This window comes from Microbacterium sp. NPDC077391 (genome assembly GCF_040686955.1).
Taxonomy (GTDB): domain Bacteria; phylum Actinomycetota; class Actinomycetes; order Actinomycetales; family Microbacteriaceae; genus Microbacterium; species Microbacterium commune.
Genome location: NZ_JBFBMI010000002.1, coordinates 1 through 113,515 on the forward strand (window position 1 = coordinate 1; position 113,515 = coordinate 113,515).

105 protein-coding genes, 2 tRNA genes and 2 pseudogenes are annotated in these 113,515 nt (G+C 69.4%); 78 read left to right on the forward strand and 31 right to left on the reverse strand.

The genetic code is table 11. The features are described from left to right. Positions 1–347 precede the first annotated feature (347 nt). Positions 348–1,592, reverse strand: a complete 1,245-nt coding sequence (locus AB0O65_RS05300) for a DUF2254 domain-containing protein (protein ID WP_177243811.1) — start codon at positions 1,590–1,592, stop codon at positions 348–350. Between the two features lie 62 nt (positions 1,593–1,654). Continuing rightward, positions 1,655–2,644, reverse strand: a complete 990-nt coding sequence (locus AB0O65_RS05305) for a TerC family protein (RefSeq protein WP_071642464.1) — start codon at positions 2,642–2,644, stop codon at positions 1,655–1,657. A gap of 239 nt (positions 2,645–2,883) precedes the next feature. On the opposite strand from AB0O65_RS05305, the gene AB0O65_RS05310 reads away from it, so the two are divergent. Continuing rightward, positions 2,884–3,390 (forward strand): metallophosphoesterase, encoded by a 507-nt coding sequence (locus tag AB0O65_RS05310; protein ID WP_313478141.1) that lies wholly within the window; start codon positions 2,884–2,886, stop codon positions 3,388–3,390. A 379-nt stretch (positions 3,391–3,769) separates the two neighbouring features. Here AB0O65_RS05310 and AB0O65_RS05315 read toward each other — a convergent pair whose 3' ends face one another. From AB0O65_RS05315 to AB0O65_RS05345, 7 genes and pseudogenes are all read right to left on the reverse strand, one after another. Next, complete coding sequence (locus AB0O65_RS05315) at positions 3,770–3,976, reverse strand: hypothetical protein (protein ID WP_071642468.1); 207 nt, start codon at positions 3,974–3,976, stop codon at positions 3,770–3,772. Between the two features lie 6 nt (positions 3,977–3,982). Then, complete coding sequence (locus AB0O65_RS05320; RefSeq protein WP_071642470.1) at positions 3,983–4,207, reverse strand: hypothetical protein; 225 nt, start codon at positions 4,205–4,207, stop codon at positions 3,983–3,985. A gap of 600 nt (positions 4,208–4,807) precedes the next feature. After that, positions 4,808–5,083, reverse strand: a pseudogene (locus AB0O65_RS05325) (NAD(P)-binding domain-containing protein); the annotation flags it as partial. Between the two features lie 42 nt (positions 5,084–5,125). Continuing rightward, the gene (locus tag AB0O65_RS05330) at positions 5,126–5,386 is read right to left on the reverse strand and encodes a Rho termination factor N-terminal domain-containing protein (RefSeq protein WP_071642472.1); all 261 of its coding nucleotides are present in this window, start codon (positions 5,384–5,386) and stop codon (positions 5,126–5,128) included. A 110-nt stretch (positions 5,387–5,496) separates the two neighbouring features. Further along, on the reverse strand, positions 5,497–5,922 hold the full coding sequence (locus tag AB0O65_RS05335) for a pyridoxamine 5'-phosphate oxidase family protein (protein ID WP_071642474.1): 426 nt from the start codon (positions 5,920–5,922) through the stop codon (positions 5,497–5,499). Between the two features lie 55 nt (positions 5,923–5,977). Beyond that, on the reverse strand, positions 5,978–6,409 hold the full coding sequence (locus AB0O65_RS05340; protein WP_071642476.1) for a pyrimidine dimer DNA glycosylase/endonuclease V: 432 nt from the start codon (positions 6,407–6,409) through the stop codon (positions 5,978–5,980). Beyond that, a complete protein-coding gene (locus AB0O65_RS05345; protein ID WP_363383554.1) occupies positions 6,406–8,649 on the reverse strand; it encodes an MMPL family transporter in 2,244 nt (747 codons plus the stop codon). The genes AB0O65_RS05340 and AB0O65_RS05345 overlap by 4 nt, the downstream gene beginning before the upstream one ends. Before the next feature lie 77 nt (positions 8,650–8,726). Here AB0O65_RS05345 and AB0O65_RS05350 point away from each other — a divergent pair, with 77 nt between their 5' ends. Then, positions 8,727–9,092, forward strand: a complete 366-nt coding sequence (locus AB0O65_RS05350; protein ID WP_191713250.1) for a hypothetical protein — start codon at positions 8,727–8,729, stop codon at positions 9,090–9,092. 18 nt (positions 9,093–9,110) lie between these two features. Here the strand turns inward: AB0O65_RS05350 and AB0O65_RS05355 are convergent, their stop codons facing one another. The 3 genes from AB0O65_RS05355 to AB0O65_RS05365 are packed head-to-tail and all read right to left on the reverse strand — an operon-like array spanning position 9,111 to position 14,901. Next, entirely contained in the window at positions 9,111–12,605 is a 3,495-nt protein-coding gene (locus AB0O65_RS05355; RefSeq protein ID WP_313478152.1) for an error-prone DNA polymerase, read from the reverse strand. Beyond that, positions 12,605–14,176 carry a DNA polymerase Y family protein gene (locus AB0O65_RS05360; protein ID WP_363383556.1) on the reverse strand — a complete coding sequence of 524 codons (1,572 nt, stop codon included), beginning with the start codon at positions 14,174–14,176 and terminating at the stop codon, positions 12,605–12,607. Before AB0O65_RS05360 ends, AB0O65_RS05355 begins: the two co-directional genes overlap by 1 nt. Next, positions 14,173–14,901, reverse strand: coding sequence for a hypothetical protein (locus AB0O65_RS05365; protein WP_071642487.1), 729 nt, complete (start codon positions 14,899–14,901; stop codon positions 14,173–14,175). The genes AB0O65_RS05360 and AB0O65_RS05365 overlap by 4 nt, the downstream gene beginning before the upstream one ends. A 164-nt stretch (positions 14,902–15,065) precedes the next feature. Here AB0O65_RS05365 and AB0O65_RS05370 point away from each other — a divergent pair, with 164 nt between their 5' ends. From AB0O65_RS05370 to AB0O65_RS05390, 5 genes are all read left to right on the forward strand, one after another. Beyond that, complete coding sequence (locus tag AB0O65_RS05370) at positions 15,066–15,536, forward strand: A24 family peptidase (protein WP_071642489.1); 471 nt, start codon at positions 15,066–15,068, stop codon at positions 15,534–15,536. Positions 15,537–15,579: 43 nt separating this feature from the next. Continuing rightward, a complete protein-coding gene (locus AB0O65_RS05375; RefSeq protein WP_071642491.1) occupies positions 15,580–15,795 on the forward strand; it encodes a response regulator in 216 nt (71 codons plus the stop codon). 15 nt (positions 15,796–15,810) lie between these two features. After that, positions 15,811–16,428 carry a CYTH domain-containing protein gene (locus AB0O65_RS05380; RefSeq protein ID WP_071642493.1) on the forward strand — a complete coding sequence of 206 codons (618 nt, stop codon included), beginning with the start codon at positions 15,811–15,813 and terminating at the stop codon, positions 16,426–16,428. A 63-nt stretch (positions 16,429–16,491) separates the two neighbouring features. After that, on the forward strand, positions 16,492–17,655 hold the full coding sequence (locus AB0O65_RS05385; RefSeq protein WP_071642495.1) for a type III polyketide synthase: 1,164 nt from the start codon (positions 16,492–16,494) through the stop codon (positions 17,653–17,655). Further along, a complete protein-coding gene (locus tag AB0O65_RS05390) occupies positions 17,645–18,382 on the forward strand; it encodes a methyltransferase domain-containing protein (RefSeq protein ID WP_363383560.1) in 738 nt (245 codons plus the stop codon). Before AB0O65_RS05385 ends, AB0O65_RS05390 begins: the two co-directional genes overlap by 11 nt. 69 nt (positions 18,383–18,451) lie before the next feature. Here AB0O65_RS05390 and lpdA read toward each other — a convergent pair whose 3' ends face one another. After that, a complete protein-coding gene (gene lpdA, locus AB0O65_RS05395; protein WP_071642497.1) occupies positions 18,452–19,849 on the reverse strand; it encodes a dihydrolipoyl dehydrogenase in 1,398 nt (465 codons plus the stop codon). A 132-nt stretch (positions 19,850–19,981) separates the two neighbouring features. Between lpdA and AB0O65_RS05400 the strand changes: the two genes are divergently transcribed. The 3 genes from AB0O65_RS05400 (at position 19,982) to AB0O65_RS05410 (ending at position 21,799) form a co-directional block, all read left to right on the forward strand. Beyond that, entirely contained in the window at positions 19,982–20,464 is a 483-nt protein-coding gene (locus AB0O65_RS05400) for an FHA domain-containing protein (RefSeq protein ID WP_071642499.1), read from the forward strand. Beyond that, positions 20,464–21,153 (forward strand): MerR family transcriptional regulator, encoded by a 690-nt coding sequence (locus tag AB0O65_RS05405; protein ID WP_071642501.1) that lies wholly within the window; start codon positions 20,464–20,466, stop codon positions 21,151–21,153. Before AB0O65_RS05400 ends, AB0O65_RS05405 begins: the two co-directional genes overlap by 1 nt. Before the next feature lie 100 nt (positions 21,154–21,253). After that, positions 21,254–21,799 carry a MerR family transcriptional regulator gene (locus tag AB0O65_RS05410; RefSeq protein ID WP_071642503.1) on the forward strand — a complete coding sequence of 182 codons (546 nt, stop codon included), beginning with the start codon at positions 21,254–21,256 and terminating at the stop codon, positions 21,797–21,799. A gap of 82 nt (positions 21,800–21,881) precedes the next feature. Here AB0O65_RS05410 and AB0O65_RS05415 read toward each other — a convergent pair whose 3' ends face one another. After that, positions 21,882–22,694, reverse strand: coding sequence for a ParA family protein (locus AB0O65_RS05415; RefSeq protein WP_071642505.1), 813 nt, complete (start codon positions 22,692–22,694; stop codon positions 21,882–21,884). 140 nt (positions 22,695–22,834) lie between these two features. On the opposite strand from AB0O65_RS05415, the gene AB0O65_RS05420 reads away from it, so the two are divergent. Next, positions 22,835–24,739, forward strand: a complete 1,905-nt coding sequence (locus tag AB0O65_RS05420) for a MinD/ParA family protein (protein ID WP_363383563.1) — start codon at positions 22,835–22,837, stop codon at positions 24,737–24,739. Then, complete coding sequence (gene def, locus AB0O65_RS05425; RefSeq protein WP_071642508.1) at positions 24,739–25,230, forward strand: peptide deformylase; 492 nt, start codon at positions 24,739–24,741, stop codon at positions 25,228–25,230. Before AB0O65_RS05420 ends, def begins: the two co-directional genes overlap by 1 nt. A 93-nt stretch (positions 25,231–25,323) precedes the next feature. On the opposite strand, the gene AB0O65_RS05430 is transcribed toward def, so the two are convergent. Next, positions 25,324–27,150, reverse strand: coding sequence for a long-chain fatty acid--CoA ligase (locus AB0O65_RS05430; RefSeq protein WP_363383565.1), 1,827 nt, complete (start codon positions 27,148–27,150; stop codon positions 25,324–25,326). A 115-nt stretch (positions 27,151–27,265) separates the two neighbouring features. On the opposite strand from AB0O65_RS05430, the gene AB0O65_RS05435 reads away from it, so the two are divergent. Together AB0O65_RS05435 and AB0O65_RS05440 are read left to right on the forward strand one after the other, a co-directional pair. Then, entirely contained in the window at positions 27,266–27,964 is a 699-nt protein-coding gene (locus AB0O65_RS05435; protein ID WP_071642512.1) for a lysophospholipid acyltransferase family protein, read from the forward strand. Between the two features lie 71 nt (positions 27,965–28,035). Then, positions 28,036–29,373 carry a class II 3-deoxy-7-phosphoheptulonate synthase gene (locus AB0O65_RS05440; RefSeq protein WP_191713259.1) on the forward strand — a complete coding sequence of 446 codons (1,338 nt, stop codon included), beginning with the start codon at positions 28,036–28,038 and terminating at the stop codon, positions 29,371–29,373. A 72-nt stretch (positions 29,374–29,445) separates the two neighbouring features. Here the strand turns inward: AB0O65_RS05440 and pknB are convergent, their stop codons facing one another. Together pknB and AB0O65_RS05450 are read right to left on the reverse strand one after the other, a co-directional pair. Next, positions 29,446–31,395, reverse strand: a complete 1,950-nt coding sequence (gene pknB / locus AB0O65_RS05445; RefSeq protein WP_313478184.1) for a Stk1 family PASTA domain-containing Ser/Thr kinase — start codon at positions 31,393–31,395, stop codon at positions 29,446–29,448. An 82-nt stretch (positions 31,396–31,477) separates the two neighbouring features. Next, entirely contained in the window at positions 31,478–32,674 is a 1,197-nt protein-coding gene (locus AB0O65_RS05450) for a LysM peptidoglycan-binding domain-containing protein (protein WP_363383568.1), read from the reverse strand. A gap of 168 nt (positions 32,675–32,842) precedes the next feature. Here AB0O65_RS05450 and AB0O65_RS05455 point away from each other — a divergent pair, with 168 nt between their 5' ends. Then, entirely contained in the window at positions 32,843–33,187 is a 345-nt protein-coding gene (locus AB0O65_RS05455; protein ID WP_071642517.1) for an Rv2175c family DNA-binding protein, read from the forward strand. Positions 33,188–33,255: 68 nt separating this feature from the next. Here AB0O65_RS05455 and AB0O65_RS05460 read toward each other — a convergent pair whose 3' ends face one another. Beyond that, positions 33,256–34,332 carry a polyprenyl synthetase family protein gene (locus tag AB0O65_RS05460; RefSeq protein WP_363383570.1) on the reverse strand — a complete coding sequence of 359 codons (1,077 nt, stop codon included), beginning with the start codon at positions 34,330–34,332 and terminating at the stop codon, positions 33,256–33,258. Between the two features lie 96 nt (positions 34,333–34,428). Here AB0O65_RS05460 and AB0O65_RS05465 point away from each other — a divergent pair, with 96 nt between their 5' ends. The 19 genes from AB0O65_RS05465 to AB0O65_RS05555 all read left to right on the forward strand — a co-directional run bounded on the left by AB0O65_RS05465 (position 34,429) and on the right by AB0O65_RS05555 (position 52,836). Then, complete coding sequence (locus AB0O65_RS05465) at positions 34,429–34,815, forward strand: DUF3040 domain-containing protein (protein WP_071642519.1); 387 nt, start codon at positions 34,429–34,431, stop codon at positions 34,813–34,815. Between the two features lie 277 nt (positions 34,816–35,092). Further along, positions 35,093–35,524 carry a division/cell wall cluster transcriptional repressor MraZ gene (mraZ, locus tag AB0O65_RS05470; RefSeq protein WP_071642521.1) on the forward strand — a complete coding sequence of 144 codons (432 nt, stop codon included), beginning with the start codon at positions 35,093–35,095 and terminating at the stop codon, positions 35,522–35,524. A gap of 96 nt (positions 35,525–35,620) precedes the next feature. Then, entirely contained in the window at positions 35,621–36,559 is a 939-nt protein-coding gene (gene rsmH, locus AB0O65_RS05475) for a 16S rRNA (cytosine(1402)-N(4))-methyltransferase RsmH (RefSeq protein WP_071642523.1), read from the forward strand. Further along, the gene (locus AB0O65_RS05480) at positions 36,556–37,167 is read left to right on the forward strand and encodes a hypothetical protein (protein ID WP_071642525.1); all 612 of its coding nucleotides are present in this window, start codon (positions 36,556–36,558) and stop codon (positions 37,165–37,167) included. The genes rsmH and AB0O65_RS05480 overlap by 4 nt, the downstream gene beginning before the upstream one ends. A gap of 20 nt (positions 37,168–37,187) precedes the next feature. Then, positions 37,188–38,987, forward strand: coding sequence for a penicillin-binding protein 2 (locus tag AB0O65_RS05485; protein WP_071642527.1), 1,800 nt, complete (start codon positions 37,188–37,190; stop codon positions 38,985–38,987). A gap of 30 nt (positions 38,988–39,017) precedes the next feature. Further along, complete coding sequence (gene murF, locus AB0O65_RS05490) at positions 39,018–40,430, forward strand: UDP-N-acetylmuramoyl-tripeptide--D-alanyl-D-alanine ligase (RefSeq protein ID WP_071642529.1); 1,413 nt, start codon at positions 39,018–39,020, stop codon at positions 40,428–40,430. Then, positions 40,427–41,527 carry a phospho-N-acetylmuramoyl-pentapeptide-transferase gene (mraY, locus tag AB0O65_RS05495; protein WP_071642531.1) on the forward strand — a complete coding sequence of 367 codons (1,101 nt, stop codon included), beginning with the start codon at positions 40,427–40,429 and terminating at the stop codon, positions 41,525–41,527. The genes murF and mraY overlap by 4 nt, the downstream gene beginning before the upstream one ends. Then, positions 41,524–43,026 (forward strand): UDP-N-acetylmuramoyl-L-alanine--D-glutamate ligase, encoded by a 1,503-nt coding sequence (murD, locus tag AB0O65_RS05500; RefSeq protein WP_363383573.1) that lies wholly within the window; start codon positions 41,524–41,526, stop codon positions 43,024–43,026. Before mraY ends, murD begins: the two co-directional genes overlap by 4 nt. Positions 43,027–43,039: 13 nt before the next feature. Then, positions 43,040–44,299, forward strand: a complete 1,260-nt coding sequence (locus AB0O65_RS05505) for a putative peptidoglycan glycosyltransferase FtsW (protein ID WP_071642535.1) — start codon at positions 43,040–43,042, stop codon at positions 44,297–44,299. Beyond that, entirely contained in the window at positions 44,296–45,369 is a 1,074-nt protein-coding gene (locus tag AB0O65_RS05510; RefSeq protein WP_363383575.1) for a UDP-N-acetylglucosamine--N-acetylmuramyl-(pentapeptide) pyrophosphoryl-undecaprenol N-acetylglucosamine transferase, read from the forward strand. Before AB0O65_RS05505 ends, AB0O65_RS05510 begins: the two co-directional genes overlap by 4 nt. Before the next feature lie 12 nt (positions 45,370–45,381). After that, positions 45,382–46,782, forward strand: a complete 1,401-nt coding sequence (gene murC, locus AB0O65_RS05515; RefSeq protein WP_363383577.1) for a UDP-N-acetylmuramate--L-alanine ligase — start codon at positions 45,382–45,384, stop codon at positions 46,780–46,782. A gap of 1 nt (position 46,783) precedes the next feature. After that, positions 46,784–47,815 carry an FtsQ-type POTRA domain-containing protein gene (locus AB0O65_RS05520; RefSeq protein ID WP_071642541.1) on the forward strand — a complete coding sequence of 344 codons (1,032 nt, stop codon included), beginning with the start codon at positions 46,784–46,786 and terminating at the stop codon, positions 47,813–47,815. A gap of 153 nt (positions 47,816–47,968) precedes the next feature. Beyond that, positions 47,969–49,111, forward strand: a complete 1,143-nt coding sequence (gene ftsZ / locus AB0O65_RS05525; protein ID WP_071642543.1) for a cell division protein FtsZ — start codon at positions 47,969–47,971, stop codon at positions 49,109–49,111. Next, complete coding sequence (locus tag AB0O65_RS05530; RefSeq protein ID WP_071642545.1) at positions 49,108–49,785, forward strand: YggS family pyridoxal phosphate-dependent enzyme; 678 nt, start codon at positions 49,108–49,110, stop codon at positions 49,783–49,785. The genes ftsZ and AB0O65_RS05530 overlap by 4 nt, the downstream gene beginning before the upstream one ends. A 43-nt stretch (positions 49,786–49,828) precedes the next feature. Next, a complete protein-coding gene (gene sepF, locus AB0O65_RS05535) occupies positions 49,829–50,302 on the forward strand; it encodes a cell division protein SepF (RefSeq protein WP_071642547.1) in 474 nt (157 codons plus the stop codon). 3 nt (positions 50,303–50,305) lie between these two features. Further along, positions 50,306–50,605 carry a YggT family protein gene (locus tag AB0O65_RS05540; protein ID WP_071642549.1) on the forward strand — a complete coding sequence of 100 codons (300 nt, stop codon included), beginning with the start codon at positions 50,306–50,308 and terminating at the stop codon, positions 50,603–50,605. Positions 50,606–50,748: 143 nt separating this feature from the next. After that, a complete protein-coding gene (locus tag AB0O65_RS05545) occupies positions 50,749–51,312 on the forward strand; it encodes a DivIVA domain-containing protein (protein ID WP_071642551.1) in 564 nt (187 codons plus the stop codon). Between the two features lie 46 nt (positions 51,313–51,358). Further along, a complete protein-coding gene (lspA, locus tag AB0O65_RS05550) occupies positions 51,359–51,901 on the forward strand; it encodes a signal peptidase II (protein ID WP_071642553.1) in 543 nt (180 codons plus the stop codon). Between the two features lie 2 nt (positions 51,902–51,903). Beyond that, positions 51,904–52,836, forward strand: coding sequence for an RluA family pseudouridine synthase (locus AB0O65_RS05555; protein WP_071642555.1), 933 nt, complete (start codon positions 51,904–51,906; stop codon positions 52,834–52,836). 12 nt (positions 52,837–52,848) lie between these two features. On the opposite strand, the gene AB0O65_RS05560 is transcribed toward AB0O65_RS05555, so the two are convergent. Then, the gene (locus AB0O65_RS05560; RefSeq protein WP_071642558.1) at positions 52,849–53,331 is read right to left on the reverse strand and encodes an NUDIX domain-containing protein; all 483 of its coding nucleotides are present in this window, start codon (positions 53,329–53,331) and stop codon (positions 52,849–52,851) included. A 62-nt stretch (positions 53,332–53,393) separates the two neighbouring features. Here AB0O65_RS05560 and dnaE point away from each other — a divergent pair, with 62 nt between their 5' ends. The 5 genes from dnaE (at position 53,394) to AB0O65_RS05585 (ending at position 61,320) form a co-directional block, all read left to right on the forward strand. Continuing rightward, a complete protein-coding gene (gene dnaE, locus AB0O65_RS05565) occupies positions 53,394–56,912 on the forward strand; it encodes a DNA polymerase III subunit alpha (RefSeq protein ID WP_363383581.1) in 3,519 nt (1,172 codons plus the stop codon). A 93-nt stretch (positions 56,913–57,005) separates the two neighbouring features. Further along, positions 57,006–58,463 (forward strand): hypothetical protein, encoded by a 1,458-nt coding sequence (locus AB0O65_RS05570; RefSeq protein WP_363383583.1) that lies wholly within the window; start codon positions 57,006–57,008, stop codon positions 58,461–58,463. Between the two features lie 4 nt (positions 58,464–58,467). Beyond that, a complete protein-coding gene (gene hisD / locus AB0O65_RS05575) occupies positions 58,468–59,781 on the forward strand; it encodes a histidinol dehydrogenase (protein ID WP_313478234.1) in 1,314 nt (437 codons plus the stop codon). Positions 59,782–59,811: 30 nt separating this feature from the next. Then, positions 59,812–60,288, forward strand: a complete 477-nt coding sequence (gene nrdR, locus AB0O65_RS05580; RefSeq protein ID WP_363383585.1) for a transcriptional regulator NrdR — start codon at positions 59,812–59,814, stop codon at positions 60,286–60,288. Positions 60,289–60,300: 12 nt separating this feature from the next. Further along, positions 60,301–61,320: a quinone-dependent dihydroorotate dehydrogenase gene (locus AB0O65_RS05585; RefSeq protein ID WP_313478817.1), complete on the forward strand. Its 1,020-nt coding sequence runs from the start codon at positions 60,301–60,303 to the stop codon at positions 61,318–61,320. 33 nt (positions 61,321–61,353) lie between these two features. Here the strand turns inward: AB0O65_RS05585 and AB0O65_RS05590 are convergent, their stop codons facing one another. Next, complete coding sequence (locus AB0O65_RS05590) at positions 61,354–61,914, reverse strand: DUF3043 domain-containing protein (protein ID WP_313478237.1); 561 nt, start codon at positions 61,912–61,914, stop codon at positions 61,354–61,356. Between the two features lie 44 nt (positions 61,915–61,958). Here AB0O65_RS05590 and AB0O65_RS05595 point away from each other — a divergent pair, with 44 nt between their 5' ends. From AB0O65_RS05595 to AB0O65_RS05615, 5 genes are all read left to right on the forward strand, one after another. Further along, the gene (locus tag AB0O65_RS05595; RefSeq protein WP_363383587.1) at positions 61,959–63,374 is read left to right on the forward strand and encodes a dipeptidase; all 1,416 of its coding nucleotides are present in this window, start codon (positions 61,959–61,961) and stop codon (positions 63,372–63,374) included. Between the two features lie 102 nt (positions 63,375–63,476). Continuing rightward, the gene (gene erpA / locus AB0O65_RS05600; RefSeq protein ID WP_071643050.1) at positions 63,477–63,845 is read left to right on the forward strand and encodes an iron-sulfur cluster insertion protein ErpA; all 369 of its coding nucleotides are present in this window, start codon (positions 63,477–63,479) and stop codon (positions 63,843–63,845) included. 89 nt (positions 63,846–63,934) lie between these two features. Further along, a complete protein-coding gene (gene coxB / locus AB0O65_RS05605; protein WP_313478243.1) occupies positions 63,935–64,822 on the forward strand; it encodes a cytochrome c oxidase subunit II in 888 nt (295 codons plus the stop codon). Positions 64,823–64,825: 3 nt separating this feature from the next. Then, positions 64,826–66,550 (forward strand): cytochrome c oxidase subunit I, encoded by a 1,725-nt coding sequence (ctaD, locus tag AB0O65_RS05610; RefSeq protein ID WP_271637355.1) that lies wholly within the window; start codon positions 64,826–64,828, stop codon positions 66,548–66,550. 3 nt (positions 66,551–66,553) lie between these two features. Beyond that, complete coding sequence (locus tag AB0O65_RS05615; RefSeq protein ID WP_071643056.1) at positions 66,554–66,976, forward strand: cytochrome c oxidase subunit 4; 423 nt, start codon at positions 66,554–66,556, stop codon at positions 66,974–66,976. Between the two features lie 164 nt (positions 66,977–67,140). Here the strand turns inward: AB0O65_RS05615 and AB0O65_RS05620 are convergent, their stop codons facing one another. From AB0O65_RS05620 to AB0O65_RS05640, 5 genes are all read right to left on the reverse strand, one after another. Next, a complete protein-coding gene (locus AB0O65_RS05620) occupies positions 67,141–67,560 on the reverse strand; it encodes a rhodanese-like domain-containing protein (protein WP_313478248.1) in 420 nt (139 codons plus the stop codon). 232 nt (positions 67,561–67,792) lie between these two features. Then, entirely contained in the window at positions 67,793–69,604 is a 1,812-nt protein-coding gene (locus AB0O65_RS05625) for a ubiquinol-cytochrome c reductase cytochrome b subunit (protein WP_071643058.1), read from the reverse strand. Then, positions 69,601–70,680: a Rieske 2Fe-2S domain-containing protein gene (locus tag AB0O65_RS05630; RefSeq protein WP_363383591.1), complete on the reverse strand. Its 1,080-nt coding sequence runs from the start codon at positions 70,678–70,680 to the stop codon at positions 69,601–69,603. The genes AB0O65_RS05625 and AB0O65_RS05630 overlap by 4 nt, the downstream gene beginning before the upstream one ends. A 36-nt stretch (positions 70,681–70,716) precedes the next feature. Further along, positions 70,717–71,550: a cytochrome c gene (locus AB0O65_RS05635; RefSeq protein WP_271637358.1), complete on the reverse strand. Its 834-nt coding sequence runs from the start codon at positions 71,548–71,550 to the stop codon at positions 70,717–70,719. A 20-nt stretch (positions 71,551–71,570) separates the two neighbouring features. Further along, the gene (locus AB0O65_RS05640) at positions 71,571–72,227 is read right to left on the reverse strand and encodes a heme-copper oxidase subunit III (RefSeq protein ID WP_363384035.1); all 657 of its coding nucleotides are present in this window, start codon (positions 72,225–72,227) and stop codon (positions 71,571–71,573) included. 189 nt (positions 72,228–72,416) lie between these two features. Between AB0O65_RS05640 and trpD the strand changes: the two genes are divergently transcribed. Both trpD and AB0O65_RS05650 read left to right on the forward strand, forming a co-directional pair. Next, positions 72,417–73,481 (forward strand): anthranilate phosphoribosyltransferase, encoded by a 1,065-nt coding sequence (gene trpD, locus AB0O65_RS05645; RefSeq protein ID WP_363383594.1) that lies wholly within the window; start codon positions 72,417–72,419, stop codon positions 73,479–73,481. Between the two features lie 16 nt (positions 73,482–73,497). Beyond that, positions 73,498–74,487, forward strand: coding sequence for a PHP domain-containing protein (locus tag AB0O65_RS05650; protein WP_071643066.1), 990 nt, complete (start codon positions 73,498–73,500; stop codon positions 74,485–74,487). 1 nt (position 74,488) lies between these two features. Here the strand turns inward: AB0O65_RS05650 and AB0O65_RS05655 are convergent, their stop codons facing one another. Beyond that, the gene (locus tag AB0O65_RS05655; RefSeq protein ID WP_363383596.1) at positions 74,489–75,436 is read right to left on the reverse strand and encodes a 5'-3' exonuclease; all 948 of its coding nucleotides are present in this window, start codon (positions 75,434–75,436) and stop codon (positions 74,489–74,491) included. Positions 75,437–75,623: 187 nt separating this feature from the next. On the opposite strand from AB0O65_RS05655, the gene rpsA reads away from it, so the two are divergent. The 3 genes from rpsA to uvrB all read left to right on the forward strand — a co-directional run bounded on the left by rpsA (position 75,624) and on the right by uvrB (position 79,903). Beyond that, entirely contained in the window at positions 75,624–77,078 is a 1,455-nt protein-coding gene (gene rpsA / locus AB0O65_RS05660; protein ID WP_071643070.1) for a 30S ribosomal protein S1, read from the forward strand. A gap of 92 nt (positions 77,079–77,170) precedes the next feature. After that, positions 77,171–77,773: a dephospho-CoA kinase gene (gene coaE, locus AB0O65_RS05665; protein WP_071643072.1), complete on the forward strand. Its 603-nt coding sequence runs from the start codon at positions 77,171–77,173 to the stop codon at positions 77,771–77,773. A 60-nt stretch (positions 77,774–77,833) separates the two neighbouring features. Further along, the gene (gene uvrB / locus AB0O65_RS05670; protein WP_071643074.1) at positions 77,834–79,903 is read left to right on the forward strand and encodes an excinuclease ABC subunit UvrB; all 2,070 of its coding nucleotides are present in this window, start codon (positions 77,834–77,836) and stop codon (positions 79,901–79,903) included. Between the two features lie 77 nt (positions 79,904–79,980). Here the strand turns inward: uvrB and AB0O65_RS05675 are convergent, their stop codons facing one another. Beyond that, positions 79,981–80,223, reverse strand: a complete 243-nt coding sequence (locus tag AB0O65_RS05675; RefSeq protein WP_071643076.1) for a hypothetical protein — start codon at positions 80,221–80,223, stop codon at positions 79,981–79,983. A gap of 42 nt (positions 80,224–80,265) precedes the next feature. Between AB0O65_RS05675 and AB0O65_RS05680 the strand changes: the two genes are divergently transcribed. From AB0O65_RS05680 to AB0O65_RS05730, 11 genes are all read left to right on the forward strand, one after another. After that, a complete protein-coding gene (locus AB0O65_RS05680) occupies positions 80,266–80,751 on the forward strand; it encodes a MarR family transcriptional regulator (RefSeq protein WP_071643078.1) in 486 nt (161 codons plus the stop codon). A 3-nt stretch (positions 80,752–80,754) separates the two neighbouring features. Next, positions 80,755–83,643: an excinuclease ABC subunit UvrA gene (gene uvrA, locus AB0O65_RS05685; RefSeq protein WP_071643080.1), complete on the forward strand. Its 2,889-nt coding sequence runs from the start codon at positions 80,755–80,757 to the stop codon at positions 83,641–83,643. After that, entirely contained in the window at positions 83,643–85,535 is a 1,893-nt protein-coding gene (gene uvrC, locus AB0O65_RS05690) for an excinuclease ABC subunit UvrC (RefSeq protein ID WP_071643082.1), read from the forward strand. Before uvrA ends, uvrC begins: the two co-directional genes overlap by 1 nt. Before the next feature lie 26 nt (positions 85,536–85,561). Further along, positions 85,562–86,434, forward strand: a complete 873-nt coding sequence (gene rapZ, locus AB0O65_RS05695) for an RNase adapter RapZ (RefSeq protein ID WP_071643084.1) — start codon at positions 85,562–85,564, stop codon at positions 86,432–86,434. Between the two features lie 146 nt (positions 86,435–86,580). After that, positions 86,581–87,573: a DNA-binding protein WhiA gene (whiA, locus tag AB0O65_RS05700; RefSeq protein WP_191713284.1), complete on the forward strand. Its 993-nt coding sequence runs from the start codon at positions 86,581–86,583 to the stop codon at positions 87,571–87,573. 156 nt (positions 87,574–87,729) lie between these two features. Continuing rightward, on the forward strand, positions 87,730–88,356 hold the full coding sequence (locus tag AB0O65_RS05705) for a superoxide dismutase (RefSeq protein WP_071643088.1): 627 nt from the start codon (positions 87,730–87,732) through the stop codon (positions 88,354–88,356). A 100-nt stretch (positions 88,357–88,456) separates the two neighbouring features. Next, on the forward strand, positions 88,457–89,467 hold the full coding sequence (gap, locus tag AB0O65_RS05710) for a type I glyceraldehyde-3-phosphate dehydrogenase (protein ID WP_071643090.1): 1,011 nt from the start codon (positions 88,457–88,459) through the stop codon (positions 89,465–89,467). Between the two features lie 3 nt (positions 89,468–89,470). Next, complete coding sequence (locus tag AB0O65_RS05715; protein WP_071643092.1) at positions 89,471–90,685, forward strand: phosphoglycerate kinase; 1,215 nt, start codon at positions 89,471–89,473, stop codon at positions 90,683–90,685. Continuing rightward, the gene (tpiA, locus tag AB0O65_RS05720) at positions 90,676–91,488 is read left to right on the forward strand and encodes a triose-phosphate isomerase (protein WP_071643094.1); all 813 of its coding nucleotides are present in this window, start codon (positions 90,676–90,678) and stop codon (positions 91,486–91,488) included. The genes AB0O65_RS05715 and tpiA overlap by 10 nt, the downstream gene beginning before the upstream one ends. A gap of 80 nt (positions 91,489–91,568) precedes the next feature. Beyond that, positions 91,569–91,817 carry a preprotein translocase subunit SecG gene (gene secG, locus AB0O65_RS05725; protein ID WP_363383602.1) on the forward strand — a complete coding sequence of 83 codons (249 nt, stop codon included), beginning with the start codon at positions 91,569–91,571 and terminating at the stop codon, positions 91,815–91,817. Beyond that, a complete protein-coding gene (locus AB0O65_RS05730; RefSeq protein ID WP_071643098.1) occupies positions 91,817–92,173 on the forward strand; it encodes an RNA polymerase-binding protein RbpA in 357 nt (118 codons plus the stop codon). The genes secG and AB0O65_RS05730 overlap by 1 nt, the downstream gene beginning before the upstream one ends. 146 nt (positions 92,174–92,319) lie before the next feature. On the opposite strand, the gene AB0O65_RS05735 is transcribed toward AB0O65_RS05730, so the two are convergent. Further along, positions 92,320–92,390 (reverse strand) — tRNA-Gly (locus AB0O65_RS05735). A gap of 129 nt (positions 92,391–92,519) precedes the next feature. On the opposite strand from AB0O65_RS05735, the gene AB0O65_RS05740 reads away from it, so the two are divergent. From AB0O65_RS05740 to clpX, 6 genes and pseudogenes are all read left to right on the forward strand, one after another. Next, a tRNA-Pro gene (locus AB0O65_RS05740) sits at positions 92,520–92,596 on the forward strand. Between the two features lie 59 nt (positions 92,597–92,655). Then, positions 92,656–94,158, forward strand: a complete 1,503-nt coding sequence (tig, locus tag AB0O65_RS05745) for a trigger factor (protein ID WP_313478279.1) — start codon at positions 92,656–92,658, stop codon at positions 94,156–94,158. A gap of 196 nt (positions 94,159–94,354) precedes the next feature. Then, a pseudogene (locus AB0O65_RS05750) lies at positions 94,355–94,951 on the forward strand (ATP-dependent Clp protease proteolytic subunit); the annotation flags it as partial. Between the two features lie 15 nt (positions 94,952–94,966). Then, a complete protein-coding gene (locus AB0O65_RS05755; protein ID WP_071643104.1) occupies positions 94,967–95,608 on the forward strand; it encodes an ATP-dependent Clp protease proteolytic subunit in 642 nt (213 codons plus the stop codon). 111 nt (positions 95,609–95,719) lie between these two features. Further along, the gene (gene deoC, locus AB0O65_RS05760) at positions 95,720–96,382 is read left to right on the forward strand and encodes a deoxyribose-phosphate aldolase (RefSeq protein WP_256221069.1); all 663 of its coding nucleotides are present in this window, start codon (positions 95,720–95,722) and stop codon (positions 96,380–96,382) included. A gap of 104 nt (positions 96,383–96,486) precedes the next feature. Continuing rightward, positions 96,487–97,755, forward strand: coding sequence for an ATP-dependent Clp protease ATP-binding subunit ClpX (gene clpX / locus AB0O65_RS05765; protein WP_071643106.1), 1,269 nt, complete (start codon positions 96,487–96,489; stop codon positions 97,753–97,755). A 118-nt stretch (positions 97,756–97,873) separates the two neighbouring features. Here clpX and AB0O65_RS05770 read toward each other — a convergent pair whose 3' ends face one another. Further along, positions 97,874–98,782 (reverse strand): LysR family transcriptional regulator, encoded by a 909-nt coding sequence (locus tag AB0O65_RS05770; RefSeq protein ID WP_071643108.1) that lies wholly within the window; start codon positions 98,780–98,782, stop codon positions 97,874–97,876. Between the two features lie 88 nt (positions 98,783–98,870). Here AB0O65_RS05770 and tdh point away from each other — a divergent pair, with 88 nt between their 5' ends. From tdh to AB0O65_RS05790, 4 genes are all read left to right on the forward strand, one after another. Next, positions 98,871–99,914: an L-threonine 3-dehydrogenase gene (tdh, locus tag AB0O65_RS05775; RefSeq protein ID WP_313478819.1), complete on the forward strand. Its 1,044-nt coding sequence runs from the start codon at positions 98,871–98,873 to the stop codon at positions 99,912–99,914. A gap of 37 nt (positions 99,915–99,951) precedes the next feature. Further along, positions 99,952–101,130: a glycine C-acetyltransferase gene (locus tag AB0O65_RS05780; protein WP_313478282.1), complete on the forward strand. Its 1,179-nt coding sequence runs from the start codon at positions 99,952–99,954 to the stop codon at positions 101,128–101,130. Between the two features lie 85 nt (positions 101,131–101,215). Next, entirely contained in the window at positions 101,216–101,827 is a 612-nt protein-coding gene (locus tag AB0O65_RS05785; RefSeq protein ID WP_071643112.1) for a helix-turn-helix domain-containing protein, read from the forward strand. A 2-nt stretch (positions 101,828–101,829) separates the two neighbouring features. After that, complete coding sequence (locus AB0O65_RS05790) at positions 101,830–102,051, forward strand: hypothetical protein (protein WP_071643114.1); 222 nt, start codon at positions 101,830–101,832, stop codon at positions 102,049–102,051. 22 nt (positions 102,052–102,073) lie between these two features. Here AB0O65_RS05790 and AB0O65_RS05795 read toward each other — a convergent pair whose 3' ends face one another. After that, positions 102,074–102,289 carry a hypothetical protein gene (locus AB0O65_RS05795; RefSeq protein WP_313478287.1) on the reverse strand — a complete coding sequence of 72 codons (216 nt, stop codon included), beginning with the start codon at positions 102,287–102,289 and terminating at the stop codon, positions 102,074–102,076. Beyond that, positions 102,289–104,862 carry a valine--tRNA ligase gene (gene valS / locus AB0O65_RS05800; protein WP_363383607.1) on the reverse strand — a complete coding sequence of 858 codons (2,574 nt, stop codon included), beginning with the start codon at positions 104,860–104,862 and terminating at the stop codon, positions 102,289–102,291. Before valS ends, AB0O65_RS05795 begins: the two co-directional genes overlap by 1 nt. 162 nt (positions 104,863–105,024) lie before the next feature. Between valS and AB0O65_RS05805 the strand changes: the two genes are divergently transcribed. From AB0O65_RS05805 to AB0O65_RS05840, 8 genes are all read left to right on the forward strand, one after another. Next, a complete protein-coding gene (locus AB0O65_RS05805; RefSeq protein ID WP_363383609.1) occupies positions 105,025–106,650 on the forward strand; it encodes an ABC transporter substrate-binding protein in 1,626 nt (541 codons plus the stop codon). Between the two features lies 1 nt (position 106,651). Continuing rightward, on the forward strand, positions 106,652–107,617 hold the full coding sequence (locus AB0O65_RS05810; protein WP_363383611.1) for an ABC transporter permease: 966 nt from the start codon (positions 106,652–106,654) through the stop codon (positions 107,615–107,617). Further along, positions 107,614–108,423: an ABC transporter permease gene (locus AB0O65_RS05815; RefSeq protein WP_191713295.1), complete on the forward strand. Its 810-nt coding sequence runs from the start codon at positions 107,614–107,616 to the stop codon at positions 108,421–108,423. The genes AB0O65_RS05810 and AB0O65_RS05815 overlap by 4 nt, the downstream gene beginning before the upstream one ends. Continuing rightward, positions 108,420–109,904 carry an ABC transporter ATP-binding protein gene (locus AB0O65_RS05820; RefSeq protein ID WP_363383614.1) on the forward strand — a complete coding sequence of 495 codons (1,485 nt, stop codon included), beginning with the start codon at positions 108,420–108,422 and terminating at the stop codon, positions 109,902–109,904. Before AB0O65_RS05815 ends, AB0O65_RS05820 begins: the two co-directional genes overlap by 4 nt. A gap of 93 nt (positions 109,905–109,997) precedes the next feature. Beyond that, the gene (locus AB0O65_RS05825; protein WP_363383616.1) at positions 109,998–111,725 is read left to right on the forward strand and encodes a carbon starvation protein A; all 1,728 of its coding nucleotides are present in this window, start codon (positions 109,998–110,000) and stop codon (positions 111,723–111,725) included. Between the two features lie 3 nt (positions 111,726–111,728). Continuing rightward, positions 111,729–112,013 carry a cory-CC-star protein gene (locus AB0O65_RS05830; RefSeq protein WP_313478301.1) on the forward strand — a complete coding sequence of 95 codons (285 nt, stop codon included), beginning with the start codon at positions 111,729–111,731 and terminating at the stop codon, positions 112,011–112,013. Next, on the forward strand, positions 112,004–112,978 hold the full coding sequence (locus tag AB0O65_RS05835) for an ArsA family ATPase (protein WP_071643134.1): 975 nt from the start codon (positions 112,004–112,006) through the stop codon (positions 112,976–112,978). The genes AB0O65_RS05830 and AB0O65_RS05835 overlap by 10 nt, the downstream gene beginning before the upstream one ends. Positions 112,979–113,036: 58 nt before the next feature. Beyond that, positions 113,037–113,381 (forward strand): hypothetical protein, encoded by a 345-nt coding sequence (locus tag AB0O65_RS05840; RefSeq protein ID WP_363383618.1) that lies wholly within the window; start codon positions 113,037–113,039, stop codon positions 113,379–113,381. Positions 113,382–113,515: the final 134 nt, after the last annotated feature.

The window sequence follows — 113,515 nt, forward strand, 5'->3', positions numbered from 1 at the left end:
TTGTGGGGGGGGTTTGGGTTCCTTTTTAAAACCCCGGCCCCCCCCATCTACCCCCACCGGGGGGGTGGGCCCCCCCCGGGCCCCCCCGAGACACCCTCCTCTTTGCGTCTACTCGCGCTCGTAAAGCGGGGCCACGCGGCGCCGAGAGGCTCCGCGCGCCGCCGTACCGCCCAACCCATGCCGATCTCGATGACGAGCGGCGCGTGGAGGGCACCGTGGGGATGCAGCCCGCCACAGTAGACGTACGACAAGGGCCTCGATCCGCGAAGATCGGGGCCCTCTTCGTATGTCCGCAGCACAAGCAGGTGAGGTCGCACCGACGGCCGCTCTCGCTCAGCGGCTGACCGTCATGATGGCCAGGCGTCGCGCACGGCGGCGCGCTCCCGCCGAGGCAGGGCGCCGCGAGCACGTGCCTCCACCTCGGCGCTCAGACGGCGCAGGAGCGCTCGATGCTCGGGTGCGGTCGCGGCGAGCGCGCCGAGGCACTTCTGCAGGCGGATGAGTACCTCGACGAATCCGGCGCCGTCTCGGGTCAGAGGCCGGAAGGCGTCGACGAGGAGGTCGTGCATGTGCGTGCGCGGCACCCACACTCGGTCGTGTTCGAGGGGAGCGATCTCACCGTCGTCGACTCGGAACGCGCTGGTGAACACGCGCTGCAGCGCTGCCGTCACCTCGATGGCGGTGCCCGGATCGTTCGTGCCGGGAGAGAGCGCGCGGCTTCCGATCTCTGCGAGCGCGATGACGCCCAGACGAGGGTCCTGGTCGTAGTCGCGGTGGCGTTCCAGGGTGAACGCGGCCCGGATCCGATCGCGCATCGACTCCGTGGGCGGGGTGCTCACGTGCACCAGCGGATGCAGGACGTCGGCGATCGAACCGGGCATCGCTCCGACGTAGACCTCGCAGTCGTGCTCGTGCGCCAGAGCATCGAGTCGCGCAACGTCGACGGCGAGGACGTACCGAGCGTCATCGACGGCGACGGGGAAGCTGGGCTCAGGCAGTCGCGTGAGCTCGCGGGCGCCGAGGGTCGGTCGACGGACATACGAGACCAGCGCCGCAGTGGCCGCATCCTCGACCCGGTCGATGACGTCGGCCATCCGCCCGAATCGGGCGAGGTGACCGATCCAGCGCAGCAGGGTGATCACGATGACGCCGATGACCACCAGCGTGCCGAAGAACAGGATCGTGCGGCCCTGTTCGGTGTAGTACCCCGTGGACAGCGCGATGATACCGACGAGAGCGAACACGAACGCGCCGGTGAACGTCGACAGCGCGGTCTGCGAGGTCGGGTCGGCGATGAGCAGCTTGGTCGACCGTGGCGTGGCGATCGTGGTCGCCGACGAGTACGCGGTCACCATCGCGGTGATCGAGAAGGTCGTCGCGGTGAGCATCGCGGTCGCGATGATCTGCAGAATCGCGTCGACGGAGTTCTGGCCGAGCTCCACCGTCAACTCGAACGGGATCCAGGCGCCGACGACCCCGGCCGTCAACGCGAACAGCATCGCGACCACGGTGAACGCGATCGCTCTGGCCCAGACTGTGCGCAGCGCGCGCTGCACGTGTACCAGAAGACTCCCGCCGGACGTGTTCGTCATGCGCTTCATCTAACACCGTCGAATGTGGCGCGGTCGGGGCGCCGCACCGCGACGTGGTCGTCTCAGCGTCGATCGCCCGCCGAGTGCAGTGCCCGGTCACGCGTCTTGCGGAGGCTCGCGACCGTCGCCACCGCGATCGTCCCGGCGATGAACAGCAGCGACAGCCAGATCGGGATCTCGGGTATCACCGTGATCGGCTCGCCGCCGTTGATGAACGGCAGCTCGTTCTTGTGCAGCGCGTGGATGAGCAGCTTAACTCCGATGAAGGCGAGGATCACGGCCAGCCCCTGGGCGAGGTACACCAGGCGCTCGAGCAGTCCGCCGATCAGGAAGAAGAGCTGCCGCAGCCCCATCAGCGCGAACACGTTGGCGGTGAAGACGAGGTACGCCTCCTCGGTCAGCCCGTAGATCGCGGGGATGGAGTCGACGGCGAAGATGACGTCGACGAAGCCGATGGCGACGATGGTCAGCATCATCGGCGTGACCCAGCGTCGGCCGTCCTTCCGCACGGTGAGCTTGTCCTCGTGGTACTCATCGGTCACCGGCAGATGCCGGCGGACGAAGCGCATGAACTTGCCGTCGACGACGTTCGAGTCGCCGTGCGAGAACGCCTGGTGCCAGGCGAGCACCAGCAGCAGCGCGCCGAAGAGGTAGAAGACCCAGGTGAAGTTCTCGATCAGCGCTGCACCGACGGCGATGAAGACGCCCCGCAGGATGAGCGCGATGACGATGCCGATCATCAGCACCTTCTGCTGGTAGATCTTCGGCACGGCGAAGCTCGACATGACGATGAGGAAGACGAACAGGTTGTCGATCGACAGCGCCTTCTCGGTCAGGTAGCCGGCGAAGTACTCACCGCCGAAGGTCCAGCCCGAGACGACGCCGACTCCGACGCCGAAGATCAGTGCGAGAGCGATGTAGAACGCCGACCAGCGCGCGGATTCCGCGATCGTCGGCTCGTGGGGCTTTCGCACATGCGTGAAGAACTCGTAGACGAAGAAGGCGACGGTCACCGCGACCGTGATGATCCAGACGAGGGGCGTGACTTCCAAAGGGGTCTCCTGACCTGAGGCGAACGTATCGACGCCAAGGTCTTCTCCATGCCCGAATCGGGAACCGGTGGTCCGGGATGCGAGTGCATCCGTGGTGACGAGCCACCGCGCGGGAGTACTCCCCTTGCGGTGACAAGTGTAACCGCTGTCGCAATGGCTTCGCGTCGCCCGGTGGCTCCGCTGCGCACGAAACGGTGCATCTGACGTGCTGAGCCGGTGGATGCGATACTGGCAGCCCTATGTCGACCTCTCTCCTGCTGCTCGCCGACACGCACATCCCGGCTCGCGCCAGGCGTCTTCCCACGGCCGTCCTGGAGGCGATCGAGGCCGCCGACGTGGTCGTGCACGCGGGGGACTGGGTCGATGCGCCGACGCTCGACCTCGTCGCATCGCGATCCCGCAGATTCCACGGCGTGTACGGCAACAACGACGGGCCGGAGCTGCGCCGACGGCTGCCCGAGGTCGCCCGGTTCACCGTCGACGGCCTCCGGTTCGCGGTCATCCACGAGACCGGCCCAGCACGGCGGCGCGAGGAGCGCATGGACGAGCTCTTCCCCGACACCGATGTGCTGGTCTTCGGCCATTCGCACATCCCGTGGGACACCGAGACACCCGCCGGTATGCGGCTGCTCAACCCCGGCTCGCCCACCGATCGTCGCCGTCAGCCCGTGTGCACGATGATGACGGCCCGGGCCCACGCCGGCGTGCTCGAGGTCAGCCTGGTTCCGGTGGATCGCTCCCGCTGACCTTCCCGACGATCGGTCCGCGATCGCGTCGTTCCGCTCGAGCAGTTATATACGGATGAATCGATGCACGATTTTCCGCTGCGCCCAATAGGCTTCGAGGAGCGGATAGCCTCAGCGGCGCCGCGTGCGAGTCCGCGCCCCCGGCGGCAACTGCCTTGTCCGACCCATACGCGCGGGGATGGGGCGGATGCATGACTGCGCAGACACTGCGAGCAGAACCGGTGATCGTGCTGGGCGGCGCACCGGTGCGCGAACAGGACGACGCGGACATCGTCGACCGGGTACCTCGGCTCACCTGGGTGCTGTGCGCTGCTCTGCTGCTGTGCGGCTGCATCCTCGTCTCGATGACGACCACCACCGATCCGGACTGGTGGCACCTCTACTTCAGTCGACTCGGCATGATGGGCGACTTCTCCAGCTTCGCCTTCAACGGCGGACTCGTCGCCAGCGGCGCGATCATCGCCGGTTCATCGTGGATGCTGAGGATCCGCCTGACCGGCGTGATGCCGTTCGCCCTGCGCTCGCGCATCGCGATGCGCGTGATGCCCCCGGCGATCGCCGGCCTCGGCATCAGCCTGCTCGCCATCGGCGCCTACCCGCTGTCGGTGGATCCGATCGCCCACGAGCGCGCCACCAACGGCGCCGTGCTGTCGTTCGCCGTCCTGCTGCTCTCGCACCGTGTTCTGCTGTGGCAGCTCGAGGGGGCGCTGCGCCGCGCAACGATGATCAGCGCGGTCACGATGATCGTCGCGCTCGCGGCGTTGAAGGCCGAGGTCATCTCGCTGACGGTCTTCGAGGCGATCGCGTTCGCGATCATCCTGTGGTGGGTGCACCTTCTCGAGCAGAGCGCGCACCGGCACGGGTCCCCGTCGCCGGTCGGCGCCTCCCTGCGGTGGCCACGCCGGGAGCGCGCGTTGACGGATGCCCGGCGGGCGACCACCCGGCCCGACACGGTCGACGCGCTGACCCGGCCCGGCACGGTCGCCGCGCTGACCCATCAGGACGACGCGGGGCGCCTCGCGCGTGCGACGACGAGGCCGCGCCTGGACGTCTCGAATCCGGCGAGAATCTCGCGCAGCTCCTCGGCGCCGACGTCCGCGCCGAACGCGTCGGCTCCGGGCTCGAGCATGATGCCGGATGCCAGCGGCCCGGCGATCACGGGATCGAAGCCCAGATCATCGATCAGTCGAGACACGGCATCCAGGTCGGCGGCCGCGTCCCCGGCGATCGCGATGGCCTTGCGCCCGGGCGCCCCGGCGGGGCGCGCCTCATCCTCCACGTCGTGGTACCCCATGTGCCCCAGCCCCTTCACGACGCGCGCACCGGCCAGGTGCCGCTGAACGAGCTCGCTCGTCGAGGTGCGCGGGTCGTCGAGGTCGGGCCGATCTCCGTCGGCGCCCCACCAGTAGTTCATCGCGTCGATGACCAGCGTGCCGCGCATTTTCTCAGCCGGCAGCGTTCGGTAGCGGCCGAGCGGAAGCGCCAGTACGACGGCATCCGACACGGCCACGAGGTCGGAGACGGTCACCGCCTCCGCCCCGATCGCCGCGATCGCGCGGGCGATGGGCGCGGGATCGCCTGATCGCGCGACGACCACCCGGTAGCCGGCAGCGACCGCGAGTGCCGCCAGCACCCGTCCCAGCCGACCGGCGCCGATGATGCCGAGCGTCCGGATGGGGGATGTGACAGTCACCCCGTCATCGTACGGCCGCCCGACGGCGCCGGCGCCGAGCGCTCAGTGCTCGCGCAGCATGGCGATGAGCTCGGCCTTGCGCTTGCGGGAGTACCCCTCGAGGCCGAGCTCCTTCGCGCGCTTGCGCAGCTCGGCCACCGTCCAGTCGTCGTAGTCACCCGACCTTCCCCCGCGGCGCCCGACCGCCGAGCGGCCGTCGCGGGCGGCGGCGTTCGAGATGCGCGCCGCCTTCTCCTTCGATGCGCCGTCGTCGCGCAGCTTCTCGTACAGCTCTTCGTCCTTGAGCTCTGGTTGGCCCGGCATGGCCGCCTCCTCGGGTCGTCGGACGTCGCTCACTGCGACTCGAGGAGACCATACCCACGGCGCTGGACCGATCGAACGGCCTTGACACGAACCCGGCCGGGCTCGTCGCCTCAGGTCCAGGCTGCGTCGATGACGCGCGGCGGATGCTCGCTCGCGTCGTGGATTCGCACCCCGTGCACGTCGACGGCGATGATCTCGAACCCGGCATCCAGCGCCCGTGAGCCGGGGAAGCGCTCGCTGCACGCCTCACCCAGCCGCCACCGCTCCTCATCGCGGGTGATGCGGGCGCGGCCTTCGAGCTGCACCGACGTGTCCGCTCCGGTGACCGCCACGGCGACGTGCGGGCGCTCGCGGATGCTGCGCGCCTCCCGTGAATCGCTCGCCGCATCGAAGACGAGCACGCCCTCGTCTGTGGCGGTGAGCGCGATGTGGGCGACCTGGGGCGCACCGTCACGTCCGACCGTGGCCACCACGCCCGATCCGCACACACGGACGAAGTGCGCGACGGCCGCGCGATCCGATGCGTCGATGGTCATATCTCGACGGTACGCTCGTCGCCGCCCCACGGCGAGGGGTTCTTCGACCGCGGCGTCAGACGGCCCGCTCCCACGGCTCCACACCGCCGGCCACGACGGTGAAGAGGGGATGCGGGGTGGGCGTCGCCGCACGCCAGCGGGTCGCGTCGGACGGGCTGCGCTGCTCGAGCTTCGCACCCAGATGCTGCCACTCCAGCGCCAGCTGTCCTTCGGTCACCGGGATGACGAGCACGGCCGAGCCGGGACGCAGGATTCGCGTGCGATCGAAGCGGTAGCCGCGCGCATCCGCCTCATCCGCGACGGATGACAGGTACGCCCCGATCGATGCGAGCGGGTCGGCCTGCGCGCGGAACCGCTCGAGCTGCGGATGCCTGGTGTACCCCTTCGTGCGCCCCGCGAGCACCGCCTGCGCGAGCAGCGTCTCGCGCCAGCAGGCGACGAGAGCTGCCCGATCGAGGTGCGCGGGGTGCAGCGACCAGATCCTCACCCGCGGCCCGGGTCCTCCGAGCTCGAGGCGGCCGGCGCGGCCACGGGCGCCGCCGCCGGCTCGGCATCGCTCCGGCTGAGCTTCGACGGCCACCAGATCGCCCGGCCGATGTCGTAGCTGAGCGCCGGCACGAGCAGCGAGCGGACGACGAACGTGTCGAGCAGCACACCGAAGGCGACGATGAACGCCAGCTGCACGAGGAACAGGATGGGGATCACCGACAGCGCCGCGAACGTCGCGGCCAGCACGAGTCCGGCGGAGGTGATGACGCCGCCGGTCACCGCAAGACCGCGGAGGATGCCCTCGCGCGTGCCGTGGCGCTTCGACTCCTCGCGCACGCGGGTCATCAGGAAGATGTTGTAGTCGATGCCGAGCGCGACCAGGAACACGAAGCCGAACAGCGGCACCGCCGGGTCGGCGCCCGGGAACTGGAAGACGCCGTTGAACAGCAGTGCGGCCACGCCCATCGCCGAGCCGAACGACAGCACGGTGGTCAGGATCAGCAGCACGGGGGCGAGCACCGCCCGCAGCAGCAGCATGAGGATCACGAGGATCACGACGAGGATCACCGGGATGATCAGGTTTCGGTCGTGGATCGACGCCGTGTTCGTGTCTACCGCGGTGGCCGTCACGCCGCCGACCTTGGCGCCCGTCGCATCGAGCTCGCCGCGCAGCCGGTCGACCGTCGCCTCGGCATCCGCCGAGTCGGCGGCGTCGGTGAGCGTGCCCTGCAGCAGCACACGCCCGTCGACGACCGTGGGCTCGGGTGCCGGGGTGCCGGGAGGGCCGAACGCGGTGATGCCGTCTTCGGTGACCGGCGCGCTGCCCGAGGGGGAGTCCTCGGCGGTCACACTGACGCCGTCGACGCCGTCATCGGCGAGCAGCACATCGGCGGCATCCTGCAGTCGGCTCTCGTCGACGAGCACGTACGCGGGGCTGCCCGACCCTCCGGGGAAGTGCTCGCCGAGCACCTTCTGGCCGTCGCGCGCCTCCGAGGCGCCGAGCACGAGATCCGACTGCGGCACACCCTTGGCATCCAGCTGCACGACGCCGACGGCGGCGACCGCAAGCACGATGGCCGTGGAGATCCAGATCAGGCGAGGGCGCCGCCGGATGCTGCGCGCGAGTCGCGGCCACAGGCCGCGTCCCTCCAGCGCGCTCGCATCGGCGACCCGCCGGGGCTCGTACTTCGGACGCCTGGGCCAGAACGCCGCCCGGCCGAACAGACCGAGCAGGGCGGGAAGCAGCGTGAGCGCGGCGAGCATCGCGAAGACGATGCCGATCGCCGCAACCGGGCCCAGCGTGCTGTTCGACTTCAGGTCGCTCAGCAGCAGGCACAGCAGGCCAGCGATCACGGTGCCGCCCGAGGCGAGGATCGGCTCGAACGAACCGCGCCAGGCCGAAGCCACAGCCGTCCACCGGTTCTCGGTGATCTGCAGCTCTTCCCGGAAGCGCGCGACCATCAGCAGCGAATAATCCGTCGCGGCGCCGATGACGAGGATGAACAGGATGCCCTGGGTCTGACCGCTCAGCAGCAGGATGCCGAGCTTCGCCGCCCACCACACGACCAGCAGCGCCACGCACAGCGCGAACAGGCTGGTGCTGAGCACGACCACGGGCAGCAGCAGCGAGCGGTACACGATCACGAGGATGACGAGCACGGCTGCGAGGGCGACGAGCAGGAGGATGCCGTCGATGCCGGCGAATCCGGCGACGAGATCGGCGGTGAAGCCGGCGGGCCCGGTGATGTACACGTCGACGCCGTCGGGCACGCTCTCGCGCAGGTCGGTCGACAGCGCGGTCGAGATCTCGCCGATGTCGGCGTCGGCGTCGATCGGCACGAACGCCTGTGCGGCGAGGCCATCGTCGGAGACGATCACGGGGGAGGAGCCGTCTTTCACACCCTCGGCGGTCGTCGCATCCTCGAGCGCGGATGCCAGGTCGTCCCGCAGTGCGTCGTCGATCTCGTCGTCGGAGTCGAAGACCACCACCGCCGGGATCGAATCGGAGCCGAGGAAATCGTCGAGCGCGGACTGCACCTCGGTCGCGTCGGCCGAGTCGGGCAGGTAGGCCGTGCGGTCGTTCGAGGAGACCTCGTCGATCTTGCCGAACAGCGGTCCGCCGAGCCCCGCGCCGGTGAGCCAGAGGAGGATGAGCGCGGACGAGATCAGTACGCGCAACAGCGTCTTCGGCTTCTTCTTCTGCTGCTGCTGCTGGCGGAGCTGCGCTCGCGTGTTCATCGGGGTCCTCTCGTCAGAACAACGGTACCGGGCAGGAGAAAGGTCGACCGAGGACTTGACAGGCCTAGCATGAGGGCATGCAGAGAACACTCGTCATCGCGGCATCCGCTCCGGTGCCGAGAGGCAATCACGTCGAGATCGCTCAGGCCGCCGACGGGACGGTCATCGCCGTGCGCGACCTCGACCGGGGCATCCAGTACGAGGTGCGAGACACGACGCGCGAACAGCTCGACATCTGGCGAGCGGTCGTACGCGACTGCCGCGTGACCGAGACGGCGCGTGAGCCGCGCACGGTACTCGTCGTCGGGTTCTCGGATGCGGCCTCGGCGGCCGAGGAGGCGCTCAGCGAGGCGGATGCCGCAGCTGCCGCGGCCAAGGCGGAGTCCGATCGCTGGGGCGGTGCCGACAGACAGCCCACCGAGGCGCCCGAGCGGTTCTGGTGATGGGCATGGAGCGCACGCTCAGCGGAAGTCGCGCGAGCGGTGCGCGAGACCGGTGCGCAGATCTTCGAATGCATCGGCGAGCACGTTGGTGACGCCTTCCGGGGAGCGCTCCAGGAGCCCTCGGACGATGAGCGCGGGGGAGTCGCGGGCCACCCGACGGTAGCGGGCCCAGACGCCCGTCGTGCAGATGATGTTCACCAGACCGTGCTCGTCCTCCAGGTTCAGGAAGGTGACGCCGCTGGCCGTCGCCGGGCGCTGGCGATGCGTGACCACTCCGGCGACCTCGATGCGCCGTCCCGTCTCGTGGGTGCGCAGCCGGGCGGAGGTCAGCACACCTCGTTCGTCGAGCGCGGCCCGCAGGTGCGACATCGGGTGATCGTCGATCGAGACGCCCGTCGCCCACAGGTCGGCTGCCAGCCGCTCGTAGCCGGACTGATCGGAGAACAACGGCGGCTGCACCGACAGAGCAGTGCCGGGCAGGAAGCGCGCCCGGTCTTCGGCTGCGGCGCCTGCCAGCCAGATGGCCTCGCGTCTGCTGAGCCCCAGGCACTCGACGGCCCCGGCCGTCGCCAGCGCCTCGATCTGCGCCGTCGTCGCGTCGGTGCGTCGCACCAGATCGTGCAGGTCGCGGAACGGGCCGTGCTCGGCGCGCGACGCCACGATCCGCTCGGCCAGCTTCACCCCGATCCCGCGCACCCCGGAGAGCCCGAGCCGCACGGCGAACCGGCCGTCGCGGCGGTGCTCGGCCGACTCATCCGGGGCGGAGATGTCGAACCGCAGAGGGGCCGGCTGGTCGAACGCCGCACAGGACTCCCTGCCGGTCGGCCCCGCGTCGCCGTCTGAACCCGCGTCCGCGTCGATCGGCTCGAGCCCGTCCATCACCCCGGAGGCATGCAGGTCGGGTCGGCGCACCTGCACGCCGTGGTGGCGGGCATCCGCGGTGAGGGAGGCCGCAGAGTAGAACCCCATGGGCTGCGCCCGAAGGAGCCCTGCCAGGAACGCCGCCGGGTAGTGCAGCTTGATCCACGAGCTGGCGTAGACCAGCAGTGCGAACGACAGCGAATGCGATTCGGCGAAGCCGAAGTTCGAGAACGCCTGGATCTGCGCGTAGATGCGATCCGAGACCTCTGCGCTCAGCCCTCTCCTGCTCATCCCCGCGTACAGCTTCGCTCTGACCTTCTCGATCTTCTCCAGCCCGCGCTTCGATCCCATCGCCCGGCGCAGCAGGTCCGCCTCGTCGGCGGTGCAGTCGCCGATCGCGGTGGCCATCTGGATCAGCTGCTCCTGGAAGATCGGCACCCCCAGCGTGCGCTTCAGGATCGGCTCCAGGTCGCGGTGCGGATAGGGGATGTCGAACGGCACCGGCTGCTCGCCCCGACGCAGCCGCTCGCGGTTCTCGGCATCCACCCTGTCCTTCTCGAGCTTGCGGCGCACGAACGGATGCACCGCCCCGCCCTGGATGGGACCGGGGCGGATGAGGGCGATCTGGATGGCGAGGTCGTAGAAGCAGCGCGGCTGCAGCCGGGGCAGCAGCCCCATCTGCGCGCGCGACTCGACCTGGAACACCCCGATCGAATCGGCCCGGCAGAGCATGTCGTACACCCCCGGCTCCTCCTTGGGGATCGTCTCGAGCGTCCAGTGCTCACCGGTGGATGCCCGGATGAGGTCGAAGCAGTGCTGGAGGGCTGCGAGCATCCCGAGCCCCAGCAGGTCGAACTTCACCAGACCCATCGACGCCGCGTCGTCCTTGTCCCACTGGATCACCGTGCGCTTCTCCATGCGGGCGTGCTCGACCGGCACCACCTCGCCGACCGGGCGGTCGGTGAGCACCATCCCGCCGGAGTGGATGCCGAGATGCCGCGGCGCTCGCAGCAGGTCGTCGGCGTAGCCCAGCACGTCGTCGGGGATGTCGTGGCCCTCCACCGGCTGCAGTCCCGAGCTCCACCCGTCGACCTGCTTCGACCAGGCATCCTGCTGACCGGGGGAGTATCCCAGCGCCCGCGCCATGTCGCGCACGGCGTTCTTCGGTCGATACTGGATCACGTTCGCGACCTGGGCGGCGCGCTCGCGGCCGTAGGTCTCGTACACCCACTGGATGATCTCCTCACGGCGGTCGGAGTCGAAATCCACGTCGATGTCGGGCTCCTCGGTGCGGGTGGTCGCGAGGAAGCGCTCGAACGGCAGCCCGTACAGGATCGGATCGACCGCGGTGATGCCCAGCAGATAGCAGACCGCGCTCGCCGCGGCCGACCCCCGCCCCTGGCACAGGATGCCCCGGCGCCTGGCCTCCTGCACGATGCCGTGCACGATGAGGAAGTAGCCGGGGAAGTCCTTCTCGTCGATGACATCGAGCTCGCGCTCGATCCTGGCGCGTCCTGCCGCGTCGAGACGCGGATACCGGTCGGGAACCGCGTGCCACACGAGGTGGCGCAGCCACGTCATCGGCGTGTGCCCGTCGGGCACCTCCTGCTTCGGCAGCGCGGGGCGGGCGGATCGCAGCGGGAAGGCGCACTCGGATGCCAGCCGCAGTCCGTGCTCGATCGCGCCGGGGTAGCGGCGGAACCGCGCCGCCATCTCGGCGCCGCTGCGCAGATGCGCCCCGCCGTGCGCGGGCAGCCAGCCATCGAGGTCGTCCATGCTGCGCACCGCCCGCACGGCGGCCACCGCCTCGGCCAGACGGGCGGTCTGGGGTGAGGCGTAGTGCGCGTTGCTCGTCGCCACCACCGGCAGTCGCATGCGCGCGGCGAGATCGGCGAGGGCGTCGTTGCGGCGGGTGTCGAGCGGATCGCCGTGATCGAACAGCTCCACCGCCACCCGGTCGTGCCCGAACAGGTCGACGAGCCGCTGCAGCGGGGCCCGGGCGTCTCCGGCCTCCAGGCCGCGGCGCACTGCTCCCTTGCGGCATCCGCTCAGCACCGTCCAGTGCCCGTCCGCCCGCGCGGCCAGCTCGTCGAGGTCGTACACCGGACGGCCCTTCTCGCCACCGCGCAGCTGGGCGGCGGAGATGGCTCCGGAGAGGCGGTGATAGCCCTCGGCGCCGCGGGCCAGCACGAGCAGATGATCGCCCTCCGGGTCGGGGGTGCCGGCCCGGACGCGGGATCGGGCACCAGGCGGGTCGTCGGCGATGCCGAGCGAGAGCTCGGCGCCGTACACGGTCTGCACCCCGGCATCCATCGCCTCGGCCACCTCGGCGAAGCGCGATGCCCCGTAGAAGCCGTCGTGATCGGTGATCGCGAGGGCACTGAGGCCCAGCCGCTCGGCCTCGGCCAGCAGGTCTTCGGGTGAGGAGGCGCCGTCGAGGAACGAGTACCACGAGTGCGCGTGCAGCTCGGCGTAGGGCACGGCATCGGTCGGCCGCTGCACTCCGAGAAGAGCCGACGTGCGGCGACGTCGGCTCACCGGACCCGGATCGGCACGAGGACGCACCGGCTCGCCCTGCACCGGAGCAGGGCCGTCGATGTTGAGGGTGCGCTCGAGGTCCTTCCAGGTCTGCGGCGGGTTGCTGAAGCCCATCAGCGGTACCGCCCCTCGGCCCACCAGCCGCCTGAGGAATGGAACACCAGCCAGGCGCGGTGCCCAGCATCGAGCAGCTGGAAGCGATGCCCCGAGCGGGCGCGCTCGGCATCCCACCGGTGCTCGTGCACCGGCCACGGGCCCGCCCAGCCGACCACCTCGCTGTCTTCGATCAGCGCGGGCGGTGTCGACAGGGCACCGCGCTCGTCGATGCGGATCTCGGCGCCCATCGCACCGCTCACCCGCACCGGGCGCATGGGCGTGTACACCTCGGTCGGCAGCGGATCCGGCAGGCTGCCCGGCCACGGCTGCGAGGGATCGCGCTGCACGAGAGGCCGCTCGCCCCACGGCGTGAGCACCTGACGGTCGGCCAGCATCCGCCCGCCCGCCATCGCCGCCGTGCTCACCCCGCGGTGCCCGAGCAGCGTCTGCACACGCGAGACGGCATGGTGCAGCCGCTCGTCGGTGCCCGAGCCGAACAGACCGGGCTGATGATGGGCGGCGTCGTCGACGGCGACCGGAGCGAGCCGCACCCCGACGATGCCGCGGAAGGCGTGCGCGGCATCGTCTGGCGCGTCGTCGACGATCGTCTCGAGCTGCCAGCGCACCCGGTCGACCAGGTCGCCGGCGTCGAAGCAGGTCGGATGCAGCCAGCTGCGTGAGAAGACCGCCCCGTCGTCGTCGGTGAGGTCGATGCGCACCTCGGTGCACACGGCCGAGACGTCGGCCAGCGCGAGCAGCACGGCATCCGCCGTCTGCCGCACGGCGAACGCGATCTGGTCGGACTGCCCGAGCGGGGTCTCGAACTGCACCTCGCGCGCCAGCTGCGGGTCGGGCGGGCGGGGCGTGAGCGGCCGGGAGTCGGCTCCGGATGCCAGGTCGTGCAGCCGCGCCCCGTGCTCGCCGAACCGCGAGCGCACCGACAGGGCGTCGAGTGCGGCGAACTCGCCGAGGGTCGACACCCCCAGCCGCCGCAGCAGGTCGGCGAGGTCGGGCTCGCCGAGCACGTGCAGGGGGAGCGGGGCGAGGAACTCGCGGGACGACCCCGGCGGGATCACCGCCCATGGCTCGGCCCCGTCGCCACCGGGCCGAGCCGCACGCGCGGCGAGCTCGGCGGTGAACATGCCGTCGCCCACGCCGATGCGCACGTCGCCGAATCCGGCATCCGCGAGCATCCGCACGAGAGCTGCTGCCGCGCCCACCTCGCCGTCGTGGTAGCGGGAGATGCCCCGCGAGCGCAGCGCGGCGAGCCCTGGGCGCAGCAGATGCACGCCGGGTGCGTGCGCCTCGATCAGCCGCAGCACGGGCAGGAAGGCGCGCTCGTCCGCCGTCTCGTCGTGCGGCAGGATCCGCAGCGACGGCAGGCTGCTCTGCGCCTGCCGCTTGCGCTGCCCGACCCGCACGCCGTGCGCCCGGGCGGAGTCGGTGCACGCCGAGACGACGCCGGCGCGCACGAGAGCGGTGGGCGGATGCGGGGGAGCGGTGCCCAGCGCGGCCCGCAGCGGCCAGTCGGGGAACCACAGCACGTGCACGCGCATCGCCTCGCTCGGGGTGGGCTCGGACGCACTCATGACGCCACCGCCCAGCTCGGGTGGCTGGGCAGCGCCTCACGCGGATCGAGCGCGGGCTCGGCTGCGGTGTCGATGCGCCCGAGATCGTCGGGCAGCCGCACCCGCAGGCTCTTCGGCACCGGCGTGGAGCGGGTCTGCGCGGTCACCGTCACCGTGCGATCCGACAGCAGCCCCCACCCCTCGCCGAGCCCCTCCCAGTGCGGGTCGTGCAGGGTGATCAGCCCCTCGCCCTGCGGCCAGGGCGAGGTGGTGAGCAGCGTGCAGCCGCGGTCGCGCAATCGGGCCGCGAGGCGTGCGGCATCGGCATCCCGCACGCGGGAACCGGGATTCATCGCGATCAGCGGCACCACCTCGGCCAGCGCCGAGACGACGGCGAGCCAGCGCTCGCCGGGCTCGGGCACGAGGATCAACCTCGACAGATCGATGCCGAAGGCGGTCGCCGCCTCGAGGCCGAGGGTGGGCATGCCGACGGCGGCGCACCAGCCGCCGCGCTGCGAGAGCGCACTCATCAGCGCGAAGACCAGGCTCGGCGAAGGCGACACCGAGTACACGGCGCCCGTCTGCAGCCCGCCCTGGGGCAGCAGATCCTGCAGCGCGGCCGGCATCGGCAGATGCGCGTCGTCGCTGCGACGGCGCTGCATGCGGCCGATCTCGCGGCGCAGGCGCAGAATGTCCCCTGCCCGTTCGTCGGCGGGGGAGAGTGCCGCGGTCGTTCTGATCCCCATGCATCCATCCTCGAATAGATCTTCGAACACTTCAAGTCGTCCTGCGATGCTAATTCGGACATCCGACATCGCCGGTCTCGTCCTGTTCGACCGCGTCGTGCCCGGTGAGCGAGGTTCTCCACAGGCCCCGACGGCGCGCAGCGCTTTTCGCCTAGCCTGCGAGCGTGACACCCCACTCCGTCGCCGTGCTGATCGCGCACCTCGCGCTCGCCGTGGTCGGCGTGTGGCTCATCGCGATCGATGCGCGCACGCACCGGCTGCCGAACCGCATCGTGCTGCCCGCGCTGGGCGCCCTGATCGTGATCCTGATCATCGAGGCCCTGGCGACGGGCAGCGGGGAGCGGCTGACCCGTTCCCTGCTGGGCGGTCTCGCGCTCGGGGCGTTCTTCGCCGTGCTGCGGCTCTCGTCGCGACGAGGGATGGGCGGGGGCGACGTGAAGCTCGCCGCGGCGATCGGGCTGGTGCTGGCCTGGCACGGCTGGTCGCACCTCCTGCTCGGCGCCGCCGCGGCCTTCCTGCTCGGTGCTCTGCACGCCCTGGTGCTGATGGCGCTCCGGCGGGCCACCAGGCACACGCGCATCGCGTTCGGGCCGTGGATGATCATCGGGGCCGTCCTGGCGATCGGGCTCGCCTGAGCGCGTCGGACGTGCGGTCGGCGGGTGGGGATAGGGTGAGCACATGGCAATCGCACGACTTCACGGCGGCCCGCTCGACGGGCAGATCATCCCGCTCGACGACGCGGATCAGGATTCGCTGATCCTGCCCTACAGCGAGACCCAGCTCACCTACCGGCGCGAGGGAGAGCCGTCCCATACCGGCGAGCACGACGGGCCCACCGAGGCCGTCTTCTCGTTCGTCGAGTCGGGCGACGACATCAGCCCCGGCGACGACTGACCGCGCGCGACGCACGTGAGTGCAGAACCGCAGCGCTCCTTCGAGGTCGAGCGCAAGTACGACGCGGATGCCGACACGCGCCTCCCCGACTGGTCGAGGATCCCCGGCGTCGTCGCGGTGAGCGACGGCGATCCGAGAGAGCTCGACGCGCGCTACTTCGACACGGCGGATGCCGCGCTCGCACGCCACGGTGTCGCCCTGCGCCGGCGCACCGGCGGCCCCGACGCCGGCTGGCACATCAAAGGACCGCGGCAGGGTGACGGACGCCTCGAACTGGGCTGGCCGCTCGGCGAGACCGACCGGATGCCCGAGGCGGTCGCCGAGACCGTCGCGCAGTGGACGGATGCCGAGCTGCACCCGCTCGCGCGCATCGAGAACTCCCGCACGGCCTTCTACCTGCAGGGTGCGGACGGCGTGATCGCCGAGTTCGTGGACGACCACGTGCGGGCGACGGACCTGCGCACCGGCACGCGCCGCGAATGGCGCGAGTGGGAGATGGAGCTCGGACCCGCCGCGCCGGCCGACGCCGCTCAGCGTGCGGCCTTCTTCACCGCCGTCGAGACGGCCGTGTTCGCGGCCGGGGGTCGTGAGCCCTCGTCGGGGTCGAAGCTCGCCAGGGCCCTCGGTCTCTGACCCGAACACCGTCGACGGCGCAACCCCTTTCATCCGCTGCGCCGGACATGATTGGGTCGCACCATGAACCCCGCCGTGCAGCTGCGATCCATCCAGACGCTCGTACCCGACGCGACAATCGAGCAGCACACGGTCCGCGACATGTTCGCCGCGCAGCCCGGCCTCTCCCGGCTCGCTCGACGGCTCATCGCCACGTCGTTCGACGGCGCCGGGGTCGAGACGCGACACACGGTGCTCGACGAGCTCGACCCGACGGCGGAGATCGACGCGCCGCAGTTCCTCGATCGCACCACCGGAGCACTGCTCGAGCCCGGCACCGCCGCCCGCAACGACATCTACGCCAGAGAGGCCGACCGGCTCTTCGTCGAGGTCGCCCGGCGCAGCCTCGACGCCGACCCCGACATCTCGGCATCCGACATCACGCACGTCGTCACCGTGTCCTGCACCGGCTTCCACGCCCCGGGGCCCGACTACGCCGTCGTGCGGGGGCTGGGACTCCCCGCCGCCGTGCAGCGCTACCATCTCGGCTTCATGGGCTGCTACGCCGCGCTGCCTGCGCTGCGCGCCGCCGCCCAGTTCTGCCGGGCCGACCCCGACGCGGTCGTCCTGGTCGCGAGCGTGGAGCTGTGCACCCTGCACCTGCGCTCGTCGGACGACCCGGACGCGATCATCGCGTCCTCGCTGTTCGCCGACGGCGCTGCCGCGGCTCTCGTCACCGCTCGTCGCCTGCCCACCGCCGTCCCCGGTCTCGTCATCGACGCGTTCCACACCGCACTCATCCCGGACGGGGAGGGCGATATGGCGTGGACGGTGGGCGACACCGGTTTCGAGATGGTGCTCTCCACGCGCGTGCCGCAGCTGATCGGCATGCACATCCACGATGCGCTGGGCGCTCTGTGGCAGGGGGACGACGACATCGCCGACCGGCTGGACGGGCAGTCCATCGGCGAGATCGTCCAGCACTGGGCGATCCACCCCGGCGGGCGCAGCATCCTCGATCGGGTGCAGGAGCGTCTCGCGCTCGATGACGCGCAGCTGCGGCCGGCCCGCGAGGTCCTGCGCACCCACGGCAACATGTCCAGCGCCACCGTGCTGTTCGTGCTGCAGCGCATCCTCGAGCACGAGGGACCGCGGTCGGGAGAGCGCGTCGCCGCGATGGCGTTCGGACCCGGCCTCACGGCAGAGAGCGCGCTGCTCACCGTCGCCGGTCGCGACGATGAGCGCTGAGCGCCGCCGCGGGGTGGATCTGCGTCGGCGCGCCGTCGATCTGCCCGAGCGGATGGATGCCGACGACGCCGACCCCGAGATGCTCGCGCGCACCTACGCCCGCTTCGAACAGGTCAACGCGATCCTGTCTGGGCGCAGCGGCGTGCACCGCCGAGAGATCGACCCGCGCGCCAGGCACGGCCGGATCCGGGTGCTCGACATCGGCTGCGGCGGGGGAGACATCGCCAGATACGTGGCCCGGCGACTGCGCAGAGACGGCATCCGCGCCGAGGTGGTCGGCGCGGACATCGACCCGAGGGCGGTGCGCTGGGCGTCGGATGCCGATGACGACGGCCTCGTGCGGTGGCGCCGCGCGTCGAGCGCCCAGCTCGTCTCGGAGGGGGAGCAGTTCGACGTCGTGCTCTCCAACCACGTGCTGCACCATCTCACCTCCGCCCAGCTGGCCGGCCTGCTCGACGACTCCGCGCGTCTGACCGCACCCGGGGGGATCGCGGTGCACAGCGACATCGCCCGAAGCCGCACCGCGTACGCGCTCTTCGATGCGCTCACCCGGCCGATCGCCGGCACCCTGCTGAAGAACTCGTTCATCCGCGAGGACGGGCTGATCAGCATCCGCCGCTCGTACACCGCAGCCGAGCTGGCTGCCGAGGCGCCGCCGTCGCAGTGGCGGGTTCAGCGCGGCTTCCCGTCGCGTCTGCTGCTGGTGCACGAGGGCCACGTGATCTGACAGCGCCGCCGCCGAACGCGGAAGGGGGCTCGGTCCATGCGGACCGGGCCCCCTTCTCGAGACGGGATGTCACATGTTGATCATGTGACCGGTGAGACCGTGGAAGGCCTCCTGCAGCGCCTCCGACAGCGTCGGGTGGGTGTGCACGTTGCGTGCGGCCTCGAGGGCGGTGAGGTCCCACTTCTGCGCCAGGGTCAGCTCGGGCAGCAGCTCCGACACGTCCGGTCCGATCAGGTGACCGCCGATGAGCTCCAGGTGCTCGGCGTCGGCGATCAGCTTGACGAAGCCGACCGGCTCGCCCAGCCCATTGGCCTTGCCGTTCGCGCTGAACGGGAACTTCGCGACCTTGATCTCGCGGCCCTCGGCCTTGGCCTGCTCCTCGGTGAGCCCGAAGCTCGCGACCTGCGGCTGGCAGAACGTGGCGCGCGGCATCATCCGGTAGTCGCCCAGCGTCTGGGTCTCGGCCTTGCCGATGGTCTCCGCCGCGACGACGCCCTGGGCCTCGGCCACGTGGGCCAGCTGCAGCTTCGCCGTGACATCGCCGATCGCGTAGATGCCCTCGACGTTGGTGCGCATGTGGTCGTCGATGTCGATCGCCCCGCGCTCGGTGAGCTTCACGCCGGTCTTGTCGAGGCCGAAGCCCTCGATGTTCGGTGCGAAGCCGACCGACATGAGCACCTTGCCCGCGGTGATCTCGCCCGGCTGGCCGTCACGGGTCTCGTACGTGACGCGCACGGACGAGCCGTTGTCGGTGACGGTCTTCACCGCGGTGGAGGTGAGGATGTCGACGCCGAGCTTCTTGTACTGCTTCTGGATCTCCTTCGAGACCTCGGGGTCCTCGTTGGGGAGGGCGCGGTCGAGGAACTCGATGATGGTGACCTTGACGCCGTAGTTCGTCATGACGTAGCCGAACTCCATGCCGATGGCGCCGGCGCCGACGATGACGATCGACTCGGGAAGCTCACGCGAGAGGATCTGCTCCTCGTAGGTGACGACGTTGTCGCTGAGCTCGACGCCCGGCAGCAGACGCACCGTCGAACCGGTGGCGATGATCGCGTTGTCGAAGGTGATCTCCTCGGACGATCCGTCGCTCTTCGCGACGGTGATCGCCTTCGGGCCGGTGAAGGTGCCGCGACCCTCGTACTCGGTCACCTTGTTCTTCTTCATCAGGAAGTGGATGCCCTTGACGTGCGTCTCCGCCACCTTGCGGCTGCGGTCGAACGCCGCTCCGAAGTCGAAGCTCACGTCACCGGAGATGCCGAAGAACTCGGCCTTGTGCGTGAATGTGTGGGCGACCTCGGCGTTCTTGAGGAGCGACTTGGAGGGGATGCATCCGACGTTCAGACACACACCGCCCCAGTACTTCTCCTCGATGATCGCGGTGGACAGGCCGAGCTGGGAGCTGCGGACGGCGGCGACGTATCCGCCCGGGCCCGCGCCGAGGATGACGACATCGTAGTGTGGCATGCCCACAGCCTAATCCCTGGGCGACGGTGGGCGCGGGCGCGGGATCCGACAGAAAGCGGCGGGCGAGCCTGTATCGGGCCTCCTCCCGCACCCGCTCATCAGATAGTCTGGAATGCCGGAGGAGGGAGAACCGTGACAGACGACAGCATCGGCGCCGGAGGCGCGATCCACCGCAGCAGCGGCGAGAAGCGCCACGACGTGACACAGACGTTCGGACATGACTCCGATCTCTCCTTCGTGCCCTTCGGCGCCGACCTCACCGAGCCCGAGGCGGCAGCGATCTCCGCACTGCCTTCCGGGTCCGCGCTGCTGCTCGTGCGCGCCGGTGCGCTGGCGGGTGCGCGCTACCTGCTCGACTCCGATGTGACCACCGTCGGGCGACACCCCGAGGCGGACATCTTCTTCGACGACGTCACCGTCTCGCGCCGTCACGCCGAGATCACCCGCTCGGGAACGGCGTTCGAGATCGTCGATCAGCGCTCGCTGAACGGCACCTATGTCAACGGGGAGCGGGTCGATCGCAGCGAGCTGGCCAACGGCTACGAACTGCGCATCGGCAAGTTCCGGATGAACTTCTTCGCGTCGCCGATCGATCTCGCGACGGCGACCGACTGATGGCGGCGGCCGGCGCCGCCAGGGACCGCTCCGCATCGCCGGGTCTCCTGAGCATCGGTCAGGTTCTCGCCCGCCTCACCCCCGAGTTCCCGCAGCTCACCTCCAGCAAGCTCCGCTTCCTCGAGGTGCAGGGCATCGTCACCCCGTCGCGCACGGAGTCCGGCTACCGGAAGTTCTCGGCCTCCGACGTCGAGCGTCTGCGAGCCGGGCTCACCCTGCAGCGCGACCACTACCTGCCGCTCAGCGTGATCCGCGAGCAGCTCGACGAAGCCGAGGCGAAGGGCGAAGGGTGGGGCAGCATCGCCCCTCCGTCGATCTCCCCGGCGGCCCGACGCCGTCGACGCGACGAGCTGTTGCTGCACACCGGCGCGACGCCGCAGCTGCTCAACGACGCCATCAGCGCGGGACTGATCGTGGGAGCCGAGCACTACACCGACCAGGCGGCCACGATGCTGTCCGGGCTGGTGGCGCTCGCGCGGCACGGCATCGAACCGCGTCACCTGCGCAGCATGCGTCAGAACGCCGAGCGCGAGGCGGCGCTGATCGAGTCGGCGCTGTCGACGCTGCTGCGCCGCACCGATGCCGCATCGCGCGGCAGAGCGGCAGAGCTCGCCCCCGAACTCGCCTCGCACATCGACGAGGTGCGACGTCAGCTCGTCGCGCAATCGCTCGAGCGCGTGCTTACGTAACGAACGGGTTGCGACACACCTCCCCTGCGGGTCGGATGTCATTGCCGGGGCAGGGGTCCTGCTCTACCGTGGGGAATAAGCCGTTCAGGAGGGACAGAATATGAGTGCGGATGGGCGTGCAGGCGACCCGCGGTTCGTGACCGAGCTTCTGTTCACCGACGGTCTGCCGGCGATGGACGACGAGGTCGGCTACCGCGGTGCGGTCGCCGCTCGAGCTGCGGGCATCACGTACCGCCAGCTCGACTACTGGGCGCGCACCGAGCTGGTCGTCCCGACCGTGCGCGGCGCCTCCGGCTCCGGTTCGCAGCGGCTGTACGGCTTCCGCGACATCCTCGTCCTCAAGCTCGTCAAGCGACTTCTCGACACCGGGATCTCCCTGCAGCAGATCCGCACCGCGGTCGAGCAGCTCCGCGCAGCGGGCATCCGGGATCTCGCCGGAACCACGCTGATGAGCGACGGCGCCTCGGTCTACCTGTGCACGTCGAACGATGAGGTCATCGACCTCGTCAGCCGCGGGCAGGGCGTGTTCGGCATCGCGGTCGGCAAGGTGCTGCGCGAGGTCGAGTCGACGCTCGTCGAATTCGACCCGACGGCTCCCGACCCCGTCGACGAGCTCGCGGCCCGCCGTTCCAAGCGCACCGCCTGAGCACCAGCCCCGGAAGATCCCGGGCACAGACGAAGAAAGCCGCCCCGAGGGGCGGCTTCTCTCTTGTGCGCAGGTGCGGTGCTCAGGCCGTCGCGCCGCCCTCGGGCACAGGCACGCGGCCGGTGCGGATGACGCGGTCGAGCAGCGCGTCGAAGTCGGCCGCGAGCTCCTGCGCGGAGTCTCCTGGCCAGATGTGCAGCGGCTTCGCGGCACCCTGCGCCTGCTGCAGCGACGTGCGCTCGGGCAGCTGGGGCGAGAGCACGAGCGGACCGAACATGTCGCGCAGCTCCTTGATGCGGAACTGGTGCTCGATCGACTGCGGACGCACGCGGTTCACGACGATCCCGAGCGGCTGCAGGCGGGGGGAGAGGCCGCGACGGATCTCCTCGATGGCGCGCAGGGCGCGGTCGGCCGCGGCGACCGAGAAGAGACCCGGCTCGGTCACGACCATCACGCGGTCGCTGGCGGCCCATGCGGTGCGCGTGAGTGCGTTCAGCGACGGGGCGCAGTCGATGAGCACGAGGTCGTACTCGCTCTCGACGGTCGCGAGCGCCTCTTCCAGCTTCCAGACGTCCCGCACGCTCGGGTGCGGGCCGTCGAAGTTGATGGCGGAGGGGCTGCCGATGAGCACGTCGATCGTGCCGGGGTGCACCTTCGCCCACCCGCTGGTGGTGATCGCCTGGCGCACCACCTTCTCCTTGGGGTTGCCGAGGACGTCGGCGATGTTCAGCCGTCCGGCGATCTGGAGGTCCATGCCGGTGGACACATCGGACTGCGGGTCGAGGTCGACGACGAGGGTCCGGATGCCACGGGCGAAGGCGGCGGAGGCGAGACCGAGAGTCACGGTCGTCTTGCCGACGCCTCCCTTGAGGGAGCTGACGCTGAGTACGTGCACGTCCTACACGTTACCGTGCGCTCCTTCGGGCGGCGCTCAGCATCGGGCGGTGCGTTCGCACCGGGGGCCCTTTTGCTCGCGATCATGCGGGAGCACTAACCTTGTCGGGCGCCCACAGGGGCGCGAGCTGGGAGTGAACCGTGAACCCGAAGAACAACGTCGATCCCGAGGATGACGACTCGCTGGGTGTCCTCGACGACACCCCGTCATCGGACACCACGGGAATCGGCCTGATCGGCAGCACCGCGCACGTCGACGTCATCCTCCCCACCGGCGGGTACGACGACGCCGCCGACGACGAGGCCGTGGATGACGAGGTCGTCGGCGGCGAGGTGGCCGCGGTGGTCGCCGACCTGATCATCGACACGTCGGCCGTCGCCGACGCCGAGGTGCTCGCGCGGATCCAGCAGGACGCGCCAGACGTGATCATCGAGCTGCCGGCCGAAGACCTCCCGGCCGCAGCTCCGGAGGCGCCAGGCGGCGCCGAGTCGGAGTCGCCTGCAGCGGATGAGGCCGCGATCGTCGCGGAGATCATCGACGAGCAGGTCTCCGAGACCGAGGCGGATGCGGAGGCCGAGGCCGCGTCCGAGGCTCTTGAGCCTGATGTGAGCGTCATCGCCGTCGGGAGCGACGACGTCGACGATGACGATGACGACGACGACGATGACGACGACGATGACGACGATGACGATGATGATGACGATCACGACGACGATGATGACGATGACGACGACGATGATGACGATGACGACGACGATGATGACGATGACAACGTCGACGACGATGACGACGAAGAAGACGAAGACGTCGACGATGCCGACCACGTCCACGACGATGACGATGACGACGCCGACGACGGCCTCATCGACCTGAGTGCGGACATCATCGACGTCGAACAGGAGAGTGCGGATTCCGGCCTCCCCGCTCCGGCGCCGGCGAGCCCGCCCGCCCGGGTCGAACCGCCCCGACTCCCCGAACCCGCCGCGGAGGCCGATCCCGTGGCTGTCCCTGCACCTGCACCTGCGCCGCGGTCGGCTGCGCCACAGCCGGCCGAGGTCGCACTGACCTCGAAGCGTCTCGACGACCTCGGTGCCGCGGCCACCAGCGAGAGCGCCGACCTGCTCACCGCAGACCGGCTGCTCGACCCCGCGCGCGTCGCCAAGCCCGAGCCCGAGGGCACCTGGAGCCACCTGCTCTACTCCCTCTCCGGCGGCCGCATCAACGTCGGCGACAGCCGCACGGCACGCGAGCGCAAGCAGCTGAGCGCTCGGATCGCCGCGCCGCTCGCCGGCACCGCGCGCTTCGTGCCCGTCCTCTCCCGCAAGGGCGGCGTGGGCAAGACGACCGTCACCGCGCTGCTCGGCATGGCGCTGGCAGACGCGCGCGATGACCGCGTCATCGCCGTCGACGCCAATCCCGATCGCGGCACCCTCGCCGAGCGCGTGGTGGGCTCGCACACCAGGTCCGTCCGCGACCTCGTGCGCGCGCAGCGCGACATCCGCGGGTTCCACGACGTCTCGGCCCTCGTCGCGCGCGACGAGACCCGCCTCGACGTGCTCGCATCCGACGCCGACCCGCATGTCTCCGAGGCATTCGGCGACGTCGACTACCGCGATGTCGCCGCTGTCGCCGCGCAGTACTACTCGCTGGTGCTCACCGACTCCGGCACCGGCATCGTGCACTCCGTGATGAACGCCACCCTCGACCTCGCCGACCAGCTGGTCATCGTGTCGGGGCTGAGCGTCGACGAGGCGCGACTGGCATCCGAGACCATCACCTGGCTCGAGGCGAACGGCCACGCCGCACTCGCCCGCGAGGCGATCGTCGTGCTGAACCAGTCGAACCCCGGTGCGCCGCTGGTGCGCCTCGACGAGCTCGAGGCGCACTTCTCCTCCCGCGCCGCGCACGTGCTGCGCATCCCGTACGACCCGCAGATCGCCGGGGGAGGCGCGATCGACTTCGGCAGCCTGCAGCCGGCCACCCGGCGGGCGGCTCGCGAGATCGCCGCTGTCCTCGTCGAGGGCCTGCGGGAGAAGGCGGCCTGATGACCGTCCGCGAGATCCGGCTGTACGGCGACCCCGTGCTGCGCACCGTCTGCGAGCCGATCGGCGACATCGACGACGGGGTGCGCGCGCTGATCGCCGACCTGATCGACACCGTCGAGCTCCCCGGTCGCGCCGGCGTGGCGGCGAATCAGATCGGCTTCGCCCTGCGCGCCTTCAGCTACAACGTCGACGGTGAGATCGGCTACGTCATCAATCCCGTGCTCACCGAGGTGCGCGGCGAGGCCGTGCCGACGGGCGAGGGATGCCTGTCGGTACCCGGTCTGTGGCACGACACCCCGCGCCATCCGTGGGCCCGTGTCGAGGGAATCGACCTCGACGGCGAACCGGTGGTGCTCGAGGGGGATGGCCTGCTCGCGCAGGCGCTGCAGCACGAGACGGACCACCTCGACGGGCGCGTCTACCTGAGCCGGCTGGAGGGGGAGACCCGCAAGCTGGCCATGCGTCAGGTGCGCGAGAGCGACTGGTTCTGACCCCGCACGCCTCCGGCGGGTGCACCCCGTTCTCGACGGGCATCTCCACGAACACGAAGGGCCCGCGCGGTGCGCGGGCCCTTCGTCGTGTGCTCAGCCGAGCGGAGTGGTGGTCGTCTGCACCGGAGCGTCGTAGATCTCGGTGACCGCGTCGGCGAAGTCGTCGAGGATGATGTTGCGCTTGATCGACATCTTCGGGGTCAGATGCCCGCTCGCCTCGGTCCACTCCACGGGGAGGATGATGAACTTGCGGATCGACTCGGCGCGGGAGACCGTCTTGTTGGCGCGGTCGACCGCTCGCTGCACCTCGTCGCGGACGGCGGGGTGGCGGCTCGCCTCGCTCAGCGACATGTCTGCCGGGAGCCCGTTGTTCGCCAGCCAGGTGGGCAGCATCTCGCTGTCGAGCGTGACCAGGGCTGAGATGAACGGCTTCTGATCGCCGAGCACGACGACCTGACCGACGATCGGGTTCGAGCGGATGGGGTCCTCGAGCAGTGCCGGCGCGACGTTCTTGCCGCCGGCCGTGACGATGATCTCCTTCTTGCGGCCGGTGATGGTCAGGAAGCCCTCGGAGTCGAAGCTGCCGAGATCGCCGGTGCGGAACCAGCCGTCGTCGAACGCGGCCGCGGTCGCCTCGGGGTTGTTCCAGTACTCCTTGAAGACGTTGATGCCCCTGACCTCGATCTCACCGTCGTCGGCGAGGCGCACGCCCACACCGGGAAGGGCCGGGCCCACCGTGCCGATCTTCGACTTGTGAGCGAGGTTCACCGTCGCGGGCGCGGTCGTCTCGGTCAGGCCGTAGCCCTCGAGGATCACCACACCGAGGCTGTGGAAGAAGTGACCGAGTCGGGCGCCGAGAGGAGCCGAGCCGGACACGGCGTAGGACACGTTGCCGCCCATCGCCTCGCGCAGCTTGCTGTAGACGAGCTTGTTGAAGAGGGCGAACTTCATCCGCAGGCCGAACGGGATCGGCTTGCCCTCCTCGAGCAGGGTGGAGTGCTCGATGGCCGCTGCAGCCGCGGCACGGAAGATCTTGCCCTTGCCTCCGGCCTCCGCCTTCTGCTCGGCGGAGTTGTAGACCTTCTCGAACACGCGGGGCACCGCGAGCAGGAAGGTCGGCTTGAACGAGCCCAGCGCGGGGAGCAGCTGCTTCGTGTCGGGCTGGTGCCCGGTGCGCACACCGGAGTGCACGGCGAGAATCGAGATGAACCGCGCGAACACGTGCGCGGTCGTGATGAACAGCAGCGTCGAGGCGCCCGGTGCCGAGACGACCTCGTCGAGGGCCTTCGCGGAGTTGCGCGAGAGCTCGACGAAGTTGCTGTGCGTCAGCACGCAGCCCTTCGGGCGCCCGGTCGAGCCCGACGTGTAGATCAGCGTGGCGATGTCGGAGCCCACGGCGATGCCGCGACGGCGCTCGATCTCGGCGTCATCGACCTCGGCCCCGCGTGCGGTGAGGGTGTCGATCGCGCCGAGGTGCAGCTGCCAGATCTCGCGCACGAGCGGCAGATCGCCGCGCACCTCGTCTGCACGCGTGAAGTGCTCGGCGGACTCGACGATCAGCGCGGTCGCTCCGGAGTCCTCCATGATCCACTGGATCTGCGCGGGGGAGCTCGTCTCGTAGATGGGGACCATCACGGCGCCGGCGTAGAACAGCGCGAAGTCGATGAGGGTCCAGTCGTAGGTCGTCTTCGCGATGAAGCCGACCTTCTCGCCTGGCTGGATGCCGGCGGCGACGAACCCCTTGGCCAGAGCGATCACCGCGGTCTCGAAATCCTTCGCGGAGATGTCGCGCCATCCGTCGCCCTCGGGCACGCTGAACAGCGCGAGATCGGGGGTCTTCTTCACCCGCTCGGCGAGCAGATCGCTGACGTTCCCCTCCGGGTCGGCAGGGACGATTGCGGGGACTTCGAACTGGGCCACGGCAGCTCCTTCGGCACCGATCGGACGGGTGTCCCTGAAGTCTATGCCATGAGACTCAGTCGCAGATTGAGAGAAACTCGGTCGCCGATGTCGCCTCGGCGCTAGACTTCCCACGATGTTCTACTGGCTGATGAAGTACATCGCGATCGGTCCGCTGGTCAAGGCGATCTTCCGACCCTGGATCGTGGGGCGCGACAACGTCCCCACCAGCGGCGCGGCCATTCTGGCGAGCAATCATCTGTCCTTCGCCGACTCGATCTTCCTGCCGCTGCTCATCGACCGGCCCATGTCGTTCCTGGCCAAGAGCGACTACTTCACCGGCCGCGGTCCGAAGGGCTGGGCGACCAGGCTCTTCATGAAGGGCACGGGCCAGATCCCGATCGACCGCTCCGGAGGCAAGGCATCCGAGGCCTCACTCAACACCGGCCTGCAGATCCTCGGCCGCGGCGATCTGCTCGGGATCTATCCCGAGGGAACCCGCAGTCCTGACGGGCGCCTCTACCGCGGGCGGACCGGGATCGCGCGCATGGCGCTGGAGGCGAAGGTCCCGGTGATCCCGGTGGTCATGGTCGACACCGACACGGCCATGCCGATCGGCCAGCGGATCCCCAACATCATGCGCGTCGGCATCGTGATCGGCGAACCGCTGGACTTCTCGCGCTATGAGGGCATGGAGAACGACCGCTACATCCTCAGGTCCGTGACCGACGAGATCATGATCGCGCTGCAGCGCCTGGGTGCACAGCGCTACGACGACGTGTACGCCTCCACCGTGAAAGATCGTCTGCCACCGGGCGCACCCGGGCGTCCCTGACCTCCGGCGGTTCAGCCGCCCCCTCGTCACAGGGCCGATCGGTGCTGTCAGCGGACACTAAGCTTGAGGACATGCTTCCCTCGCACCCCGAACTCGACGCGTGGCGATCCCTTCCCATCAAGCAGCAGCCGCAGTGGCCCGACGCCGAGCGAGTCGCCGAGGTGTCGACCCAGCTCGCGGCGCTCCCGCCGCTGGTGTTCGCGGGTGAGGTCGACAACCTGCGCGCGCGGCTCGCCCGCGCCGCATCCGGAAACGCCTTCCTGCTGCAGGGAGGCGACTGCGCCGAGACGTTCGCCGGTGCCACCGCAGACCAGATCCGCAACCGGATCAAGACCGTGCTGCAGATGGCGGTCGTGCTCACCTACGGTGCGTCGATGCCGGTCGTGAAGATGGGCCGCATGGCCGGTCAGTTCGCCAAGCCGCGCTCCAGCGACACCGAGACCCGGGGCGAGGTCACGCTGCCCGCGTACCGCGGTGACATTGTCAACGGCTACGACTTCACCGAGAACTCGCGCCAGGCCGACCCCGGTCGGCTGCTGCAGGGCTACCACATGGCGGCGTCGACCCTGAACCTGATCCGTGCGTTCACGCAGGGTGGTTTCGCCGACCTCCGCGAGGTGCACTCGTGGAACAAGGGCTTCGCGCAGAACCCGGCGAACCAGCGCTACGAGCGGATGGCCGCCGAGATCGACCGGGCGATCAAGTTCATGGAGGCGGCCGGCGCCGACTTCGAGGAGCTCAAGCGCGTCGAGTTCTTCACGGGCCATGAGGGTCTGCTGATGGACTACGAGAGCCCGATGACCCGCATCGACTCGCGCACGGGCACTCCGTACAACACGTCGGCGCACTTCCTCTGGGTGGGGGAGCGCACGCGTGAGCTCGACGGCGCGCATGTCGACTACTTCTCGCGCATCCGCAACCCCATCGGCGTGAAGCTCGGCCCGACGACGACTCCCGACACCGCGCTCGCGCTGATCGACAAGCTCGACCCGAATCGCGAGCCGGGCCGGCTCACCTTCATCACGCGGATGGGTGCGGGAAAGATCCGGGATGCCCTTCCGCCGCTGCTCGAGGCGGTCAAGGACTCCGGAGCCGTGCCGCTCTGGGTCACCGACCCCATGCACGGCAACGGCATCACCACGCCCAGCGGCTACAAGACGCGGCGCTTCGACGACGTCGTCGACGAGGTCCGCGGCTTCTTCGAGGCGCACCGCGCGGTGGGCACGTTCCCCGGTGGCATCCACGTCGAACTCACCGGCGATGACGTCACCGAGTGCCTCGGCGGCTCGGAGCAGATCGATGAGGCCGGCCTCGCGACCCGCTACGAGAGCCTGTGCGACCCTCGTCTGAACCACATGCAGAGTCTCGAGCTGGCCTTCCTCGTCGCGGAGGAGCTCGAGAAGCGCTGAGCCCGCGAGCATGACGAGAGCGGCCGCCCGGATCACCGGGCGGCCGCTCTCGTCATGTCGGGAGACGTCCGGTCAGCAGAAGAACCCGGGCGTGAGCGTCACCGTCGTGCCGCGCGCGGCGCTGCCGTTCGGGTCGTAGCTGCACACCTTGTAGACGTCCCAGTACTTGCCGCCGAGGGGCAGCTCGATGTCCTCGATCGTGGGATTCACCTTGAACCCGGCGCCCTGCAGCGCGTCGACCGCCTGCCGCACGGTCTTGCCCTTCACATCGGGGATCGGCAGCGGCTGCGGTCCCTTCGAGACGGTCAGCGTCACGGTGTCGCCGGGGCGCCAGGGGCCTCCGTCTGCACGCTCGGCGCTCTGTGCGATGACCGACCCCCTGGCGACCGAGTCGCTCCAGTCCTCCGGGCGCTCGTCTGCGACCTGCAGGCGGGCGTCCTCGAGCTGGCGCACCGCCTCGTCGACGGGTCGCCCGGTGACGTCGGGAACCGGGCCGAGCGAGAGCTGGATGAGCGCCGTGTCGTCCTCGAACACCTCGCAGCCGTCGGCGCAGGCGTACGCCTCGCCCTGGTCGCGCGGAGTGACGCGCACATTGAGGACCAGGTCCTTCCCGAGCTCGTCGAAGTACTCCTCGACGTCATCGGCGACGTTCACGCCGTTCTCGGTGAGGATGGCGCGCACCTCGTCGGCGCTCTTGCCGCGCAGAGCCGGCAGGTCGTGCCTGGCGGGGCCGGTCGAGACGACCAGCGTCACCGTGCTGTCCTTCTCGACCCGCTCGCCTTCGCCGGGCGCGGATTCGATGATGAGCCCCGCGTCGACGTCGATCGACGACTTCTCGGCCCGCTCGGGAACGAGCCCCTCGGAGGTGACCGCGGCAGCGGCGTCCTCGTAGGTCATCCCCGCGACAGTCGGAACGGCGATGAGCGAGCCGGGGCCGGATCCGAACCACCATCCGACACCTCCCGCGAGCACCGCGAGCAGCAGCACGACGGTGAGCAGCGCCGCGCCGGTGGAGCGGCGACGTGCGGTCCGGCGACGCAGCCGGGTGGCGTTGTCGACCGACTCCTCGGTCTCCTCGACGGGGGTCGGCAGCAGCGCGGTGCCCGGCAGGATCTTCGTGACCGATCCGGAGTCGTATTCGCGTGCCGGCGCATCGGTCGCGGTGGGGGCGGGGGCGACGCCGATCTCGCGCTCGATCTCGCGCAGTCGCGTGAGCATCGCCTTCGCGTCGAGGGGACGATCATCGGGGGACTTCTCCGTGGCCCAGAGCACCAGCTCGTCGAGCGGCTCGGGAACCGACGGGTTGCGCGCGCTCGGTCGCGGTACCTGCTCGGTGGCGTGCTGGAAGGCGATCTGCATCGGCTGCTCGCCCTTGTACGGCTGCTCGCCGACGAGCATCTCGTACAGCATGATGCCGAGGGCGTAGATGTCGCTGCGCGCGTCCGCCGTGCCGCGGGTCACGAGCTCGGGGGCGAGGTAGGCGATCGTGCCGAGCAGCTGGGCGCCGGTGGCCGTGTTCGCCGTCGTCGCCCTGGCCAGTCCGAAGTCGCCGATCTTGATGCGGCCGTCCTCGGCCAGCAGGACATTCTCGGGCTTCACATCGCGGTGCACGATCCCGGCGGCGTGGGCGGCGGCGAGACCAGAGAGGATCGCGTCCATGATGGTGATCGTCTGCGTGATCGTGAGCCGCTTCTGCTCGCGCATCAGCTCGCGCAGGGTGATGCCGGGCAGGTACTCCATCACCAGGTAGGCGAGCTCGCCGTCCTGACCCTGGTCGAACACGTTCACGACGTGCGGATCGGCCAGCCGCGCGGCGGCTCTGGCCTCCTGGATGAAACGGCTCTGGAACGCCGAGTCGTCGCTGAGATGCGCGTGCATCACCTTGAGCGCGATGCGCCGCTCGAGACGCATGTCGGTGGCCACGTAGACGGTCGCCATGCCACCACGGGCGATCCGCGCGCGAACACGATACCTGCCGTCGACAAGCCGCCCGATGAGCGGGTCGGCCTGCGGAGTGTTCACAGGTCGAGTCTATGAAGAACAGGCTGGGTGAACAGGCAACGGCGCACCGCAGGCGGGTTTCGATCCGGTGACGATGGGCGCGTCATCGCAGCGCGGCGAGCCACTGATTCGCCTGCCGCTCCCACATTCCGTAGCGATCCGGGTACGCCGACACCTGCACGGCCTGGGCGGCAGCGGTGAACGGCATGTCCTGCCACCCCGGGATGTCGAGCAGCCCCCGGGTCGCGGAGCCGTTGGGGTCGGCCGCGCCGCCGTAGAACACGCGGATGCTGCGGTCGGCATCCAGCGCCTGCGCCGTCGTGCCCCACCCCTGACTCGGGCGCTGCTGGAACAGGCCGAGGGAGTCGCGGTCGCCGTGGTCGAGGTTGCGCATCGACGACTCGACCATCGCCGTGGCCAGCGCGATCGCGATGCCGCGATCGGGCACGCCGAGCTCGCGTCCGATGCGGACGATGTGCGCCGCATGCGCGGTCTGGGTGGCATCCAGCGCAGCCGAGCGCTGCGGTGCCGTCGCGGCCGCGGCCGCCACCGGGGCGGTGAGTCGAAGCGCCTGTCCCGGGTAGATGATGCTGCCCTCGCCGAGGCCGTTCACATGGAGCAGGTGGGAGACGCTCGTGGCGTACTTCCGGGCGATCCCGAAGATGGTGTCGCCCGCGGCGACGGTGTGCGAGGCGGGTGCCGCGGCAGCGGGCGGAGCGGCGGGCGCCACAGCGGAGACGGGCGCGGGGGCCGGTGTCGAGCCGGCGGCGACGCGCAGCGTCTGGCCCGGGGTGATGATGGCCGAGCCGGCGATGCCGTTGATCGACATGATCGCCGAGACCGTCGTGCCGTATCGCTTCGCGATGGCGAACACGGTGTCTCCGGGCACGACCGTGTGCGTGGCGGCCGGCGCGGCAGCCGGCGGTGCGGTGGTCGACGGTGCGGATGCGGGGGAGAGGCGCAGCTTCTGGCCGGGGAAGATCACCGATCGCCAGCCCAGGCCGTTCCAGGCGAGCAGGTCGGCTGTGGCGACACCGTGTCTCGCGGCCACTGACGAGACGGTGTCACCCGGTCGGATCGTGTAGTCGGACGGCCGCGCGACGACAGGGCGGACGACGGTGCGCGGGGCGCTGGCGGCGGTCGGCACGGTGCGCACGCTCGGCGCGTGGCTCGCCGCCGCGGCGGAGCGGACCTCCGCGGCGCCGGCGGGCGCGGCGGTGAGGGCGGCCGCCAGGGTGCCGACGACGGCGGCCGGTGCCGCGATCCGCACGGCCGCGGTGCGCGGGTTGGTCATGTTCATGTCGTCTCTCTCCCTTGGTCCCCAGGTGCGCCCGGTTCCCAGAGGCGCTTCGATCCACAGAAACGCTGACACGCATGTAAACGGATGTCAACAGATGGGAACAGTGTGACTCGCGTGGTTCATGTGATCTGAGACGCCGCGGTCGGCTGCGGATGAGATAGTGGGAGGGTGTCTGAGAACGCTGCTGATCCCTCCGCCTGGCTGACGATTCCCGAGCTCGCCGAGGCGCTTCACGAGACGCCTGGCCGCGTCCGCCGTCTGCTCGACGAGCACTACCTGATCGGCTCGCGTCGGCACGGCTCGTTCGCGGTGCCCGCCGTGTTCGTCGTCGAGGGCCGGCCGCTGCCGTCGCTGCGCGGCACGATCATGGCACTGCAGGACGCCTCGTTCTCGGACGACGAGATCATCGACTGGCTGCTCGCGGAGGAGGAGACGCTCGGCCGCTCGCCGATCGCCGCGCTTCTCGCCGGGCACAAGAGCGAGGTCCGCCGCGTGGCCCGAACCCTCGCCTGAGGGCCCGTCCGTCCGGCGGTGTGCCCGCATGACGGCTGCGTGCAGCCCGACCGGGCTGCCGGAGCGGCTCAGGCCGACCGGGTGATCGCGGCCTCGGCCAGACCCTGCAGCGTCCGCGCCGCGGTCTCGTTCAGATCCGCGTCGCGGAGCGCTCGCACGGCCGCATCGCTGTAGTCGGCGATCATCTGCTCGACCCGCGCTGCCGCGCCCGTCTCGTGGATCAGCTCCTGCAGACGAGCGACCTCGTCGGCGCTGAGGTCGGGATCGCCGATGCGCGCATCGAGATGAGCGCGGGCATCCGCAGTCAGTGCCTCGCGCGCGATCGCAATGAGCGCGGTGCGCTTGCCCTCGCGAAGATCGTCGCCCGCGGGCTTGCCCGTGACGGCGGGATCGCCGAAGACGCCGAGCACGTCGTCGCGCAGCTGGAAGGCCATGCCGACCGGATGCCCGAACGCGCGCAGCTGCGTGAGCAGCCGCCCGTCCGCGCCGCCGAGGGTCGCGCCGAGGAGGATCGGCTGCTCGACGCTGTAGCGCGCGGACTTGAGCGCTGCCACGCGCAGCGCCCGTTCGATGAGCGAGGCCGGCGGGTTGACGCCCCAGGCCGACTCCTCGGTCACGTCCAGCATCTGGCCGACGGTGACGTCGCGCCGCATGCGGGCGTACTCGGCGCGGGTGGGCGCGGCGTGCGGATGCCCGGCGAGGCACTCCTCGAGCAGATCGTCGCTCCAGGCGACGAGGAGGTCGCCGAGCAGCACCGCCGTCGCGCGGCCGAAGGTCTCGGCGTCGCCGTGCCAGCCGGCTTCGCGATGCGCGGCTTCCAGCGCGCGATGCGAGGCAGGGCGCCCACGGCGCGTGTCGGAGTTGTCGATCAGGTCATCGTGCACGAGGGCCGCGGACTGGAAGACCTCCAGCGCCGCGCCGAGACCCCACAGCGCGGGGTCCGCCGTCGTGCTCTCGCCGGCGGCTGCGAGCCAGCCGGCATGCGCGAAGCGCGCGCGGAGACGCTTTCCGCCCTGCAGTGTGGCGACGGCGGCGTCCAGGAACAGCTCGGCGTCGGGTCCGTACTCCGCGCTCTGCGAGCGGATGCTCTGCACGAATCGGTCGAGTCTCGCTGTGACGGCGTCGATGACGAGGGAGGAAGACACGATTCCCAGCCTAGATGCAGACAATCGGGCGCCGCTCGGCTAGCCGACCGCGTCGCGCGCGGGTAGACTGGGATGACCGAACCGAGGGGGTTGGACATGCCTCTTTCCGAACAAGAGCAGCGCATGCTCGATGAGATGGAACGCCATCTCCTCCAGCACGATGCCGATGTCGTCACCGCGCCGTCCGGCGACCGGGCTCTCAGCTACCGGAATCTGGTCTACGGCGCTCTGCTGCTGCTCGCGGGCATCGGCGGTCTCGTCGCCGCGGTCGCCGCAGGTGAACAGCTCGGTGTCGTCGGCAGCATCATCCTCGGCGTCGTCGCCTTCCTCGCCATGCTGGGCGGTGCGATCCTCGCGTTCACGCCGGTGCGCCGCACCGCGCAGGCCCCCGCGCCGACGAGCACTCGCAGTGCGAAGCCGCGCGACTCCTCGTTCATGGATCGCATGAACGACCGCTGGGATCGGCGGCAGGACGACCGCTGAGTCGCACCGTCGACCCTGACCCCCCGAGAGACCCGGATGCCGAGCATCCGGGTTTTTTCATGCCTTCGTGACGGCGTCCGGTCCACCGCCCGCCCCGACCCCTCCACTCAGCCTCCACCGCGCTCCACCCGCTCACTTCGCCGGAATGACGGGCGCTGCGCGCGCGGGCGGGCGAACCCCGACGCGTACCGCGCCGAATTCTCGTAGGAAAGTGGAGCGAAGTGGAGTAAAGTGGTGCGCACCTCGGGTTGGCCGGACGCAGAGGGGGTGATGACCGGTGCTGCTGGGTACTCACACGCCGAAGCTGGACGACAAGGGCCGTGTCATCCTTCCTGCGAAGTTCCGCGAGGACCTCGCCGGCGGCATCGTGGTCACCCGCGGGCAGGAGCGATGCCTGTACGTGTTCAGCACCGCCGAGTTCGAGGCCAAGCACGAGCGGATCCGTCAGGCCCCGCTCACCGACAAGCAGGCGCGCAGCTTCCTGCGCATGTTCCTCTCCGGAGCCAGCGCCGAGATGCCCGACAGCCAGAACCGCATCACCATCCCGGCCCACCTGCGTCAGTACGCGGGTCTGGAGAAGGAGCTGGTCGTGACCGGAGTCGGCGCCCACGCCGAGATCTGGGACGCCGCCGCCTGGAACGACTATCTCGAGAGCAACGAAGAGTCCTACGCCGATCTGGAACAGGAGGTGATTCCCGGCTTGTTCTGACCACGGCTGTGATGCCTCGCCGCTCCGCCCCGACACACTTCCCCGGTGCCGGGTCGAGCGGAGAGGAATCAGAGCCGGAGGTCACGGGAGAACATCATGAGCATCCGCGACATCCACACACCCGTGCTGCTGGAGCGCTGCATCGAGCTGCTCGCACCGGCGCTGCAGCAGGACGGCGCGGTGCTCGTCGACGCCACGCTCGGCATGGGAGGGCACTCCGAGGCCTTCCTGGAGCGCTTTCCCGGCATCCGCCTGATCGGACTCGACCGCGACACCGACGCCCTTCGGATCGCGGGCGAACGGCTGGCGCCCTTCGGCGATCGCGTCACGCTCGTGCACACCGTCTACGACGAGATCGGCCTGCACGCGCAGGGCGCCTCGGCGATCCTGTTCGACCTCGGCGTCTCCTCGCTGCAGCTCGACGAGGCGGAGCGCGGCTTCGCGTACTCCAAGGATGCGCCGCTCGACATGCGGATGGACCAGACGAAGGGGCGCACCGCGGCGACCATCCTCGCCGAGTACAGCGAGGGGCAGCTGCGACGCATCTTCGAGCGCTTCGGCGAGGAGAAGCTCGCCGGCCGGTACGCGCGGTTCATCGTGGCGGCCAGGGAAGAGCATCCGCTCACCCGTTCCGGTGAGCTGGTCGACCTGCTCGTCGCCGCCACGCCCGCAGCGGCGCAGCGCGCCGGGCACCCCGCCAAGCGCGTCTTCCAGGCGCTGCGCATCGAGGTGAACTCCGAACTCAGCGTGCTCGCCGACGCCATCCCCGCGGCGATGGACGCCCTGGTCGTCGGCGGCCGGATCGCCGTCATGGCGTACCAGTCCCTGGAGGACCGCCTCGTCAAGCAGGCGTTCGCGGCGGCATCCAGGTCGACGGCGCCCGCCGGCCTCCCCGTGGAGCTGCCCGAGCACGCTCCCCGCTTCCGCGCCCTGACGAAGGGTGCGGAACTGGCGAGCGACGAAGAGAAGGCGCGCAACCCGCGCGCGATACCCGTGCGGCTGCGCGCCGCTGAGAAGCTGAGGGAGTCGGCATGAGCCTCCAGACCGCGCGCGCCCTGCCGCGCCCCGCACCGCACGTGGACGCACCGCGCGCAGAGCCGTCGCGGCGGCTGACCCCGGTCACCGCGCCCGCGCCCAGACGCCGACCACGCCTGGGGTACGCCGCCCTCGCCGTCGGCGGTGCACTGGCGATCGGTGCCGCGCAGATGGGCATCTCGCTCGCCACCACTCAGGACGCGTTCGTTCTCGCGGGCCTGAACACCCAGCAGCACGAGCTCGGGCTGCAGAAGCAGTCGCTGCACGAGCAGCTCATCGGCATCAGCTCGCCGCAGTCGCTCGCGCAGAAGGCGGATGCCCTGGGGCTCGTCGTGGCAGGATCCGCGTCGTACCTGCGTCTCAGCGACGGGCAGGTCCTCGGCGCCGGAGACAGCGCCAGCTGGGCATCCACCGTCAACCCGAACGGGGGAACCGCGATCGGCAACGCGCTGCTCGCACCGCCGCCGCCACCACCCGCCGCCGACACCGTGCCGGTTCTGGACGACGCCGCCCCCGCCGACGCCGCAGCTGACGCCGTGGTCGTCCCGTCCGAGCCTGCCGCCCCTCCGGTCGTCACCGGCGGCCTCCCCACCCCCGTCACCCGATAGCCCACGTCACGGAGACGCGAATGACGACTCGAGCCACTCGTTCACAGCGCCGACGCACTGTCGTCGCTCTCGCGGTGATCCTCACGGTTCTCAGCGCCTTCGTGTTCCGCCTCGTCGACATCCAGGTGGTGCACGCCGACGACCACGTCGCCGAGGGGGTGAACACCGGGAATCTCGGATCGACCCAGGTGATCGCCGGGGCGCGCGGCGACATCACCGACGCCACGGGCACCGTGCTCGCCTCGAGCGTGCTCGTCTACGACGCCGAGCTGTCCCCGGTGCTCATCCGCCAGTTCGAGGAGCAGACCGACGAGCGGAAGAAGCCGAAGCTCGCGTGGGATGAGGCCAGCGAGCGCATCGCCCGCATCGCGGGCATCAGCGCCGACGGCCTGCGCGAGCGCCTCACCGAGAAGCTCGCAGAGGATCCGGACTCGCAGTACCTCGAACTGGCGAGCGGATTGAGCACCGAGCAGTACCTCGAGCTGCGCTCGCTGAAGGCCGATCAGGGTCTCGCCTACATCGCCATGAAGCCGCGGTCGGTGCGGGTGTACCCGAACGGAGCGGTCGCCGGCAGCACGCTCGGCTTCCTCGACGGATCCGGCGCCCCCCAGTACGGCGTCGAGCGCATCGCGAACGAGTGCCTCACGCCCGAGAACGGCGAGATGACCTACCTCAGCGGTCAGGGCGGTGTGAAGATCCCGGGCAGCGAGCAGATCACGCCCGCCGTCGACGGCGGCACGGTCGAGCTCACCATCAACAGCGACCTGAACTGGTACCTGCAGCAGATGATCGCCGAAGAGGCGCAGAAGCAGGGCGCCCAGAGCGGCACGGTCACCGTCGTCGAGGTGAAGACCGGGAAGATCCGCGCCATGGCGGAGTGGCCGGCGCTCGACCCGAACGACGTCGACAGCGTGCCGGCCCGGCTGTGGAACTCGCAGATCTTCACGTACACCTACGAACCCGGATCGACGTTCAAGCCGATCACCGCGGCGACGCTGCTGGAGGAGAAGGCCATGACACCCGAGACCACCGTCTCGGCGGAGAGCCGGGAGCGCTTCCCCAACGGCGCGAACATCGGCGACGCCTTCTCGCACCCCCGCTACGACTACACCCTCGCCGGCGCGCTCATCGACTCGTCGAACGTGGCGCTGTCGAAGTTCGGCACGATGGTGTCACCGGAGACCCGCTACGAGTACCTGAAGAAGTTCGGCGTGGGCGAGAAAACCGATGTCGGCTGGTATCTGGAGGAGCCGGGCGGGGTGGCGGCACCGCAGACCTGGGACAGCCAGACCCTGTACACGACCACCTTCGGTCAGGCGTTCACCGTCACGCCCGCGCAGGTGGTGCGCGCCTACCAGACCCTCGCGAACGACGGCGAGCGGATCGGCCTGAGCCTGATCGAATCCTGCACCGGCAGCGACGGCACGGTGCACCGGACCCGCGCCGAGCGCGAGCAGGTCATCTCCGCCGACACCGCCTCCCAGGTCCGTCGCATGCTCGAGAACGTGGCGGTGCAGGGCGGGCTCGCCGACACCATCGCCGTCCCCGGCTACCGGATCGGGTCCAAGACAGGCACCGCGCAGAAGCCGGACGGGCGCGGCGGGTACAAGGCAGGGGTGTACTTCACGAGCATCCTCGGCGTCGCTCCGATCGAGGATCCGCAGTACGTCGTGATGGTCACCCTCGACGAGCCGACTAGGATTACATCGTCCGCGGCGACCGCGCCTGCTCTGCAGAAGGCGCTCACCCAGGTGCTCAAGACCTACCGCGTCGCTCCCTCTTCGCAGCCCATGGACGAGCTGCTTCCGAAATTCGACTAGCCGGCGCTCCGCCGCGCAAGGAGATGCCACATGATCGCCCTTTCGCTCGGTCAGATCGCCGAGATCCTCCGAGGTGAGCTGCGCCTGCACGCCTCCGACACGGCTGACACCGTCGTGGACGGGGTCGTCGACACCGACTCCAGGGAGATGACCCCCGGAGCGATCTTCGTCGCCAAGCCCGGCGAGACCACCGACGGGCACCGGTTCGTGCCGGCCGCCGCCGATGCGGGCGCTGTGCTCGCCATCGTGGAGCGCCCCGTCGAGGCGCCGATCACGCAGATCGTCGTCGCCGATGCCGTCACCGCTCTGGCCGACCTTGCGCGAGAGGTGGTCGCGCGCGTGCGCGCGGCAGGCCGACTGCGGATCGTGGGCATCACCGGTTCGAACGGCAAGACGACGACGAAGAACTTCCTCGCGCGCATCCTGTCGGATGAGGGCGAGACGGTCGCACCGGTGCGCTCGTACAACAACGAGGTCGGCGCACCGCTGACCATGCTCCGCGTGACCCCTGACACGCGCTACCTGGTCAGCGAGTTCGGCGCCGCCGGGCGCGGCAGCATCGCGCGTCTCGCCGGTCTCGTCGAGCCGGACGTCTCGGTCGTGCTGATGGTCGGTCTGGCGCACGCCGGAGGATTCGGCGGCATCGAGCAGACGGCGCTGGCGAAGTCCGAGCTGGTCTCCGCCGCACGAGCAGACGGGACCGCCGTGCTGAACGTCGACGACCCGCGTGTCTGGGCGATGCGTCGCATCGCCGAGGAGCGGGGCATGTCGGTGGTCGGTTTCGGCCAGCATCCGGATGCCGAGGTCCGCGCCGACCGCATCGAGGTGGCGTCCGACGGCACGACCGCGGCCATCATCGTCGACGGCGAGGAGACGCCGCTGCGGCTGCAGGTGCTCGGAGCGCACCACGTGCACAACGCCCTCGCCGCGATCGCGGCCGCCCGCGTGCTCGGCGTGCCGGTCGCGGACTCGATCAGCCGCCTGGAGACGGTGCGGATCGCCGAGCGCTGGCGCATGCAGCCGATGGGCTCCGACCGCGTGCGCATCATCAACGACGCGTACAACGCCAGCCCCGACTCGATGGCCGCGGCTCTTCGCACGCTCGCGCAGATCTCCGGGCCCGGTGAGCGCACGGTCGCCGTGCTCGGCGCGATGAGCGAGCTCGGCGAGACGGCAGGGGAGGAGCACGATCGCATCGGTCTGCTCGCCGTGCGGCTGAACATCCAGCGGATCGTGGTCGTCGGCCCTGAGGCGAGGCGTCTGTACCTCGCGGCTGTCGGCGAGGGCTCGTGGGACGGCGAGGCCGTGCATCTGCCCGATCAGGACGCGGCGTTCGAGTACCTGAGACACGAGCTGCGGGACGGGGATCGGGTGCTCGTGAAGTCGTCCAACTCCGCCGGGCTCCGCCATCTCGGCGATCGTCTGGGAGAATCGTTCTCGTGAGGTCTTTGTTGATGGCGACCGCGATCTCGCTCGCCTTCTCGCTCTTCCTGACCCCGGTCTTCCTCAAGGTCTTCCGCCGGATCGGCTGGGGGCAGGTCATCCGCACCCCCGAGGACATCGCCAACCCGAGCCACGAGGCCAAGCGGGGCACGCCCACGATGGGCGGCGTGATCTTCATCCTCGGCACGATCGTGGGGTACTTCGCCGGCAGCCTGTTCGGCGGCACGACGCCCGCTCTGTCGGCCATCCTCGTGCTGTGGCTGATGGTCGGCTTCGGCGTCGTCGGATTCGTCGACGACTACATGAAGGTCCGCAGTCAGCGCAGTCTCGGGCTCTCGGGCTGGCGCAAGGTCGTCGGACAGCTGCTCGTGCTCGTGCCGTTCGGCATCGTGGCGCTGAACTTCCCCAACCGCCTCGGGCAGTATCCCGCCAGCGGCTACGTCTCGCTGTTCCGCGACATCCCCTGGCTCAACCTGTTCGCGTTCGGGGCGGTGCTGGGCTGGATCCTCTATCTGATCTGGGTCGCCGTGATCGGCGTCGCCACGTCGAACAGCGTGAACCTGACCGACGGGCTCGACGGTCTGGCGGCAGGCGCGGGCGTCTTCGTCGTCGGCGCGTACAGCCTCATCGCGTTCTGGCAGTTCAAGCAGTCGTGCGTGGGATCGCTGCTGGCGCAGGCCGGATGCTACGAGGTGCGCGAGCCCCTCAACCTGGCGACGGTCGCGGCCGCGTTCGCGGGTGGACTGGTCGGGTTCCTGTGGTGGAACGCGCCCAAGGCGAAGGTGTTCATGGGCGACGTCGGATCGATGGCCATCGGAGGCGTCGTGACGGCGATGGCGATCCTCACCCGCACCGAGCTGCTGCTGTTCATCATCGCGGGCATCTTCGTCATCTCCTCCGGCTCGGTCATCCTGCAGCGCCTGTACTTCAAGGTCACCCGCGGCAAGCGCCTGTTCCTGATGAGTCCGTTCCATCACCACCTCGAGATGCGCGGCTGGGCCGAGGTGACGATCGTCGTGCGGCTGTGGATCATCGCCGGGCTCCTCGCCGTGTCCGCCGTCGGACTCTTCTACGTCGACTGGCTGATCCAGGCATGAGCACGCGACTCGACTCGCTCACCAGCTGGCACGCGGACTGGTCGGGGCTGCGCGTCGCCGTGCTCGGCCTGTCGATGACGGGGTTCTCCGCGGCGGACACGCTCACCGAGCTCGGCGCCGATGTGCTCGTGCTCTCGGAAGAGGCCTCGGAGGAGTACGCCCGCCTCGTGCCCGTGATCGGCGCGCGCCTGGAACTCGGCTCGCTGTCGGAGGTGCCGGCGGCACTGAGCGACTTCGCTCCCGATGTCGTCCTCGCCTCGCCCGGCTTCGCGCCATCGCATCCGGTGATCCGCTGGGCGCAGCAGAACGACATCGCCCTCTGGGGTGACGTCGAGCTGGCCTGGCGGGTGCGCGACAAGGTCCTGCGGGCCGACGGCACCCCGGCCGAATGGGTGCTCATCACCGGGACGAACGGCAAGACCACGACGACGCAGCTCGCTGCGACGCTGCTGCAGGCCGGCGGGCTGCGCGCGGCGCCCTGCGGCAACATCGGCGTCCCGGTGCTCGACGCCGTGCGCGACCCCGGCGGCTTCGACGTCCTCGTGGTCGAGCTGTCGAGTCATCAGCTCTGGTACATCGGGCAGTCGGCGGCGGCCGGGCAGCTCGTCCCGCACGCCGCGGTCTGCCTGAACCTGGCGGACGACCACCTCGTGTGGCACGGCAGCGCAGATGCCTATCGCGAGGCGAAGTCGTTCGTCTACCGCCACACGAAGCTCGCCTGCGTGTACAACAAGGCCGACGCCGCGACCCTGCGCATGGTCGAGGAGGCGGATGTCATCGAGGGCGCCAGGGCGATCGGGTTCGATCTGGGCACCCCGGGACCGAGCGACCTCGGCGTCGTGGACGGCATCGTGGTCGACAGGGCGTTCCACGACGATCGTCGCCACAGCGCCCTCGAGCTCACGACCGTCGCCGAGCTCCGGTCGGTCGGGCTGGACGCACCGCACATCGTGCAGAACATCCTCGCGGCGTCCGCCCTCGCCCGATCGCTCGGCGTCGCACCGTCCGACATCCACGACGCTCTGCAGGGCTTCGCCCTGGACGCGCACCGCATCCAGGTCATCGCCGAGCATCGCGGTGTCCGCTGGATCGACGACTCGAAGGCGACCAACCCGCACGCCGCCGCCTCGTCCCTGCGCGCCTACCCGGGCGCCGTGTGGGTCGTCGGCGGCGACCTGAAGGGCGTCGACCTCGCCGCGCTCGTCGCCGACGCCGGCCGCACGGCCGCTGCGGCGATCGTCATCGGCGTGGAGCGCGCTCCGGTTCTCGCGGCATTCGAGCGACACGCATCGCAGGTGCCCGTCTTCGAGGTCGTCCCCGGCGAGACTGGGGAGGTCATGGATCGCGTCGTGGAACTGGCGGCCGGGATCATCGACGGCGAGGGCACGGTGCTGCTGGCCCCCGCCGCGGCATCCTTCGACCAGTTCTCGAGTTACGCGGACCGAGGAGAGCGCTTCGCACAGGCGGTGCGCGGATGGATCGAGCGATCCGGAACGTAGACGGAGAGGGCGGATGACGCAGACGACCAGCCCTCCGAGCGCCGGCGACCGCGGTCTCGCCGCCCGCGTCTCCCTCGGCAGACGGTTCACGCCGCCGACGACGGAGTTCGTGCTCATCGCGTCGACCGCCCTGGTGCTGACCGTCTTCGGATGGGTGATGGTGCTCTCCGCCACCAGCGCGAGGCCCGACCCGTGGGACGGCGCGCTCAAGCAGGGGATCTTCGCGATGCTCGGCATCCCGCTGATGCTGCTGATCAGCAGGATGCCCGTCGCCTTCCTCGGACGGATCGCCTGGCCCGCGCTGATCGGCGCGACCGCGCTGCAGCTGCTCGTGTTCGTGCCGGGCCTTCGCGTGTCGTCGTACGGCAACACGAACTGGGTGAACATCGCCGGTTTCCAGCTGCAGCCCTCTGAATTCCTCAAGCTCGCCCTCGCCCTGTGGATCGCGTTCGTGCTGCTGCGCAAACGCGCGCGCCTGGGCATCTGGCACCACGTGTTCATCCCGGTCGTCCCGGTCTCGATCATGGCCATCGGCACCGTGATCGGCGGGGAGGACCTCGGCACCGCGATGGTCCTCGTGCTGATCGTGCTCGGGGCCCTGTTCTTCGCCGGTGTCAAGCTGCGACTGTTCATCCTTCCCCTGATCGGCGGCATCGTGGCCGTGCTCGGCTACGCGCTCACCAGCGAGAACCGGATGAAGCGCATCCTCTCGGCGTTCAGCCCCGAGTCCTGCGACCCGACGAGGGAGTGCTACCAGGCGGTGCACGGGATGTGGGGCATGGCCAACGGCGGGATCTTCGGCGTCGGCCTGGGCAACTCGCAGGAGAAGTACGGCTGGCTGCCCGCCGCGGAGAACGACTACATCTTCGCGATCGTCGGCGAGGAGCTCGGCCTGATCGGCTGCGTTCTGGTGCTCGCGCTGTTCGCGGTGTTCGCGATCGGCGTCTTCCGCATCGTGCGCCGCTCAGCCGACCCCTTCGCGCGGGTCGCCGCCGGCGGCATCGGGGTGTGGATCCTGGGGCAGGCGCTCATCAACATCGGCGTCGTGCTGCGAGTGTTCCCGGTGATGGGCGTGCCGCTGCCGTTCATGTCGCAGGGCGGCAGCGCGCTCATCTCGGTTCTCGCCGCATGCGGTGTGCTGTTGGCCTTCGCACGCACGCTCCCCGCCGCAGAGTCCGTTGCCCGCGCTCAGCCTACGCGCGGGCGGGTCGCGACGACGCAGGGTAGGGTCGCGAAGAGCGATGTACTGAGCGAGCGGAGCGCGACGAAGTGATTTCGTATCTCCTCGCCGGCGGGGGCACCGCCGGCCACGTCAATCCGCTGCTCGCCGTCGCCGACCAGCTGGGCGATCGCGCCGACGGCGACGTGCTGGTGCTCGGCACGAGGGAGGGGCTCGAGGCGCGCCTCGTCCCCGAGCGGGGGTACGAGCTTCTCATCGTCGACAAGGTGCCGTTCCCGCGTCGTCCCGATGGTGCGGCGGTCGTGTTCCCCGCGCGCTTCCAGCGTGCGGTGTCGCAGGTGCGTCAGCACATCCGCAGCCGCGGCGTGGATGTCGTCGTCGGATTCGGCGGCTACGCCTCTGCGCCCGCCTATGTCGCGGCACGGCGCGAACGCATCCCCTTCGTGGTGCACGAGGCGAACGCCAGACCGGGTCTGGCGAACGTGCTCGGCGCCCGCTCGGCGGCCGCTGTGGGCGTCGCATTCGCGGGTACGCCGCTGAAGCGCGGGGAGGTCGTCGGCATGCCGCTGCGCCGCGAGATCGTCGACCTCGACCGCCGGGCGACGCGGGCCGAGGCCGCCGCCCACTTCGGCCTCGACGCGGAGCGTCCTGTGCTGCTCGTCTTCGGCGGGTCGCTGGGCGCCCTGCGCCTCAACGAGGCGATCGCCGACTCGTGGGGCGACGTGCTCTCCGCCGGCTGGCAGCTGCTGCACGCCACGGGCGAGCGCAGCGACCTGGTCGATCCGGGGGTGCCCGGATACGCCATGCGCCGGTACATCGACCGGATGGATCTCGCGTTCGCCCTCGCCGATCTGATCGTGTCGCGCTCGGGCTCGGCGACGGTCAGCGAGGTCAGCGCCCTGGGCATCCCGGCGGTGTACGTGCCGTACGCGGTCGGCAACGGCGAGCAGCGACTGAACGCGGCCTCCGCCGTCGCGGCGGGAGCCGCCGTGCTGCTCGACGACGCGACCTTCGACGGCGATGTCGTGCGCGAGAAGATCATCCCGCTCCTCCGCGACCGCTCGCGCATCGACGCGATGACGGCCGCGGCCGTGAGCATCGGCTCCCGCACGGGCACCGAGGACCTCATCGCGCTGATCGATCGCGCACTCGCTGAAAAGTAGACTGGGAGCGACATGATCAGACCCGACCTCTCCCTTCCGATCCCCGACACCATCACCTCCGCGCACTTCATCGGCATCGGCGGTTCCGGTATGAGTGGGCTCGCGAAGATGTTCCTCGATGCGGGCATCCGCGTCTCCGGCTCAGACCGGGCCGACAGCGACAACCTGCGAGCACTCGCTGCCGCGGGGGCCACCGTGCACGTCGGACATGACGCCGCACACCTCGGCGACGCCGACACGGTCATCCACACCGGGGCGATCTGGCCCGAGAACCCCGAGTTCGTCACCGCGAAGCACCGCGGGCTGCACGTGATCCACCGCTCGCAGGCGCTGCACTGGCTGATCGGCGGGCGCCGCCTCGTCTCCGTCGCCGGTGCGCACGGCAAGACCAGCTCGACCGGCATGCTCGTCACCGCTCTGCACGCGCTGGGGGCCGACCCGAGCTTCGTCAACGGCGGCGTCATCGAGCAGCTCGGCGTCTCGAGCGGCACGGGGGCCGACGAGCTGTTCGTGATCGAGGCCGACGAGTCAGACGGCACGTTCCTGCTGTACGACACGGCGGTCGCCCTGATCACCAACGTCGATCCCGACCATCTCGACTTCTTCGGATCCGAGCAGGCGTTCTACGACGCCTTCGTCCGCTTCGGCGACGAGGCGCGACAGGCCGTGGTGATCTCGAGCGACGACCCCGGAGCGCAGCGGGTGCGTGTCAGCCTCAGCCACCGCGCGGTCGTCACGTTCGGGCGCGCGGCGGACGCCGATCTGCGCATCGACGACATCGTCACCACCGGCGGCGCGTCCGCGACACTGGTGCACAAGGGCGAGTCGGTGCGCATGCAGCTGGCCGTCCCCGGCGCGCACAATGCGATCAACGCGGGCGGCGTCGTCGCGGTGCTGCTCACGCTCGGCTACGGGCTGACCGAGGCGGCGCGCGCGGTGGAGGGATTCGCCGGGACGGTGCGCCGGCTCGAGCTGCACGGCGAGGCGCGCGGCGTGCAGGTGTACGACGACTACTCGCACCATCCGACCGAGGTCCGCGCCGCTCTCGAGGCGATGCGCGGGGTCGCGGGCTCCGGTCGCCTGATCGCGATCCAGCAGCCGCACACCTACTCGCGCACGCAGCACATGTTCCGGGAGTTCGCCGCCGTGCTCGAGGAGCTCGCCGATCACACGGTGATGCTCGACGTCTACGGCGCGCGCGAGGACCCGGTGCCGGGGGTGACGGGAGAGCTGGTCAGCGGGGCCTTCGCCGACCAGGCGAACGTGTGCTACCTGCCCGACTGGCAGCAGGCGGCGGACTACACCGCCCGCATCGCCCGCGAGGGCGACTGCGTGGTGACACTGGGCTGCGGAAACGTGTACCAGATCATCCCGCAGGTGCTCGACGCACTGCGCCGCCCCGCCGAGGACTGACGTGCGGCGCCCGGCACCGCTTCCCGCCTCGCCCGAGGAGCCGACTCCGGACGACGTCGCCGACAGCGCATCGCCCGAACGCCGTCGCCGCCCCCTGCTGCGTTTCGGCGCGACGGGGCAGCGCGACGCCGGCACGCGGGTCGGGGCACCCGACGTCGGCGCCCCGGATGCCGCTGATCCGGACGCTTCTGGAGTGAAGCCCGTCTCGGGCTCCGACAGCGACGGGTACGCCGTGACCGCGGTGATCGAGGACGGCGAACGCGATGCCGGGCAGCCCGCGATGCGCAGCAGCGAGGTCTGGCGCGCCGCGCGCGCACGGCGGAAGGCGCTGCGCGCCGAGATCCGTCGATTCACCCAGCGCTCCCGGCGGCGGCGTCTCGCCGTATGGGGATCGACGGCCGCTCTGGTCGCTCTCGTCCTGGGCAGCATGATCGCGGCGTACAGTCCGCTGTTCTCGGTGGAGAAGATCACCGTCGCCGGCGCGACGAGCATCGATCCGGCCGCCGTGCAGCGATCGCTGTCCGACCAGATCGGCGCGCCGCTCGCGCTGGTCGACGCGGACCGCGTGGCGTCGGCGCTGGCCGAGTTCCCGATCATCGAGTCCTACGCCCTTGAGGTCCGCCCGCCGCGCGAGCTGCTGGTGCGCATCGTGGAGCGCACACCGGTGGGAGCGATTCGCGACGGCAACGCCTACTCGGTGGTCGACGCCGCCGGCGTGGTGCTCTCGACGAGTGCGGAACGGCCCGAGAGCACTCCGGAGCTCGACATCACCGGCGGTCTCGACTCGGCCGCGTTCCACAGCGCGGGACTGGTCATGCGGTCGCTGCCCGCCGACCTGCGCGCGACGGTGACTCAGGTGCGTGCGGCCTCCGGCGATGATGTGACGCTCAGCCTCGCCGACGGCAAGACGGTCGTTTGGGGGAGTGAGCAGGACTCGGCTCGCAAGGCCGCGGTGCTGGTTCGCCTGATCGCCGCCGCGCCCCAGTCGAGCACGTTCGACGTGTCGTCTCCGACCGTTCCTGTGGTGGGTTGAGGGCAGATCGCGGCGACACGCCGTGTCGGTGCGCGCGCATGACGGTGTTGCGCATAGCGTCGTTGACGAGAACGCAATACCGGGAAACAGTTTAACCCTCTCGTTGAGGTTTAAGGTTTATCCCTCGTCAGGCTCGAATAACGGAGGCCGGCCATGAGCCAGAACCAGAACTACCTCGCCGTGATCAAGGTCGTCGGCGTCGGCGGTGGCGGCGTCAACGCCGTCAACCGCATGATCGAGCTCGGACTCCGCGGAGTCGAGTTCATCGCCGTCAACACCGACGCCCAGGCGCTGCTGATGAGCGACGCCGACGTCAAGCTCGACGTGGGCCGTGAGCTCACTCGCGGCCTCGGCGCCGGAGCCGATCCCGAGGTGGGCCGTCGGGCCGCCGAGGACCACGCCGAGGAGATCGAGCAGGCGCTCACCGGCGCCGACATGGTCTTCGTCACCGCCGGAGAGGGCGGCGGCACCGGCACGGGCGGTGCACCCGTCGTCGCGCGGATCGCGAAGTCGATCGGCGCGCTGACCATCGGCGTCGTGACCAAGCCGTTCTCGTTCGAGGGCCGTCGCCGCCAGAGCCAGGCCGAGGCCGGCGTCGCGAAGCTGAAGGAGGAGGTCGACACCCTCATCGTGGTGCCGAACGACAGGCTCCTCGAGATCAGCGATCGCGGCATCTCCATGATCGAGGCCTTCGCCACCGCCGACCAGGTGCTGCTCGCCGGTGTGCAGGGCATCACCGACCTCATCACCACCCCGGGTCTGATCAACCTCGACTTCGCCGATGTGAAGTCGGTCATGCAGGGAGCCGGTTCCGCGCTCATGGGCATCGGCTCGGCGCGCGGCGCCGACCGTGCCATCAAGGCGGCCGAGCTCGCCGTCGAGTCCCCGCTGCTGGAGGCTTCGATCGAGGGCGCCCACGGTGTGCTGCTGTCGATCCAGGGTGGCTCGAACCTCGGCATCTTCGAGATCCACGATGCAGCCGACCTCGTCAAGGAGGCCGCGCACCCGGAGGCCAACATCATCTTCGGAACGGTCATCGACGACAGTCTCGGCGACGAGGTGCGCGTCACGGTGATCGCCGCCGGCTTCGACGGCGGCGAGCCCGCTGCGCGGCTGGAGCCGATGGTCGTGGAGCGTCCGGCGGCCAACCCGCTGCCTGAGGTGCGCCTGGACGAGAAGGCCGCCGAGGAGCGCCCCGAGCCGGCCAGGCCGGCTGCGACGCCCGCGCCGGTCGCATCCAGCATCGAGCCGGCGTTCTCTGACGACGACATCGACATCCCCGAGTTCCTGAAGTGACGCTCAGCGCGCGGCTGTCGGCGATAGACGAGCGCATCGCCGACGCCGCGCGCCGGGCAGGCCGGGATCCGGGTGAGATCACCCGGATCGTGGTGACGAAGTTCCACCCCGCCTCCCTGGTGCGCGAGCTGCACGAGCTCGGTGTGACCGACGTCGGCGAGAACCGCCAGCAGGAGATGACGGCCAAGCGTGCCGCTCTCGACGGGCTCGGCGTACGCTGGCACTTCATCGGCCAGGCGCAGACGAACAAGGCCGCAGCGATCCGTCGGGACGCGGACGTCGTCCACTCCGTCGATCGCGTGAAGCTCGCGGACGCGCTGCATCGGGCCGATGTCGACGGAGACCCACTGGATGTGCTCGTGCAGGTCAACCTGACCGAGGACACCGGCCGAGGCGGCAGTGCGCTCGGTGACGCCGAGGCGCTGACCGAGCACGTCCTCTCCCTCCCGTCGCTCCGGCTCCGAGGCGTCATGGCGGTCGCCCCGCTCGACGAGGAGCCGTCTCGCGCCTTCGCACGGCTGCGCGACGTCGCCGATCGCGTGCGTGCCCTCGCCCCCGCGGCCACCTGGATCTCAGCCGGGATGACCGGAGATTTCGAGGCGGCGATCGACGCGGGCGCGACACACCTGCGGATCGGTTCCGCAATCACAGGACCGCGCCCCGACCGGGGTTAGCCTTTCAACCAGACCAGCCCGAACGTTCGAACCGGAGGACACGATGGGTAACCCGCTGAAGAAGACCATGGTGTATCTCGGCCTCGCCGACGAGGAAGAGGTCTATGAGGAGGAGGCCGCGCCGACGCCGGCCCGAGCCACGCGTGAGAAGCACGAGGTGATCGAACGCGACGAGACCGCACCGGCCCCCGTCACGCCGCTGCGTCGTCCGACGGCGGTTCGTCAGCCCGCGGCGGGCTCGGTCAACGAGATCCTCACCGTGCACCCCAAGCAGTACCGCGACGCGCAGATCATCGCCGAGAACTTCCGCGAGGGCGTGCCGGTGATCATCAACCTGTCGCAGATGAGCGACGCCGACGCGCGCCGTCTCATCGATTTCGCCAGCGGGCTCTCGCTCGGTCTGTACGGCCGCATCGAGCGCGTCACGAGCAAGGTCTTCCTGCTCTCGCCGGAGAACATCGCAGTATCCGGCCAGGGCGGCCTCGCGCAGGCGGATTCCGCCTCGTTCGACTCCTGATCCGTGGGAGCGATACTCAGCATCATCGGCGGCATCGCCGAGCTCGTGCTGACTCTGTACGTGCTCGTGCTGATCGCGCGGCTCGTGCTCGAGTACATCCCGCTGTTCAACCGGTCGTGGCGTCCGAAGGGGGCCGGGCTGGTCGCGGCGGAGCTCGTGTACACCGTGACCGACCCGCCGATCCGCTTCTTCCGCAGGCTCGTGCCGCCGCTGCGCCTCGGGACGATCGCGCTGGATTTCGGGTTCATGCTGACCATGCTCAGCGTGTTCATCCTGATGGCGGTCGTCCGGGCGCTGACCTGAGCGACTGAGCGCGCGAGCGTCGCGCCGCTCAGACTGGGGGACTATGCTTGGCTCCCAGACGCGCGCCCCGGGTACGCGTCGAATGAACCACACCGCCGGCTCTCAGCGACTGGCAACCGAACTCATCGAAAGAGGAGCCACCCATGGCACTTACCCCGGATGACGTCGTCCACAAGGAGTTCCAGCACGTCCGATTCAAGGACGGCTTCGACCCCGAAGAGGTCGACGACTACCTCGACGAGATCGTCGTTGAATGGCGCAAGACCATCGAGGAGAACAACGAGCTGAAGGCCAAGCTCGCGGCGTACGAGTCCGGCGAGAACGCCCCGGCTCCCGCCGCAGCGCCGACGCCCGCTCCCGCTCAGGCCGCCGAGGGATCGCCCGTCGGCACCTCCGCCGGCATCATCGAGCTCGCCCAGCGTCTGCACGACGAGCACGTCGCCGAGGGTGAGGCCAAGCGCAAGCAGCTCATCGAGGAAGCCGAGACCGAGGTCGCACGCATCCGCACCGAGGCCGAGGCGAAGCAGCGCGAGGAAGCAGCGCGACTCGAGCGCGAGCGCAACATGCTCGAGGGTCGCATCACCGAGCTGCGCGAGTTCGAGCGCGACTACCGCGGCAAGCTCCGCGCGATGATCGAGGGGCAGCTGCGCGACCTCGACCAGAAGTCCTCGACGGACTCGACGCCCGTCTCCGCCATCGGCCTGTAGGTCACCTTTGGCAGGACGTCGTCCCCTTCGTCGGTCGGCGGCCGGCATGATCGTCGCGTCTCTCGCGGCCGTCGTGCTGGTCGCCGATCAGTCTGTGAAGCACCTCACCATCGAGAACCTGCCGAAGCATGAGGCTGTGCCCGTGCTCGGTGAGTTCCTGCAGCTCTACTACATCCGCAACTCCGGCGCCGCGTTCTCGATCGGCGCGGAGGTCACCTGGATCTTCACGATCGCCATGGCCGTCGTGGCCGGGATCATCGTCTGGAAGGCGTTCCAGGTCCACTCCCGCCTCTGGGCGGTGGTGCTCGGGTGCCTGCTCGGCGGTGTGCTGGGCAATCTCACGGATCGGCTGCTGCGCGAACCCGGATTCGCCGTGGGCCACGTCGTCGACATGATCTCGATGCCGTGGATGCTGCCCGCGATCTTCAATGTCGCCGACATCTTCATCGTCTCGGGGATGATCTCGGTCGCCCTGCTCGTCGTCTTCGGGCTGCGTCTCGACGGTACGCGCGAGCGCGATCATGCGCAGAGTGCGGATGACGCGACGCAGAACGGCCACGAGGGCGCCGCCGCGTCAGCGGAGATCTGACCGTGCAGTCCCGCAGTCTTCCCGTCCCCGACGGGCTCGACGGTCAGCGCGTCGACGCCGCCCTCGCCAAGATGCTCGGTTTCTCGCGCACCTTCGCGGCCGAGGTCGCGGAAGCGGGCGGTGTCACCCTCGACGGCGTCTCGCTCGGAAAGTCGGATCGACTGCGTGCGGGCGGCTGGCTCGATGTGAGCTGGTCGCCGAAGGAGGAGCCGAGGATCGAGCCCATCGCGGTGCCCGAGCTCGGGATCGTCCACGACGATGACGACATCGTCGTGGTCGACAAGCCGACCGGCGTCGCCGCTCATCCCTCGATCGGGTGGGAGGGGCCGACCGTGGTCGGTGCTCTCGCCGCGGCGGGATTCCGCGTCGCGACCAGCGGAGCGCCCGAACGTCAGGGGGTCGTGCACCGCCTCGACGTGGGCACGAGCGGTCTTATGGTCGTGGCGAAGACCGAGAGCGCGTACACCGTTCTCAAGCGCGCGTTCAAGGACCGCACGGTCGAGAAGATCTACCACGCTGTGGTGCAGGGGCATCCGGATCCGCTCGCGGGCACGATCGATGCGCCGATCGGCCGCCACCCCAACCACAGCTGGAAGTTCGCCGTCGTGCCGGACGGCAAGCCGTCGGTCACCCACTACGAGACGCTCGAGGCGTTCCCCGGCGCCTCCCTGCTCGAGATCCATCTCGAGACGGGCCGCACGCATCAGATCCGCGTGCACATGGCCGCGCACCGGCATCCCTGCGTCGGCGATCCGCTCTACGGCTCCGACCCGACCCTGTCGGCCAGACTCGGTCTCACCAGGCAGTGGCTGCACGCGCATCAGCTCGCCTTCACGCATCCGACGACCGGTCAGTGGGTGCGGTTCGACTCGCCTTATCCCGCGGACTTCCGTCACGCGCTCGACGTGCTGGATCCGGGTCGCGACGCGGACTGACGCGACTCGACCTCAGGCTCTGACGCGACCGCCGCGGAAGGTCGCCGGGTCGTCCTCCGCCATCGCCAGAGCGATGCTGCGCACATGCGCATGGTCGACGTCACCCATCGCCGCCAGGTCGTAGAAGCCCACCTCGGTCAGCTCCCCGTCGGCTGGGTAGGGGTCGCCCGAGACCCAGGTGCAGCGGAAGACCAGATCGAGGTAGTCGACCTGGTCTCCGTTGGCGTAGGTCACCCGCGGCATCTGCTGCACCAGCGCGAGACGGTCCACCGAGACGACGACGCCGGCCTCTTCGAGGCACTCGCGCGCGGCGGCGTCGGCCGGTTCCTCCCCGGGTTCGACGATGCCCGAGATCGCCTGCCAGGCACCGTTGTCGGCGCGCTTGCCCAGCAGCACCTTCTCGTCGCGGAAGACGATCGCGGTGGCGCCGACCAGGGGCAGTGGTGCGGTGCCGATGTGCTTCCGCAGCGCGAGGACGAATTCAGGAGTGGCCATGCCGTTCAGCGTATCGAGGGCGCGTCGACGCGGGCGTCGGAGGGGCCTCGTAGACTCGATGCATGGCCTCCGATTCCTTCGTGCACCTGCATGTCCACAGCGAGTACTCCATGCTGGACGGTGCGGCGAAGATCAACTCGATGACGCAGGCCGCGGCCGACTACGGGATGCCGGCGATCGCCGTCACCGACCACGGGAACACGTTCGCGGCGTTCGAGTTCTACAACGCCGCGAACGCCGCGGGCATCAAGCCGATCATCGGACTCGAGGCCTACGTCACCCCGGGAACGCACCGCAGCGACAAGTCGCGCGTGGCGTGGGGAACGGCCGATCAGAAGAGCGACGACGTCTCCGGATCGGGTGCGTACACGCACACCACGCTGTGGAGCGAGACCACCGCCGGGATGCACAACCTGTTCCGACTGAGCTCGCTCTCGAGCATCGAGGGCTACTACTTCAAGCCCCGCATGGACCGCGAGCTGCTGCAGACCTACGGCAAGGGCCTGATCGCGACCACGGGATGCCCGTCGGGCGAGATCCAGACCCGCCTGCGACTCGGGCAGTACGACGCGGCGCGGGCTGCGGCCGCCGAGTTCCAGGACATCTTCGGCAAGGAGAACTACTTCGCCGAGATCATGGATCACGGCCTCTCCATCGAACGACGGGTGATCAGCGACCTGCTGCGGCTGTCGAAAGACCTGGACATCCCTCTCGTCGCGACGAACGACTCCCACTACACGCACCAGCACGAGGCGGATGCGCACGAGGCGCTGCTCTGCGTGCAGTCCGGCTCGACGATGGACGATCCGAACCGATTCAAGTTCGACGGCGACGGCTACTACATCAAGACGGCGCAGGAGATGCGCCAGATGTTCCGCGACCACCCCGAGGCATGCGACAACACGCTGCTGATCGCTGAGCGCTGCCAGGTCGAGTTCGACACCAAGGCCAACTACATGCCCCGCTTCCCGGTGCCGGACGGCGAGACGGAGGACAGCTGGCTGGTGAAGGAGGTCGAGAAGGGCCTGCACTACCGGTACCCGAACGGCATCCCCGACAGGGTGCGCAAGCAGGCCGAGTACGAGACGGGGATCATCCTGCAGATGGGGTTCCCCGGGTACTTCCTCGTCGTCGCCGACTTCATCAACTGGGCCAAGGACCACGGCATCCGGGTCGGTCCCGGCCGTGGCTCCGGTGCCGGGTCGATGGTCGCGTACGCGATGAAGATCACCGACCTCGACCCGCTCGAGCACGGCCTCATCTTCGAGCGCTTCCTCAACCCCGACCGCGTCTCGATGCCCGACTTCGACGTCGACTTCGACGACCGGCGCCGCGGTGAGGTGATCGAGTACGTGACGCAGAAGTACGGCTCCGAGCGCGTCGCCCAGATCGTCACCTACGGCACGATCAAGTCCAAGCAGGCGCTGAAGGACGCCGGGCGCGTGCTCGGCTACCCGTTCAGCATGGGAGACCGGCTAACCAAGGCGATGCCGCCCGCGGTGATGGGCAAGGACATGCCGCTCAGCGGCATGTACGACAGCGCGCACCCGCGCTACAAGGAGGCGAGCGAGTTCCGCGCGCTGATCGACACCGACACCGACGCCAAGCGGGTCTTCGATCGCGCGCTCGGACTCGAGGGGCTGAAGAGGCAATGGGGCGTGCACGCGGCCGGCGTGATCATGTCATCGCACCCGCTGATCGACATCATCCCGATCATGAAGCGCGAGCAGGACGGTCAGATCGTCACCCAGTTCGACTACCCGTCGTGCGAGTCGCTCGGTCTGATCAAGATGGACTTCCTGGGGCTGCGCAACCTCACGATCATCTCGGACGCGCTCGACAACATCCGCATGAACAGGGGAGAGGAGCTCGATCTCGAGCACCTCGGTCTCGAGGACCGCGCCGTCTACGACCTGCTGGCCCGCGGCGACACGCTGGGCGTGTTCCAGCTCGACAGCCCGCCGCTGCGTTCGCTGATGCGGCTGATGAAGCCCGACAACTTCGCCGACATCTCGGCGCTCATCGCGCTGTACCGACCGGGACCGATGGGCGCCAACTCGCACACGAACTACGCGCTGCGCAAGAACGGTCTGCAGGAGATCACGCCCATCCACCCCGAGCTGGAAGAGCCGCTGGCCGACATCCTGCAGGAGTCCTACGGTCTGATCATCTATCAGGAGCAGGTCATGGCCATCGCGCAGAAGGTCGCCGGGTTCAGCCTCGGCCAGGCCGACATCCTGCGTCGCGCGATGGGCAAGAAGAAGAAGTCCGAACTCGACAAGCAGTACGAGGGCTTCTCCGGCGGCATGAAGGAGCGCGGCTTCGGCGAAGGAGCCGTCAAGGCGCTGTGGGACATCCTGCTGCCGTTCTCCGACTACGCCTTCAACAAAGCGCACTCCGCCGCGTACGGACTCGTGTCGTACTGGACCGCGTACCTCAAGGCGCACTACCCGGCCGAGTACATGGCGGCTCTGCTGACCAGCGTTGGCGACTCGAAGGACAAGATGGCGCTCTACCTGAACGAGTGCCGCCGCATGGGCATCCGGGTGCTGCCGCCGGACGTGTCGGAGTCGATCAACTTCTTCGCGGCCGTCGGCGAGGACATCCGCTTCGGTCTCGGCGCGGTGCGCAACGTCGGCAGCAACGTCGTCGACGGGATCGTCGCGTCCCGCAAGGACGGGCCGTTCACCTCGTTCCACGACTTCCTGGGCAAGGTGCCGCTGCATGTCTCGAACAAGCGCACCGTCGAGTCGCTGATCAAGGCGGGCGCGTTCGACTCGATGGGCGACACCCGCCGCGCGCTGATGGAGATCCACGAAGACGCCGTCGAGGCCGCCGTCGACCGCAAGCGGAACGAGGCGCAGGGCGCGATCGGCTTCGACTTCGACAGCCTCTACGACGAGATGGAGGAGGCGGCGCCCGCGAAGGTGCCCGATCGTCCCGAGTGGACGAAGAAGGACAAGCTGGCCTTCGAGCGCGAGATGCTCGGACTGTACGTCTCCGATCACCCGCTGGCGGGGCTCGAGGTCCCGCTCGCCAAGCACGCCTCGATCTCGATCCACGGACTGCTCACCTCGGAGGACCTGCAGGACGGCGACCAGGTCACCGTGGCCGGGCTCGTGACCAGCGTGCAGCATCGTGTGGCCAAGGCCAGCGGCAATCCGTACGGCATGATCACCGTCGAGGACTTCAACGGCGAGGTGACGATCATGTTCATGGGCAAGACGTACACCGAGTTCCAGCACACCCTGCAGCAGGATGCCATCCTCGCCGTGCGAGGCCGCGTCTCCCGCCGTGACGACGGGCTCAATCTGCATGCGCAGTCGGCCTTCGCGCCGGACGTCGGCTCGTTCGACGCCGCCGGCCCCCTCTCGCTGCTGGTCGCCGAGCAGCGGGCGACGGAACGGGTCATGACGGACCTGGCCGACGTGCTGCGCCGCCATGCCGGTGATACCGAGGTGCTGCTGCGCGTGCACCGCGGCAGCGCCGCGAAGGTGTTCGAGGTGCCGATGCCTGTCAAGGTGTCCGCCGACCTGTTCGGCGACCTCAAATCGCTGCTGGGCCCCGCCTGTCTGGGCTGAGCGCACGGCCTCGACGCGACGCATCGAACTCCCGGGTGCGGTGAGTAGGATCGTGACTCGCGTGGCCACCCACCACGAACGAAAGGACCCTCGATGAGCTTCGACAGTCCCGGCAGCGCCCCCGGCGACGCCTCGGCAGACGAGCCTCGCCTGCGCGCCGACGCGCGCACCGGGGCCGACATCGACCCGGACGGCATCGACCGGGATGATGACGGAGTCCTCTACGAGGACCAGGTCCAGCCGGAGTACGGCATCCTCGGCTTCACGCTGCGCGAGATCATCATCATCGGGGCCTGGCTGATCGGCTTCGTGGCCTCGTTCTTCCCGATCGGTCCGATCGGCGACACCGTGTGGACATCGGGCATCCACTGGATCCTGATGATGGGAGTGCCGACGGTGGCCGTCTTCCTCGTCGTGCTGCGCCGATTCTCACCGGACGGGATCCGCCGGGTGGGGTCTCTGGGCATCGACCAGTTCGCGTCCGTCGCGGCTGCTGTCGCCGCCGTCTCGTGGGCCCAGGTGCTCTGGCAGCAGGTCGCCGCCACCATCGAGACCGGCGTGCTGCTCATCGGCTGGGTCGCCGTGGTGGGTCAGCTGGCCACGCTCGTGCTGGTGGCCGCGACGGTGTTCGCCCCCCTGCTGCCTCGGCTGCGAGAGGACTTCCACGGCCGTCTGGAGACGCTCGCGCACCGGAACGCGAACCCCGTCCGACCCGTCATCGCGCGTCCGCGCGCGGAGCGCGAAGCCGTTCCGTCACCGCTGCCCCCGGCCGGCGCCGTCCGACCGGACGATGCTGACGGCCCCGCAGCGGCGCCGCCCGCAGCCGCCGAGCCGAGGGTGGAGACCGCACTGACGATGGTCATCCCGCGCGCGGCGTCGGATCCGGATGCCCTGGATCGGGCATCCGCATCCGATCACCTCTCCGCTCCGGATGCCGGGGACGCGGACTCCACGCTGACCGCGGCCGCGGCGATCGCGCAGTCTGCCCAGCCGGTGCCTGTCGAGCCGGCGCCGGTCCAGCCGGCGGCCGTCGAGCCCGCGTTTGTCGAGCCGGCGCCCGACGAGCCGGCGTCTGTCGAGCCGGAAGCGACCTCGACGTCCGAGCCGGCGGCACCCGCGCCGCAGCCCGTTGTGTCCGACCACCGAGACGACGACACCGAGGTGCTGTACAACACCGCCGCTGTCGAAGCGCTGCAGAGCATCTTCGCCGACGACACTCCCGACTCGAATCGGACGGTCGAGCACAACACCGCGCCAGACGGCGTGGCCGGCCCGTCCGCGTCGGCGGTCGACGATGCGGACGAGCAGCCGCTGCGGCGCACGCGCGGCGAGCAGTCCGCCGAGCCCGACCACCTCGGTCAGCCCGAGCCGTTCTGGATCCTGGCGCCCACCGAGCGCGACGTGCTCGACGAGCGAGGCCATCCGCTGTTCCGGATCGGGCCGACGGCGTGGGCGCTCGCGATCGAGGATCGGGGCGGGGCGTTCGTCGTGCGACATGAGGACGGCCGCATCGGCTACCTCCACGACATCTTCGACATCTCGAAAGGCTGAGCGCGTGCGCACGATCGATCTCCGAGGGCAGTCCCTCTCACCCTCCGACATGCTCGCGGCCGTGCCGCGTGCCACCCAGGCCCGCGCCGAGGCGCTCGAGGCCGCTGCCGCGATCGTCGAGGCCGTGCGCACCGCGGGTGAGGCCGCCCTGCGTGAGCAGGCCGAGCGCTTCGACGGGGTGAGCGGTCACGCCATCCGCGTCCCCGCCGAGCACGTCGCCGAAGCCGCGGCCTCGGTGGATCCGGCGGTGCGCTCCGCCCTCGAAGCCGCCATCGACCGCGTCCGCCGTGGCTCGGCGGCGCAGGTCCCCGCCTCGCAGACCACCGACATCGGGCCGGGCGCGAGGATCACCCAGCGGTGGCAGCCCGTCACCCGCGCGGGGGTGTACATCCCCGGTGGCAAGGCGCCGCTGGCATCCAGCGTCGTGATGAACGTCGTGCCCGCACAGGTCGCGGGCGTCACCTCGATCGCCCTCGCCTCCCCGCCGCAGGCCGCGCACGGCGGACGGGTGCACCCCACGATCCTCGCGGCGGCATCCCTCCTCGGCATCGACGAGATCTACGCGATCGGCGGTGCCGGCGCGATCGGCGCGCTCGCTCACGGCGTCGCCGACCTGGGACTCGACCCGGTCGATGTCGTGTCCGGGCCAGGCAACAACTACGTCGCCTCGGCGAAGCGGGTCGTCGCCGGCGTCGTCGGAACCGACTCCGAGGCCGGCGCGACCGAGATCCTCGTGGTCGCCGATGCGTCGGCGGATGCCGCCCTCATCGCGGCTGACCTGATCAGCCAGGCCGAGCACGACGAGCAGGCGTCAGCGGTGCTGGTGACGGATTCGGTCGAGCTCGCCGAGCAGGTCGCCTCAGCCGTCGCCGACCTCGCCGCGACCACCGCGCATGCCGCGCGCGTCGCCGAGGCCCTCGCCGGGCCGCAGTCGGCCATCGTGCTCGTCGACGATCGGGCGATGGCGGAGGCGTTCAGCAATGCGTACGCGCCGGAGCACCTCGAGCTGCACCTCGCAGACGCGTCCGCCGCGGCCGAGCGCTTCACGAGCGCCGGCGCCGTGTTCGTCGGCGACCAGACGCCGGTGAGTCTCGGCGATTACATGGCCGGCAGCAATCACGTGCTGCCCACCGGGGGACAGGCCCGGTACGCGGCCGGACTCGGCGCGTACACGTTCCTGCGACCGCAGCAGGTCATCGAGTACGACCACGCCGCCCTCGCCGAGGTGCGGGCCGGGGTCGTCGCCCTCGCGAACGCGGAGATCCTGCCCGCACACGGCGACGCCGTCGAGGCGCGCTTCGCCGACACCTCCCGGTGAGCCGAGAGCGAGCGAGTAGGCTGACCGATCATGCACTGCCCCTTCTGCCGGCATCCGGACTCCCGCGTCATCGACTCCCGCACCAGTGACGACGGCCTGTCGATCCGACGCCGACGACAGTGCCCGGAGTGCGGCGGACGATTCTCGACGACCGAGACGGCGAGTCTCATGGTGATCAAGCGCTCGGGCGTCGTGGAGGCGTTCAGCCGGGACAAGGTGATCTCCGGGGTGCGCAAGGCGTGCCAGGGTCGGCCCGTCACCGAGGCGAACCTCGCGCTCCTCGCCCAGAAGGTCGAGGAGGCCGTGCGGCAGACGGGTGTCTCGCAGCTCGACACCAACGAGATCGGACTCGCGATCCTGGGCCCCCTGCGTGAGCTCGACGAGGTCGCGTATCTGCGCTTCGCCAGCGTGTATCAGGCCTTCGACTCGCTCGACGACTTCGAACGCGCCATCCGCGACCTGCGCGCCGACCACGATGCGTCGGAACCGGATTCCCACGACCGGTAGCCTTGGGCAGTGATGTACTCACTGCTCTTCCGCCACGTCCTCGCGCGCTTCGACCCCGAATTCGCGCACCACGCCGCGATGGCGGTCATCCGCGCGCTCGGCGTGCCGCCGTTTTCGTGGGCGGCGCGCGCGCTGACCGCCCCGCGACCGCAGCAGCAGGTGCGCGCGCTCGGTCTGGTCTTCCCGTCGCCCTTCGGCGTCGCCGCGGGGTTCGACAAGAACGCCGTCGGCGTGCGCGGTCTGGATGCCCTGGGCTTCGGGCACATCGAGATCGGCACCATCACCGCCATCCCGCAGGAGGGCAACCCGAAGCCGCGCCTGTTCCGCCTGATCCCCGACCGGGCCGTCATCAACCGGATGGGCTTCAACAACGAGGGGGCGGATGCCGCGGCACGCCGACTCGCCGCGCTGCGGCGGCGTGCTCCTCGCGCGGTCATCGGGGTGAACATCGGCAAGAGCCGGGTGGTCGCGGTCGAGGATGCGGTCGGGGACTACGTCACGTCCGCCACGCGGCTCGCGCCGCTCGCCGACTACCTCGCCGTGAACGTGTCGTCACCGAACACTCCAGGTCTGCGCGGCCTGCAGGCCGTGGAGACTCTCGCTCCGCTGCTGCGCGCGGTGAAGCAGGCGGCGGGCGAGACGCCGCTGCTCGTGAAGATCGCCCCCGACCTGCCCGACGACGAGATCGAGGCCATCGCCCGCATGGCGGTGGCGGAGGGGCTCGCCGGGATCATCGCCCACAACACGACCATCTCCCGCGACGGCCTGATCACCGACCCGGCGGTCGTCGAGGCGGCCGGGGCGGGCGGACTCTCCGGCGCGCCGCTGAAGCAGCGCTCGCTGGAGGTGCTGGCCGTGGTCCGCAGCGCCGTGCCGGCCGACTTCTGCGTGATCGCCGTCGGGGGAGTGGAGACCGCAGACGACGTGCAGCGACGACTGGACGCCGGTGCGACGCTCGTGCAGGGCTACACAGCATTCCTGTATCGCGGACCGCTGTGGGCCAGGCAGATCAACAGAGGCCTGCGTCGCTGAGCGACACAGGCCTCCGCACGACCGAGCAGCGGGTCAGTCCGGGTACTGACCGCGCTTGACCTGGGGCTTCGGAAGACGCATGAAGCGCATCTGCAGCGCCCGCATCGCCGCGTACCAGCCGAGTCCGCGTTCGCGACGCTCGAGACCGAACTTCGCGGCGGTCTTCTTCTTCACCCGCATGCTCAGCAGCACCATGTCGCCGACCGCGAGCAGCATGTAGCCCCACAGACCGACCATCGCCCACAGCTGCACCGCGGGGATCTCGACGAGGCTGAGCACGATGACCAGCAGCATCGCGGCCATCAGCCACTCGGAGATGTGCCAGCCGGCGTCCACGTAGTCACGCACCCACCGGCGCTGAGGACCGCGGTCACGTGCGGGAAGGTACTTGTCCTCGCCGTTCTCCATCCCGATGCGGGCCCGCTGGCGACGCGCCTGCAGGTCGGCCTTCGCCGCGGCACGGGCCTCCTTCGTGTTCGCGACGAGGGGACGGCGATTGGCCGCCTCGCGTTCGGCGCGGGTGGGGGTGGCGCGGCCCTTGCCCACGGCGGGCGTCTCGCGGGCGTCGTCGGCGGCAGGGGTGGGGTTGGACACGTTCGACCTCAGTTCGGAATCGGGTTCGCCTTAAGATTACTCGCATGACATCCCCTGCACCGTCCGCCTCATCCGCCGCGGAGACCGCGCTCCTTGAGGCGGTGGCCCTCGGCATCCCGTCCGCCCTGGCCGACCTGGGCGCGCTGGTGCGCATCCCCGGCATCGCGTGGCCCGCGTTCGACCAGACGCAGCTGGAGCGCTCGGCGGACGCGGTCGCCGAGCTGGCGCGCGGCACCGGCGTCTTCGACGACGTGCGCGTGCTGCGTGCGCACGTCGACGACACCGACGAGCTCGGCCAGCCCGCCGTGCTCGCCACTCGCGCCGCGCGCAACGGACGCCCGAGCATCCTGCTCTACGCCCACCACGACGTGCAGCCTCCGGGGGCAGACGAGCTGTGGGAGACGCCGCCGTTCGAGCCGACCGTGCGCGACGGGCGCCTGTACGGCCGGGGCGCAGCGGATGACAAGGCGGGCATCATGGCGCACATCGCGGCGCTGCGCGCGGTCGCGGAGGTGCTCGGCGACGACTTCGATCTCGGCGTCTCGCTGTTCATCGAGGGCGAGGAGGAATACGGGTCGCGCTCCTTCGCGCGGTTCCTGCGCGACAACGCCGACGCGCTCCGCGCCGATGCGATCGTCGTGGCGGACTCGGGCAACCTCGACTCCCGCACCCCGGGACTGACGGTGTCGCTGCGCGGCAACGCCCGCTTCACCCTCACCGTGCGCACCCTCGAGCACGCCTCCCACTCCGGCATGTTCGGGGGAGCGGTTCCGGATGCCATGATGGCCGCCGTCACCCTCCTCGCCACACTGTGGGATTCCGACGGCGCGGTCGCGGTCGACGGGATGACCAGCAGAGACGCGCAGACGCCCGAGTACTCCGAGGAGACTCTGCGAGACGAGGCGGGCCTGCTCGACGGTGTCAGCCCGATCGGTCGCGACGACATCTACGGGCGGATCTGGAACAGGCCCTCCATCACGATCACCGGGATGGACGTGACGAGCGTGGCCGAGGCGTCCAACACCCTGCTGCCCGAGGTGAGCCTCGTCATCAGCGCCCGGGTCGCCCCCGGTCAGAGTGCCGCCGACGCGTACGCGGCGCTGGAACGACACCTGCGCCGGCACGCGCCGTTCGGCGCGGAGCTCACGTTCTCCGACATCGACCTCGGCGACGGCTTCCTCGTCGACACCTCGGGGTGGGCTGTCGAGCTCACCCGCGCCGCGCTGGGAGACGGCTACGGCGTCGCGGCCGTCGACCTCGGCGTGGGCGGATCCATTCCCTTCGTCGCCGACCTGGTCCGCGAGTTCCCCGGCGCGCAGATCCTCGTCACGGGCGTCGAGGACCCGCACTCCCGGGCCCACAGCCCGAACGAGTCGCTGCACCTCGACACGTTCCGCAACGCCGTGCGCACCGAGGCACTGCTGCTGGCCAGGATGAACGAGCGCGCCGGGGAGTCCTGAGCAGTGGGATCGATGCCCGCACGCGATCGGCCCGGCGTGCGGCGACGGCGGTAGAATCGTGCACGAGCAGCGAGACCGCGCTGCCCGTTGCAAGGAGTTGAGATGAGCGACACCACCCTGACCTCAGAGCCCACCGCCGCCCCCGCCCACGGCGTCTCGCTGACCGACGCTGCGGCGCTGAAGGTCAAGAGCCTGCTCGAGCAGGAGGGCCGTGACGACCTGCGTCTTCGCGTGGCCGTGCAGCCCGGCGGATGCTCGGGCCTGATCTACCAGCTGTACTTCGACGAGCGCTACCTCGAAGGCGACGAGACCGTCGACTTCGACGGCGTCGAGGTCATCATCGACAACATGAGCGTCCCCTACCTGGACGGCGCGTCGATCGACTTCAAGGACACCATCTCGGAGCAGGGCTTCACGATCGACAACCCCAACGCCGCAGGCAGCTGCGCGTGCGGTGACAGCTTCCACTGAGGCGCGCCTACCTGCGTGGTTGGCATGAATCGCGTGTGAGGTTGCCCTAGACTTGAGTCTGCTCCTGTCCGAGATCTGAAAGGTGCATCGTGCCCTCGAAACGCCGCCTTCGTTGGGCCGCGCTCCCGCTGGGAGCAGCGGCAGCTGTGGCCCTGGCGGGATGTACTCCCACCGAACTCAATGGATTCCTTCCGGGCTTCGTCGAAGACGGCACCCCCGCGACCAACCAGACCGAGACGGTCTCCGGTCTCTGGGTCACCTCGTGGGTCGTTCTGCTGACCGTCGGCGTCATCACCTGGGCCCTGATGGGATGGGCGCTCGTGATGTACCGTCGGCGCACCGGTCAGACCGGACTCCCGGTCCAGCTGCGCTATAACATGCCGATCGAGATCCTGTACACGGTGATCCCGCTGATCCTCGTGCTGGGCATGTTCTTCTTCACCGCGCGCGACCAGGCCGACATCGAGACGCAGTGGGATGAGCCCGACGTCGAGGTCACGGCGATCGCCAAGCAGTGGGCCTGGGACTTCCAGTACGGCGGCGAAGACGATGCCGTGTGGACCATGGGCGTGCAGGCCGACCCCGACGAGAACGGCGACATCGAGCGCGAGAAGCTTCCGACGCTCGTGCTGCCCGTCGACAAGAAGGTCACGATCGACCTGCAGTCGCGCGACGTGATCCACTCCTTCTGGATCATCGACTTCCTGTACAAGAAGGACATGTACATCGGCAAGGACAACTCCTGGTCCTTCATCCCCACGCGCGTCGGCGAGTACGACGGCAAGTGCGCCGAGCTCTGCGGTGAGTACCACTCGATGATGCTCTTCAACGTGAAGGTCGTCGAGCAGGACGAGTACGACGCATACCTCGAGACCCTGCGCGAGCAGGGCAACACGGGCGACATCACCGACGCCTACGACCGACTCAGCAATCTCCCCGGCAGCGGCGCGAGCACGCAGTCCGAGGAAGAGGAGTAAGCCATGACCACCACAGCTGAACCCACGACAGCGCCGGGCGCCCGCCCGACCACGCTGCCGCCGCGTCAGGCAGCCCTGCTCACCTCCTCCCGCGTGGAGCAGAAGGGCAACATCATCGTCAAGTGGATGACGTCCACCGACCACAAGACGATCGGGTACATGTACCTGATCGCCTCGGTGCTCTTCTTCCTCCTCGGCGGTGTGATGGCGCTGATCATCCGCGCCGAGCTCTTCGCTCCCGGCATGCAGATCGTGCCCACCAAGGAGCAGTACAACCAGCTGTTCACGATGCACGGCACGATCATGCTGCTGATGTTCGCGACGCCGCTGTTCGCCGGCTTCGCCAACGCGATCCTGCCGCTGCAGATCGGCGCGCCCGACGTGGCGTTCCCGCGTCTGAACGCGTTCGCCTTCTGGCTGTTCACCTTCGGCTCGATCATCGCCATCGCCGGCTTCCTCACCCCGCAGGGCGCGGCCTCGTTCGGATGGTTCGCGTACCAGCCGCTCGCCAACTCGTCGTTCTCGCCGGGCGTGGGCGGCAACCTCTGGATGCTCGGCCTCGGCATGTCCGGTTTCGGCACCATCCTCGGCGCGGTGAACTTCATCACCACGGTCATCACCATGCGCGCACCCGGCATGACCATGTGGCGCATGCCGATCTTCTCGTGGAACACGCTGATCACCAGCCTCCTGATCCTGATGGCGTTCCCGGTGCTCGCCGCGGCGATCCTCGCCGCAGCGGCCGACCGCGTGCTCGGTTCGCACATCTACGACGTCGCGAACGGTGGCGTGCTGCTGTGGCAGCACCTGTTCTGGTTCTTCGGTCACCCCGAGGTGTACATCATCGCGCTGCCGTTCTTCGGCATCGTGTCCGAGATCTTCCCCGTGTTCAGCCGCAAGCCGATCTTCGGCTACAAGACGCTGGTGTACGCGACCATCGCGATCGCGGCCCTCTCGGTGGCCGTGTGGGCTCACCACATGTACGTGACCGGCGGCGTGCTGCTTCCGTTCTTCTCGCTGATGACCATGCTCATCGCGGTGCCGACGGGTGTGAAGATCTTCAACTGGATCGGCACGATGTGGCGAGGCTCGATCACCTTCGAGACGCCGATGGTGTTCGCCCTCGGCTTCCTCGTGTCCTTCGTCTTCGGTGGACTCACCGGCGTGATCCTCGCGGCTCCGCCGCTGGACTTCGCCCTGAGCGACTCGTACTTCGTCGTCGCCCACTTCCACTACGTGGTGTTCGGCACCGTCGTGTTCGCGATGTTCGCCGGCTTCTACTTCTGGTGGCCGAAGTGGACCGGCCGCATGCTCAACGAGCGCCTGGGCTACATCCACTTCTGGATGCTGTTCATCGGCTTCCACATGACCTTCCTCGTGCAGCACTGGCTGGGCGTGGACGGCATGCCCCGTCGTTACGCGGACTACTCCACCTATGACAACTGGGAGTGGGGCAACCAGGTCTCCACGATCGGTGCGATCATTCTCGGCGCCTCGATGCTGCCCTTCTTCCTCAACGTGTGGATCACCGCCCGCAAGGCGCCGAAGGTCACCGTCGACGACCCGTGGGGCTACGGTGCATCGCTGGAGTGGGCCACCTCGTGCCCGCCGCCGCGTCACAACTTCACGTCGATCCCGCGCATCCGCAGTGAGCGTCCGGCGTTCGATCTGAACCACCCCGAGGCCGCAGAGCACCCGGTGGGCGTCGCAGCGGGAGAGGTCAAGTAAGTCATGCGCAGCAATGTCATCCTCTGGTGGATCATCGCGGTCTTCTTCACGATCGCGTCCATCGTCTACACGATCTGGAACCTGGTCGACCCCTTCCACGGCTACGTGGAATGGGTGGGCACGGTGGCGCTCCTGTTCGTCGCCTTCATGGGTGCCATGATCGCCGTCTACCTGCAGCGCACGTACAAGGCGCAGGGTGGAGAGCTCCCCGAAGACGTCCTGACGGCGGACATCGACGACGGTGACCCCGAGCTCGGCGAGTTCTCGCCGTGGTCGTGGTGGCCGCTGGTCCTCGCCGCCTCCGCAGGTGTCTTCTTGCTCGGCCTCGCGGTCGGTCAGTTCCTGCTGCCGATCGGTGTGGCGATCTTCCTCGTCGCGATCGTCGGCTGGGTGTACGAGTACTACCGCGGGCACTTCGCGCGCTGACACTCTCGTCAAGGCCCCCTGGATCCGTCCAGGGGGCCTTCGTCGTCGGCGGGGAGGGGCTTCAGCGGTCAGCGGGAGGCGTCGTCAGGGGAGGCGTGCGCGCACCACTGCACCGGGGTGCGCACGAATCACTGCGGCGAGGTGTGCGTCTGCGCCGCGCGGCATCACGGCCGGGTTCGGATGCGGGGGACGCCGGTCAGGGCGTCGATCGGACGGCGGTGGATGCCGTCGTGGTCCTCGACGGGATATCCCTCGCGAACCCAGTACTCGAAACCGCCGATCATCTCGCGCACCGAGTAGCCCAGAGCCGCGAACTCCAGAGCGCCCTTGGCGCCGGCGTTGCACCCGGGGCTCCAGCAGTAGACGACGACGGAGGCGTCGGACGGGATCTCCACCGGCGCTCGCTCGGCGATCTCGCTGTAATGCATGTGCACGGCCCCGGGAACGCGACCCTGTGCCCACGCCTCGTCGGAGCGCACATCGACGACCACGAGGTGTGTCCCCGCCTTCCGCGCCGCGTGCACGTCGCTCGCATCGGTCTCGTACTGCAGCTTGGCGGCGAAGAACTCGTGTCGGTCGATCATGGTCACAGGGTAGCGCGCCGGTATCGTGCCTGCGCGCTCATGACATCCTGCCGAGGAGCGTGCGAACTCGTCTCGTCGCTTGCCGCACCTGCTCGGACCGCACGGACGGACGCCGAGGGCGACGGAAGGACGCCGAGGGCGACGGACGGACGCCGAGGGCGACGGAGAGCCGTGGAGACGACAGAGGGCCCGTCCGGATTCGGACGGGCCCTCTGTCGTGGGGGAGTGCGGCTTACTCGCCGTCCTCCGACTTCTTCTTCCTGCGCGGCTTGGCCGGGTCCTTCGCGATCACCGAGCTGGGGGTGTTCGGCGTCTCGTCGACGTGCAGATCGGTTGCGGCGATCTGGTCTTCGGAGGTGACACCCGCGCGAGCGTGTGCCCCGGCGATCTCGGCCGCCTCGATCTCCGCGTCGTGCGCCAGCGTGTGCTGCTGATGCGCGTCGGCTGCCGCGATCTCGGCCTGGGTGAGCGGCTGCAGGCGGTCTTCGTAGAACCACCGCGAGATCGAGCTGCGAAGGTTCTCGTGCCACGGGATGCGGCCCTTCGCGTTCGGGCGCACGACGAGAGGCTCGTAGGTGGCGTAGTCGATGAGCTTCCAGCGGTCGTACACGTCGACGGGCTGGTGCACCTCGATGAACTCGCCACCGGGCAGGCGCACGATGCGGCCCGACTCGTAGCCGTGCAGAACGATCTCACGATCCTTCTTCTGCAGCGCGATGCAGATGCGCTTCGTCACGAAGTACCCGAGGATCGGGCCGACGAAGAGCAGGGCCTGCAGGGCGTGAATGACACCCTCCATGGTCAGCATGAAGTGCGTGGCCATGAGGTCGGACGAGGCCGCAGCCCAGAGCACCGCGTAGAAGATCATCCCGGCGACACCGATGGCGGTGCGGGTCGGGGCGTTGCGGGGACGGTCGGCGATGTGGTGCTCGCGCTTGTCGCCCGTGATCCACGCCTCGAGGAACGGGTAGATCGCCACGGCGACGATGAACAGTCCGAGCACCAGCACCGGGATGACGATGCCGAGCGACAGCGTGAAGTTGCCGAGCATGACGTCGAGGTGCGGGGGAGCGAGACGCAGGGCGCCGTCGGCGAAGCCGATGTACCAGTCAGGCTGAGTGCCGGCCGAGATCGGGGACGGGTCGTAGGGACCGTAATCCCAGAACGGCAGGATCTGGAAGAACGAGGCGATCAGGACGATCACACCGAAGACGATGAAGAAGAAGCCGCCCATCTTCGACATGTACACCGGCATCATCGGGTAGCCGACGACGTTGTCGTTCGTGCGGCCGGGGCCGGCGAACTGGGTGTGCTTGTTGATCACCATCAGCATCAGGTGCAGCACGATGAACGCGATCACCAGCAGCGGCAGCAGCAGGATGTGCATCGTGTACAGGCGGCCGACGATGTCGTCGCCGGGGAACTCGCCGCCGAAGATGAGGAACGAGGTCCAGGTGCCGATCAGCGGCAGACCCTTGATCATGCCGTCGATGATGCGCAGACCGTTGCCCGAGAGCAGGTCGTCGGGCAGCGAGTAGCCGGTGAATCCCTCGGCCAGGGCGAGGATGAAGAGCACGAAGCCGATCACCCAGTTGAGCTCGCGCGGCTTGCGGAACGCGCCGGTGAAGAACACGCGCAGCATGTGGATGCCTATGCCGGCGATGAACACGAGTGCCGCCCAGTGGTGGATCTGGCGAACCAGAAGGCCACCGCGGATGTCCCACGAGATGCGCAGCGCCGACTCGAAGGCCGCCGTCATCTCCACGCCGCGCAAGGGCGCGTACGCGCCGGTGTAGTGCGTGGGGGCCATCGAGGCCTGGAAGAAGAACGTCAGGAACGTTCCCGACAGGAACACGGCCACGAACGCCCAGAGCGCGATCTCGCCGAGCATGAACGACCAGTGGTCGGGGAAGATCTTGCGACCGAGCTCCTTGACGAGCCCCGACAGGCTGGTGCGCTCGTCGAGGTAGTTCGCCGTCGCGCCGATGAAGCGTCCGCCCAGGGGCTTCTGCTTGGTGTCCTCTTTAAGAGTTGCGGTGCTCAATGACGCTCCCAGAAGCTCGGGCCGACGGGTTCGGTGAAGTCGCTCTGCGCGATGAGGTAGCCCTCATCGTCGACGGCGATGGGCAGCTGCGGCAGCGGTCGCGCTGCCGGGCCGAAGATGACCTTGGCGTGGTCCGTGACGTCGAACTGCGACTGATGGCACGGGCACAGCAGGTGGTGGGTCTGCTGCTCGTACAGCGCGACGGGGCAGCCCACGTGCGTGCAGACCTTGGAGTAGGCGACGATGCCGTCGTAGGACCAGTCCTTGCGGTCCTCGGCCTCGATCAGCTGCTCGGGTCGCAGACGCATGAGGAGCACGATGGCCTTGGCCTTCTCCTCCATGTATCCCTCGCTGTGGCCGAGCTCGGCGAGCGGCTCGGGGATGACGTGGAAGGCCGAACCGAGAGTGACGTCCGCGGCGCGGATCGGGGTGCCCTCGGGGTCACGCGCCAGGCGCATGCCCTCTTCCCACATGGTGTGCTTGAGAAGTGCGACCGGGTCACCGGCGATGGGGTTGCCGTGCGAGTTGTTGTGCGGTGCGAGACCGCGGAACAGCGTGAGGCCGGGCAGGATCGAGGCCACGACCGCGGCGATGAGCGAGTTGCGGATGATCGCGCGGCGCCCGAAGCCCGAGTCCTCGTTGGCCGCGGCGAACGCCTCGACGGCGCCGGCGCGAGTGGCGTCCTTGCCGCGGGTCGGGTGGCGGTGCTCGATGTACTCCTTGTCGGACATCAGCGCCTTCGACCAGTGGATCGCGCCGATGCCGAGCGCCAGCAGCGCGAACGCGATGCCGATGCCGATGTACATGTTGTTGTGGCGGATGTCGATCGCCATGCCGCTCTCGATCGGGAACAGCATGTATGCGGCGACCGCCCAGATGCTGCCGGCGAGCGACAGGTAGAACAGGGTGTAGACCGTGCGGACCGCAGCCTTCTCGGCGCGCTGGTCCTTGTCGGTCATCCGCTCACGGTGTGGCGGCAGTCCCGGGTTCTCCGCAGGATCGCTGACTGCGACGCCCAGCCCCCGCGAGGGCTCGTAGGCCCTGTCGAGAGCCTGCGTGTCGTCGTCGTGTGCCATGGTGCTCCTCGTACGTAACTCTTCGATGAAAGTGCGTCAGTTGGACTTCGCCGTGATCCACACGGTGAGGGCGACCAGCGCGCCGATTCCGAAGATCCAGATGAACAGGCCCTCCGACACGGGACCGAGCGATCCGAGCGTGAAGCCGCCGATCTGCACGGCCTCCTGCTGGTAGACGAGGGCGGCGATGATGTCGCGCTTGTCCTCGGTGCTCAGGTTCATGTCGCCGAAGACCGGCATGTTCTGCGGGCCCGTGACCATGGCCGCGTAGATGTGCAGCGGGCTGGTGGAGGTCAGCGCGGGGGCGTACTTGCCCTCCGTCAGAGCGCCACCGGCGGCGGCGACGTTGTGGCACATCGCGCAGTTGATGCGGAACAGCTCCGCGCCGTTTGCGATGTCGACCTCGTCGCTCGCGTTGTCGGGGTTCTCCTCGCCTGCGGTCACCCACTTGTCGGGGTAGCTCGGGCCGGGAGCGACACTCTGCACGTAGGCGGCCATCGCGCGAATCTGCGCGTCGGTGAACTGCACGGGCTTCTGCGGCGCCTGCGGGCCCTGCATCTGCAGCGGCATGCGGCCGGTCGCCACCTGGAACTCGACGGACAGCTCGCCGACGCCGATGAGGCTCGGTCCTTCGCTCGTGCCCTGCATGTCGATGCCGTGGCAGGTCGCGCAGTTCGCGGTGAACAGCTTCTGGCCGTCCTCGACGGTCAGCTCTGCCGCAGCACTGGTCTGCGTGTCAGCGGTGGATGCCATAGCAGCGGACGCACCGGCGTACACGCCGCCGGTGAGCAGCAGGCCGGCGCCGATCAGCGCGGCAGCGGCGAGGGGACTGCGGCGACCGCGGGAGCGGTGCTTCTTCACTCGTGCCATTTCGGGAAATCGCTCCGCTCTTATTTCAGGAAGTAGATGACGGCGAACAGGACGACCCAGACGACGTCGACGAAGTGCCAGTAGTACGACACGACGATCGAGGAGGTCGCCTCCTTGTGGCCGAAGTTCTTGACCGCGTATGCGCGGCCGATGACCAGCACGAAGGCGATGAGACCGCCGGTGACGTGCAGAGCGTGGAAGCCGGTCGTGATGTAGAACGCCGAGGCGTACGAGTCGGCGGTGATCGGAAGGCCCTCGGCGACGAGCTGCGCGTACTCCCACACCTGGCCGCTGACGAAGATCGCGCCGAGGATGAAGGTGAGCCAGAACCACTCGACCATGCCCCAGCCGAACAGGCGACGACGGCCGAAGGCGTTCACCTTGCCCTTGTCGATGCGATAGGGCTGCAGGTCTTCGGCGGCGAACACGCCCATCTGGCAGGTGAACGACGACGCCACCAGGATGACGGTGTTGACGAAGGCGTACACCACGTTGAGCAGCTCGGTGCGGTCCGCCCAGAGCTCGGGGGAGGTGCTGCGTAGCGTGAAGTAGATCGCGAAGAGTCCCGCGAAGAACATGACTTCGCTGCCGAGCCACACGATGGTGCCGACAGCGACCGGATTGGGGCGCTTGATGGTTCTTGCCGCCGGGGCATACGTCGCTGAGGTGGTCACCAGACCATTATGGCCGATTCCGCGCGGGGATTCTCGCACCGACGTGGCCTGTCTCGCTGTCCTGCGACTAAGGAAGACCTAAGAAGCACCTGCGAATGTGCCGCGTTCCCACGTCCAGCGGGGTGTGCGATGACCACGGGGCACGCGTCATCTCGAAACGGCATCATCCTCCGCGCGATTAGGATCGCAGTCATGGCTGACACCCTCACCTGGCCCGATCTGCTCTCGACGCTTCTGGATCGCCGTGATCTCAGCGTGTGGGAGTCGACCTGGGCGATGCGCCAGGTCATGCGGGGAAGGGTGACGGATGCCCAGCTCGCCGGCTTCCTCGTGGCGCTGCGCGCCAAGGGCGAGACCATCGACGAGATCGTCGGCTTCCGCGATGCCATCCTCGAGGCCGCCGTGCCGCTGCCGGTGTCGTCGGATGTGCTCGACATCGTCGGAACCGGTGGCGACCGCATCGGCACCGTCAACATCTCCACCACCGCGGCGGTCATCATCGGGGCATCCGGGATCCCGGTGGTCAAGCATGGAAACCGCGCCGCGAGCTCCTCGTCCGGGTCGTCCGACGTCCTGGCCGCCCTCGGCCTCGACATCTCGCTCGACCCCGCGCGGGTCGCCGACGCGCTTGAGCGCACGGGGATCACGTTCGCGTGGGCCGCCGCCTTCCACCCCGGTTTCAAGCACGCCGGCGTCGCGCGGTCCGAGCTCGCCGTGCCGACCGTGTTCAACATGCTGGGTCCGCTGTGCAATCCGGCGCGCGCCGAGGCGAACGCCGTCGGTGTCGCGCAGCTCGACCGCGTGCCGCTGATCACGGGGGTGTTCCGCACCCGCGGCGCCACGGCGCTCGTGTTCCGCGGCGACGACGGACTCGATGAGCTCACCACGACCGGACACAGCCGCATCTGGGAGGTCACGCGCGGAGACATCCACGAGCACGACCTCGATCCGCGCGACCTGGGCATCCCGCTCGCCGAGCTCGACGACCTGGTCGGCGGGTCTCCCGAGCACAACGCGTCCGTCCTGCGGCGCACCCTGGCGGGCGAGAGTGGAGCCGTGCGCGACATCGTGCTGCTGAACGCCGCCGCCGGCATCGTCGCCTACGAGCTCTCGCACGATTCGACGCTGACGCAGGTCCCGATCGTCGAGCGGCTCCGCGACGCGTACACGCGTGCGGCCGAAGTGATCGACGACGGACGCGCCTCAGCCAAGCTCGATCAGTGGGTCCAGGTCACCAGGGAGCCGCTGCCCGCCTGAGCGGAGCGGAGCAATCGTGGAAGCCGCCGACGCCCTCCTCGAGATCGCCGCGCTGCTCGAACGCGAGCGCGCGTCGCGCTACCGTGCGAAGGCGTTCCGGCAGGCGGCAGCCGTGGTGGCGGCCCTTCCGGCTGACGTGCTGAGCGACCCCGCGCGTCTCAAGGCGCAGAAGGGCATCGGCGATTCGACGTTCGCCGTGATCCGGCAGGCGCAGCAGGGGCGGGTGCCGGACTATCTCGTCGAGCTCCGCGGCGAGGTCGAGCCCGAGCGGCGCTCCGCGCTTCGCGCGCGCCTGAAGGGCGACCTGCACAGTCACACCGACTGGTCAGACGGGACGACCCCGATCGAGACCATGGCGGCTGCGGCACGAGCGCTCGGTCACGAGTACCTGGCTGTCACCGACCACTCGCCCCGGCTGAAAGTGGCGCGCGGACTGTCGCAGGAGCGGCTGCGCGAGCAGATCCCGCTGGTGCGTGCGCAGTCGGGTGACGGACTCACGATGCTCGCCGGCATCGAGGTGGACATCCTCGAGGACGGCGCGCTCGATCAGACCCCGGAGATGCTCGACGAGCTCGACATCGTCGTCGCCTCGGTGCACTCGAAGCTGCGGATGGATGCGGAGCCGATGACCAGGCGGATGCTCGCGGCCGTCGCGGATCCCCGGGTCAACGTGCTCGGCCACTGCACGGGCCGCCTCGTCGAGGGATCCAGGGGCACGCGCCCGTCGTCGCAGTTCGATGCCAGAGCGGTGTTCGCGGCGTGCGCCGAGAACGGCGTCGCGGTCGAGATCAACTCACGACCGGAGCGTCAGGACCCTCCCGACGACCTGATCGCCGTCGCCCTCGAGGAGGGATGCCTGTTCTCCATCGACTCGGACGCGCACGCCCCTGGTCAGCTCTCGCTGCTCGACCATGGAGCCGAGCGCGCGGAGGCGGCCGGGGTGCCGGTGGAGCGGATCGTCACGTCGTGGGGGCTCGAGCGCCTGCGCGCCTGGGCGCGCGGCTGAGTCAGCCGGCATTCCCCGCGGATGCCAGAGCGCCCAGCGCGCGCGTCATCGATGAGCCCAGGTTCCATCGCTCGGCGAAGGCCTCGGCGGCATCCCGCGCCGTATCGTCGAGCTCAGCATCGTCGAGCTCAGCCAGGACGACGCCGGGAGCGGAGATGTCGAGGTCGGTCGCGACCTTCACCACGGTGGGGGCCACATCGAGGTAATCCGACGCCTCGGCGAACCGCCGTGCCGCGGTCGCCGTGAGCTGCCCCTCCTCGGCGGCGGCGCGGATGCCCGCGAGGTCGCCGTGGGAGAGCAGCAGGGTCGCCGCGGTCTTCTCGCCGACGCCCTTCACTCCGGGCAGACCATCCGACGCGTCGCCGCGCAGGGTGGCGAAGTCCGCGTACTGAGAGGGGAGCACGCCGTACTTCGCGACGACGGTCTCGTCGGTGACGATCTCGAGGTTGCTCATGCCGCGTGCGGTGTAGATGACGCGCACGTCCCGGCCGTCGTCGACGAGCTGGAACAGGTCGCGGTCGCCCGTGACGATGTCGACCGGGAGCGATGCCCGTGTGGCCAGCGTGCCGATGACATCGTCCGCCTCGTGCTCGGCCGCGCCGATGATCGGGACGCCGAGGACGCCGAGCGCCTCCCGGATCAGCGGGATCTGCTGCTGCAGGGCATCCGGAACCTCCTCGACGTCGGGCGCGTCGGCGATCTGCTCGACCACGCGATGCGCCTTGTAGCTGGGGATGAGATCGACGCGCCACTGCGGACGCCAGTCGTCGTCCCAGCAGGCGACGAGCTGCGACGGGCGGTAGAGCGTCACCAGCTTGGCGATGATGTCGAGCAGTCCGCGGGCGGCGTTCACCGACGACCCGTCGGGCGCCTTCGCCCTGTCCGGCACGCCGAAGAAGGCCCGGAAATAGAGGCTGGCGGTGTCGAGCAGCATCAGTCGTTCGGTCACCGCCCCAGCATAGGAGCAGAGGGGGAGCATCCCGGCGGCGGATCTGATAATCTGAAGCGTCACTCGTGGCAGGCCTGTGCCTGCCCTCGTGGCATCGCAATCGACATCCACCTGCTTCGAACATCCATCCCGGCGTGCGCGCCGGGCCTCGAAGCCCGATCTTCCATTCACAAGGACAACCCACTACATGACTAGCGCAACGACCGCCCCGGCCACCAAGCAGGTCGCGATCAACGACATCGGCTCTGCTGAGGACTTCCTGGCCGCGGTCGAGAAGACCCTGAAGTTCTTCAACGACGGCGACATCATCGAGGGCACGATCGTCAAGATCGACCGCGATGAGGTTCTGCTCGACGTGGGCTACAAGACCGAGGGCGTCATCCCCTCCCGCGAGCTCTCCATCAAGCACGACGTCGACCCCAACGAGGTCGTCGCCGTCGGCGACCAGGTCGAGGCCCTCGTTCTCCAGAAGGAGGACAAGGAAGGCCGTCTGATCCTCTCCAAGAAGCGCGCACAGTACGAGCGCGCCTGGGGCGACGTCGAGAAGATCAAGGAGAACGACGGGGTCGTCACCGGCACCGTCATCGAGGTCGTCAAGGGTGGCCTCATCGTCGACATCGGCCTGCGTGGCTTCCTGCCCGCGTCGCTCATCGAGCTGCGCCGTGTCCGCGACCTCACCCCGTACCTCGGCCAGGAGCTCGAGGCGAAGATCCTCGAGCTCGACAAGAACCGCAACAACGTGGTTCTCAGCCGCCGCGCCCTGCTCGAGCAGACGCAGTCCGAGTCGCGCACCACGTTCCTGAACAACCTGCACAAGGGTCAGGTCCGCAAGGGCGTCGTCTCGTCGATCGTCAACTTCGGTGCGTTCGTCGACCTGGGTGGCGTGGACGGTCTCGTGCACGTCTCCGAGCTGTCGTGGAAGCACATCGAGCACGCCTCCGAGGTCGTCGAGGTCGGCCAGGAGGTCACCGTCGAGATCCTCGAGGTCGACCTCGACCGCGAGCGCGTCTCGCTGTCGCTGAAGGCGACCCAGGAGGACCCGTGGCAGGTCTTCGCCCGCACCCACGCGATCGGCCAGATCGCACCGGGCAAGGTCACCAAGCTCGTTCCGTTCGGTGCGTTCGTGCGCGTCGCGGACGGCATCGAGGGCCTCGTGCACATCTCCGAGCTCTCCAGCAAGCACGTCGAGCTGGCTGAGCAGGTCGTGTCGGTCGGCGAAGAGGTCTTCGTCAAGGTCATCGACATCGACCTCGAGCGTCGCCGCATCTCGCTGTCGCTGAAGCAGGCCAACGAGTCGGTCGACCCCAACGGCACCGAGTTCGACCCGGCCCTGTACGGCATGCTCGCCGAGTACGACGAGAACGGCGAGTACAAGTACCCGGAGGGCTTCGACGCCGAGACCGGCGCCTGGAAGGAAGGCTTCGACGCTCAGCGCGAGGCATGGGAGCAGGAGTACGCCGCTGCGCAGGCTCGCTGGGAGGCGCACAAGGCTCAGGTCGTCAAGGCCGCCGAGGCCGAGGCTGCCGCGGGCGACGACTTCGGCGCTCAGACGTTCTCGACCGACTCCACCGGTGCCGGCACGCTGGCCGACGACGAGGCTCTCGCGGCTCTGCGCGAGAAGCTCTCGGGCGGCAACAGCTGATCACGGATCACGTCAGGAACGGGTCGTCACCTTCGGGTGGCGGCCCGTTCCGCGTATCCGGACCAGCGGACGTCGCGTGCCAGGATGGACGGATGCCACTCATCGCGCTCACCGGGGGCATCGCCTCGGGCAAGTCGACCATCGCCGCGCGCCTCGCGGAGCACGGTGCGACGGTGATCGATGCCGACGCGATCGTACGTGAGGTGCAGCAGCCTGGCGGCGCCGTGCTCGAGGCGATCGCCGACGCCTTCGGTGCGGAGATGATCGCCGCGGACGGATCACTCGATCGCGCAGCGCTCGGGGCGCGGGTCTTCGGCGACGAGGCCGCGCTGCAGCGATTGAATGCGATCGTGCATCCGGCCGTGCGCGCGGAGTCGCAGCGTCGCTTCGACGCCGCCTTCGCCGCCGACCCCGCCGTCGTCGTCGTGTACGACGTGCCGCTGCTCGTCGAGGCGCGCGTCGACGACCCGTGGGATCTCATCGTGGTGGCGGATGCCCCGGCCGAGGTGCGCGTGCAGCGGATGACGCGACTGCGCGGCATGTCAGAGGACGATGCGCGCCGCCGGATCGGCGCGCAGGTCTCGGATGAGGAGCGTCGGGCGATCGCCGACGTCGTCATCGACACGTCGGGAAGCGTCGAGCACACGCTCGAGCAGGTCGACGCGCTGTGGCGTTCGCTGACCGCGTCACCGTGATCGACTGCTGAGCCCCCCCCGCTCGCGCCCGGTGTCGGAGGGTGCTCGTAGGCTGGTGGGATGCAACCCACGCGCAGCGTCCGCCCCTTCGAGGTCGTCAGCGAGTACATGCCCGCCGGCGATCAGCCGCAGGCCATCGCCGAGCTCGCGGCGCGCATCAACGCCGGCGAGACCGACGTGGTGCTGCTCGGTGCCACCGGTACGGGAAAGTCGGCGACGACCGCCTGGCTCATCGAGCAGGTACAGCGGCCGACCCTGGTCATGGCGCACAACAAGACGCTCGCCGCGCAGCTGGCGAACGAGTTCCGCGAGCTCATGCCGAACAACGCGATCGAGTACTTCGTCTCGTACTACGACTACTACCAGCCCGAGGCCTACGTCCCGCAGACCGACACCTTCATCGAGAAGGACTCCTCGGTCAACGCCGAGGTCGAGCGGCTGCGTCACTCGACGACGAACTCGCTGCTCAGCCGACGTGACGTCGTCGTGGTCTCGACCGTGTCGTGCATCTACGGCCTCGGCGCCCCGGAGGAGTATCTGCGCGCCATGGTCGCGCTGCAGGTGGGGGAGCGGTACGACCGCGACGCGCTCATCCGCCAGTTCATCGCGATGCAGTACAACCGCAACGACGTCGACTTCTCGCGAGGCAACTTCCGGGTGCGGGGCGACACGATCGAGATCATCCCGGTGTACGAGGAGCACGCCATCCGGATCGAGCTGTTCGGTGACGAGATCGAAGCGCTGTACTCGCTGCATCCGCTCACCGGCGAGGTCATCGCCAAGCTCGACTCCGTCCCGATCTTCCCGGCGTCGCACTACGTCGCGGGCACGGACGTCGTGCAGCGCGCGATCGGCACGATCGAGCACGAGCTCGAGGAGCGGCTGGCCGAGCTCGAGCGCCAGGGCAAGCTGCTCGAGGCGCAGCGGCTGCGCATGCGCACGACGTTCGACATCGAGATGCTGCAGCAGCTCGGCTTCTGCTCGGGCATCGAGAACTACTCACGGCACATGGACGGCCGCATGCCGGGCGAGCCGCCGCACACGCTGCTGGACTTCTTCCCCGACGACTTCCTGCTCGTCATCGACGAGTCGCACGTGACGGTGCCGCAGATCGGCGCGATGTACGAGGGCGACGCGTCGCGCAAGCGCACGCTCGTCGAGCACGGATTCCGCCTGCCCAGCGCGATGGACAACCGTCCGCTGCGCTGGGACGAGTTCAAGAACCGCATCGGGCAGACCGTGTACCTGTCGGCGACGCCTGGCAAGTACGAGATGGGCATCGCCGACGGCGTCGTCGAGCAGATCATCCGCCCCACCGGTCTCATCGACCCGCAGATCATCGTGAAGCCGTCCAAGGGCCAGATCGACGACCTGCTCGAGGAGATCCGCCTCCGCGTCGAGCGCGACGAGCGCGTGCTGGTGACGACGCTCACGAAGAAGATGGCCGAAGAGCTCACCGACTTCCTCGGCGAGCACGGTGTGCGCGTGCGCTACCTGCACTCCGACGTCGACACGCTCCGCCGCGTCGAACTGCTCAGCGAGCTGCGCGCCGGTGTGTACGACGTGCTGGTGGGAATCAACCTGCTGCGAGAGGGACTCGACCTGCCGGAGGTGTCGCTGGTCGCGATCCTCGACGCCGACAAGGAGGGCTTCCTGCGATCGGGAACGTCGCTCATCCAGACGATCGGACGTGCGGCTCGAAACGTCTCGGGTGAGGTGCACATGTACGCCGACAACATGACCGACTCGATGGCGAAAGCCATCGACGAGACCGAGCGCCGTCGTGAGAAGCAGATCGCGTACAACAAGGCGAACGGCGTCGACCCGCAGCCGCTGCGCAAGCGCATCGCCGACATCACCGAGGTGCTCGCCCGAGAGGCTGCCGACACGGCCGACATGCGATCGGCGCGCAGCAAGAGCGGCAAGGGGAAGTCGCCGACGCCGAACCTGCGGCGCACGGGCATCGCGGCGGAGGGCGCGGCGCAGCTCGAGGAGACGATCGCGGATCTGTCGGATCAGATGCTTGCCGCCGCAGGCGAGCTCAAGTTCGAGCTGGCCGCGCGCCTGCGCGACGAGGTGCAGGACCTGAAGAAGGAGCTGCGGGCGATGGAGCGGGCCGGACACGCCTGATCCTTCGCGCGGGGCGCATGGCTCGACGGCGAGGGTCCGGGCCGGGGCGAGAGCCTGGCCGCGTCAGGGGCAGCGCGTCACGGACAGTGCATCAGCGGCTTCGGGCCGGTGCGGTCGATGCTGTGCTGGTTCATGGGCGCACCGCACAGCGGGCACGCGCGCTCGGCGCGCTCCGCCGCGCTCGGCGGCAGCGTCGGCTCGTACGGCCCGACCGACGCGGGCCCGGCGATGCGGATCAGATTCGAGTTGAACCAGGCGTACAGACCGCCCGCCTCTCGGATGCGGGTGCGCAGCGGAACACGGGCGGGGTTCTCGGACATACCTTTAGTGTACGTAATATCTGTGCACATAGAATCAGACGCATGATGACTGACGACGAGCTGCTGCGACTCGAGAACCAGCTCTGCTTCGCCATGGTCACCGCAGCTCGGAACGTCGTCGCCGTCTATCGGCCGATCCTCGAGCCGCTGGGTCTGACGCACCCCCAGTACCTCGTGATGCTCGCGCTGTGGGAGCATTCGCCGCGCTCGCTCACCGACCTGTCCGCCGAACTCGCTCTCGAGCCCGCCAGCGCCTCGCCGCTGGTGAAGCGGCTCGAGAAGGACGGTCTGGTGCAGCGCGCGCGGAGCACGGCCGACGAGCGCCGTCTCGACATCACCCTCACCGACGCCGGTCGCGCGCTTCGAGACAGGGCGGTCGATGTGCCGCGTGCCGTCATGGCGGCCGTCGGCACCGGCATCGACGAGGTCGCCTCGCTCCGGGACGCGCTGAAGCCGTTCGCCGGACGGGCCCCGCGTTCGCCCTCGGCTGACGCGGAGCCCGGTGTCGGTGGCCGCTCCTACACTTGAACGGTGCCCATCGTTCCTGTCGCCTCCTCCGCAAAACTCAGTGTCCGCGGTGCCCGCGTCCACAATCTGAAGAACGTCGACATCGACATCCCCCGTGACTCGCTGGTCGTCTTCACCGGGCTCTCCGGGTCGGGCAAGTCCAGCCTCGCGTTCGACACGATCTTCGCCGAGGGGCAGCGACGCTACGTCGAATCGCTCAGCGCCTATGCGCGCCAGTTCCTAGGCCAGGTGGACCGCCCCGATGTCGACTTCATCGAGGGGCTGAGCCCCGCGGTCTCGATCGATCAGAAGTCGACCAACCGCAACCCGCGATCCACGGTGGGCACCATCACCGAGATCCACGACTACATGCGCCTGCTGTGGGCGCGCATCGGCATCCCGCACTGTCCGGAATGCGGCGAGCGGATCCAGCGCCAGACGGTGCAGCAGATCGCCGACCAGCTCGTCGAGCTGCCCGAGCGCACGCGCTACCAGATCGTCGCACCGGTGGTGACGCAGAAGAAGGGCGAGTTCGTCGACCTCTTCAAGGAGCTCGGCGCGAAGGGCTATTCACGTGCGATCGTCGACGGCGAGCTGATCCAGCTGGCCGAGCCGCCGACGCTGAAGAAGAGCTACAAGCACGACATCGCCGTCGTGGTCGACCGGCTCGTGGCGTCGGACGACATCCTCGGGCGGGTCACCGACTCGGTCGAGACCGCGCTGGGACTGGCCGGCGGGATCATGCAGGTCAACTTCGTCGACGAAGAGGGTGACGCCGCGTGGCAGTCCTTCTCCGAGAAGCTCGCCTGCCCGAACGGTCACCCGATCGCGCTCACCGAGATCGAGCCCCGCACGTTCTCGTTCAACGCGCCGTTCGGTGCGTGCCCCGCGTGCGCGGGTCTGGGGACGCGGATGTCGGTCGACGTCGACCTCATGCTCGGCGACGAGGACCTGTCGATCCGCGAAGGCGTCATCCTGCCCTGGACGACCCAGGGCAAGGGCCTGTTCCAGTACTACGAGCGCCTGCTCGAAGGATTGGCGCGCGATCTCGACTTCTCCCTCGACACACCATGGAACAAGCTGCATTCCGACGTGCGCGAGGCTGTGCTGCGCGGCGACAACTACAAGGTCAGCGTAAAATGGAAGAACCGCTACGGGCGCGAGATGCGCTACACATCGGGCTTCGAGGGTGTCGTGCCGTACATCGAACGGCAGTACCTGCAGGCCGAGTCCGACACGCAGCGTGGTCGCTGGGGCGAGTACCTGCGCGAGGTGCCGTGCCCGGTGTGCGACGGCGCCCGTCTCAAGCCGGAGGTCCTGGCGGTCAAGGTGCACGGCCATTCGATCGCCGAGGTGTCGAATCTCAGCCTGGCCGACGCCAGCACCTTCATGCACGAGCTCGAGCTCACCGATCGCGAGGCGAAGATCGCCGCCCAGGTGCTGCGTGAGATCCGCCTGCGCCTGGAGTTCCTGCTGCAGGTCGGCCTGTCGTACCTCAACCTCGGTCGCTCGGCGGGCTCCCTCTCCGGAGGAGAAGCGCAGCGCATCCGGCTCGCGACCCAGATCGGCTCCGGTCTCACCGGTGTGCTCTACGTGCTGGACGAGCCCTCGATCGGCCTGCACCAGCGCGACAACCGCCGGCTCATCGAGACACTGGTCCGGCTGCGTGACCTCGGCAACACCCTGATCGTCGTCGAGCACGACGAGGAGACCATCGAGGCTGCCGACTGGGTCGTCGACATCGGGCCCGGCGCCGGCGTCGGCGGGGGTGAGGTCGTGCACTCCGGCCCCTACTCCGCGCTGCTGGCCGAGACCGGGTCGATGACCGGCGACTACCTCGCCGGTCGCCGCGAGATCGCGGTGCCCGACACGCGTCGCAAGATCGACCGGAAGCGGATGCTGAGCGTCGTCGGCGCCAAGGCGAACAACCTCAAGAACGTGACCGCCGACTTCCCGCTGGGGGTGCTCACCGCGGTCACCGGTGTGAGCGGCTCGGGCAAGTCCTCGCTGGTCAACGACATCCTGTACCAGGTGCTCGCCGGCCGGCTCAACGGCGCGCGCACGGTGCCGGGCAAGCACACCAGGGTCACCGGCCTGGACAACCTCGACAAGGTCGTGCACGTCGATCAGGCGCCGATCGGGCGCACGCCCCGATCGAACCCGGCGACCTACACGGGCGTCTTCGACCGCATCCGCACGCTCTTCAGCGAGACGCCCGAGGCGAAGGTCCGCGGCTACCAGCCCGGGCGGTTCAGCTTCAACGTCAAGGGCGGGCGCTGCGACGCCTGCTCGGGCGACGGCACGATCAAGATCGAGATGAACTTCCTGCCGGACGTGTACGTCGACTGCGAGGTCTGCCACGGCAAGCGGTACAACCGCGACACCCTCACGGTGCATTACAAGGGCAAGAACATCGCCGAGGTGCTCGAGATGCCGATCGCCGAGGCGGCGGAGTTCTTCGAGCCGATCCAGGCGATCCACCGGTACATGAAGACGCTCGTCGACGTCGGCCTCGGCTACGTGCGGCTGGGCCAGGCGGCGACGACGCTCTCGGGTGGCGAGGCGCAGCGCGTCAAGCTCGCCACCGAGCTGCAGCGCCGCAGCAACGGGCGGAGCATCTACGTGCTCGATGAGCCGACCACCGGTCTGCACTTCGAAGACGTGCGCAAACTCCTCGAGGTGCTGAACGGACTCGTCGACAAGGGCAACACCGTCATCGTCATCGAGCACAACCTCGACGTCATCAAGTCGGCCGACTGGGTGATCGATCTCGGCCCCGAGGGCGGATCGGGTGGTGGGCAGATCCTCGCCGCCGGCACGCCCGAGCAGATCGCCGGGGTGGCGGAGAGTCACACCGGCGCGTTCCTCGCCGAGGTCCTCGGGCAGGAGCGCGGCTCGCGCAAGGCCGGCTGATGGCGGACGTCCTCCCGTACAAGCCGCGCGCGGGGGAGATCCCCACCGACCCCGGCGTCTATCGCTTCCGCGACGCCGACGGCAGGGTGCTGTACGTCGGCAAGGCGAAGAACCTGCGCCAGCGCCTGTCGAACTACTTCGCGCCGCTGCGCACCCTGCACGAGCGCACCCGGCGAATGGTCACGACCGCGGCATCCGTCGAGTGGACCGTCGTCGCGACCGACGTCGACTCGCTGCAGCTCGAGTACATGTGGATCAAGGAGTTCGATCCGCCGTTCAACGTGCGCTACCGGGACGACAAGTCCTACCCGTTCATGGCGATCACCCTCGCAGACGAGGCTCCGCGTGTCATGGTGACGCGCAACCGGCGCATCCCCGGTGCGCGGTACTTCGGACCGTACCCCAAGGTCTGGGCGGTGCACGAGACCATCGACCTGATGGTGCGGGCCTTCCCGATCCGCACGTGCAGCGACTCCAGCTACCGGCGCGCCATGCAGACCGGACGACCGTGCTTCCCCGGCCAGATCGGGAAGTGCGGCGGACCCTGCTCGATGAAGGTCACCATCGACGAGCATCGCGCAATGGTCGACGACTTCGTGGCCTTCATGGCGGGCGGTGACGAGCGCTTCACGCGCGATCTCACGAAGCGCATGCAGGCGGCGTCCGCTGCGATGGACTACGAGGCGGCGGCGCGGTTCCGCGACAAGCTCACCGCGATCGACGCCGTGCTGGGCAAGAGTGCCCTCGTGCTGCCGTCCGACGAGGACGCCGACCTGTTCGGCGTCGCCGAGGACGAGCTGTCGGCGGCCGTGCACCACTTCGTCATCCGCGGCGGTCGAGTACGCGGTGTGCGCTCGCTCGCCGTCGACAAGGAGCTCGACATCAGCCGCGGGGAGCTGGTCGACCAGATCCTGCAGCGCGTCTACGGCGACTCGTCCGACATCCCCCGCCGTGTGCTGGTGCCCACCCTGCCCGACGACGCCGCCGAGCTGGAGGAGTGGCTGCGCCAGCGCCGTGGGCGTCGCGTCGAGATCGCCGTCGCCCAGCGCGGGCAGCGCGCCGATCTCATGCGCACCGCCACGCTCAACGCCCAGCAGACACTGCTGCGCCACAAGACGCGGCGGACCAGCGACTACGTCGCCCGCACGCAGGCGCTCACCGACCTGCAGGAGGCGCTCGGCATGGACGAGGCCCCGCTGCGCATCGAGTGCTTCGACATCTCGCACCTCGGCGGCACGAACGTCGTCGCCTCGATGGTGGTCTTCGAAGACGGACTGCCGCGCAAAGATCAGTACCGCTCGTTCAACATCGCCGAGACGACGGACGACACCGACTCGATGTACCAGGTGCTCATGCGCCGGCTCGCGCGGGTGGATTCCGGGCCGGAGCGGGCCGACGAGGATGAGGGCGAGGGCGAGGGGAAGCGGCGACCGCGCTTCGCCTACCGCCCGCAGCTGCTGGTCGTGGACGGAGGTCAGCCCCAGGTGCAGGCGGCCGCGAGGGCGCTGCGCGACAGCGGGCGCACCGAGATCGCGCTGTGCGGCATCGCCAAGCGGCTCGAGGAGATCTGGATTCCCGACGACGACTTCCCGGTCATCCTCCCGCGCACCAGCGAGGCGCTGTACCTGGTGCAGCGCCTGCGCGACGAGGCGCATCGCTTCGCGATCACTCACCAGCGCAAGCGCCGCCGTCGTGACATCCAGACGGTGCTCCGCGAGATCCCCGGCCTCGGCGACGCCCGCATCAAGGCGCTGCTCACCCACTTCGGATCGGTCACGGCACTGCGCGCATCGAGTCCCGAGCAGATCGGCGAGGTGGCGGGCATCGGACCGGTCCTCGCCTCGACCATCCACGCGCATCTCGCTGGCGGACAGGCACCCGCGACTCGGTAGGCTGGTAGCAGCGAAGGGAGCAACGCATGGCGGCCGCAGAAGAGGGCGAGTTCCTCATCGTCACCGGGATGTCGGGAGCAGGTCGCACCACCGCGGCGAACGCACTCGAGGACCTCGGCTGGTACGTGGTCGACAATCTGCCTCCGCAGATCCTGCGGCCCCTTCTCGAGCTCACCGACATGGGAGCCGGGAACCTTCCGAAGATCGCCGCGGTCGTGGATGTCCGCGGACGCGGCCTGTTCGACGAGCTGCCGGACGTGTACCGCGTCCTGCGCTCCCGCGGCGGGGTGAAGGTGCTCTACCTCGATGCGTCCGACGACGTGCTCGTGCGCCGTTTCGAGTCCGTGCGCCGCCCCCATCCGCTGCAGGGGGACGGCACCCTTCTCGACGGCATCCGCACCGAGCGATCGCGTCTGGCCACCATCCGCGAATCGGCTGACCTGCTCATCGACACGTCGTCGCTGAACATCCATCAGCTCGCGATGCAGGTCTCGGAGATGTTCTCGGAGGAGGGTGCGGCGCGTCATCGCCTCACCATCCTCAGCTTCGGGTTCAAGTACGGGCTCCCGACCGACGTCGACCTCGTCGCCGACATGCGCTTCCTGCCGAACCCGTTCTGGAATGAGGAGCTGCGCGACTTCACCGGACGCGATGCGCCGGTGCGCGACTACGTACTGGGTCTGCCGGGCTCGGAGCAGTTCCTCGACGCCTACGCCGCGGCGCTGCGTCCAGTGCTGGAGGGGTACCAGCGCGAGAACAAGAGCCACTCGACGGTCGCCATCGGCTGCACCGGCGGGAAGCACCGCTCGGTGGCCATGAGCGAGGAGCTGGCTCGGCGCCTCGCGGATGTGCCGGGTGTCGCCATCAACGTGCGCCATCGTGACCTCGGTCGGGAGTGACCCCCGACCCGAGGCAGCCCGCCCAGCGGGCATCCGACCACGGGCGTCGACCGCCGCCGGCACGCGATCGGGTCGGTGCGCGGGCCCCGGGCCTTGTAGGCTAGTCCCTTGCGTCGCGATCCGACGCCTGGATCGTGAGGAGTCCCGTGGCACTAACCACCGACGTCAAGGCCGAGCTCGTCAGCGTGCGGAACGCGCCCCCGGCGGTGCGCGTCGCCGAGGTGACGACCATCCTGCGTTTCGCCGGCGGTCTGCACTCGATCGCCGGTCGTGTCGCGGTCGAGGCCGAGGTGGATGCCGAGCTGCTGGCCCGTCGTGTCAGCCGCGATCTCGCCGAGATCTACGGCGTGCGTCCGGAGATCGCACAGGTCAAGGCCAGCGTCGCGACCTCCGGTGGCGCCCCGAGCGGTGCCCGCTGGGCGGTCCGGGTCATCGCCGCGGGGGAGACCCTGGCGCGCCAGACCGGTCTGCTCGACGCGCGACGTCGCCCGGTGCGCGGCCTGCCCAACCGCCTCACCACCGGCTCACCGGAGGAGCTCGCGGGGATCTGGCGCGGTGCGTTCCTGGCATCCGGATCCCTCAGCGAACCCGGTCGGTCAGCCATGCTGGAGATCTCGTGCCCGTCCGGTGAAGCCGCGATGGCGCTCGTCGGGGCCGCCCACCGTCTGGGCGTCGCGGCGAAGGCCCGTGAGGTGCGCGGCCTGCCCCGCGTGGTCGTGCGCGAGGGCGAGGCGATCCGTGCCATCCTCACCGCCATGGGCGCCCGCCGCACGGCGATCGCCTGGGAGGAGATGCGTCAGCGTCGCGAGGTGCGCGCCGGCGTGAACCGCCTGGTCAACTTCGATGACGCGAACCTGCGTCGGTCGGCGCAGGCCGCTGTGGCCGCGTGCGCTCGTGTGGAGCGCGCGCTGGAGATCCTGGGCGACGACGTGCCCGAGCACCTGCGCACCGCCGGAAGCCTCCGGCTCGCGCACCGCGACGCGAGCCTCGACGAGCTCGGACACCACGCCGACCCGCCGCTCACCAAGGACGCCGTCGCGGGGCGCATCCGCCGGCTGCTCGCCATGGCGGACAAGCGCGCCCAGCAGGAGGGCATCCCGGGCACCGAGGCCGCAGTGCCCGCCGGTCTCGACGGCTGAGGCCGACCGGAGGGCGCGCCGGATCCGGCATTCGGAACATCCGGCCGCCGGTGGCGTTGTCGTCAGTAGGATGAAAAACGTCTGCTCTGCGAGGCACTTCGGCGTCGCAGAGGATCGGCAAGCGCCGTGGCGCGGCGCGGATTGGATGAAATCGACATGGCGACCTACACGCTCCCCGACCTTCCCTACGACTTCGCGGCACTGGAACCGCACATCAGCGGCAAGATCATGGAACTGCACCATGACAAGCACCACGCCGCCTATGTCACCGGTGCGAACGCCGCGCTGGACGGCCTGGCCGAGGCCCGCGAGAGCGGCAACCTCGCCAACGTGAACAAGCTCGAGAAGGACCTCGCGTTCAACCTCGGCGGTCACGTCAACCACTCCATCTTCTGGACCAACCTCTCGCCCGAGGGCGGCGGACAGCCGGAAGGTGAGCTCAAGGCGGCGATCGACGAGTTCTTCGGCTCGTTCGAGAAGTTCCAGGCGCACTTCGCCGCCGCCGCGGCGGGCATCCAGGGCTCGGGCTGGGCGGTGCTCAGCTGGGACCCGATCGGCGCTCGCCTGATCATCCAGCAGCTCTTCGACCAGCAGGGCAACACCGCGCAGGGCACCATCCCGCTGTTCCAGCTCGACATGTGGGAGCACGCCTTCTACCTCGACTACCTCAACGTGAAGGCCGACTACATCAAGGCGGCGTGGAACATCGCCAACTGGGAGAACGTCTCGTCACGCTTCGAGATCGCGCGCGAGAAGACCTCCGGTCTGCTGGTACTGTCGTAAAAGACCGGCGTCCTAATGGGCGTCTGGCCCATTAGGACGCCGTTGTCCGCGCATTCCGCAAGAAATACGCATTTCCCCGAGTAAGAACCAGGAGACTTTCGTGTCTGTCAAGATCGGTATCAACGGCTTCGGTCGTATCGGACGTAACTTCCTTCGTGCGGCGCTCGCACAGAACGCTGACATCGAGATCGTCGCGGTCAACGACCTCACCGACAACGCCGCACTGGCGCACCTCCTCAAGTACGACTCGGTCGGCGGTCCGCTCGGCGTCGAGGTCTCGCACCAGGGCGACGTGATCACCGTCGGCGGCAAGGACATCAAGGTGTTCGAGGAGCGGGACCCGGCAGCGCTGCCGTGGGGCGAGCTCGGGGTCGACATCGTGATCGAGTCCACCGGCCGGTTCACCAAGGCCGCCGACGCCTCGAAGCACATCGCCGGCGGCGCCAAGAAGGTCATCATCTCGGCGCCCGGCACCGACGTCGACGGCACCTTCGTGATGGGCGTGAACGAGGACACCTACGACTCCGCCACGATGAACGTCATCTCCAACGCCTCGTGCACCACCAACTGCCTCGCGCCGCTCGCCAAGGTGTTCAACGACAAGTTCGGCATCGAGCGCGGGTTCATGATGACCGCGCACGCGTACACCGCAGACCAGAACCTGCAGGACGGCCCGCACAGCGACCTGCGCCGTGCCCGCGGTGCAGCGATCAACATCGTGCCGGCGTCGACGGGTGCCGCCAAGGCCATCGGCCTCGTGCTCCCCGAGCTCAACGGCAAGCTCAGCGGCTCGTCGTACCGCGTTCCGGTTCCCACCGGCTCGATCGTCGACCTCACCATCATCGCCGAGCGCGACGGCCTGACCGTCGACGAGATCAACGCCGCATACCGTGAGGCCGCAGCCGACGGTCGTCTGCAGGGCATCCTGGAGTACACCGAGGACCCGATCGTCTCGAGCGACATCCAGCTGAACCCGCACTCGTCGATCTTCGACGCGGAGCTGACCAACGTCAGCGGCAACCTCGTCAAGGTGTCCAGCTGGTACGACAACGAGTGGGGCTACTCCAACCGCCTCGTCGACCTCACCGAGTACGTCGCCGAGCGTCTCTGAACCATGGCGCTGCGCACTCTCGAGTCACTGGGGTCGCTGTCGGGCAGGCGGGTCATCGTCCGCTGCGATCTGAACGTCCCGCTGAAGGACGGCGTGATCGCCGATGACGGTCGCGTCAGGGCGTCACTGCCCACGCTCGAGGCCCTCACCGATGCCGGCGCGCGCGTGATCGTGTGCTCCCACCTGGGGCGCCCCGACGGCGCTCCCGATCCCCAGTACAGCCTCGAGCCGGTCGCGCAGCGACTGTCCGAGCTGCTCGACGCGCCGGTCGCCTTCGCGACGGACACGGTGGGCGACTCCGCGCGGGACACCGTCGCAGGCCTCGAGGACGGCGCGATCGCCGTCCTCGAGAACCTGCGGTTCAACCCCGGCGAGACTTCAAAGGACGACGCCACCCGCGCGGCGTTCGCCGGGCAGCTCGCCGAGCTGGGCGACGCCCTCGTCTCGGACGGGTTCGGCGTCGTGCACCGCAAGCAGGCCAGCGTCTACGACCTGGCCGAGCTGCTGCCGTCCGCGGCGGGCCTGCTGATCGCCGCCGAGCTGGACGTGCTCGACCGGCTCACCGAGAACCCCGAGCGCCCGTACACCGTGGTGCTCGGCGGATCGAAGGTGAGCGACAAGCTCGGCGTGATCTCGCACCTGCTGCCGCGTGTCGACCGTCTGCTCGTCGGAGGCGGGATGCTCTTCACCTTCCTCGCCGCGGAGGGCCACGCCGTGGCCTCGAGCCTGCTCGAGAAGGACCAGCTCGAGACCGTGCGCGGCTACATCTCCGAGGCGAAGGAGCGCGGCGTCGAACTCGTGCTGCCGACCGACGTCGTGGTGGCGTCCGGATTCGCCGCCGACGCCGACCACGAGACGGTTCCGGCGGATGCCATCGAGCAGAGCTCGTTCGGGGCATCCGGAATCGGCCTCGACATCGGACCCGACACGGCCGCGGCGTTCGCCGATGCCGTGCGATCGTCCGCGACCGTCTTCTGGAACGGGCCGATGGGCGTGTTCGAATTCCCGGCCTTCGCCGCGGGCACCAAGGCCGTCGCGCAGGCCCTCACCGAGGTCGACGGCCTGGGCGTCGTGGGCGGCGGCGACTCCGCCGCGGCCGTGCGCCAGCTCGGATTCTCGGACGACCAGTTCGGTCACATCTCGACGGGCGGAGGCGCCAGCCTCGAGTTCCTCGAGGGCAAGAAGCTACCGGGCCTCACGGTCCTCGGATGGGAGTGAACCCTGTGACAAGCGCGCAGAACCGCCGCACACCGCTCATCGCGGGCAACTGGAAGATGAACCTCGATCACCTCCAGGCCGTCGCGACCGTGCAGAAGCTGCACTGGACGCTGAAGGACGCCGGGCACGAGGGCGACTCCGTCGAGGTGGCTGTCTTCCCGCCGTTCACCGACATCCGCAGCGTGCAGACCCTCATCGACGCCGACAAGATCCCGTTCGCGCTCGGTGCGCAGGACCTCTCGGCGCACGACTCCGGGGCCTACACCGGAGAGGTGTCGGGCGCATTCCTGTCCAAGCTCAACGTCGGCTACGTGATCATCGGTCACTCCGAGCGTCGCGAGTACCACCGGGAGGACGACGCGGTCGTCAACGCGAAGGTGAAGGCCGCGCTGAAGCACGGTCTCGTCCCGGTGATCTGCGTCGGCGAGACCGCCGAGGATCTCGAGAAGTTCGGTGCCAGCGCGGTGCCGGCCGGCCAGCTGGAGAAGGCGCTCGAGGGTGTGCCGGCGTCGGCCGACATCGTCGTGGCGTACGAGCCGGTCTGGGCCATCGGCTCGGGCCAGGCGGCGACTCCGGCTCAGGCGCAGGACGTCTGCGCCGCCCTGCGCGGCGTGCTCGCGAAGGTGCTCGACGAGGATGCCGCCGCGCGCACCCGCGTGCTGTACGGCGGATCGGTCAAATCGGGCAACATCGCCAGCTTCATGCGCGAGCCGGATGTGGACGGTGCGCTGGTGGGTGGCGCGAGCCTCGTCGTCGACGAGTTCGCGGCGATCGTTCGCTTCCAGAAGCACGTCGGCGTGTGAGTCGGGACGGGGCGCGCGAGCGCCTCGTCCTATAATTGACCGCTAGACGGGCATTCCGGCCCCGGCGAAAGGCTTTCCTCGTGCAGGTTCTCGAGTTCGTTCTGCAGGTGCTCACTGGCGTGACCAGTGTGCTGCTGACGCTCCTCATTCTTCTTCACAAGGGCCGCGGTGGCGGCCTGTCCGACATGTTCGGCGGGGGGATGTCGGCCGCTGTCGGCTCATCCGGTCTCGCCGAGCGCAACCTCAACCGATTCACGATCGTGCTCGCCCTGATCTGGTTCATCTCGATCGTCGCGCTCGGTCTCATCGCGAAGTTCCAGGTGATCTGATGGCTACCGGAGGAAACGCGATCCGCGGCACACGTGTCGGCTCGGGTCCCATGGGCGAGCAGGACCACGGCTACCACGCCGACCGCATCGCCGTGTCCTACTGGGACGGACTCGGCAACGAGACCGTCCGCTATTTCGCGGCGGGGCTCCCCGACGACGAGATCCCCGAGACCATCGACCACCCGCAGAGCGGGCTGCCCGCGGGTCGCGACCGGCAGAACCCGCCGATGCTCGCCAAGCCCGAGCCGTACAAGACGCACCTCGCGTACGTGAAGGAGCGCCGCACCGACGAAGAGGCCGAGCAGCTTCTCGAGGACGCGCTCACGCAGCTGCGCGAGCGCCGCGGCGGCAACTGAGAACCACACGAGGAACCCCCGGAGTCTGCGACTCCGGGGGTTCTTCGCGTCTCGGGCTCTATGCGGGCCGGCGATCGAGTCGGATGCCGGGAACGCCCCGGCATGCGAGAAGGCCCCCACCTCGCGGTGGGGGCCTTCGTCAGGAGAGGGGATGACGGGAATCGAACCCGCGTCATTAGTTTGGAAGACTAAGGCTTTACCATTAAGCTACATCCCCGGAATTCCGGCGGTGTCTCGCCCTCATGGCGCCCCGCCGAGCGGAGCACCTCGTAAAGCATAGCGGACGGAGCGACGTGTTCTGTCCGTTAGACTCGTCAGGGCCGTTCCCGTGTGCGCGGGTTCAAGCCGGGGCGTAGCTCAGCTTGGTAGAGCGCCCGCTTTGGGAGCGGGAGGTCGCAGGTTCAAATCCTGTCGCCCCGACCACAGCCCGAAGACTTCACGACCGCGTCGTCAACGCGGAAACCACAAGGAGACACACCAGCATGGCCAACAGCACCGTCGAGAAGCTGTCCCCGACCCGGGTCAAGCTCACCATCACGGTCACCCCTGAGGACCTCAAGCCGAGCATCGCGCACGCCTACGAGCACATCGCTCAGGACGTGCAGATCCCCGGTTTCCGCAAGGGCAAGGTCCCCGCTCCGATCATCGACCAGCGTGTCGGCCGCGGCGCCGTCATCGAGCACGCCGTGAACGAGGCCCTCGACGGCTTCTTCCGCGAGGCGGCCGCCGAGCACAACGTCCGCGTGGTCGGACGTCCCGCCGCCGACATCACGCAGTGGCCGAACGAGAAGGACTTCTCGGGTGACCTGCTCGTCGACATCGAGGTCGACGTGCGCCCCGAGATCGAGCTTCCCGAGCTCTCGGACATCACGCTGACCGTCGACGCCGTCGAGGCCGACGAGGCGGCGATCGACGCCGAGCTCGACAGCCTGCGCGCGCGCTTCGGCACCCTGATCCCCGTCGACCGCCCGGCGGCCACGGGCGACTTCGTCGAGCTCGACCTCGTCGCCACCATCGACGGCACCGAGATCGACCGCGCCGAAGGCGTGTCGTACGAGATCGGCTCCGGCGAGCTGCTCGAGGGCATCGACGAGGCGCTCGACTCGCTCACCGCGGGCGAGGAGACGACCTTCCGCTCGACTCTCGTGGGCGGCGACCACGCCGGCGAGCAGGCCGAGGTGTCGGTCACGCTCAAGGCTGTCAAGGAGCGCGAGCTGCCCGAGGCCGACGACGACTTCGCTCAGATGGCGTCGGAGTTCGACACCGTCGCCGAGCTGCGCGACAGCCTCGCCGAGCGCGTCGCACAGCAGGGCGTCTTCACCCAGGGGGCCGCCGCTCGCGACCAGCTCATCGAGACGCTGCTCGAGCAGGTCGAGATCCCCGTTCCGGCCCAGCTCATCGAGGACGAGGTGCACGCGCACCTCGAGAACGAGAACCGCCTCGAGGACGACGAGCACCGTGCCGAGGTGGCCGAGGCCAGCGAGAAGCAGTTCCGCACGCAGGTGCTGCTCGACACGATCGCCGAGAACGCGAACGTGCAGGTCTCGCAGGAGGAGCTCAGCCAGTACCTCATCCAGTCGGCCGCGCAGTACGGCATGGCTCCGCAGGAGTTCGTCGAGGCGCTGCAGGGCGCCGGTCAGCTGCCCGCGCTCGTCGGCGAGGTCGCCCGCAACAAGGCACTGGCCGCGACCCTCGGCAAGGTGAACATCGTCGACAGCAACGGCAAGAAGGTCGACCTGTCCGAGTTCATCGGCGACGCCGAGGACGAGGACGACGCTGAGACCGAGGAGGCTGGCGCCGCCGACGAGAAGCCTGCCGCCGACGAGAAGCCGGTCAAGAAGGCTCCCGCGAAGAAGAAGGCTCCCGCGAAGAAGGACGCCGCCGACGAGGCGGACGCTGACAAGCCCGCCGCCAAAAAGCCGGCTGCGAAGAAGGCTCCGGCCAAGAAGGCCGCCGCGAAGGACGAGGCCGAGAAGGCCGAGTGATCCTCGCATGATCGAACGAGGGGCGGATGCTGCGGCATCCGCCCCTCGTCGTATCAGGAGAGGCGACGGGGCGTTGGCCGCGGACGGGCGGCGGGGGATGGATGCCGCCCCGCCACGCTGATATGCCGACGGCGAACACGGCCGGGCACGCGCGCCGCCGCCGGTAGATTCGAATCACCGACACACGGAAGCAGGAGCTGACATGGCTGAACCCCTGATGGCGACGAGCGTCTTCGACAGACTGCTCAAGGACCGCATCATCTGGCTGGGCTCTGAGGTGCGCGACGAGAACGCGAACGAGATCTGCGCGAAGATCCTCCTTCTCGCCGCCGAGGACTCGGAGAAGGACATCTACCTCTACATCAACTCTCCCGGCGGGTCGATCACCGCGGGCATGGCGATCTACGACACCATGCAGTTCGTGCCGAACGACATCGTCACCGTCGGCATCGGCATGGCCGCGTCGATGGGCCAGCTGCTGCTCACCAGCGGCACGAAGGGCAAGCGCTACATCACCCCGAACGCGCGTGTGCTGCTGCACCAGCCGCACGGCGGCTTCGGCGGCACGGCGAGCGACATCCAGACGCAGGCTCAGCTGATCCTGTCGATGAAGCGTCGACTTGCGGAGATCACCGCCGGTCAGACCGGAAAGACGGTGGAGCAGATCAACGCCGACGGCGACCGCGACCGCTGGTTCACCGCAGACGAGGCCCTCGAGTACGGCTTCGTCGACCACATCCGCGAGCACGCCAGCGACGTCACCGGCGGCGGCGGCACCGGCGCAGACCAGTAAGGAAGGAACACACACATGCACACCCCCACCTTCCGCGCTGCCGGAAACCTGCCCTCCAGCCGTTACGTGCTCCCGCAGTTCGAGGAGCGCACCGCCTACGGCTTCAAGCGCCAGGACCCGTACAACAAGCTCTTCGAGGACCGCGTGATCTTCCTCGGCGTGCAGGTCGACGACGCGTCGGCTGATGACGTGATGGCCCAGCTGCTGGTTCTCGAGAGCCAGGATGCCGAGCGCGACATCACCATGTACATCAACTCGCCCGGTGGCTCGTTCACCGCGATGACGGCGATCTACGACACCATGCAGTACGTCGCGCCGCACATCCAGACCGTGGTGCTCGGACAGGCCGCCTCGGCGGCATCCGTCCTGCTCGCGGCCGGCGCCCCCGGCAAGCGGCTCGCGCTGCCGAACGCCCGCGTGCTCATGCACCAGCCCGCGATGGGCGAGGCGGGCCACGGCCAGGCATCCGACATCGAGATCCAGGCCGCCGAGATCCTGCGCATGCGCACCTGGCTCGAGGAGACCATGTCGCGGCACACCGGCAAGGCGGTCGAGCAGGTCAACCGCGACATCGATCGCGACAAGATCCTGTCGGCGAACGAGGCCCTCGAGTACGGCATCGTCGACCAGGTGCTCACCTCGCGCAAGCGCAGCTGACCCGTCGTCACGACGAACGGCCCGGGCATTCGTCCGGGCCGTTCTTGCGTGCTCGGGCGCTCGTCGCCGCGAGTACGCTGGAGTTCCCACCATTCCGACCTGGAGGCCCTCGTGTCCGCACCCCTCGCCCGGCACATCGACCACACGCTGCTCAAGCCCGAGGCTACGAGCGCCGACATCGCCGCGGCGATCGCCGAGGCCGCCGACCTCGGTACCTACAGTGTGTGCCTTTCGCCGTCCGCGCTGCCCGTCGACCTGCCGGGCGAGCTGAAGCTCGCGGTCGTCATCGGGTTCCCCAGTGGCAAGCACCACTCGTCGATCAAGGCCGCCGAGGCGGCTCTGGCCGTGGCCGAGGGTGCGGACGAGCTCGACATGGTCATCGACATCGGCGCGGCGATCGAAGGACGCTACGCCGACGTCGAGGCCGACATCCGCGCCGTGCGCGACGCGGCTCCCCGCCCCGTCGTGCTGAAGGTCATCATCGAGTCCGCCGCGCTGAGCGACGAGGCCATCGTGGCCGTGTGCCGGGCCGCCGAGGAGGCGGGCGCCGACTTCGTGAAGACGTCCACGGGCTTCCACCCGTCCGGCGGTGCCAGCGTGCACGCCGTGTCGCTGATGAAGCAGACCGTCGGAGACCGGCTCGAGGTCAAGGCATCCGGAGGCATCCGCACGGCCGCCGATGCCCAGCAGATGATCGAGGCGGGCGCGACGCGCCTCGGCCTGTCGTCGTCGCGCGCGATCCTCGAGGGAGCCGAGGCTGCGGCGGGGTACTGACTCTCACGTGACCGACTCCAATGCCGCCCTCTGTCGGTGCCTGCGGTTAGGCTCGATTGACGGCATCAGGACCCTGCCTGGCCGAATGCTCGAGGAGGACGCGCATGGCACGCATCGGTGAAAGCGCTGATCTGTTCAAATGCTCTTTCTGTGGGAAGAGTCAGAAGCAGGTCCAGCAGCTCATCGCCGGCCCCGGTGTGTACATCTGCGACGAGTGCGTCGAGCTGTGCAACGAGATCATCGAAGAGCGCATGGCCGAGGCCGGCAGCGGCCCGGTCGCCGACTTCGAGCTGCCGAAGCCTCGTGAGATCTTCTCGTTCCTCGAGGAGTACGTGGTCGGTCAGGATGCCGCGAAGCGCTCGCTCGCTGTAGCGGTCTACAACCACTACAAGCGCGTCCGCGCCCGCGGCACCATCCAGTCCGCCGAGCAGAAGGCGGAAGAGGTCGAGGTCGCCAAGAGCAACATCCTCATGCTCGGTCCGACCGGCTGCGGCAAGACCTATCTCGCCCAGACGCTCGCCAAGCGGCTGAACGTGCCCTTCGCCGTGGCCGATGCGACGGCGCTGACCGAGGCCGGCTACGTGGGCGAGGATGTCGAGAACATCCTGCTCAAGCTGCTGCAGGCGGCCGACTACGACACCAAGCGCGCCGAGACCGGCATCATCTACATCGACGAGATCGACAAGATCGCCCGCAAGGCCGAGAACCCCTCCATCACCAGGGACGTGTCGGGTGAGGGCGTGCAGCAGGCGCTGCTGAAGATCCTCGAGGGCACCGTCGCGTCGGTGCCGCCGCAGGGTGGGCGCAAGCACCCGCACCAGGAGTTCCTGCAGATCGACACGACGAACGTGCTGTTCATCGTCGCGGGAGCGTTCGCCGGGCTGGAGGAGATCATCTCGGCCCGCGTGGGCAAGCACGGCGTCGGGTTCGGCGCTCCGCTGCACGACAAGGGCAAGGACCTCGATCTGTTCAGCGAGGTGCTGCCGGAGGATCTGCACAAGTTCGGGCTCATCCCCGAGTTCATCGGGCGCCTGCCCGTCGTGACCTCGGTGTCGCCGCTCGACCAGGACGCCCTGATCGACATCCTCACCGGTCCCCGCAATGCGCTCGTGAAGCAGTATCAGCGGATGTTCGAGATCGACGGCGTGCAGCTCGAGTTCGAGGAGGACGCGCTGCGTTCCATCGCCGACCTCGCGGTGCTGCGCAAGACCGGCGCCCGCGGCCTTCGTGCGATCCTCGAGGACGTGCTCGGGCCGATCATGTTCGAGATCCCGTCGGCAGAGGACGTGTCGAAGGTCGTGGTCACCAAGGCCGCGGTCGACGAGGGCGCGCCGCCCACGGTCGTTCTCTCGCGCAAGCGCAAGAGCGCCTGATTCGCCGGGCGACCGCGCAGCGCGAGCGGTTCACCCCTGCCATCCGCTCGCGTGGCTCACGCGCGGATGGCAGAGCGGGACGGGGCGCCGCACGCCCGAGTTGACCGGATGAGCGCGTTCACCCGCTGAGGCGACTCATCACGCGCTCGAGTCCGTCGACGACCAGCCGCACACTGCGGCGGCGCAGTGTCTCGGGGCGCGCCAGCACGTCGATGAGGCGGTGCGTGCTCACGCCCAGCAGCGGGATGCGCACGATCTCACGATCGTCGACGCTGCGCGAGGTGTATCGGGGCAGCATGCCCACGGCGTCGCCCGCCGCGATGGTCGCCGCGACGGTGGCGTAGTCGTTGACACGGTGCTGCACGCGCGGTGCGATGTTCGCGACGGCCGCGATCGCGCGCAGCACGTCATCGGGGGAGTAGCCGATCCGACTGGTCACCCAGCGCTCTCCGGCGACGTCGGCGGGAGTCACGGCGCGGCGCGCGGCGAGCGGGTGCGACGCGGCGACCGCGACGTCGAGCGGCTCGCGGACAAGGGTGAGGCTGCGCACACCCTGCGACGGCCAGGGCTCGGAGTGCTCCATCCGGTGCGCGAGCACGAGGTCGTAGCGGGCGGTGAGCGCGGGGAACTCACTCTGCGCGACGTCCTCATCGGTCAGCTGCACGGTCGGTGAATCGTCGCTCCCGGCGAGGTCGCGCAGCAGGGCACCGAACAGTGCCTGCCCCGCGCTGTGGAAGCCGCTCACGGTGACCACTCCGGCGGAATCCTGCTCGAACGCGTCCAGCGCGCCGCGGGCGGCGGCCATCGCGTCCAGCGCCTCCGCCCCGGCCTCGGCGAGCACCCGCCCGGCGGCGGTGAGCGCGAGGGTGCGACCGTGTCGCCGGGTGAGCGGGGTGCGCACGCCGCGCTGCAGGGCGGCGAGCTGCTGGGAGACGGCCGACGGCGTCACGTGCAGCGCATCGGCGACGGCCGTCACGCTGCCGAGGGCGCCGAGTTCTCGCAGGATCTGCAGCTGGTGAAGCTCCACCCCTCGATCGTATCTTTCAGTGCAGCTTGATTCACTATGCAGAAAGAGAGCGTTGCTCTACAACGGCGGATGCGGTGAGATCGAGACCATGAAGGCACTGTTCAAGAGCGCACCACGCGCCGGCTTCGAGCTCGTCGACAGGCCGGACCCTGCGGCCGGCGCCGGCGAGGTCGTCATCCGCGTGCTGCGCACTGGGATCTGCGGCACCGACCTGCACATCCACCGCTGGGACGAGTGGGCTGCGTCGGCGATCCAGACGCCGCTGATCCCCGGGCACGAGTTCTACGGCGAAGTCGTCGACGTCGGCGACATGGTGCACGACATCGCCGTCGGCGACCGTGTCTCGGGTGAAGGACACATCGTCTGCGGCACCTGCCGCAACTGCCGCGCAGGGCGCCGGCAGATGTGCATCCGCACCGTCGGGCTCGGCCTGCAGCGCGACGGCGCCTTCGCCGAGTACCTCTCCCTCCCCGCCACGAACGTGTGGGTGCATCACGACGACGTGACCCCCGAGCTCGGCGCGATCTTCGACCCGCTCGGCAATGCCGTGCACACCGCGCTGATGTACCGCGTGATCGGCGAGGACGTGCTGGTCACCGGGTGCGGGCCCATCGGCCTGATGTCGATCGCCGTCGCCCGACATGCCGGCGCGCGATTCATCGTCGCCACCGACGTCAGCATCCCGCGACTCGAGATGGCGAGGCAGATGGGGGCTGACGCCGTCGTCGACGTCTCGACGCAGGACATCCGCGAGGCGCAGCGCGCGCTCGGGCTGCGCGAGGGCTTCGACATCGGCTTCGAGATGAGCGGTGCGCCCGCGGCGCTCCCGGCGATGATCGACAACATGAACCACGGCGGACAGATCGCCATGCTGGGGCTGCCCAGCGCCGGCTTCGACATCGACTGGAGCAAACTCGTCACCCACATGCTCACGATCAAGGGCGTCTACGGGCGAGAGATGTTCGAGACCTGGAACGCGATGGGGGCCATGCTGCAGACCAGTGCCACCCTGCGCGAATCGATCACCCGCGTGATCGCGGATGTCATCCCCGCGCGCGACTGGGAGCGTGGATTCGCCGCCGCCGAGTCGGCAGGCACGGGGAAGATCATCCTCGACTGGACCGAGCTGTGAGAACCGGGCTGTGAGAACCGAACTGTAAGGAGCTGTGATGTACGCGACATTCAAGGATCACCTGCAGGCCGAGCTCGCGGGCATCGAAGAGGCGGGCCTCACCAAGCGGGAGCGCGGCATCCGCGGACCTCAGAAGGCGCAGATCGTCACGGGCGGCACGGAGGTGCTCAACTTCTGCGCCAACAACTACCTCGGTCTCGCCGACGACCAGCGCATCCTGGACTCCGCTCACCGGGCGCTCGACGAGTGGGGCTACGGTCTCGCCAGTGTGCGCTTCATCTGCGGCACGCAGGAGCAGCACCTCGAACTCGAGAAGCGCCTCGCCGCCTTCCTCGGCACGGACGACGCGATCCTGTACTCCTCCTGCTTCGATGCGAACGGCGGCGTGTTCGAGACCCTGTTCTCGGCCGAGGATGCGATCATCTCCGACGAGCTGAACCACGCGTCGATCATCGACGGCATCCGTCTGTCGAAGGCGCGTCGTCTGCGCTACCGCAACCGCGACATGGCTGATCTCGAGGAGCAGCTGAAGGCCGCGGCGGATGCCCGATTCCGCGTCATCGTCACGGACGGGGTCTTCTCGATGGACGGCTACATCGCGCCGCTGCGCGAGATCTGCGACCTGGCGGAACGCTACGACGCGCTCGTGTTCGTCGACGACTCGCACGCCGTCGGCTTCGTGGGGGAGAGCGGACGCGGCACGCCCGAGCTGTGCGGCGTGTCCGATCGCGTCGACATCTACACCGGCACGTTCGGCAAGGCCCTCGGTGGCGCCTCGGGCGGTTACGTCGCCGCACACCGCGACATCGTCGCGCTGCTGCGCCAGCGCTCCCGGCCCTATCTCTTCTCGAACACCCTGGCGCCGTCGATCGTCGCCGGCACGCTGACCGCGCTCGACCTGGTCGAGAGCTCGGCCGATCTGAGGTCTCGCCTCCGCGAGAACGCGGAGCTGTTCCGTCGGCGCATGGCCGAGGAGGGGTTCGAGCTGCTGGCCGGCGAGCATCCGATCGTGCCCGTGATGTTCGGAGACGCCGCGCTCACCGCGCGCATCGCCGACGAGATGCAGCGCCAGGGTGTGTACGTGACGGCATTCAGCTTCCCGGTGGTGCCGCGCGGCCACGCGCGCATCCGCGTGCAGCTCTCGGCAGCGCACACACAGGAGCAGGTGGAGCGCTGCGTGGCGGCCTTCGTCGCGGCTCGGGAGGCCGTGAGCTGACCTGACCCGCGGAGAGCACGACCGGCCGGGAGCAGGTGCAAAGAAATACTTGCAAAGGGATGTTTGCAAGGATATCTTTGCATTCATGACCGCGAACGATACCTACGGCCGCACTCTCGAGCCGAGCGCGCTGAAGGCGCTCGCGCATCCGATGCGCGTGCGGATCTACGATCTCCTCAGCGAGCGGGGTCCGCAGACCGCCAGCAGTCTCGCGGCGCTGATCGGCGAGACCTCCGGGGCGACCAGCTATCACCTGCGCGCCCTGGCAGCCCACGATCTCATCCGGGAGGTGCCGGACCGCGGCACGGCGCGTGAGCGCTGGTGGGAGCGGCCCAAGGGACGCATCAACATGCCCGGCCCGGCAGAGGCGATGTCGCCGTCGAACCGCGCGGCAGCCCAGATCGTCACCACCGAGTTCCTGCGTCTGCGTCACCAGACTCTGATGGAGTACATCAACCGGCCGGAGTCCGATCAGCCCGAGGGGTGGCAGGACGCCGGCCTGGTCATGACGACGATGCTCGACATCACCGCCGAGCAGATGACGGAGCTCAAGAACGAGCTCAGCGCCGTGGTGGATGCCGCCATCGAGCGCTACCGCGGGCAGGAGGCCCAGCCAGGTACCCGGCGCGTGACCCTGCGCGCCGAGGTCTTCGACCTTCCTGCGGCGCCGCGCCGCAGGACTCCCGAACAGGAGTGACCATGACCAGCGCGACTCTTCGTCTCGCCACGCCCACCGCGGTGGAGCGCGCCCTGCAGCGGCTCTCGATCGCCCTGGCCCGCTACGTCGAACGCCGCATCGCACGGCGCGCCGAGCGCCGCGAGCTCGCGCTCGACCTGCTGCGCGAGCAGCACGCCAGGCGGCAGGATCCGCGAGCGCTCGACATCGCCCTGCTCGCGATCGGATCCAGGCCCCGGCCCTGAACGCCCTCCGATGCGCCGGGGTTCAGTCCTGGAAAGGCCGGGCGAGAACCTCGCCGGATGCGGTGAGCACGACCTCCCACCCGGCATCCAGCTCAGCGATCGGCCGACCCTCGAGCCAGGTGAGTGTCCAGTCGCCGCTCAGCCCGCGAGCCTCGATCTCGGCGATGGCCGGACGCAGGGAGGCGGGGACGGAGGCCGGCGGCTCAGCCCCCGTCGCCCAGCGCGTGCCCAGCTGCATCAGCCCTCCATCGGTGCCAGCTCGATCGCGGTGACCGCGAGCTCGTCGGCCTCGGCGAACTCCAGCTCGGCGATCCGGCCCACCGCGCGCAGGTCGTCGGCCGCGGCGCGCAGCGCGTCGATCTTCGCCGCCGGAGCCGAGATGGTCGCGGTCGCGACCGGGGTCTTCTGCGAGGCCTTCGCCTCGGTCTTCGCCCGTCGGATGCCGATCAGGGCCTCACTCGCCGTCGCGAGCACCGCAGGGTCGCCGTCGATGCCGAGCGGCTCCGGCCAGGTCGCCGTGTGGATCGAGCCCTCCTCGAACCACGACCACGCCTCCTCGGTCGCGAACGACACGATCGGGGCGAGCAGGCGCAGCAGCGTCGACAGTGCCAGGCGCAGCGCGAGCGCCGCCGAGGCCTGCTTGACGTCGGTCTGGTCGTACGCGCGCTCCTTGACGAGCTCCAGATAGTCGTCGCAGAACGTCCAGAAGAACGCCTCGGTGATCTCGAGCGCCTTGGCCTGGTCGTAGTTCTCGTACGCTCTGGTCGCCTCACGCACGACCTGATCGAGGGCGGTGAGCATCGATGCGTCCAGGGCGTGCGTGACCTCTGCGCCCTCGGGCACGGGGAACGACAGCACGAACTTCGCCGCGTTGAGGATCTTGATCGCGAGCCGCCGCCCGATCTTCACCTGCGTGGGGTTCTGCGGGTCGAAGGCCGCATCCATGCCGAGGCGGCTGGACGCCGACCAGTAGCGCACGGCGTCGGAGCCGTGCGTGGAAAGGATGTCTGCCGGCGTGACGACGTTGCCCTTCGACTTCGACATCTTCTTGCGGTCGGGGTCGACGATGAAGCCGCTGATGGCCGCGTTGCGCCACGGCGAGCGCTGGTCTTCGAGCGTCGAGCGCAGCATGGTCGAGAACAGCCAGGTGCGGATGATGTCCTGGCCCTGCGGGCGCAGGTCGAACGGGGCGACCGCGTTCCACAGCTCCTCGTCGCGCTGCCAGCCGCCGGCCAGCTGCGGGGTGAGCGACGAGGTGGCCCAGGTGTCGAAGATGTCGGCTTCGGCGTCGAACCCGCCGGGCACGCCGCGCTGATCCTCGGTGTACCCCTCGGGCACGTCCGTGGTGGGGTCGATGGGCAGGGTCGCCGGCGACGGGGTCAGCACGCGCTCGTAGTCGCGCTCGCCGTTCTCGTCGAGGGCGTACCAGACCGGGATCGGCACGCCGAAGAAGCGCTGGCGCGAGATGAGCCAGTCGCCGGTCAGCCCGCCGACCCAGTTCTCGTACCGCACGCGCATGAAGTCGGGATGCCACCGAAGCTCGCGTCCGTTCTCGAGCAGCTGCTCGCGCAGCTGCTCGTCGCGGGCGCCGTTGCGGATGTACCACTGGCGCGTCGAGACGATCTCGAGCGGACGATCGCCCTTCTCGAAGAACTTCACCGCGTGGCTGAAGGGCTTGCCGACCTCGAGCAGGTCTCCCGAGGCCTGCAGCTGCTCGACGACGCTCTTGCGCGCGCTGAACACCGTCTTGCCCGCGAGTTCGGCGTACGCAGCGCGGCCGGCATCCGACGTGATCGCGTCGGGAGCGTCGGCGAGCACCCGGCCGTCCTTGCCCAGGATGGTGCGGTTGGGCAGGTCGAGCTCGCGCCACCAGATGATGTCGGTCACGTCGCCGAAGGTGCAGATCATGGCGATACCCGAGCCCTTGTCGGGCTGGGCGAGGTGGTGGGCGAGAACGGGCACCTCGACGTCGAAGATCGGGGTGCGCACGGTCTTGCCGAAGTAGGGCTGGTAGCGCTCGTCGTCGGGGTGCGCGACCAGGGCCACGCACGCCGGCAGCAGCTCGGGACGGGTCGTCTGGATCTCGATGTCACCGGACCCGTCGGTCTTGTGGAACGCGACGCGGTGGTACGCGGCCTGCTGCTCGCGGTCCTCGAGCTCTGCCTGGGCGATCGCCGAACGGAAGTCGATGTCCCACAGGGTGGGCGCCATCGACTGGTAGGCCTCGCCGCGCTCGAGTCCGCGCAGGAAGGCGAGCTGGCTCTGGCGGATCGTGTCGTCGGAGATCGTGCGGTAGGTCTGCGTCCAGTCGACGCTGAGGCCGAGCTGGCGGAACAGCGCCTCGAACTGCTTCTCGTCCTCGACGGTCAGCTTCTCGCACAGCTCGATGAAGTTGCGGCGGCTGATCGGCTGCTGGTCGGCTGCGCGGGACGACTTGTTGTCGCCGCCCTCGAACGGAGGCGTGAAGTCGGGGTCGTAGGGCAGCGTGGGATCGCAGCGCACGCCGTAGTAGTTCTGCACGCGGCGTTCGGTGGGCAGGCCGTTGTCGTCCCAGCCCATCGGGTAGAACACGTTCTTGCCGCGCATGCGCTCGAAGCGGGCCTTGATATCGGTGTGCGTGTAGGAGAACACGTGACCGATGTGCAGGCTTCCGGAGGCCGTCGGCGGGGGAGTGTCGATCGAGTAGACGCTGTCGCGTCCGGATGCCGTGGCCAGGGCGCGGTCGAAGAGGAACGTGCCCTCCTCGGACCACCGCTCACCCCACTTCGCTTCGAGGCCTTCGAGCGCGGGCTTGTCAGGGATGCTGGACATGGAGTCTCCTCGAGCGATGTGTGCGGCACTGTGTGAGCGTGCCTGAGTGTGGGTTGTGCCGCGAGTCTACCGGTCGCCCCACGGCCACTCCTAGATCGACCGCGTCCAACAATCACCGATAGGATGGAGCGTTCCCCCTCCCTGCACTCATCGAGGTTCCGAATGCCGTCTCGTCCCGCGCGCCGACTTCTGCCCCTGGCCGTCCTTGCCACCGCATCCGCTCTTGTGCTGAGCGCCTGCGCGGGCCCCGCCGATGGCGGCAGCGGGGGCGACGCCGACGCCGAGCTCGTCTGGGCCATCGAGGGCGCCAACCTGTCGGCCGGCCACATGGACCCGCAGACCAGTCAGCTCGACGTGTCGGGCATGGTGCAGCGTCAGGTGCTCGACTCGCTCGTCTTCCAGGAGGCCGACGGGTCGTTCTCCCCGTGGCTCGCGAAGAGCTGGGAGGTCTCCGACGACGGGAGGACATACACCTTCGACCTGCGTGACGACGTCACCTTCTCGGACGGCACGCCGTTCGACGCCGCCGCGGTGAAGGCCAACTTCGATCGCATCGTCGACCCGGCGACGAAGTCCGCACAGGCGGCGAGCATGCTCGGCGGCGAGCTGTACGCGGGCACCGAGGTCACCGGCGAGCACACCGTCGAGGTCAGCTTCACCCAGCCGTACGCGCCCTTCCTGCAGGCGGCGAGCACCGCGCAGCTCGGCTTCTGGTCGCCGAAGGTGCTCGAGACGTCCGCCGACCAGCTCGCGGCGGGCGGACCCGACGTCACCGTCGGCACCGGCCCGTTCGTGCTCAGCGAGTACACCGCCGATCAGGAGATCGTCTACACCCGCAACGACGACTACGCCTGGGGGCCCGACGGCGCCCAGGCGCCGAAGATCCAGACCCTGCGCGTGGAGCTGCTGCCCGAGGCATCCGTCCGCGCCGGCGTGCTCTCCTCCGGCGAGGCGGACGTCGCGACCCAGCTGCCGCCGAATGTCGTCGCCGACCTCGGCGACGACATCGCCGTCACCGCGAAGGAGTACCCGGGTCTGCCGTACTCGCTGTTCCTCAACGAGAAGCACGGCGTCTTCGCCGACCAGAAGGTGCGCCAGGCGTTCTCGCTGGCCATCGACATCGACGCGGCCGTCGAGGAGATCTTCTTCGGCGAGTTCCCCCGCGCCTGGAGCATCCTCGGTCCGACCACCCCCGGCTACGACGCGTCGCTCGAAGGCACCTGGGCCTTCGACGCCGACAGGGCGAACGCCCTGCTCGATGAGGCCGGCTGGACCGAGCGCGGCGCCGACGGCATCCGGATGAAGGACGGCGAGCGGCTCTCGGCCCGCTGGATCGCCTGGACGCCGATCTCCGACGACCGCACCGCGCTCGCCAACGCCATCCAGTCCGACCTGAAGGACGTCGGCTTCGAGATCGTGCGGGAGAAGCTGGAGCCGGCCGCCTACAACGAGCAGTACGGCCCGAAGACCTACGACATCACCGACTGGGACTTCTCGGGTGTCGATGCCGACCTGCTGCGCAGCCACCTCGGCACCGACGGCTTCCAGAACGCATCGCAGGTGAGCGACCCCGCCGTCGACGACCTGCTGGAGCGGGGCCTGTCCACCTCCGACACCGGCGAGCGCGCCGAGATCTACACCGAACTGCAGCAGTGGAACGCCGAGCACGTCGCGATCGTGCCGCTGTACGTCTCGTCTCTGATCACCGGGTCCGCATCGAACGTGCAGGGGCTGGTGTACGACCTGTACGGACGCCCGCTGTTCTACGACGCGAGCGTCAGCCGCTGACGTGCGGCGCGTCCTCATCCGGCTCGCGGGGATCGCGGCGTCCGCCGTCCTCGTGCTGTGGGGTGCGGCGACGCTCGCGTTCCTGGCGTTCCGGGTCATCCCCGGCGATGCGGTCTCGGTGATGCTCGGCCCGCAGGCGAAGGTGAGCGAGGCGGTGAAGGCAGCCGTGCGGGCCGAGCTCGGCCTCGATCGTCCCGCGCTCGAGCAGTACCTCTCGTACATCGGCGGACTGCTGCGAGGAGACCTGGGCACGTCGTATCAGCTCCGGATGCCCGTGACCGAGGTCATCGGGCGGCAGCTCGGCGCCACCCTGCAGCTGACCACGGTGGCGCTGCTGATCGCAGTGGTCGTCGCGCTCGCCGTGGCGCTGCTCGCACGTCGCGGACCGGCGCGGGCGGTGGTGGTCGCGGGGGAGCTGATCGTGCTGTCGTCGCCGGTGTTCTGGATCGGGATCCTGCTGCTGGCCGTGTTCGCCTTCGGCCTGGGCTGGTTCCCGGTGGCGGGCACCCGCAGCCCCGCCACTGTCGTGCTGCCCGCCCTCACCCTCGCCCTTCCGGTGTCGGCGCTGATCAGTCAGGTGCTGCGCGACGGCATCGACGAGGCGGAGCGGCAGCCGTTCGCCGAGACCGTCCGCTCCCGCGGCGCCGGTCCGGCCCGCCTCGTGCTGCGGCACTCGCTGCGCCACGGGGCCGCGGGCGCGCTCACCCTCGCCGCATATCTGATCGGATCGCTGCTCGGCGGGGCGGTGCTCGTCGAGACCGTCTTCGCGCGGCCGGGGCTCGGCCGGGTGACGCTGACCGCCATCGTCGACCGCGACCTGCCGGTCGTGGCCGGGGTGATCATGCTCAGCGCGCTGGTGTTCGTCGTCGTCAACGTGATCGTGGAGCTGCTGCACCCGGTCATCGACCCGCGGCTGCGCGCGCGGCCGGCCGTGTTCGAGGCGCCGCCCATCGAGGAGCGCCGATGATCGCGCGACGGGTGGGACTGACCTGCGCCGTGGCGTTCCTTGCCGTGGTCGCGCTCGCCGCCGTCTTCCCCGATCTGCTCGCGACCCACGACCCGCTGCGCACCGACGTGCGCTCGGCGCTCGAGGCGCCGGGACCGGCGCACCTGTTCGGCACCGACCAGTCGGGGCGCGACGTGTTCTCCCGCGTCGTGCACGGCGCAGGTCGCTCGGTCGGCATCGGACTGCTGGCCACCGTGCTCGCCGTGGTCGCCGGGCTCCTGCTCGGATCGCTCTCGGGTGTCTCGCCGCGGGTGGTGGATGCCGTGGCGATGCGCGTCACCGACATCCTGCTCGCCTTCCCCGAGTTCCTCGTCGCGCTGATCGTGGTCGCGGTGCTCGGACCCGGCGCGACGAACGTCGCCGTCGCGGTGACGATCGCGGCCGTCCCGGTGTACATCCGTCTCGCCCGAACGCAGACCCGCACGCTGCGCATCGCCGAGCACGTCGAGGCGGCGCGCATCCTCGGGGTCGGCCCGGTGCGCACCTTCACCCGCCACGTCGCGCCCGGGGTGCTCGGTTCGCTGAGCGTGCTCGCCACCATCGGCATCGGCTCGAGCATTCTGGCCGCCGCCGGGCTCAGCTTCCTCGGACTCGGGCCGGCGGAGCCGGATCCGGAGTGGGGGCTCATGCTCTCGGGCGGGCGCAACGTGCTGGGACGCGCCTGGTGGATCTCGGTGTTCCCCGGCCTCGCGATCACGCTCACCGTGATCAGCGCGACCGTGGTCGGCCGCACCCTCCGCGCCAGGGCCGAAGGGAGGCGCGCATGAGCGCGGTGCACGTACGAGGGCTGCGCATCGCGATCGACGGACGTACCGTCGTCGACGGGATCGACCTCGATGTGGCCGCCGGGGAGTGCGTGGCCATCGTCGGCGAGTCCGGCGCCGGCAAGTCGCTCACCGCCCGCGCGCTGCTGGGGATGCTGCCGGACGGCGCTCGCATGACTGCCGACGAGCTGCGGATCGACGGCGCCGACACCGCAGGCCTGAGCGAGTCCGGCTGGCGGTCGGTGCGCGGCCGGCGAATCGCGCTGATCTCGCAGGAGGCCCTGGCCGCGCTCGACCCGCTGCGCCGGATCGGACGCGAGGTCGCCGAGCCGATGCAGATCCATGGCCTGCACCGCGGACGCCGGGAGGAGCACGTCGTCCAGCTGCTGGCATCCGTCGCCCTGCCCGACCCGGAGTGTCGGGCACGTGACCGCCCGCACGAGCTGTCCGGCGGGATGCGCCAGCGTGCCCTGATCGCGTCCGCGCTCGCCGCGGACCCGGCTGTGCTGGTCGCCGACGAGGCGACCACAGCGCTGGATGCCACCGTGCAGGCGCGCATCCTCACGTTGCTGCGCTCGATCGCCGACGAGGGACGCGCGGTGCTCTTCATCAGCCACGACTTCGCGGCGGTGCGGAGGGTCGCCGACCGGGTGCTGGTGATGCGCGAGGGGCGCATCGTCGAACGCGGACCGGTCGCGGAGGTGATGTCCTCACCCCGCGACGCGTACACGCAGGCTCTCGTCGACGCGAGCACGCCTCGACGACACGCGGTGACCGGCGCGCGGAGCGACGTGCTGCTGCAGGTGCGGGATGTGTCGAAGCGGTTCGATCGGCCCGCCGTCGTCGACGCGTCGTTCACCCTGCACAGCGGGCGCACGCTGGGCGTCGTCGGAGAATCGGGCTCGGGGAAGACGACGTTGGCCCGGATGCTGATCGGGGTCGAACGCCCCGATCAGGGCGAGATCCGGTGGGCGAGCCCGCAGCGGATTCAGCTCGTGCATCAGAACCCGCTCGGCGCGTTCGACCCGCGCTGGACGATCGGACGATCGATCGCCGAAGCGCTGCAGGCAGCGGGTGTTCCGCGTGGCGAGCGCCCCCGAGCCGTCGCGTCCCTGCTCGCAGAGGTCGGCCTGGACGAGGAGCTGAGCATGCGCCGGCCGCGGGAGGTCTCCGGCGGACAGCGCCAGCGCGCGGCGATCGCCCGGGCGCTCGCCGCCGAACCTCAGGTGCTCGTGCTCGACGAGCCCGTCTCAGCTCTCGACCCCACCGTGCGAGCCCGGGTGCTCGAGCTTCTCGCCCGGCTGCAGAGCGAGCGGCAGCTGACCATGGTGTTCGTCTCGCACGATCTCGCCGTGATCGCCGCGGTGTGCGACGACGTGCTCGTCATGCGCGACGGGGCCATCGTCGAGCAGGGTGCGGTCGCAGACGTGTTCGCGGCCCCGCGGCATCCGTTCACGCGCGAGCTGATCGCGGCCGGTCTCTGACCCGGGGGCGCGTCCTCTCACAGCAAAACACCAGGTTCGCTATGGTGGGGCGCAACAGCGACGACGAAGCCGCTGCCGAAAGGAAGCTCATCCATGTCTCCCGTTCTCCTCATGGTCCTCGGACTGGCGATCTTCGCCGTCGGGTACCTCGTCTATTCGCGCTACCTCGCTCAGCGCGTGTACCGACTCGATGCGTCGTACGAGACCCCCGCGCACGAGCTGAACGACGGCGTCGACTACGTGCCGACGAACAAGTTCATCCTGTGGGGCCACCACTTCACCTCCGTCGCGGGCGCCGCGCCCATCGTCGGTCCTGCGATCGCCGTCATCTGGGGCTGGGTTCCGGCCTTCCTGTGGGTCACCATCGGCACGGTGTTCTTCGCCGGCATGCACGACCTCGGCGCGCTGTGGGCCTCGACTCGCAACAAGGGCCGATCGATCGGCGCCCTGTCGGCGCGGTACATCGGCAAGCGCGGCGCGAGCCTCTTCCTCGTCGTCATCTTCCTGCTGCTGCTGATGGTGATCGCCGCATTCGCCGTCGTGATCAAGAACCTGCTGATCTCGACGCCCAGCGCGGTGATCCCCACCTGGGGAGCGATCCTGGTGGCGCTGCTCGTCGGTGTGGCCGTGTACCGTCTGCGCTGGCCGCTGCTGCCGGTGACCGTCGTCGGCGTCGTCACGCTGTACGCCCTGATCGTGCTGGGCGACCAGGTTCCGGTCGTGCTGCCTGACGACTTCCTCGGGATGGGCCCCGCGACCTTCTGGATCCTCGCGCTGTTCGTCTACGGCGCGATCGCCTCGCTGCTGCCCGTCTGGGTGCTGCTGCAGCCGCGTGACTACATCAACGGCGTGCAGCTCTTCGTCGGACTGGTCCTGCTGTTCGGGTCGGTGCTCACCGCGACGCTGTTCTCGGGCACCGCTCCCGAGATCGTCGCCCCGGCGATCAACACCGCCGTCCCGGACGGCACCCCCAGCATGGTGCCCCTGCTGTTCGTCACGATCGCCTGCGGGGCGATCTCCGGCTTCCACGGCATGGTGTCCTCCGGCACGAGCTCCAAGCAGCTCGACAAGGAGACGGATGCCCGCTTCGTCGGCTACTTCGGCGCCGTCGGCGAGGGTCTGCTCTCGCTGGGCACGATCCTCGCCGTGATCGCCGGCTTCCGCACGGTCGCCGAATGGAACGAGGTCTACAGCGCGTTCGGAGCGGGTGGAGTCGGAGCGTTCGTCACCGGGGGCGGGGCGCTCATGCAGGCCGGCATCGGCCTGCCCGCGTCGCTGAGCGCCACGGTGCTGGCCACCATGGCGGTGCTGTTCGCGGCGACGACGATGGACACCGGCATGCGCCTGCTGCGCTTCGTCGTGCAGGAGATCGGCGATGCGGTCAAGGTGCGCGTCACCAAGGTGCCCGCCACGATCGTGGTGGTCGTGGTCGGCCTCGGTCTGACCTTCTCGCAGGGGCTCGGCGGCGACGGCGGGCTGCGCATCTGGCCGCTGTTCGGCACCACCAACCAGCTGATGGCCTCGCTGACGCTGTCGATCATCGCGGTCATGCTCATCCGCAAGCGCCGCAACCCGCTGCCGGCGGTGATCCCGCTGGTGATCGTCTTCGTGCTGTCATTCTGGGCGGCGCTCGAGCAGCTCGCCTCGTTCGCCGACCCCGCGAAGGCCGATTGGCTGCTGTTCGCGCTGGATGTGATCATCATCGCCTCGAGTGTCTGGGTCGCTGTGGAAGCGGTGCTCGCGATGCGTCGCGCGGCACGCGACGAGCCCGAGCACGAAGATGAGGATGCGCAGCTCGAAGCGGTGCGCGAGGAGGTCTGATCGATGGTTCGCACCGAGGCGGCCCGGCGCCTGCGCGGGCGCTGGGCCGCCTTGCGGCGCGGGATGGCGGAGTACTACGCCGGTCCGTACCGCCAGATGCTCGCTCGCGAGCAGCGCGATGAAGACGACCTGTTCGCTCTGGTCGTGCTCGGCGAGGCGCTGGGCGTGCCCGACCCGGCGGCGTACTACAGCGCCGAGCTCATGCCGCTCGTGGCCGACGACTTCCACCGCTGGCACCGCCGGATGGGCATGCCGCGCTCGCCGCTGGACAACATGACATGCTGCTAGACGCACTGCGCAGACCGATGCTCTTCGTCGGGGGCAAAGGCGGCGTGGGAAAGACCTCGCTGGCATCCGCTCTCGCCGTCGCCCGCGCACGCGACGGCGAGCGCGTGCTGGTGGTGTCCACCGACCCCGCGCACAACCTCGGCCATCTCTGGCGGCGCGAGGTGGGGGACGCTCCGGTGCGACTGGCCGACTTCGCCCGCGGCTCGCTGGACGGCGTCGAGGTCGATCCGCACGCGACGATCGACCGGCACCTCGACGCCGTCGAGAAGACCATGACCCGCATGCTTCCTGAGCGGCAGCATCGCGCCGCCCGAGAGCATCTGGAGCGGGCGCGGCACGCGCCCGGCAGCCATGAGTCAGCGGTGCTGGAGCGCATCGCCGAACTCGCCGAAGCGGGGCAGCGCGACTACGACGCCGTCATCTTCGACACCGCGCCCTCCGGGCACACTCTGCGGCTGCTGGCGCTGCCGGGTCAGCTCGCCGGCTGGACCGAGACCCTGCTGCGCAACCGCGACCGCTCGGAGCGCTTCTCGGCCGCGATGCGCGGGCTCGCCGGAACCGCCGATCCGCAGGCGGAGGCACAGGCCGATCTCCGCCGCGCGCTGCAGCGTCGCCGCGACCGGTTCAGCGGCATGCAGCAGGCCATCGCCGATCCCGCGCGCACCGGCTTCGTGGTCGTGTTCACGGCGGAGGCGCTGCCGGTGGCGGAGACCCTGGAAGTCGTGCAGAGCCTGCGGAGCATGGGCGTCACGGTCGCCGGCCTGGTGGCCAATCGGCGCTCGCCCGCCGACGGCGGCGAGGTGCTGGCGGCGCGTCGCACCGTCGAGGACGCACACCTGCAGCACGTGCGCGACGCCGTGCCGGATGCCCCGGTGCTCGAGATCCCCCTCGTGCCGGGGGAGCTGACCGGACCGGAGGCGCTGACCACGCTCGCCGGACTGCTGGAGTGCGCCGCCGTCGGATGATCGAGGCCGGACGCAGGAGTCCTTGTGGCCGGACGTCTGTCGGACATATCCTCCCCGCATGGCGCCGCGGGGCCACGTCGAGGACGGGGGCGAGATGAGTGAGGACGCGAGGACCGGCCTCGTCGAGTGGATGCGGCGTCGCCGTCGGCCGCTCGGCGCGGTGGGAGCGGTCATCGCCGCCGGGATGAGCGCCCTGTGGGTCGTCGTCGTGCCGGACCGTGTCGACACGGTGACGGGCGTGCAGGAGGTCGTGATCCGGTGGGGGCACCCGGTGTGCTGGGCTCTGCTCGCGATCGTCGGCGTCCTCATCGCCGTCGCCGCACCGAAGCGCATCCGCGACGTGGTCGCGGTGCTGGCGGCCGGCAGCTACGCGGCCTTCGTGATCGCGATGCTCTGGCCGTGAGTCGTGCTGCGCTCGCCGGGAAGACGCGTAGAATGGACGCACAAGCAATGATCCGGCCATCACCGGGGAGCTCTCGGAAGAACCCTTCGCCTCGGCGCAGGAACTAGACCCGAGCGGGGCAGGCCCGTCATCGC

Bases quoted from the DNA above. Each gene is read 5' to 3' on its own strand.
- AB0O65_RS05560 (WP_071642558.1), bottom strand. From the start codon at position 53,331: ATGGCCACTCCTGAATTCGTCCTCGCGCTGCGGAAGCACATCGGCACC.
- lspA (WP_071642553.1), top strand. From the start codon at position 51,359: ATGATCGTCGCGTCTCTCGCGGCCGTCGTGCTGGTCGCCGATCAGTCT.
- AB0O65_RS05805 (WP_363383609.1), top strand. From the start codon at position 105,025: ATGCCGTCTCGTCCCGCGCGCCGACTTCTGCCCCTGGCCGTCCTTGCC.
- AB0O65_RS05345 (WP_363383554.1), bottom strand. From the start codon at position 8,649: ATGAACACGCGAGCGCAGCTCCGCCAGCAGCAGCAGCAGAAGAAGAAG.
- AB0O65_RS05365 (WP_071642487.1), bottom strand. From the start codon at position 14,901: ATGGGGATCAGAACGACCGCGGCACTCTCCCCCGCCGACGAACGGGCA.
- AB0O65_RS05840 (WP_363383618.1), top strand. From the start codon at position 113,037: ATGGCGCCGCGGGGCCACGTCGAGGACGGGGGCGAGATGAGTGAGGAC.
- AB0O65_RS05505 (WP_071642535.1), top strand. From the start codon at position 43,040: ATGACGCAGACGACCAGCCCTCCGAGCGCCGGCGACCGCGGTCTCGCC.
- AB0O65_RS05790 (WP_071643114.1), top strand. From the start codon at position 101,830: ATGACCAGCGCGACTCTTCGTCTCGCCACGCCCACCGCGGTGGAGCGC.
- rapZ (WP_071643084.1), top strand. From the start codon at position 85,562: ATGGCGGCCGCAGAAGAGGGCGAGTTCCTCATCGTCACCGGGATGTCG.
- AB0O65_RS05410 (WP_071642503.1), top strand. From the start codon at position 21,254: ATGAGTGCGGATGGGCGTGCAGGCGACCCGCGGTTCGTGACCGAGCTT.
- AB0O65_RS05480 (WP_071642525.1), top strand. From the start codon at position 36,556: ATGAGCCTCCAGACCGCGCGCGCCCTGCCGCGCCCCGCACCGCACGTG.
- AB0O65_RS05465 (WP_071642519.1), top strand. From the start codon at position 34,429: ATGCCTCTTTCCGAACAAGAGCAGCGCATGCTCGATGAGATGGAACGC.
- sepF (WP_071642547.1), top strand. From the start codon at position 49,829: ATGGGTAACCCGCTGAAGAAGACCATGGTGTATCTCGGCCTCGCCGAC.
- AB0O65_RS05755 (WP_071643104.1), top strand. From the start codon at position 94,967: ATGCACACCCCCACCTTCCGCGCTGCCGGAAACCTGCCCTCCAGCCGT.
- AB0O65_RS05350 (WP_191713250.1), top strand. From the start codon at position 8,727: ATGCAGAGAACACTCGTCATCGCGGCATCCGCTCCGGTGCCGAGAGGC.
- AB0O65_RS05485 (WP_071642527.1), top strand. From the start codon at position 37,188: ATGACGACTCGAGCCACTCGTTCACAGCGCCGACGCACTGTCGTCGCT.
- coaE (WP_071643072.1), top strand. From the start codon at position 77,171: ATGCCACTCATCGCGCTCACCGGGGGCATCGCCTCGGGCAAGTCGACC.
- valS (WP_363383607.1), bottom strand. From the start codon at position 104,862: ATGTCCAGCATCCCTGACAAGCCCGCGCTCGAAGGCCTCGAAGCGAAG.
- AB0O65_RS05830 (WP_313478301.1), top strand. From the start codon at position 111,729: ATGGTTCGCACCGAGGCGGCCCGGCGCCTGCGCGGGCGCTGGGCCGCC.
- def (WP_071642508.1), top strand. From the start codon at position 24,739: ATGACCGTCCGCGAGATCCGGCTGTACGGCGACCCCGTGCTGCGCACC.
- AB0O65_RS05385 (WP_071642495.1), top strand. From the start codon at position 16,492: ATGAACCCCGCCGTGCAGCTGCGATCCATCCAGACGCTCGTACCCGAC.
- trpD (WP_363383594.1), top strand. From the start codon at position 72,417: ATGGCTGACACCCTCACCTGGCCCGATCTGCTCTCGACGCTTCTGGAT.
- AB0O65_RS05635 (WP_271637358.1), bottom strand. From the start codon at position 71,550: ATGGCACGAGTGAAGAAGCACCGCTCCCGCGGTCGCCGCAGTCCCCTC.
- rpsA (WP_071643070.1), top strand. From the start codon at position 75,624: ATGACTAGCGCAACGACCGCCCCGGCCACCAAGCAGGTCGCGATCAAC.
- murD (WP_363383573.1), top strand. From the start codon at position 41,524: ATGAGCACGCGACTCGACTCGCTCACCAGCTGGCACGCGGACTGGTCG.
- AB0O65_RS05315 (WP_071642468.1), bottom strand. From the start codon at position 3,976: ATGGCGAGCAGGCTGATGCCGAGGCCGGCGATCGCCGGGGGCATCACG.
- AB0O65_RS05450 (WP_363383568.1), bottom strand. From the start codon at position 32,674: ATGAACATGACCAACCCGCGCACCGCGGCCGTGCGGATCGCGGCACCG.
- AB0O65_RS05795 (WP_313478287.1), bottom strand. From the start codon at position 102,289: ATGCAGCTGGGCACGCGCTGGGCGACGGGGGCTGAGCCGCCGGCCTCC.
- AB0O65_RS05630 (WP_363383591.1), bottom strand. From the start codon at position 70,680: ATGGCACACGACGACGACACGCAGGCTCTCGACAGGGCCTACGAGCCC.
- AB0O65_RS05585 (WP_313478817.1), top strand. From the start codon at position 60,301: ATGTACTCACTGCTCTTCCGCCACGTCCTCGCGCGCTTCGACCCCGAA.
- AB0O65_RS05835 (WP_071643134.1), top strand. From the start codon at position 112,004: ATGCTGCTAGACGCACTGCGCAGACCGATGCTCTTCGTCGGGGGCAAA.
- AB0O65_RS05705 (WP_071643088.1), top strand. From the start codon at position 87,730: ATGGCGACCTACACGCTCCCCGACCTTCCCTACGACTTCGCGGCACTG.
- AB0O65_RS05545 (WP_071642551.1), top strand. From the start codon at position 50,749: ATGGCACTTACCCCGGATGACGTCGTCCACAAGGAGTTCCAGCACGTC.
- AB0O65_RS05785 (WP_071643112.1), top strand. From the start codon at position 101,216: ATGACCGCGAACGATACCTACGGCCGCACTCTCGAGCCGAGCGCGCTG.
- AB0O65_RS05680 (WP_071643078.1), top strand. From the start codon at position 80,266: ATGATGACTGACGACGAGCTGCTGCGACTCGAGAACCAGCTCTGCTTC.
- AB0O65_RS05620 (WP_313478248.1), bottom strand. From the start codon at position 67,560: ATGATCGACCGACACGAGTTCTTCGCCGCCAAGCTGCAGTACGAGACC.
- ctaD (WP_271637355.1), top strand. From the start codon at position 64,826: ATGACCACCACAGCTGAACCCACGACAGCGCCGGGCGCCCGCCCGACC.
- AB0O65_RS05715 (WP_071643092.1), top strand. From the start codon at position 89,471: ATGGCGCTGCGCACTCTCGAGTCACTGGGGTCGCTGTCGGGCAGGCGG.
- tdh (WP_313478819.1), top strand. From the start codon at position 98,871: ATGAAGGCACTGTTCAAGAGCGCACCACGCGCCGGCTTCGAGCTCGTC.
- AB0O65_RS05820 (WP_363383614.1), top strand. From the start codon at position 108,420: ATGAGCGCGGTGCACGTACGAGGGCTGCGCATCGCGATCGACGGACGT.
- AB0O65_RS05355 (WP_313478152.1), bottom strand. From the start codon at position 12,605: ATGGGCTTCAGCAACCCGCCGCAGACCTGGAAGGACCTCGAGCGCACC.
- tpiA (WP_071643094.1), top strand. From the start codon at position 90,676: ATGGGAGTGAACCCTGTGACAAGCGCGCAGAACCGCCGCACACCGCTC.
- AB0O65_RS05595 (WP_363383587.1), top strand. From the start codon at position 61,959: ATGACATCCCCTGCACCGTCCGCCTCATCCGCCGCGGAGACCGCGCTC.
- AB0O65_RS05815 (WP_191713295.1), top strand. From the start codon at position 107,614: ATGATCGCGCGACGGGTGGGACTGACCTGCGCCGTGGCGTTCCTTGCC.
- AB0O65_RS05390 (WP_363383560.1), top strand. From the start codon at position 17,645: ATGAGCGCTGAGCGCCGCCGCGGGGTGGATCTGCGTCGGCGCGCCGTC.
- tig (WP_313478279.1), top strand. From the start codon at position 92,656: ATGGCCAACAGCACCGTCGAGAAGCTGTCCCCGACCCGGGTCAAGCTC.
- nrdR (WP_363383585.1), top strand. From the start codon at position 59,812: ATGCACTGCCCCTTCTGCCGGCATCCGGACTCCCGCGTCATCGACTCC.
- uvrB (WP_071643074.1), top strand. From the start codon at position 77,834: ATGCAACCCACGCGCAGCGTCCGCCCCTTCGAGGTCGTCAGCGAGTAC.
- AB0O65_RS05615 (WP_071643056.1), top strand. From the start codon at position 66,554: ATGCGCAGCAATGTCATCCTCTGGTGGATCATCGCGGTCTTCTTCACG.
- AB0O65_RS05310 (WP_313478141.1), top strand. From the start codon at position 2,884: ATGTCGACCTCTCTCCTGCTGCTCGCCGACACGCACATCCCGGCTCGC.
- dnaE (WP_363383581.1), top strand. From the start codon at position 53,394: ATGGCCTCCGATTCCTTCGTGCACCTGCATGTCCACAGCGAGTACTCC.
- AB0O65_RS05300 (WP_177243811.1), bottom strand. From the start codon at position 1,592: ATGACGAACACGTCCGGCGGGAGTCTTCTGGTACACGTGCAGCGCGCG.
- clpX (WP_071643106.1), top strand. From the start codon at position 96,487: ATGGCACGCATCGGTGAAAGCGCTGATCTGTTCAAATGCTCTTTCTGT.
- AB0O65_RS05780 (WP_313478282.1), top strand. From the start codon at position 99,952: ATGTACGCGACATTCAAGGATCACCTGCAGGCCGAGCTCGCGGGCATC.
- AB0O65_RS05570 (WP_363383583.1), top strand. From the start codon at position 57,006: ATGAGCTTCGACAGTCCCGGCAGCGCCCCCGGCGACGCCTCGGCAGAC.
- AB0O65_RS05320 (WP_071642470.1), bottom strand. From the start codon at position 4,207: ATGATCGCGAACGCGATCGCCTCGAAGACCGTCAGCGAGATGACCTCG.
- AB0O65_RS05335 (WP_071642474.1), bottom strand. From the start codon at position 5,922: ATGACCATCGACGCATCGGATCGCGCGGCCGTCGCGCACTTCGTCCGT.
- ftsZ (WP_071642543.1), top strand. From the start codon at position 47,969: ATGAGCCAGAACCAGAACTACCTCGCCGTGATCAAGGTCGTCGGCGTC.
- lpdA (WP_071642497.1), bottom strand. From the start codon at position 19,849: ATGCCACACTACGATGTCGTCATCCTCGGCGCGGGCCCGGGCGGATAC.
- AB0O65_RS05435 (WP_071642512.1), top strand. From the start codon at position 27,266: ATGTTCTACTGGCTGATGAAGTACATCGCGATCGGTCCGCTGGTCAAG.
- murF (WP_071642529.1), top strand. From the start codon at position 39,018: ATGATCGCCCTTTCGCTCGGTCAGATCGCCGAGATCCTCCGAGGTGAG.
- uvrC (WP_071643082.1), top strand. From the start codon at position 83,643: ATGGCGGACGTCCTCCCGTACAAGCCGCGCGCGGGGGAGATCCCCACC.
- AB0O65_RS05825 (WP_363383616.1), top strand. From the start codon at position 109,998: ATGTCTCCCGTTCTCCTCATGGTCCTCGGACTGGCGATCTTCGCCGTC.
- AB0O65_RS05405 (WP_071642501.1), top strand. From the start codon at position 20,464: ATGGCGGCGGCCGGCGCCGCCAGGGACCGCTCCGCATCGCCGGGTCTC.
- AB0O65_RS05675 (WP_071643076.1), bottom strand. From the start codon at position 80,223: ATGTCCGAGAACCCCGCCCGTGTTCCGCTGCGCACCCGCATCCGAGAG.
- AB0O65_RS05330 (WP_071642472.1), bottom strand. From the start codon at position 5,386: ATGCCGGGCCAACCAGAGCTCAAGGACGAAGAGCTGTACGAGAAGCTG.
- AB0O65_RS05730 (WP_071643098.1), top strand. From the start codon at position 91,817: ATGGCTACCGGAGGAAACGCGATCCGCGGCACACGTGTCGGCTCGGGT.
- murC (WP_363383577.1), top strand. From the start codon at position 45,382: ATGATCAGACCCGACCTCTCCCTTCCGATCCCCGACACCATCACCTCC.
- AB0O65_RS05375 (WP_071642491.1), top strand. From the start codon at position 15,580: ATGGCAATCGCACGACTTCACGGCGGCCCGCTCGACGGGCAGATCATC.
- rsmH (WP_071642523.1), top strand. From the start codon at position 35,621: ATGAGCATCCGCGACATCCACACACCCGTGCTGCTGGAGCGCTGCATC.
- erpA (WP_071643050.1), top strand. From the start codon at position 63,477: ATGAGCGACACCACCCTGACCTCAGAGCCCACCGCCGCCCCCGCCCAC.
- AB0O65_RS05440 (WP_191713259.1), top strand. From the start codon at position 28,036: ATGCTTCCCTCGCACCCCGAACTCGACGCGTGGCGATCCCTTCCCATC.
- AB0O65_RS05360 (WP_363383556.1), bottom strand. From the start codon at position 14,176: ATGAGTGCGTCCGAGCCCACCCCGAGCGAGGCGATGCGCGTGCACGTG.